Genomic DNA, 115,343 nt, shown 5'->3' with positions numbered 1-115,343 from the left:
AGCTTCCATATCAGCACCCAAATTAGGCATTTGAAATTCAATCATGACGTATCATTTTTTTTACTGCATTTACAATATCATTTTTCTGCGGAATCGAAGCTTCTTCCAAATGTGCAGGGTAGGGAATGGGAACTTCGACACCGCACAATCGCTGTACAGGAGCATCCAAATCATAAAATGCCTTTTCCATAATTCGAGCACTAATTTCTGATGAGATACTGACCGAACGCCACGCATCTTCAACAATCAAAACCCGATGCGTTTTTGCCACTGATTCCAGAAATGTACGTTCATCCAAAGGTCGCAACACCCGCAAATCAATAACTTCGGCATCGATTCCGACCAAAGCTAATTCGGCAGCAGCCTCCAGACTTTTATAAACGCCCGTTCCATACGTAATGATCGAAATAGCAGATCCTTCGCGCAACACTTTGGCTTTGGTAATATCAATAAAACCTAAATCTGCAGCAATTTCTTTTTCGAGATTGAGCATCAGCGTGTATTCAAACAACAAGACAGGATCTGGACTTTGCAAAGCAGCAAATAACATTCCTCGTGCATCCTCGTGCGTTCCAACTGATAAAACAATTAATCCCGGAATATGTGCATAAAACGGTTCCCAACTGTGCGAATGTTGCGCTGCCAGTTGACGGCCAATTCCGCAACCCATCCGGATAACCATTGGGACATGGATTTGGCCGCCTGACATGTGCAACAAAGTCGCCGCATTATTCACAATTTGGTCCATGGCCAACAAACTGAAGTTCACGGTCATCACCTCAATAATAGGTTTCATTCCAGCCATAGCCACCCCGATACCGGCTCCTACAAAACCTGCTTCAGAAAGCGGGACATCCATAATCCGATCCGGACCAAACTCCTGTAATAATCCTTTGCTTACCGCAAAAGCGCCTCCGTAACGGCCCACATCTTCGCCCATCAAAAAAACGTTTTCGTCATTTTGCAACGCTTCGCGAAGCCCTTGTTTCAAAGCCTCGCGATACGTAAGGGTTATTTTGCCGGTGCTGTTGTCCATGATGCCACTCGATTAGGGATTAAATAACAAATTGTTTGTTTTTCCAACGTTTCAATGCAGGTAAAATATTCAATGCTTTTTGAACCATATAAGGAGGAAGATTTTTTTTCTCCATGTGCATTTTTACGGTATTTTTCATTTCTTCCAAGTTCATATCGGGGTTTTTGAAGTTACTGTCTTCATAACAATACCGGCAGTAATCATTTGTTTTTAGGCCGTTATTTTCGGTTCCTTTGGCGTCTTCTGTAGTCAGTGGCATTCCGCAACTTTGACAAAAATGTGTGTTTTCCATGTGGGTTGATTTAAATAGTTAGCTTTCTTTCTTTATGTAGTTTCTAATTTATTTTTCGTGTACACCATTTTGTCAATGGGCTCATAAGATCAGATTCCGGCTTCCGCAAAAGGAACTCCGTTCTGGATTCTACTTTTAACTTCTGGATTAATTACTTTTCCAACGTTTTAATGCTGGTAGTATGTTTACCGCTTTTTGAATTGCATATTCGTGCAGCTCTAACTTTTTCATTTGATTTTTCACGTTATTTTCCATGTCTTCCAAATTCATTTTTGGATCTGTAAAAACCCCATCTTTATAACAGTATTTGCAATATTCATTGCTTTTTAAACCGTTTTTCTCCGTTCCTTTCACAGCTTCGGTGTCCAGTGGCATGCCACAACTTTGACAGATTATTTTATTTTCCATGATTATAAATTTTTAGTTTCCCGTTTCACTGTAAACAAATTTTGTTAGTTGGTCTAACGGCTCCCATGTTCCTGCTTCCGCAAAATCGACTGCGATAGCTATTTTTTTTTCAATTTTACTTTCAAAAGCAGCAATTTCCGCATCCGTTATCCATTGCTTTTGCAAAAGAAACTGTTCGAATTGTGGAATAGGATCTCGTTTTTTCCATTCCTCGACTTCTTTTTTGTCCCGATATAATTCCGCATCAAACATCGAGTGCGCCCGAAAACGATACGTATTGCAAACTAATAAATATGGCTTTCCACTGCTTCTTACTTTTGAGGCAGCAATATTTGCAGCAGCAATCACAGCCATCAAATCCATTCCATCCACCGCAACAGCTTCAATCCCGTAAGCAGCTCCTTTTTTTTCCAGTTCTGTTACTGCATGCGAATATTTTATCGCAGTTCCCATCGCATACAAATTGTTTTCACAAACAAATAAAACAGGAACTTCCCAAAGTGCCGCTAAATTCAGGCTTTCATGAAAGGTACCTTCGGCAGCTGCTCCTTCTCCAAAAAAGCAACACGTAAGGTTCGTTTTCTTTTGTTTTTTGGCTGCCAAAGCCATCCCAACAGCAAGCGGAAGATGGCCAGACACAATCGCATTGCCACCATAAAACTGGTTTGACACATCAAATAAATGCATCGAGCCTCCACGACCTCGGCAGCAGCCTTGCATTTTGCCATACATTTCGGCCATGATAATGTCAGGATCAATACCTCGGGACAATGCATGACCGTGTTCCCGATACGTACACAATAAAGTGTCATCTTCCGTAAGCGCCTGAATTACGCCTACAGCAACCGCTTCTTCACCAATATACAAATGCAGAAAACCACGGATTTTAGCTTTCGTATATTGCTCGGCTGCTTTTTCCTCAAAGCGTCTTATGAGCAGCATTTGATACAAAAAAAGCAATCCTCTTTTGGCATCCATCGGTTGTGGTTCTGTCGTTAATTGTACCATTTTTTTTAGTTTTATAATCCAAAGGCATAATAGTAATACGTAGGATCACCGGCATATTTCCCTTCGAGCATGATGCCTCGTTCTTGTGCTGCAACGGCATCCATAAAGGATTGAACTGATGAAATTATCCTGTTATTGACTGATGTAATTACGAATCCGTTACGTATGCCGGTGAATCTTTTCAGTTTTCCATCGTACAGTTTGGTGATTTTGAGTCCGTTTTTTACATTATATACTTTTTGGTCTTCCTTAGTAATTGGACTCAACTCAATTCCCAAATCTTTCAGCAATTCTATATTTTTACTTTTTGTAAGTTCTGGGGTTGCTTCCTGTTTTTTCAGTGTGGCAATCAGTTCTTTTTTCTCATTACCATTTCTGATGAGTGTGATTTTAACTTTCTCACCCGGACGTTTTCGCATGATGATTTCCTGTAATTTTGAAGCCGAAGCGGTTTCTATATTATCAATGCTGATGATGACATCTTTCTCTTTTACACCTGCTTCTTTTGCCGCACCATTTACAATGACGCTGTCAATGTAAACGCCATTGGCACGGTCAATTTTTATTTCCTTTGCCAAGGTGCTGTTCAGATCGCGTATACTTATTCCTAAAATTCCTCTGCGAACGGAGCCAAAATTCATCAGATCATCCGCTACTTTTTTGACAATATCTACAGGAATTGCAAACGCATATCCAGCGTAGACTCCTGTTGGCGTTGCTATTGCGGTGTTTATACCAATGAGTTTTCCTTCCAGTGTTACTAATGCGCCGCCGCTATTGCCAGGATTTACCGCTGCATCTGTTTGTATGAAGGATTCAATGGCGCCTTGATCGCTTAGAATATTGATGTTTCGGGCTTTGGCACTGACAATTCCTGCCGTTACCGTCGATGCCAGATTAAATGGATTTCCTACCGCAACAACCCATTCTCCCACTTCAATAGTATCACTGTCGCCGTAGCGTATAAACGAAAGGTTGCTTTCTTTGATTTTAAGGAGAGCAAGATCAGTTTGAGGATCATTTCCAATAACTTTTGCCGGATAGGATCGTCCGTCGAATAAAGTGATATTTATTTCATCAGCATTTTTTACCACATGATTATTGGTAATAATATATCCGTCAGGTGTGAGAATCACTCCAGATCCGCTACCAATCACGGTTTCCGAATTGTATTGTGGGGACTGTGGCAGTTGGAATCTAAATTCTCTGAAAAAGGGATCGTCTCTAAAAAAATCTTTGAGAGGGTCCGGAATGTTGTAAAATTGATCTTCACCTTCATACTGAAGGGTTTGTGGTTTGAAACTGCACTTGATATGAACAACTCCGGGCGTAGCTATTTTCGCTGCCATTCTGAAATCGACATTGCCAGAATAGGAAATTTTTTCCGGAACAAGAGCCGCACTTTTCTGGATGGATTCTATGTCCGTTTCAGTATTCTTATTTTGAGCTTCGCATCCTTGAAATAGAATAAGAAGTACAAACAGAAAAGCAGTTTGGTTTTGTAGTTTTATTTTTTGGAAAGGTATCATGGCTAAAATTCATTAGTAAGAATTAATTTTTGATGGTAATTATATTTTAAGAGGATTCCAATGTTGAAATATCGCCTTCAGGTAAACCGAGTTCTCGAGCTTTCAGTAATCGCCTTAAAATTTTCCCGCTTCGGGTTTTGGGAATATTTTCCACAAATTCAATTTCTTTGGGAGCCACGGCCGGACCCATTTCTTTTCGGGCGAAAGCCATAATATCCATTTTGGTTGCCTCGTTAGGCTCTTTTCCGGTTTTGAGTACGACAAAGGCTTTTACCATCTCTCCAATGGTGGGTTCCGGTATTCCAATCACAGCAGCTTCCGCCACATCAGGATGGCGCATCAGCGTGCTTTCGACTTCAAACGGACCGACCATGTGTCCTGAAGTTTTGATAATATCATCGGCCCGACCGATAAACCAGAAATACCCATCCGCATCTTTCTTGGCTAGGTCGCCGCTGAGATACCAATCGCCAATGAAGCATTTTTTATAGCGTTCTTCTTCATGGATATATGCTCTAAACAGCGACGGAAATCCTTTTTTTAGAACCAAATGCCCTTGAATTTCAGGTCGCGTGATAAGTGTCAGTTGGTCGTCATTTATTGCTGCAATTGCAATTTCTACTCCGGGCATCGGTTTTCCCATCGAACCCGGTTTTACAGGCATCGACGGATAATTGGCAATCATAATGCCGCCCGTTTCGGTTTGCCACCAATTGTCTAAAATAGGGATATCAAAATTTTCCTGTCCCCAAATCACGGCTTCGGCATGAAGCGGTTCGCCAACACTCAGAATCAACCTGAGATTTTCGAGATTATAGGTGGTTTTTGGTTTTATATCTATTCGCATCAGTCGCCTGATAGCCGTGGGAGCGGTGTACCAAATGTTTATTTTATGTGTTTCAAGAAGCGAATACCATCGGGTACCATCAAATTCTGCTTCATCAATAATGCTGGTGATTCCATGAAGCAGCGGAGCAATAATGCCGTACGAAGTGCCAGTAACCCAACCCGGATCCGCGGTACACCAATAGTGGTCACCTTCATGAAAATCGAGAACATATTTGCCCGTTATATAATGCGTGAGTACGGCTTGGTGAACGTGAAGTACGCCTTTTGGCATTCCGGTTGTTCCACTGGTAAAATGCAATAAAGCGGGGTCTTCCAGATTGGTTTCTGGAATGGTAAATTCCGTTTCGGCCTCGTCCATAAGTTTGGAAAAAGAACGTATTTTTTCAGAAATATGTTCCGTTGTGTCGGTAAGAATGATATAGCGGAGCAAAGGAAGCTTTTCCAGGATTTGTTTTATTTTTTGTTCGAATAAAATAGTGGTGGTTACCAGAACTGCTGCATCGCCTTTGCTGAGTCTTTGATACACGGGCTCAGGGCCAAAGACAGAAAACAACGGACAAAATACTGCGGTATATTTCAAGGTTCCCAAAGCGGTGATGTATAATTCTGGAATTCTGCCAGCGAAAGAAAAAACGCGTTCCCCTTTCTGGATTTTCAATTTTTGAAGTACATTGGCAAATTTCGAGGTTTGTTTTTGCAATTCTGCATACGTGAATTCCTGTAAACGGTTGTCTTTTCGAATAAAACGCAATGCTACCGTATTTTTTAGATGCGTTTGTGCATGACGATCCACCGCTTCATGCGCTATGTTGAGCCCTTTTCCATCTGGAAGACCATCTAATTCTCGGGCAACATTTCCCCATGAAAAAGTAGCTTGCACTTTTTCATAGTCCAAAAGGTGGTGCGTAGTTTTATTTTTGATGGAAATCATGGCGTGGCACGTTTAAAAAGTGATGGGTCCGAATAAATTTTTTCTATTTTGTAATTATCAAAAAGATTCACTAATAGGAATCAGACTTTTCTCTACAATGATTTCTGGCTCTAATCGAATGGGTATTTTTAGTGTATTGGAAACCAAGCACGCCTTTTCACTCATTTCCACAATTCGTTTTACCCGATCTGGTTTTTGGGAGTAAGGAATGACGACTTTAGGATGCAGGACAACTTCAGTAATTACGTAAGCTCCTTCGACCAAATCAACGGTACAAGAAGATTTACATTCAAAACTGATAAAATGCAGTTTAGAGTTTTCAGCGATATTTAAAAAAGTACTCATGACGCAACTGTTGATTGATGCGATAAATAAGTGTTCCGGTGACCAGATCCCTGGTATTCCTTTTGGAAAATTAGGAGGTGTGGCGACTTCAATATTTTGTGGCAAAACTGGAGAACTCAAAAGTCCTTTGGTGTTACCGGTCCATTTTAGGTTGACTTCGTACGTGTGCATCTTCATTTGGTTTTTTGGTTATTCTAAAAATTATTGTGCGGTAAATCCACCGTCCACAGCCATTACATGCCCGGTTACAAAAGAGGCTTCATCTGAGCAGAGCCATACCACGGCATTGGCGATTTCCTCTGGAAGCCCAAATCGGCGCATGGGTTCTAAACCAGTAAATTGTTCTATCGCTTCTTTTGTTTTTCCGGTCAAACGGTCTATCATTGGTGTTTGTATGACGCCGGGACAAACTACATTTACTCGGATTCCTTGTGTGGCAAATTCCAAAGCGGTGGTTTTGGTAAGTCCCACAATTCCATGTTTTGAAGCCACATAGGCCGGTAATCCGGCAAAACCTATCATTCCTGCTACTGAAGCACAGTTGACTATGGCTCCTTTGCCTTGTTTGAGTATTTCCGGAATTTCATATTTCATGCTCAGCCAGACGCCTTTCAAGTTTACGCCAATGGTTTTATCCCAGTTTTCCTCCGTACAGTCAAATGTATTTGCCTGTATTCCTTCAATTCCGGCATTGTTGAACGCATAATCCAATCGGCCAAATGCGGCAATTGTTTGCGCCACCATCGCTTTTACGTCATCGGTTTTTGAGACATCGCATTTGATAAAAATAGCTTCACTGCCCAATTCTTTGATGAGGTCTACCATTTCATCATTTTCCTTCCAGTCCGCAACGGCTACTTTGGCTCCTTTTTTTGCGAAAGCAAGTGCCGTGGCTCTGCCAATTCCTGATGCGCCTCCGGTTACTAATGCTACTTTATTCTTGAATGGTGTTTCCATAGTTTGGTTTTCTTAAATTATGATTTTTCTTTTTGTTTTTTGTTCTGCTTCCAAAATATTTTCGATTCCTTTTATCAAAGCATCGGGGTTAAACGAGATACTGTCAATTCTTTCATTTACTAAAAACGCGGCAAATTCTGGGATATCGCTTGGTGCTTGTCCACAAAGTCCCACTTTTATTTCGTAGCGCTTGGCCACCCTAATGGTTTCTTTTATCAGGGCTTTGACAGCAGGATTTTCTTCGCTGAATAAGTAACTCACTAATGCCGAATCGCGGTCCAGCCCCAAAGTGAGTTGGGTCAAATCATTGGAACCAATAGAAAAACCATCAAAGAGTTTGGCAAAATCATCCGCCATCAATACATTGCTTGGGATTTCAATCATCACATAAACCTGCAATCCGTTGATGCCTTGTACCAAACCGTTTTTAGCCATTTCGGCTAATACATTTTCTCCTTCTTCGAATGTGCGGCAAAACGGAATCATCAGTTTTACGTTGTGAAGTCCCATTTCGTTGCGTACTTTTTTCATCGCTTCGCATTCTAAAGCAAAACCTTTTCGATAAAAATCACTGTAATATCGTGAAGCGCCACGAAAACCAATCATCGGATTTTCCTCGTCCGGTTCATAATATTTCCCTCCGATGAGGTTGGCATATTCGTTACTTTTAAAATCACTCATTCGTACAATCACCTCTTTTGGATAAAAAGCAGCGGCCACAATCGCTACCGCTTCGGCGAGTTTATCAATGAAATATTTTTTGGGATCTTCATAGCCTTTTGTCAATGCCGCTATTTCCATTTTGATATTTGCATCTGTTATTTTTTCAGGTTCGCATAGCGCTAAAGGATGGATTTTGATGGTATTCGAAATCGCAAATTCCATTCGCATCAAACCCACACCCTGATTGGGATATTGGCTTAATTCAAAAGCTCGTTCGGGATCGGCGAGAATCAGCATCGGATCTGTTTGCGGCATTTTGAGAGTGCTGAAATCTTGTTCTTTTATTTCCCATTTTAATTTCCCATCGTAAACATTCCCTTCTTTGCCTTCGGCGCAGGAAACGGTGATTTCCTGTCCGTTTTTTATAACTGTAGTAGCATTTCCGCATCCTACAACGGCAACAGTTCCCAGTTCTCGGGCAACGATGGCAGCATGGCTGGTGCGTCCGCCTTTGTTGGTTATGATTGCCGAAGCTCTTTTCATAATGGGATCCCAATCCGGATTGGTCAAATCAGTGACAATAATTTCTCCGTTTTGCAATAAAGCACCTTCTTGAGGATTGTTTAGAATTCGGGCTTTACCGGACGCAATCTTATCGCCAAGTGCAATTCCTTTGGTCAAAAGTGTACTTTTTTCCTGGAGTTTATATATTTCCCGAACTTGTTTGTTTGCTTTGCCGTGAACGGTTTCCGGACGGGCCTGAACAATATACAATTGGTTGTTTAAACCGTCTTTTGCCCACTCAATGTCCATTGGTTTTTGATAATGTTTTTCAATTTTAGCACACCATTGTGCCAGTTGAATGACTTCTTTGTCGGTTAAGGAGAATTGGTTCTGTTTTTCCAAAGTCGTTTCGGTGTTTACGATGGTGTTTTCTGCTGAGTCACTTTTTGATGTATCGGAATAAATCATGGTGAACTCTTTTCTACCACATTGTTTTTTTAACATTGGATTCAAATCCGGGTTTTGTAATGTAGGTTTGAATACCATCCATTCGTCTGGCGTAGCAGTACCTTGAACGATATTTTCTCCAAGTCCCCAAATACTATTGATGATGATGGTATTTTCAAATCCGCTATCGGGATCAATTGTAAAAGCTACTCCGGATGATGCTTTGTCACTCCGAACCATTTGTTGTACGCCAACGGAAATAGCGATGTCTAATTTGGCGAAATCCATATCAAAACGGTACTTTATGGCACGATCTGTAAATAGGGATGCATAACAACGGCGAATTGCTTCGAGCAATTGATGTTCTCCGTTAATGTTTAAAAAAGACTCCATTCTTCCGGCAAAACTGGCGCTTGGTAAATCTTCGGAAGTGGCACTGCTTCGGACAGCAACATCTAAATTGCTTATGCCACATTGTTCGCTAAGCGATTGGTAAGCGACTTTAATTTCTGCACGAATCTCTTCGGGAATACTGGCTGATAAAATGAGGGTCCTAGCTTTTTGTCCAATTGATGAAAGATTTGAATAGTCTTTGGTATCCAATGAAAATAACAACTCTTGAAGCGGTTGCTCCAAATTATTTTGTTTGCGGAATAATCGGTAGGCTTCTGCGGTAAGGGCAAATCCGTTAGGAATAGTGATACCAATTGGATTGAGATGATTGTACATTTCGCCAAGAGAAGCGTTTTTGCCACCAACTTTTCCAAGGGCTTCAATACCAATTTGATTAAAAAACAGGATATGTTTGTACTTTGCCATTTCTTATCTTTTTTAAATAGAAACAGACACTCGCTATAGTCTGTTACAATAGGATTATTAGAAAAATAGGAATGGGGCTGTTTTTATTAATTTAATCGCAGACTGTAGAATTCAATTGTAGGTTTAAAAATCACTAGTCTTTTATAGATTTAAAGAAGAGAGTAGTAGGAATTCCTTCTTGTTAAAACTAATACTGTAAATTTAATAAAATATTTTTTGTAATCTTAAAAAATAGCATTTATTTTAAGACATAACATGTTGTTTATCAGAATAATATGTGTTTTGTCGAATGCTTTTGAAATATTTTTATTTATGTATTAAAACATCAATTTTCCAAAAGTTTTGAAAAAAAAGTTGAAATAATTATTTCATGTTAATTGGGTAGTAATCAGAGTGATTTTGATAGAATTCAAATTGATTTTCATTGTTGTTTGACACTAAGGAATTTGTAGCGATGAGAATAAAACCGCTATTCGACAATTAGACAAAAAAGTATTTTTTTTTAAATTATTAAGAAATTAAAAAGATGAAGTTTTGATCCTTAATGTATTTACTGTCTCTATAGAAAATAATTTTATTTCTCCTGGAGTAACGAAAATTCCAAATGGCACTAATGACTATTAGTAACGAATAATCAAAAAAATATTTTTTTTACTCTAAAATCCATACGTAAAAATAGTATGATCAAAAAAAAATAAAGCACCGTAAAAATATAGGCAACAAATGCTTATGGATTTAAGGTGCTATCAATTACAAGTTATTTATCATTTTTATTTAGAAATATGAATGGATTGCCCCACTAATTTCCATTGTCCTTGAACTTTCTCTAACAATCGAATTTCATAAGAGAACGTTTTTTTTCCATCTTTAGCAGTTGATTCTTCGTTGTGGCTTACCCAAGCATTGTCTTGATGAATGCTCATTTTGTAGTTTGTATTTACTGAAAAACCACCGTTACCCATCGCCTCAGGATTTGTATTAATCATAGCTGCAGGCGGTATGTCAAGTATTGTGCCATCTCCAGTTGATATTAATATTCGACTGTAGGGTTGAATGTGCCAGCACTCCGTATGTCCCTTGCTGTCTCCAGCTCTCCATGTGGCTGACTCTTTTTCAAGCAGTTTTTTTATATTCTCAGATTCATCATTATTTTGACTATACCCTACCAAATTTAGTACTATTACAAGATAAAAGGATATTGTCCATTTCATACGACTGCAGTTTTAGATTTTTATTTTGTTTTTTTAGTGTTCTTTTTAATGCTTGTCTTGCTCGTTTTACGTGGATCATCTGAAAATCAATAATTTCACAAAAATTCGCGGATGCTTTTCGATGTTATCTAAAGATCCATAATTCGTGGCTATTAGCTTTAAATTCCTCTAAAAAAGGAATTTACAAGTTCTTTGTCTCTGTAAATATATCATTTAATCCTAACAAAAATATGATTTCAGTGCTTCCTGCTGTTTTTTATAAATTGATTTTGTAGCTACAGTGACATTTAAGTTCTAAAAAAATAAACCACCGATTAACTGGGTAGTTTATTAAAAATAAAAACCGATTAGTTCAGTGGTAAAATTATTTAAAGAAATACTACTTTTAGTATTAAAATTATAGTTCTGACTATTAACTGTTTAAATTAAAAAATACAATTTCTTTAATGAGAGGAAGGTTCATAAATGAGTCTTAAAAAGGAACTAAATCGCTGTTTTTCTCTGTTTATTGGAATTCCGGTTACTATTCCTATTAGTAAATTATCTGTGATTTCCACTCTCATTTGAGGTCGGATGGTCATGTCAAAATCAGCATTATTAATTTCTTTATTAAACTCAAGACCGATAAAATTTCGTGTTCCGGGGATCATGTAGTGGATGTTTGAATTTATTTGCCAGTTAGTCTGTGTTGTATTATCTGAAAAATGGTGAATAAACTGTGGTCCGGTATATAACAAGGTGTGAAAATTTTGTCCCCATCGTTTGGCAATCACCAAGAACGGATTGTACCCGTTTCCAGTTATCAAAGTACTACTGTTATAGTTATTAAAATCTGGTAATAAGAATTCATGAATATACCCAACAGCCATTGATAATTTCTTTTTTTCTGAAACTAAAAAGGTATACTGTGCCGCTAGTTTTATACTATTCAGGTTACTTTCTGGTGCATTTGTATTTCCGGCTGTAGGATAATAAATAGAGAAAGGCAATTCGACTTCAAGTCCTAACCTGTCAATTGGGGCCCATTCATATTCTACCAGTGCTGTATATTCATCATGAGTTATATTATCGGTCAAACCAAGGCCCAAGTTCCATTCTTTTTCTCCTTTTCGAGCGCCTAAATCTCTAATGAGGTCAATGTACAAAGGTTCTGCATGCAGCACTTTTGGGCGCTTTTTTTTGCCTTCAACTTCTTGAATGTATAGGCTGTCTTTAATACTGTTTTCTTGTTGTCTTTCTGTTTGTGCCTGAGATTTGGCAACGGTAATTATGGTTAATAGCAGGGTAAATACCGCTATTTTTAAATATTGGAGAGTCATTTTAATTTGTTTTTATTTTTAGTAAACGAATTTCCACCCTAGTTTTAATAAAAAAAAGGTAGAGGGTAATGTTCTAAATAACAAATTAAACTTCCGGAGGCGGCGTGTGAATTTCATAATACGGGGAGGAGACAGTCCAATTTTGTTCTGCTAATTTCCCCTTTTTTAAACACCGGTAATTGTTAGTACTGCAGAGCGCGCTGTTTGGAATAATAAAAAAATCTATCAAAAAAGTGCTTTTTCCAGCAAAATCTTGATTGCTATCATTATCATCGTATTCAGGTATGGCATTTTTGAATCCCAAGACTTTTTCAACAACTATTTCAATAATACTTTCCGGATCATTATAGGTGAGATCTTCAGGAAAGTGACTAGGCTGTGCATCCGGGGAATCAACAAAGCAGTTAAGCAGATATAACGACATGAAACCCCATAAAAATCGGGTTAAAAAACTATGTCGGATCTGTTTAATCATTCTGCATAATTACAATATTATCTAGCATATTAGTTGTAAATTTTCGTTAAAAGCCCATTAGGATTTTACCATCACTCTGCATGGAACGGGTTTTAGGTATACTTTTTTGCCGATATTAAGTTTAAAAAAGAAGTTTATGGCAGGCAAAACTCTTTGTTTGGATCTGTTTTAATGATTAGTTTTTGAGGAGTTTTTTTTTGGATCATTGCAGAGAATAATAAATTATTTGATCCTGCTTCTAAAATTTTTTAAAAAGATTCAAAAACTCTCATCAATGGATATCGTCATTCCAGTCTGAATCTTCTGCAGTTGTTTTTTTGAAATCATTATTCAGGAACTGTTTGTATTTCTTTTTGTCTTTTTGATTTTTTCTAATAAGAAAGACAATCAAAACAAGTCCACAAAAAATCACACTTCCAACTATTACCCAATTGATTTTCATGTTTTTTTTTTGTTTAATTAGAAAGTTCTAATTTATACTAAATATTGCAATTTTGAAGATCTCGTATTTTAAATTTAGGATATATCAATTAACAATCCGCCATATTCACAGCAATGGCTAATCCGCCTTCGGAAGTTTCTTTGTATTTGTTGTTCATGTCTTTAGCAGTTTGCCACATCGTGTCTACCACTTTGTCCAAAGGTACTTTTGCATTTTTCGGGTCGGTTTCTAGGGCCAGTTCAGCTGCATTGATTGCTTTTATGGCACCCATAGTATTTCTTTCGATACACGGAATCTGAACCAAACCACCAATTGGATCGCAAGTCAATCCCAAATGATGTTCCATGGCAATTTCAGCAGCCATTAAAACCTGCTCTGGAGTTCCGCCCATCAATTCGCATAAAGCGGCAGCGGCCATGGAGGATGACACGCCAATTTCGGCCTGACAACCTCCCATTGCTGCAGAAATGGTAGAACCTTTCTTGAAAATACTGCCTATTTCTCCGGCAACCATTAGGAATTGTTTGATTTCTTTTTCTCCGGCATTATGGTTTTCAATTACTAAATAATACATTAAAACGGCCGGTATTACACCTGCACTTCCATTAGTAGGAGCGGTGACCACGCGGCCTAAAGCAGCATTTACCTCATTTACCGAAAGGGCAAAACAAGAAACCCATTTGAGAATTTGGCGAAACTTCACTTCTGTTTTTCTGATTTCTTCAAGCCATGTTTGAGGCGAATCATAATTGGCTAAACCAATCAGGTTTTGGTGCATATCAAAAGCACGGCGACGTACGTTTAATCCACCTGGCAGAATCCCTTCGGAATGGCAGCCAATATACATGCATTCTAGCATTGTGTGCCAAATCCGTAGCAGTTCTTGATTGATAACGGCTTCGGTACGCATTGATTTTTCGTTTTCATAAACGATTTCAGAGATGGATTTTTCATCTCTTTTACAAAAAGCCAATAGTTCAGCAGCTTTGTTTAGTTGATATGGAAAAGCACTTTTTATTTTGATTTTCTTTTTGGCATTAATACGCTCCTTTTTAACCACAAAGCCGCCACCAATAGAATAATAGGTAGCTGAAAATTCCTTGTCATCAGTTGTGTATGCTGTAAAAATCATTCCATTAGCATGAAACGGAAGAAAGTTTTTATTGAAGACAATATCTTGGAGGAAATAAAAGGGTATTGGTTTTTCGTTTCCTAAATAGATTTCGTTTTTAGATTCAATTGCTTTGATAATTGTATCAATATTTTTAACGGGCATGTATTCCGGATCTTGACCACTTAAGCCTAACATTACTGCTAAATCAGTAGCGTGTCCTTTGCCAGTTAACGATAGGGAACCATACAAATCTATTTTTACCCTACTTACCGTGTGAAGTAAATTTTTATTGCGTAATTCACTAAGAAAGCGTTCGGCGGCTCTCCAAGGTCCAAGTGTGTGTGAGCTCGAAGGTCCAATGCCAATTTTAAGCATGTCAAAAACAGAGATACATTCTTCCATATTTAGAATAAATTTTGTTCCTTGCAAATATAATGGAATATAGCAATGATACGAATTGAAAATAGAATATTCTTGTTTTTTTAATAGTGAATGTTGCTGTATTGCTATTATTCTTCAATAAAATAGAATTTGTTAAAAGCAACACCTTGTTAAAAAGCAATATTTCATTAATCTATAATTTAGCTTGTGCAATTCTTTGTAAATGGCTATTTTTGAAACATAACCAACCCAAACTAATATGAAAAAGATTGTTTTTTCTTTTTGTTTACTGCTATTTTTAGTGCTAAATGTGCATTCGCAAGTACAAAGTCCTTCGGAATTTTTACCTAACTACGGAAAACAAATAACTTTTTACCATCAGACAGAAAATTATTTCAAACATCTTACAGAAAAGTCTACTTTAATAAAACACCAGAAATATGGCGTGACGCCGGAACAAAGAGATTTGAATGTTTATTTTATTTCGAGTCCGGAGAATTTAGCTAATTTGGAACAAATTCGAAACAACAATTTAGCAGCCATTGGTTTATCCGATACTAAATCTCAAATGATTGGCGATAAATTAATCGTTTGGTTGAGTTTCAATGTTCACGGTAATGAATTTGCCGGAACTGAAAGCGCGATGACAGTAGCTTATGAATTAGTAAATCCTTCCAATACAGAAACTAAAAAGTGGTTAGAAAACACCATTGTAATTCTTGATCCCTGCATTAATCCAGATGGATATTCTAGATATGGGAATTGGTTAAGAGAAATTTCAGGTAAAAAAACACATCCTGAATTGTCAGATAGAGAGCACATGGAAGTGTGGCCTGGCGGAAGATACAATCATTATATTTTTGATTTAAATAGAGATTGGGCGTGGCAAACACAACCAGAAACCCAACAACGTATTGTATTGTATAACCAATGGATGCCACAAGTACATACTGATGTGCATGAGATGGGATATGATTCGCCCTATTTTTTTCCACCATCAGCAGAGCCTTTGCATGAATACATCGAGAAATATCAGAAAGATTTTCATTACACGTTAGGTAAAAATATCTCTAAAAAATTTGATGCCCAAAATTGGATGTACAATACTGGCGAGCGTTTTGATTTGTTTTACCCAAGTTATGGCGACACCTATCCAACTTACAATGGCGCAGTGGGAATGACTATGGAACAAGGCGGAATAGGCGCGGGCAGAGCCGTTACAATGAGTAATGGAATCAACATTACAATACAAGATCGTTTGACACATCATGCAACTGCAGTCCTGACCGTGGTAGAATCAGCAGAGGCACAGGCAGATGTTTTGCTGAAAGGTTTTAGAGGTTTTATGAATAATTCCCGAAAAACAGTGAAGGGCAATTATAAAACGTACGTGATGAAAAATAATCCGAAGTTGGTTCAAATGGCGGATTTGTTGAAAAAAAATAATGTAGAATTTAGTTATGCCGATGCCAATCAAAAGGCATCCGGATTCAGCTACACTACAAAAGCAGAGAAAGGTTTTTCAATAGAACCCAATGATTTAATTGTGAAAGTAGATCAGAAAAAAGCCGTTTTAGCACAAATACTTTTTGAACCGAATCAAAAACTAAATGATAGTTTATCGTATGATATTACCTCTTGGGCCTTGCCACTGGCGTATGGTGTTGAAGGTTATGCATTGAAAAACAGTGTGGTGATCAAAACAAAAGCATCCATTGAAGTGAAAGAAATTGAGGTTCCTCAAAATGTGTATGCATTTCATGTTCCTTGGAATAACCGAATTTCAGCTCAGGTTCTTTCTTTGTTGCATCAAAAAAACATCAAAGTTCGATCTGCAATGAAAAAAGCTGTTTTTGGAGATGTAATTGTGGAGCCTGGTGGTTTGTTAGTAACCAAAGCGGATAACCCAAAAGTGGTAGATTTTGAAAAAACCATTAGTGAGTTGGTAAAAATAAAAACTGATTACAATTATATAGTTACTGGGTTTTCGTCAAATTCTAAAGATGTTGGCGGTGAGAATTTTAATTTATTAAAAGCCCCTAAAGTCGTTTTATTATCCGGAAAAGGCGTGGGCTCTACTGAGTTTGGTGCCGCTTGGTATTATATGCAAGAAACTATTGCGTATCCGGTTAGTGTGGTTGAAGTAAATAATTTCAATAGGTTTAATCTTTCTAATTATAATACACTGATTTTAGCGGACGGATATTATGATTTTTCAGAGGACCAACAAAAGAAAATTGCTGAATGGATTAAAAACGGTGGAAAAGTAATTGCAATGAATAGTGCGCTTACCCTTTTTGAAGCAAAAGAAGGATATGCATTGAGTTCTTTTGCAACTGAAGAAGACAAATTAAGTTCCGAAAAAGCCGCTGTAGAAGAGGAATTAAAAGAACGCTTTTTAGATTTTCAAGATTCAGAACGCCGGTATATTTCTAAATCGATTCCGGGAGCAATTATTGAAAATCTATTAAATAAAACGCATCCAATGTCTTTTGGTTTAGGCGATAAATATTTCAGTTTAAAAACAGATGATAGACATTATTCGCTTTTGAAAAAAGCTATCAATGTTGCCTATGTTCCTAAAGATTATAAGAGTTATGGTTTTGTAGGTCATGAAATCAAACAGAAATTAAACAATACCGTAAGTTTTGCAGTTGATAAAAAAGGTGACGGTTCCGTAATTTACATGGTCGATAATCCATTATTTAGAGGGTTTTGGGAAAACGGAAATCTATTGTTTAGTAATGCATTATTCTTAGTGAATTAAAGGGCTTAGCTTTTTAAAAACACAAAAAGAGCACAATATATCGTGCTCTTTTTGTTTATACATTTTCTAAAAAGGATATCCAATTGCCAGATTGAAAACTAAATTTTCTTTTCTCCAGGCACTATTTCCTAAACTAATTTGATCTAAAACCCATCGATCGCCAATTGGCAAATACGGTTTTCTTAAAGGGAAGGCAATATCTGTCCTTAGAATTAGAAAAGAGAAATCAAACCGAAGTCCAGCACCGGCTCCAACCGCTAATTCATTTAAGAATTTTTTAGAAAATTTTGCTCCGGGCTTATCCGGGTTATCATTCAATAACCAAATATTTCCGGCATCTATAAACAGAGCTCCTTTGACCAACCCATATATTTTAGCGCGGTATTCCGTATTAAATTCTAGTTTTAAATCACCGGATTGATCCGCTAGAAAAGTGCCGGTGTTAGCTGCAGCTCCATCAAAGCTTCCAGGTCCTACGGAACGAGCTCTAAAGGCACGTAAACTATTAGTTCCGCCTATAAAAAACTGTTTGATAAACGGTAATTCATTTGAATTTCCATACGTAAATCCAGCTCCTGCAATGATTCTACTGGCTAATTGGGAATCTTTTCCTAATTTTAAATAATGTCTGAAGTCACTCTCAATTTTGATAAATTGACTAAACGGAACATCAAATAATGTAATAGTATCACCTTTTCTAATATTGGCTCCAGAGACTAATCCTGCAATATTTCCGGCCAGATCGAGGCTGGCTTTGTAATAGAAAGTGTTTTTCTTTCTTTTTTGTAAAGTATTGGTGTAGGTATACGAATAGGATGGTCCAAAAATCAATTGTTTTTCGACAACTTTTTCTAACGAAGGGTTGTTGGCAATTTGTTGTAGGTACAAATCAGTTATGTTTTGTGGACTGGCGTACGTAATTTCGGTAATATTTAACAGGTGTTCTTTTCGCTCATTTTCCTTCCATAAATATCCAAAAGAGCCTTTGAAAGTTTGTAAGGAATACAAATTAGTTCGGTTTTGAAATTCATATCCTACGGTAGCTTTTGTCTTTGGAACAAAACCAATAGAAGGATTTAGCTTAAAAGGAGAAACAAATCTAGGCCAAATTAAATTAGCTTCGGTACCAATTCGATACACATTGAAACCATTGTTTTGTCCGGAAACTTGAACTTCAACACCTCCAAAAGCAGATATTGTTAGTAATTCAGCACCTCGAAACGCATTGCGATTGCTCCAGTTTAAATTGAGTTCAGTTCCGGTGTAATTAGCCGAATTTGTTTTGGCCAATAGTTCCAGACGAAGTGATTTTTTAGGTAAAGGCGTCAGATAATAATAGGCATCTAAGTAATTTCCGATAGTGTCAGAAACCCTAAATTGATTTTTTACAAATTTGAAAGTACCTAGATTTACCAATCGGTTCAGTGATAAATTATGGTCGGTACGGTTGTATAAATCCTGTTTTTTAAAATATAAAGCACGATCAAAAATCCTTGGTTTGAATAAATTTTCCGGATCTATTATGGTTAGGTCATTGTATTTGTTAACAGTATCGATACTTACTTTTACACTATCAGAACTAATTGAATAGTTAGGATAAACGATGATGTTATTAATTTTGTACTGAGCTTCGGCAAGTTTAGGAGCTTCCTCTTTTATCTTGACGATAAGATCGACTTGATGATCTGCAACAGTGGTGTCCGCTTGCACTTTGAGATAATCAGGATTAAAATAAAAAAATCCTTTTTCTTTTAATCTGGAATCGATCCTTATTCTCTCTTCTTTGATGTTATTCAGGCTGTATCCATCTCCTTTTTTTAACAAACTGCGTCGTCTTGTATTCCGCACTGCGCTTGAAATTACTGCAGAATCTTCAGGAAATTTGACTTCTCTTATTTTATATTGTCTAGCAGGTTGTACGAGATATTCAGCGGTGGCTTTTTTTCCGTGTCGTGTAGAATCAGCTGCCGTTTTTGTGTTGAAATAGCCATTATTTTCTGTGAAATTTTGCAAAACGCTTTTGTTGTATTCTAAGTCTACTTGACTGTACAATACTGGAGCTTCGCCTACTTTAGTTTTCAACCAGTAGCGCCATCCTTTTTCTTTCTTTGGCGTTCCAGCCAAATTATAAATATACAGTTTGGGCCTCAAACCTAAAATCGAGGAATTGGGTTTTGGTCTCACTACTTCTTCAAGTGCAGTTCTTAATGCTTTGTTTTCTTTTTTAGTCGTTTCTTTTCCTTCTACTGTTACTTTAGCACCGGTATACAGCAGTTCTCCTTCGGGCAAAAAGCGGGTGTTGCTGCATGATGAAGCCAACATGGCAAAGAAAAGAAAAGATACTAAATGGTTATTATTCATCAACTTTATTATTTATTTAAAAAAATCAAATTACTAAAAATTTAGTTTTATCAAGCAAAACTAATCGCTCCATTTTTTTTATTTTATGCTTGAAAAAAGACTATTTGTTTTTCTGTTTTGCTTTCTTTGCTTCACTTTTGGCAAATAATTCTTTGAATTTATTGTAATCCAAAGTGATAATAAATGCAATTCCAGTTTCTACGACCTCTCCTTGCAGTGCCACTTGGTATTTATTAACGCGGTAAGCTCGAATTTTATATCTCCCATCTTTTGAGAGTTGATAATCTAAGGAAACATCTCCGGCAATATTATTGGTATTTTGGTTGGCTTGCTGAGGGCCTTCAATTCCAAAACTGCTTCCTACAGTAACTTTTAATCGGTCATTTAACAATTTTTTTGAAATCCCCACATTCAAATCTGTTTTGTTCTGCCGCTGCCCGGTTGTATAATCATCCGAAGTATTCAAGTCAAAATTTAGCTCAACTCCTTCAATTAAATCGCCGGCCAAGTTGTTAAGTTGTTGGGATAAAATTTTACTGGCACTTTCTCTGGCCAGTGAGGAAACGGTTGCTCCGCCGGATTGACTGGCAAATGGGTTTTCGCCAATAAAACGGTTCAAGAGGAGTAAGGCAAAAACCTGTTTGTTTAGCTCATCGGGTTGCTGACGTAGTTGGGTCAGTTTAGCCTGAGTGGTATTTATAATTTCGGTTGAAACACTATTATTTCCTTCTGGTAAAACAATATCAAAAGAAATAGTGGGTTTAAGTAAGGCACCGTTCATTTTTAATGCGGTTTCAAAAGGGATTTTTTGTTTGTAGGTATTTCTCACCTCGGCAGTAACACTTCCTAACTGATCGTTTACTAAATCAATGGGAGCCGCTTCTGTTTTATAAATTGCGGTTATATTTATATCAGCAGTCGTGGGCTCTCCTGTCCATAGAATGTAACTGCCTTTTTTGATGTCAAATTTCCTTTTGATCGCGTTAAAGTTCATTTCATAACTTCCTTCAGATAATTCATAACGTCCGGTGAGCGTGGTTTTTCCTGAAGGATCAATTCCTCCGTTCAACTGCGCTTCTCCTTTTAATTTCAAGAAATCACCGTTGGCTTTGTCAATTACCATAGACAATTCGGCTTCTTTATCAACCTCAATATTCACCGAAGCATTGATTCCTTTTATTGGCGACTCACTGCTGAATTCGTTCACAACAATAGTCTCCATTACTTTTGGATTGTCTTGGTCAATAAATTCTACAATTCCTTCCCTATCTGCTATTGATGGATCTGATTGGGGTAAAACAATAGTAAATTTAGTGTCTTTGTTGATTCTGATATTTCCTTCTACAATAGGATTATCTAAATTTCCTGTTATTTTTAGATGGTTGTCTAAATATAACTCTCCATAATACAAATCATTATCCTTTGCTTCACTATTGACTGCTTTAAAGTTATCAGCATCCAGAGCTAAATTAAAACCGAAATTGCTAAAATTGGCACTATCAATTTTTCCGTTAATGACTAAATCATTGTCTCTCTCATCATTAATAACAAAATTGTCAAAAATTATTGCCTTTTCAGTAAAGGTAATTTTATCATTTAACGACTTGAATTCCGAATTGAGCGGAGTGGCTTTGAAACCAATTTCATTAAATTGTACTTCTCCAATTACTTTGGGCTGAGTTGTATTTCCAGTAATTTTAAAATTTCCATTCATGAAACCAGTACTTTCGGTGATAGTGTTCAACGTGAAACCCTGAATACTTTTCAAATTCAGTTTTTTAATATCCAGATTCATGTCAAAACTACTGTTTGTAGTTTTATAATTTCCTTCTAAATTGACTTGATTTCCCTGTCCTGTAATGGCAACAACTGCATCGTATTGATTGGCAATGGCATTATTTACCTTGATTCGTATAGTTCCAACAGTATCTTTCTTGAATGTGAAATTTTCGATACTTAAATCTGAAGTAAAAACAGGCGATGTAGTTGTGTTTTTGACTAATGCATTTCCATTGACCTTACCACTTAGTTGTAAATCTTTTTTCTCGACAAAGCTGGAAATCGTATTAATGTCAAAATCCTTGAAATCAATAGTCACTGGTGCGTTAGGAGTTTCAGCCTGTGATTGAATGCGAATGGTACTGCCGTTTTTGTTCAGTTCAAAATTATCTACATAAATTCCTTTTTTGCCAAAACGAATTAAATTAGCAGCAGATATTTTCCAAGAGTCATAATTAAGCAATAAATTATCAGGCTCCAAACGAACTTCATTGTTTCCATTTGCTGCTTCTAATGTTCCGCTGATAACATACCGTTCTAGATCTTTTGCATCCTTTAATTGTATGGTATAATCTAAGATGTTTTGTTCGGCTTTTCCTGTGATACTTGTGTGTGGCAGCTGAAATTGTTTGTTTTGAATATCGTCTACAACTAAGCTGTAAACAAGTGCGTTTTCCTGTGTGTCTAGTTTAAGAATTGCATTTGTTATCGTGTTTTCTCCGTAAATTAATTTTGGAATCGCACCACTCAAAACAATAGAATCGTTAATAGAATTGTATCTTCCACTGATATTTATGGGTTCCAGACTTTTTATGCTAGGAATTAATTTCAACAAAAGAGGACTGTCTTTGATACCAATTTGAAAAGCGAATTGTTGCTTTTCAACCACTGTTTTTTTAGCATTAGGATTACTGTCGTAATATTTAGCAATCGAGTTTTTTAGTGCTGTGGCAATTTTAGACAACTTATATTTTCCTGCTATTTCCGCATCTGCTACCGGTGATTGCAGCAATAAAGTATTATTTAGAGCAGTAGATGTTGCAACAACGGTGATGGAGTCCATCATAAATTGTTCTGTTGCATTAGTAATGCTTATACGGTTTGCACTTAAGGTACCATTGAGATAATCTAAATTTGCGGATTGAATGTCAGCATCTATAGCACCTCTTATTTTTAATGGCCCTGCGTGCAGATTTAGTTTTTCCAAATCGGCAATATCCACATTCAGTTTTAATTTTCCGGTAGGATACTTGTCTCTAAAGCTTCCGTTGCTCACCAAATCAAACGTTAGATTAGGATCTTTTGCGGAAGCGACAGCATTGAAATTTCCGTTGCGAATATTTCCTTTTATACTTAAATTTTGGTAAGTATATTTATTGTAATTTGCTTTTAGAATGTTGCCGTTCAAGGAAGCATTTGCTGTTTTTGGATCAAAACCAGTTCCTTTTATGGTTGCTTTTAAAGTTATTTTTCCAAGGGAATCATTTTTGATAAAGCGTCCCAAATCAAAATTTATAAATTCGGTTTGAACATCATATTTCTCGAAATTTTTTCTGTTTTGATTTAATGCAGCCTTGATCTTTGCAGTACCAAAACTACTGAGCAAATTCAGATTTGTATTAAAATTAGCAATAGTTCCTTTAAACGTTCCTTTGGCGCTAAATTGCGGTGGCAACTGAATTGAGTTTGGGATTGTTCCTTTGGGTAAGAACCCAACAAAATCTTTGGATCCAGTTTGTAAGTTTTTGATGTTTAAATCAAAATAGGCTTTATTTACATCTGGCAAACCCACAATACTGCCGCTAGCTGCAACTGTTGTGGTACCAATGCCGCTAATTTCTATAGATGGAAAGATGATGTTGCTCAGTTTCCCCGTTATAGCGCCATTAATCAGTAAGATGGCATTGGGATTACTCATAAAAGGATTTGTATTTGCTAAAGTTGGCGCAAATAGCAAAATATCTTTTACGCCTAGTTTACTTTTTTTCAAGTAGGCAATCAGACCCAGTTCTCCGGGGTTTTTGGCCAGTGAGGCTATAGACGGATATCCAATTCTGATTTCATCTCTCAATTCAGTTTGAGGTGTTTTTAAATATAGTTTTCGAAGAAATGCATTCTTTTTGCCATAATAAAATTCGGCTTTAAAAGATTGGAGATTCAAACCGCTTTTATCTCTAAAACGCATGGAATTAGCCACGCCAGATATGTTTGTAGGACCATAATTAATGGCATCAACTTGAAGGTTTAAGTTAGTAAGATGCAAATGATTGTAATCCATACCTTTGGCAACAGCCGCAACATTGTTGTTGTCATACTTAAAATCTATTCGCTTAAATTCTGTTTTTTTTATTTTGATTTGCCAATCATTTCCCTCTGCTGATTTAGAATTTTCTATATTTTTTGCGGGCTCTGACTTGCCAAAAGCTAATGCTCCTTTTGCACCCGATAATTCAATGCTTTCTAGGAGTGCAAATCGATTATTGATATCTAAACGGTCAATTTTAGCAACTAGCTTTTTCAAATAAAAAGCTGTTGATAGCTTTGTTTCCTCACTTTGATAATCAAAATCAATTTTTGCAAAATCAATTTCCCCTAATTTTAATTTTAAAACGGGTTGGGTTGTTTTATTTATTTGAATTTCTTCAGCAGCGGACTTTTGTGCCAAACCTTGCTTTAATTTAAAGTGTAATCCGTTGATTTTAGCTTTCGGAATTTCGAAATTCATTTGGTCTAAATCAAAAATTTTGATTTTTGTTTCAAAGTGATTTAGGTTCGTGTACAAATAATTTTTGGTAATGGCATCCGAATATTTAAACCGAATGCGGTCGAGTTTAATTTCACTCACTGAAAATTGCATAGGAGGGGAATCACTCTTTTTTTGCTCTGGTGAGACAAATGCATCCAGTATATAATCAAAATTATATACCGCTTGTGCATCTCGACTTAATTTAGCGGTGATGCCCTCAAGTTGCACTGAATTAATTTCGATTTTATTATCTATTAGCTGAAGAACGCTAATATTTACAGCTAGTTTTTCACCGGCAAAAAGGGTGTCTTTTTTTTGATCTTCAAAATAAACACCTTGCAGAATTACTTTTGTTGGAAGACCTATATCTATGCTTTCAATTGTAACTTTAGTTTTGATTTTTTCCTCCAGATAGGTTACTGTTTTTTCTTTGATGAAATTTTGAACAGACGATATTTGGATAACCACGATCAGGAGTACGAACAATAGAATTAGGGATCCTATTATCCAAAGGAAAATTTTCAAACTTTTCTTCAAATATTTTTTCAAAAGAGGTGTTTTTTTGGCTAAAAATAACCAATTTAAATCAGAATTGCAATTTCAGGTACAAATGGAATGTGTTTGCAAAGATTAAAATTTAAAAAAGGAAATTTGTTATAAAATTTAAAAAAATAGGTTGTTAAATTTTCAGCATTAATTTAAGATATGGTACTGCTTTTTAGGTGCTGTATATTAGTATTTCATTGAAATTTCGGGCTTGTTTCTCCTCTAATAAAAGGTCTTTCACCGCCATCAAGATAGCTTTATTGGAAGTAAATAGTTCCCTATTAAAATTGATGATTGTTGTTATATCAATACTATCAATAGGAGCAATTTGTGCTTCAGTATAAAAAGTGTTTAAGGCTGTTGTATAGTTTTTTTGTATAGTTGTCAGTAATAATTTGAGTTCTTCATAGTTTCCCTGTTTTTCTTTTGTCAAAAAGGCATTTAAAGCTAAATAGAGATGTTCCGTTTCTTTTTTGTGATGTATAAAAAACTGATATTTGATTTCTTTTGAAGAGTGGCTCAGGTTTGTAATATTGCTGCCAATATCTTTTACACTTTTTACGGCGTGCATCGAACTTCGTGCGGCTGAAATTAACTGGTTGAGTTCAGAATTCTGTTCGCTGTTTAATTTGGGTCTTAATTTTAAGTAAAAAACCTGCAATTCGCCCTGCACTTGCTTCAGGAACTCATATTTTTCTTCTTTAGTTTTAGAAATAAAGCCCAGCTTCTTGTTAATAGTAAGATAATCTATGTTTTTTTCCAAAGTGAATGTGTTGATCTTGAATAATTCCATGTTAAAAAACAGAGAGTTGTGAATGAAATAGCTCGTTTCTCGGCGGAATAAATCAAGAGCCGTTTCAGGTTCTGCAATAGAGGCATGCGCTATAAAAGCTACTGTAGTCGCATCCGTATCTTTAAAAAAACGCTCTAAAAATTGAGTGAACGAATCCAGAACCGGCAGAAAAATTACAATTGCCAATAAGTTAATCAAACTTGAAAACGAAACCAGTCCAATAAGTGGATCGTTGATTTTTAATACGTCCGTAATTAGGAACAAAATGGGTTGAAGCAGTACAAAAGCAATTGCGGTGATAAAAATATTGAACAATAAGTTTCCTAAAGCCACTCTTTTTTTAGAGGCATTTCCACCAATAGCACTCACTAAAATTTTGATGATTGTTCCAGTTTCGCTTCCTAAAACGATTGCTGCGGCCATAGGAAATTCAATCGCTCCGGCATGAAGTGCGCTCAGGGTAAGGGCCATTGTCACCGAACTCGACTGAACAATTAGTGTGATTACAAAACCAAGAAATAGAAAAATAATTAGCGGCATTGAAGCATATTGAGCAAATTCAAAGTGCTGTACCTGAGATTCCATTGCCGTTTTCATAAAAGAAAGGCCAATAAACAGTAAACCAAATCCTAAAAGGAAATAAGATAGGTATTTTATTTTTTTTCGATTTCCAAGCAGGATTAAAAGAAAACCACCTAAACAGACCACTGGATACGCAATAACTTCAATATTAGTTTTAAAACCAAGTGTTGCCACCAGCCAGCTTGCGATTGTAGTTCCCAGATTTGCGCCCAGAATAATTGCCATTGCATTCTTCATTGTAAAAACACCGGCACCCACAAATGCTAAAACCATCAAGGAGACCATCGAACTGCTTTGAAGTATACCGGTAACAATTGTTCCACCAGCTACGGCTCCAATGTTGTTTTTTGTGATGCGTTGCAGAAATAGTTTAAAACTTCTTCCAGACAAATTTTTTAAGGATTCCTCTACCAGATACATGGCAAAAAGAAATAAACCAATTCCTGCAGCAAGTTTTAATATTGTATTGAGGGTTTCCATAGCTTTAAATGATATTAAAGATACTTAAAACTAGCAGTAAAATAATGCCCAACAAACAAACTTCCAATAATGAAAAATAAATTTTATTTTCAATTTAAAAACAAAAGACTACAATTTTTTGAGAATTGTAGTCTTGGTAATACTGTTTTGAATTATAAAACTAATAATCGGAATAATCAGTGGGGTACAAAAAAGTGATATCGATGTGAGAAATATTATTTTTATATTTTTCCATTGCTATTAATCCTTTCCATTCCGGTGAATCTACAAAAGATTTCCAATGTGCTTCACGGCTCGTTTGGTCTGCAAAAGTAGTCAGATACATTAGATTTGGCATTTTTGGACCAGAGATTACTTGGCCATAAAAAACAGCGTTGAATCCTAATTTATCAAAGAGCTTTATTTCTCCTCCTGCGTTAAACATGTCTATTTTGTTAGCGTAAATTGCTTCGGTGGCTGATTCATAACTTCTTAATTCGTAGACTCTGTTTGCTCTAGGACTATTCAAAGTCGGTTTTGTCAGCAAAGGATGATCTGAAAAAGCATGTAACAAAACAGATTCTATTCTTACGTATGGTGGTTCTGAGTAAAGAGCAGTCAAATAAGATGCGCCGGCGGTTAAATAGGTTTTGTCTTTGGCCAGTTTTTTATCTAATGCTAGGAATTGTTCCATTGACGAAAACGGAATCAAAACTACAATTTTTTTCAGGGTATCTGTGGCATTTGGTTTTAGTTTGAATACACCAATATTTTTGATGCCCAGTTTTTTTAATCCTGGTAAATAAGCTTCTTTTAAATATTTGTCAGTAGTTTGTTCTTGTTGTTTTGTTTTTAAAATATAGGTTTTAAGCTCATAAAATTCCCTTTGTTGAATAGCGCTTTTGGCTGCTATAGTGTCTTTTGGAGGCAATTTGAAACTAGTGATAGAGAAAGCAATTAGCAGGGTAAAAAATAGTTTTGTTAGTTTCATTTTTGCTTTTTTAGATTGGTTATCAAAAATAATAATACGACGAAAGTAAATGAAAATAGTACTTTTTAGTATTGCGCATTTTAATACTATTTAATTTTCTTTCGTCTTTTTTGAACCACTTATTATTTTAGAAATTAATCCTTGATGATTCGTAAATTCACAAAAGAAAACTCCAGACAAGTGAATCACAATAAATGCCAATAGATAATAAATCGAAAGTACATGTATTGATTCCATTGATTCCTTTAGATTCTTTGGACCCAAAACGATGATTAAACCAGTGATTAAAGAGATTGCTACACAAACATAAAAAACTAAATAAGTTGCATACTGGAATTTTTCTTTAAGGCCCAAATCTTTGTTGAACGGATTAGAGAACTTCATCTGACCAAAAAGAGGCAGCGCCATTCTGATGCTATACAAGCCAACTAATGCATAACCAAAATAAATATGCCAATCCCACATGGGTTTTCTTATTTTTTTAGCAAGTATAATAAGTTGGTCTTGTGATAAGGATTGATCAGTAGTTGAAAGGTATTCTTGAATGATCTGGGCGACATGGTTTTTGTTCATCCAAGTCATTCTAAGAAATATAGTGATAAGCATAAGCGTCATGCAAATGGCTATTGACCAATGCATTATTCTGTAAATAGCGGAGTAATTTCTAGATTTCATAATTTTTTGGGAGTGGTTAGTATTGGTTTGAATGTAGATTGTATTTGTGATGTAATTTTTATAGGAATTTAGTTAAAATTACTTAAAAGTAAGCCAACCTAATTTAAAGGACATGATGTAAATTTCAGGTAAATTATTACTAGGAGCGGGTTATGAACTCTTTTTTTTGCTTAAAGCACTGTAAAATGATCACTTTTAGGAAAAATACTCAAGGCTTCCAGCGCAATTGCAGGAGTAGGAGACGCAAGTTTTCGCAGTTTAGTATCCATCCAAGCACCATCAACGGTTATTGTTGCGCAAAGTTTATTGTCAGCATTCAGGAATTCATGTACAATAGACCAACGGGAAGCATCTGCATTTACTTTTGAGGTTTTGGTATGCATGGAAATTTTATCCGAAAGTTTTATTTCTTTTCTAAAAACACATTCTTCCCTAAACAGAATAGGTCCAAATCCTTGCGCTTGCATCACTTTCATGGTCAAACCAAGACTTTCTAGAATTTCGATACGATGTTGCGCACCAAAATCATAATAAGCACTGTGTCGGACATGGAAATTAGGGTCAAGATCTGACCAACGAAGGGATAATTCTTTGCTAAATGAAGTCATTATTGTTTTTATTTTAAAGCAAATCCCAAGATTAAGTTGCAAGGAAAACACTATGATTTTTAAAAAACCGAAAATACAAAAAAAAGGAAGCACGAAGCTAGAAAGTATTTATAATTTCGGGTAATTTTAATAATAAAATGAGAGCACATTTATACTACGTGTTTTAAGAGGAATGGTTGTTAATCTATCTTTGAAATCCGCTGTTTGAGGTCATTCTCAAACTAGTATCAATCGGAACTTGTTTTAGCAGCCATAAATTGCAAATCTGCACTAGCAAAATCATGTCTTTTATATTTAAAAAATTGAATTTTTACTTTTTCAAATAAATATCCAGATTTTTATTTGAAAACGAATTAAATAGCTGGACTCAAAAATAGGTCGCTCTCGCCAATATGGTATATAGCGAATATAGGGATGTGAGCAAAGTGATCTTGGGAAGTAAATGGATATTTAAAACTATAGTTGTCATATGCGTTCAAAATTTGTAAAAAATAGGTTAGACATGAAAATAATAGTGGGCCTTTTAATACAGAAACTCCACTGTTTATTTAGGTTTTAATAAATAGTGATGAAACACGTTATTTCTAAAAATTTAAATAAAAATGCAGAATTTTAAGGTTTATTTAAGAAAAATACATAGGTTTGTTGCCTTCACTATATGAAACGATCAAAAAACTATTTATGAGATTTAACCAATTTATTTTAGGCGTATTATTTATGATAATAGGACCTGCAGTTATGAATGCCCAAACAGTTAAAGGAATTGTGACGGACGAGAATGGGCAAGCTTTGCCTTATTCTAATGTTGTGGATAAAGCGACATCCCTAGGTGTGACGACGGACGGTAATGGTAATTTTGAAATTACAGTAAAAGGATTTCCCGTTACGTTAATTGCTAAATATGTAGGATACCAAAATAAAAATATTGAGGTGGCAAATGCTAATGCAGCTATTGTTTTTAAGTTGGACCCTACTAACAGTTTAGATGAGGTTGTTGTTACCGGTAACAGATCAAAAGTGCGTAGTGTATTAAACTCTGCCGTTCCGATTGATAAGCTTTATGCGGAAGATCTTAAATCTAGTGGACAAGTTACATTTGATAAAATGTTAGCCTATAAAATTCCTTCATTTAATTCCAGTAGTCAGGCTATTTCGGATGCGACAGCTCACTTTGACCCAGCAGATTTGCGTGGATTAGGACCCAGTCGTACGTTAGTTTTGGTAAATGGAAAAAGAAAAAATCAAAGTGCATTAGTGTATATCAATGATACTCCTGGAAAAGGAGAGGTAGGAACGGATATGAAAAGTATTCCTTTTTCAGCAATCGAAAGAGTTGAGGTGCTGCGTGATGGAGCATCTTCTCAATATGGTTCTGATGCTATTGCAGGGGTAGTCAATATTATCCTTAAAAAGCAAACTAATTTTACGGAAGTAAGTCTTACTTCAGGAGTAACTTCGCAAGGGGATGGTTTCAATTTTGGAGCTGATTTTAATTCAGGATTTAAAATTGCTGACAAAGGTTTTGTGAATTTTAATCTTTCTTATTTGGATCAAAACAGAACTAATAGAGCTGGAAAACCAGGAAAAGATGATTTGTTTGGAGTAGCGTCAAATGATGCACAATGGGGAGATTGGTTAAGTAGAAACCCTGATTTAGGCATGACAATTGGATTACCAGATTCGAAAATGGGAGCCTTAGTTGTAAATGCTGAATATCCTCTTTCTGACATCACAACGCTTTACGCTTTTGGGGATGTTAATATTCGTAAAGGGACTAGTTTTGCATTATATAGAGCACCGTACTGGGTCTCAGATCCTAACAATTTATTACATGATGCAGGTACGACTTATAACGGTTTTCAACCTACATTCAACACGGATGTATTTGATAATTTGGGATCTATTGGTATAAAATCAACTTTGTTTGGTTTTAATTCAGATTTCAGTTTAACAGCGGGTTCTAATAAAGTAGACTATACAGTGAGGAATTCACTAAATGTATCTTTGGGTGCTAACAGTCCTACTGAATTTGATACAGGTGGATATACTTTTAGTCAGTTAGTTGGAAATGCTGATTTTAGCAGAACTTTTGATAAAGTAACTTTTGGTTTTGGAACAGAATTAAGAAGAGAACAATTTGAAGCTAGAGCAGGCCAAGAGGAGTCATACGTTGGTGGAGGTGCGCAGTCTTTTCCTGGATTACAACCGGCAAATGCATTGAAAAAGGACCGTAGCAACGTTGGGGTTTATACTACATTAGACTATGATGTCTCTGAGGCTTTCTTGATTGGAGGATCTATACGATACGAGAACTATTCAGATTTTGGTGATAATTTATCTTGGAAAGTAAATTCTCGTTATAAATTAAATAACGACATTGTGGTTAGAGCTTCTTATAGCACTGGATTTAGAGCACCAGCATTACATCAGATTTATTTGAGCAATATTCAAACTCTTGTATCAGGAGGAACGGTTTCTAATCAAGGTACATTTAATAATATTGACCCGGCAGTAAGAGAATTGGGAGTTCCTCAGTTGGATGCCGAGACTTCTCGAAACGCTTCAACAGGAATTACTTTTAGATCGGGAGCAAATTTTTCAGCATCTGTCGACTTTTACCATATAAAAGTGAAAGACCGTGTTCTGTTTTCAGGAGAAGTTGGATTTGACGGTGATGATGCAACAACGAACCCAGTCGAAGAAGTATTGCTTGATAATGATATTACAAGCATGAAGTTTTTTATCAACGCAGTTAATACTAAAACCAAAGGTGTTGATGTTGTCTTAAATTATAAAAATCTAGAATTAGGCAATGGGAAATTAGAATTTAGTTTGGCGTCTAATATTGCTACTACTAAAATTGATGGACAAATTGCAACACCAGCTATTTTGAAAGCTAACGGATATGACATTTTCAACCGTAAAGAGCAGGGAAGGATTCTAAGCGCGAGACCTAACACAAAAATATTGTTGGGGACTAATTATGATTTGAAAAAAGCTAGTGTAATTTTCAATAACACCTATTTTGGTGAAGTTACTTGGCAGCATGCTACAGATGTTTCAAAAGATCAGACTTTTGCAGGAAAAGTGATTACTGACCTCGGAGTTTCTTATAAATTTACTAGCACAATTTCAGCTAATGTGATGGTAAATAATTTATTTAATGTTTATCCGGACGCGATAAATACTAAAGGGGATGTGGTAACTGATTTAGGAGGTCGTTTTAAATATCCATGGGAAGTAAACCAATTTGGATTTAGCGGTACAACCTTTACAGCTGGACTAAACTTTAAGTTTTAAAAAGCAGCTAAAATACAATCATAAAAAAACGGGATTTATTCCCGTTTTTTTATGATTAATTTTAACTGATGGTTACTGTGGTATTATAATAATTAAAAAGGGTAGTACCCTATTTAATTATTGCTGAATGAGTAGCAATTGAAAATTAGATACCTCAAAAAATTAAACCGGAATTTTTTCTATTACAATAGCATCCCCTGAATGGGTAAGATAGGTGCATGTCATCTCAGTGATATTAATACGCGATCTGGCAATACCGGATTGCGCAGCTTGTTGGCAAAAAGTATAATAGTCGGTTTGACCGCTTTCATGAAGAACCAGATATTCAATGAAGCGTTCCTTATTTGCATTGGTAGCGATCAATAATTCATCGTATTTTTTATCGGTGCTTACTTCATGATTAGTATCTCCATAGTAAACGACACGACCATCTGTAACATGAGTGTCATATCCTTTTATACCTAATTCAATTAATTCCTGAATGTAATTTTTAAAATCAATTTCTGTCTGTACTTTATCATACGCTTGTTTGATTTGTGCTAGAGTAAACATGTTTTTTAGTTTTATTTTTTATTTAGTTTGTGGGTACAGTTTGCAAATATACGCGATATGAAAAAATAAATTTGAACGATCTGACTATGATTTTGTTTGCAACTTGCTATTTTAAACTTTAATTTCACCATTCAAATCAGTCGTAAGAACAGCACTCAGGTGGTCAAAAAAGGGTCGTACCGATTTGAAAATTTCGTTCACCTTATGGGCAAATTTCGGATCAATTACTTCTTGATCTGTAAAATTATGTCTCAAAATAAATTGTTTATGGCGAATTAGATCTATGGCTTCATGGTCTTTAGGGAAGCCTTTTGGAAAAGAGGGAACGGTGCTACCTGTTAGCTCTACAAAGTTATCTTTGATTGGTTTTGAGTCTAAAATTTTGCGCCAATCTTTAAAGTTCAGCTCAATATCCTTTCGTATTCTTTTTAGGTCTTCTGGATTAGGGGAGAAAAAACCACAAGCTAAATAATTATTGCCGGGTTCTATGTTCATATAATAACCTCCTCGTTTTAACTTAGTAGCTCGTTGTAAACTAAATGCAAATCGAGGTTTGTAAGGGGATTTATCTTTACTGAACCGGACATCATTATAAATACGATACAGGCTTTTTTTTCCAGATTCATTTTCAATGGCATCATGGGTATTCATTAGTAGTATGAGTTGGTCTATAAAGGCAATAATATTACTTTGTGCCGAAATATAAGTATCCTTATTTTCAGCAAACCATTCTCGATTGTTATTTTTAGCCAAGATTTCCAAAAAAGTAAGGCTGTTGGCAAGTATATGTGAATCTTTCATTTTTAATTTGTATTCTGATTATTGTCCTTTGTGTTAGCGGGTATGGATTGCAAATTTGTGCTATCGGAATTTGCCTAAACATGGCAGATACAAAACCATTTTTCCATTAAGCCAATTGCCCAAATCCGTTGTAAAAGCTTTTGTAGCCGTTTTTTTATAAGTTAATTAGCCATTTTTTCTTCTTTAATTCAGTTAGATCTAATCCTTTTAACTTCGCAATATCAGGAATAACCATAATTCTTGGAAATTTTAATTCTTTTGAAATAAATAATTCTTCTTCTAAACTCCAAATATATTCAGGATTTGATGATACAACTATTGGGCAAAGATATCTTATGCCTTCTGGTAGTTTTGGATTTAAATTTTTTTTGTTTTTATGAATGAATTCGGCTTTTTCATTTATTTCTTTCAATGCACTTTTCATTTTATTTGTTCGATAAGTTACAGCCAATTTATCACCCTTATCAAATCCAAATGAGACATTTACTGCCTTTGCTTCAATTAGAAAAAGCACATCACCAATAATCAACGAAGCGTCAATTTCCTTTTTTAATTTTCCAGAAGTAATTTCATTTCTGCATACCCACATTTTTTCTTTGCTATAGACTGATTCTATCTCAGAATTTAAAGAATCCTCAAAATAAATAGCTCTTCTATTACCAACGTCTCCATCAACACTTGTAATTTCTTTCACTACAAATGAGATAATATCAGTCAAACCGGTATAATCAACAACCATAAAGTCGTTTGATAATTGATATAAAAATCGTTTAGGTCCTCTAGTCCATAAATCAATATCGTTTTTATTATCCTTTTCTAACAAGAATCTTTTTAAAATTTTAATTGTATCTATTTTATGATCAATTTCCGTTTTAAAAATCATTTTGTGAAGGTTTGGATATGTTTTATCAAAATCTTCGCTGAATGTTGTAATATTGAATTTAGCTATAATATATGCTCTGTTTAAAATTTGACATTGCGAATCGAGGCTTTGAGATGAATCTATTATGATTTTTTGGCCTAAGTAACCAAGAAATAATATAAAGTCGATGACTGAAAATGAATAATATTCGTAAAATTCTTCCTCAAATAATTTTAAAAAGTTATAAATATTATCAATGTTTAGAGCCCCAAACAAATAGTTTGTTTCTATATTAATTATATTATCTTCTTTTGTAAATATTTTTAAATACGCTTCATTCTTAAAATTAATTATTTTTGTTTTTTCTTTGTGATCCACATTCAACTGAAAAAGTGGGCAGAAGTAAGGGTTTTCTTTGTTTAATGTATTTGCAAGATAAGATCCAGTTCTCGAAAATAAATTTGTATTTGAAAGTCTTTCGTCATACATGTCAATCAGAAAACCTATATCCTTATTGATTTTTGGTAAAATTAGTTTGTTAATATCATCAAAAACAATCTCGCATCCTTTGTTAGCTATGCGGTAAGACTGTGTTCCTTTGATGTAGATAAAGCTTAAAATTTCAATTCTAATAACGTCTGAAATAACAGTGTAGATGCTCTCTGGCAGGTTCTCATTTCTAAGTTTTTCTAAGATTACAGTATATTCTAATTTGTTATATGCTTCAATGCTTTTTGGAAATACTGAAAAGGTTTCATCTATAATAATGTTTTCCTCGCTAATTCCATATTTGTAAAAGCTCAAGCTTTGAACTTCTCTATATAGCATTACAGAAAGTTCGGCAATATCGAAAATATTTTTTGGTCCTAGTCTTCTTGACCAAAAAAGCAATTCATAGGTAGAGTGTTCTGAAGCAATTTTTTTTATTAATTTTTCTGTATAGTTGATATAGTCTTTTAAAATATCTGAACTAGACTTCGTTAAATCAGAAATTGAATTAAATATTTCATTTTCATATTTATTTAATTCTTTATCAATGTCAATATGTCCTTCTTCAAAGAATTTGTATGTAATTAATTGATAAACACTTGGAAAGATTGCCTTTGTAACTTCCGTTTTACTACTTTTTTTTAAGCAACAATTTTTGTATTTTTTTTCACTTCCACATGGACATTTGTCGTTTCTTCCTGTTTTTTTCATAGAATATTGTTCTCCCGGTGATTTTAAATGGCTTATAACTCATATATACCCGCTACAATTTAGCGCACATCACCCCAAAATCAGGTTGCTTAGCGCTACAAATAGCATTTTATCGTTCTGCTAATGTAGTTCATTTATTACGAATTATTAGTATTGAAATTTTAAGGTAATTGAATAGAAACAAATAAACTTAGGAATCAGATTTCCTAGCCCGGATCGTAGCGGCATCCTTTATGTTCTTTCTTTAAGAACATAAAGATACAGCGGAGAGCGGGAAATAGCTCCATATTCCAACTTCCGTCAGAATGACAAACCCTCTGAAATGTCATCTTGTCAGATTTTTTTACGCCAATTTTAACATAAACTGACAATTTATTAGCGGGTTTTGTATTGGCACAAAGATTGACTTATCGACTCCGAGTCATTAAAACAAGTATACAATAAAATTAAATATAGTAAAAATGGGTAAAATAATCGGAATTGATTTAGGTACGACAAACTCTTGTGTTTCTGTAATGGAAGGTAATGAAGCAGTTGTTATTCCTAATGCAGAAGGAAAAAGAACAACACCATCTATCATCGCTTTTGTTGAAGGTGGAGAAATTAAAGTAGGTGATCCTGCAAAAAGACAAGCGGTAACTAATCCAACTAAGACTATTGCTTCTATCAAACGTTTCATGGGACATTCTTTTTCAGAAATTACAGCTGAAGCAAAAAGAGTTTCTTACAAAGTAGTAAAAGGAGACAACAATACACCACGCGTTGATATTGATGGTCGTTTATACTCTGCACAAGAATTGTCAGCAATGACACTTCAAAAAATGAAAAAAACAGCTGAAGACTATTTAGGTCAAACTGTTACTGAAGCAGTTATTACTGTTCCTGCTTACTTTAATGATGCGCAACGTCAAGCTACGAAAGAAGCGGGTGAAATTGCAGGTCTTAAAGTAATGCGTATCATCAACGAACCAACAGCTGCTGCACTTGCTTACGGTTTAGATAAAAAAGGTAAAGATCAAAAAATTGCTGTTTACGATTTAGGTGGTGGTACATTTGATATCTCTGTTCTTGAATTAGGAGACGGAGTTTTTGAAGTATTGTCTACAAACGGAGATACTCACTTAGGTGGAGATGATTTTGACCACGAAATTATTGACTGGTTAGCTGCTGATTTCTTAACTGAAGAAGGAATTGACTTACGTCTTGATCCAATGTCATTACAACGTTTGAAAGAAGCTGCTGAGAAAGCAAAAATTGAATTGTCATCTTCTGCTGAAACTGAAATCAACTTGCCATACGTAACTGCTACGGCTTCAGGACCAAAACACTTAGTAAAAAAATTATCTAGAGCTAAATTTGAGCAATTGACTGATTCATTAGTTAAACGTTCTATGACGCCAGTAGCTAAAGCGCTAAAAGATGCAGGTTTATCTGTTTCTGATATCGACGAAGTTATTTTGGTTGGAGGTTCTACTCGTATGCCAAGAATTGCTGAAGAAGTTGAAAAATTCTTTGGTAAAAAAGCGTCTAAAGGAGTTAATCCTGATGAAGTTGTTGCAATTGGAGCAGCTATTCAAGGTGGAGTTCTTTCTGGAGATGTAAAAGATGTATTGTTACTTGACGTTACTCCTTTATCTCTAGGGATCGAAACTATGGGTGGTGTTATGACAACTCTTATTGAGTCTAATACAACTATTCCAACTAAAAAATCACAAGTTTTCTCTACAGCGGCGGATTCTCAACCAACTGTTGAACTACACGTTCTTCAAGGTGCAAGAGCAATGGCAGCTGATAATAAAACAATCGGTCGTTTTAACTTAGACGGTATTCCACCAGCACCAAGAGGAGTTCCACAAATTGAAGTAACTTTTGATATTGATGCTAATGGTATCATCAAAGTATCTGCAACTGATAAAGGAACAGGAAAATCTCACGATATTCGTATCGAAGCTTCTTCTGGATTAACATCTGAAGAAATCGAAAGAATGAAACAAGATGCTGAAGCTAACGCTGAATCTGACAAAGTAGCAAGATCAAGAGCTGAAAAATTGAACGAAGCAGACGGAATGATTTTCCAAACTGAAACACAATTGAAAGAACTTGGAGCTAAATTATCTGATGATAACAAAGTGGCTGTAGAATATGCATTGACTGAATTGAGAATGGCACACCAATCTCAAGATATTCCTGCAATTCAAACGGCTCTTGATAACATTAATGCTGCATGGAAAAAAGCAACTGAAGCAATGTATGCTGAAGGAGAGCAAGGTCAAGCAGCAGCTAAACCAGAAGGTGAAGCAGCTCAAGGGGACAATGTTGAAGACGTTGAATTTGAAGAAGTAAAATAATAATTGATCGCATGCATGCACTGCGGTGCATCTTTACTGTTGATTTAGAAAACCGTTCACCTTAGTGAACGGTTTTTTTTATGGACTTTATTTATTTATTCTTTTTTATCTCCTAACATTCTTGTAATAACTAAAGCGTGTGGAAATGTAATGGCTGCCAAAAAAGAAAAAAACAAAGCATTGAATAGACGCGCTTCTTTAAATAAAAAGTAAAGAAGGACTATTCCAATTATTGAGATCAACCAATAAATTGCTGCGGCGCGACAATAAGCGATAAAGTATTTCAAGGAATAAGAGCCATTTAAAAATTTAATTTGATCAATTATGGACGGTATACTATGCCATATAACAAAATAAATTGCGAATCCCCAGATCAAACTGGAGGACTTGAAAAGTATGGCAAAGAGAATTAAATAAAATAACTCTAATTGTATTTTTTTTCTGATTTTTTCTAGTTTCCAATAAAAATAAGCAAGCAAACCTACTAAAATTACCCCTATAATTTGAAGAAATATCCAAAAGACAGCAATGGGAATACTGATTTTGGTGATGTTCAAAATGATGCTTTGTACTTCAATAGAATTAAATGCAAACAACAATAATAAAATAAAGAAGCCATAAGAGAATTGAAATAGCAATAAAATCCATTTTGGAAAGTCATCTTGTAAATTTTGCCATTGCTGTTCCCCAAAGTGGTGCGCACTCACCATAATGAATAATAGTAAAGCGAGTTGAGGTAGCGCATAAAACAAAAATATTCCTATTAAAACTACAGCTACGTAATAACCAAGTATTTTTAATGAAGCAATTGACTGATTCTGAGTATTTATGTTTTTAATCAATAGCAGATCATTTGCGCCGTGCAAGATTCCAAAGGTAAATATCAAGAGAAAGCCAGAGATTATCTGAAGTTTAGTCGAAAAGTAAGAATCCATCCATAACCCGAAAAAGCTAGCGACAATAGCTATACTAGAGTAATTTTTCATAAAATTTAAATATTGTTGAAATATAAGTAAAAAATAATAAACAAAAAATCTTTTTTATTGTTCATCTTTTGCTACATTTGATTAAACAAAAATAATTTAAATAATTTATTTATGACAAACTTTATGTTTATTTCAGGATTAGTCGGAAAATTATCCCCAACCGATTATGTAGGTTTTACTTTCTTTGTAGGTTGTATGGCTATGATGGCTGCTTCCGCATTTTTCTTTTTGTCTTTGAGTCAGTTTGACAAAAAGTGGCGTACTTCAGTTTTAGTTTCTGGATTAATCACGTTTATTGCTGCAGTACATTATTTCTACATGAGAGATTATTGGGCTTCGTTTGGTGAGTCACCAACGTTCTTTCGTTATGTTGACTGGGTACTAACGGTGCCGTTAATGTGTTTAGAATTCTACTTGATACTAAAAGTAGCAGGTGCTAAACAATCTTTATTATGGAAGATGATTTTTTATTCTGTAGTCATGTTAGTTACTGGTTATCTAGGAGAAGTTGTATTCACAGATAGCGCTGCTTTTTGGGGATTAATTTCAGGATTAGCTTACTTCTTAATTGTTTATGAAATTTGGTTAGGAGAAGCTTCTAAATTAGCTGCTGCAGCTGGAGGAGATGTTCAAAAGGCACATAAAATTTTATGTTGGTTTGTCCTTGTTGGATGGTCAATTTATCCATTAGGATACATGATGGGAACAACTGGATGGTACAACGGATTTATTCCTTCTGGTAATATTGATGTAGTTTACAACATTGCAGATGCTATCAATAAAATTGGATTTGGATTAGTAATTTACAGTTTAGCTGTTAAATCTTCAAAAGATTAATCACTTTTTTTATTTTTAATTTAAAAACCGAGCTAGCGATAGTTCGGTTTTTTTTATGTAATTACATCAAAAAAATACCCGACCTATTTTTGCAACAAGTCGGGTGTTTTAATTTTGTTATTATTTATCACGTAAAGACGCACCGCAGTGTATTTCTACGACCTACGTATAAACAAGCATTGTCGGTTTGTACAAGGTGCGTTTAAAAACGTGATAATAACCAAGAAATACAATTGTATATTTCACACAATTCTACGATGAAATAATGATCATCATGCCACAAAAAAAAAGGGAAAATGTTGTAGAACATTTTCCCTTTTTTAATTTATTATTTAGGGTCTAAAGCTTCTCCTATTCTAGAAATTAAATCAAGAACATGGTATTTGCTTATTCGATCTGACATTCCAGAAGTCGATAACTTCAGATCATTTTTTAAACTATTCAGCTGGCCTCTGGCTATAGAAGGTAAATCAGTTTGAGCCAAATTTACTTTTCTTGTGTTGAAGCCATAAGTAACTCCTACCGGAACCGACCTAACATTCGCATTACCTGGTTTAAGTAATTCAATCATTTTGTCTACATATAATTTCTGAATGTTTCTGCGGTAGATGTCAATAGTATTTTTATTTTTCAATTCTGAGAAAATTCCTTTGCTCAAATCAGTCATTAATTCATCTACTGAATAATTGTCTTTACTGGTAGACGATGTTTCTAAAAGGCGAACCATTCTGTCTCCAGCTAACAAGCTATTCAATGTTGCGTCCTGCATTCCTTTGATTGCTTCGACACCATTTTCAGGATTAATTTTTGAAAGAATATCCTGATTCAACAACCATTTTGGCGTAGTGAATAACTGAGTATTTAAGAATGCTACAGCATCTTTTTGAATGCTTTTTGGAACCACTTCAAATTGATTTCCAGTCATGTCATACGTTTTAGGACTATCATATATTCCTCCCACATTTTTAGTTACGTGTCCCATATATCTTCTAAACTGACCGGTTAGTGCTCCGTAAAGTTCGTCTAACTCAGCATAGCTTTCTCCATCTTCTTTAGACCATTCTAATAAATTAGGCAAAATTCTTTTTAGGTTTTTAATACCATATTCAGAGGCTCTCATTGCATTATCACCAATGTCTTCGGTTTGATATCTAGGATCATAAGGACTAGTTTCTGATCCAAACCATAAACGGCGATTCTTGTAGGCTTCCTTCGTCATTTCGTTCAAAAATGCCTTTTCCTCAGCTTCCGTTTTTGTATCTTCAAAATAGGAATATCCCCATTTGATAGCCCATTTATCATAGTCTCCAATTCTAGGAAATAAACTAGTAACGCCATCCTCTGGTTGTGCAACATAATTAAAACGAGCATAATCCATTATAGATGAGGTATGTCCATTTTTATTTTGGTATGCTGCATCTCTAAGTTTTTCAACTGGTGTTGCAGAACTGGCTCCCATGTTATGTCGCAATCCTAATGTATGTCCTACTTCGTGCGAGGAAACAAAACGAATTAGTTCTCCCATTAATTTATCATCAAACTTCTTAGCTCTTGCTGCCGGATCTACAGCAGCAGTCTGAATCAAATACCAGTTTCTTAAAAGACTCATGATATTGTGGTACCAACCAATGTGGCTTTCTAAAATCTCACCGCTTCTTGGATCGTGAACATTTGGTCCATAAGCGTTTTGGATTTCCGCAGCAAAATATCTTAGTACAGAAAAACGAGCATCCTCTAAGCTCATAGTAGGATCGTTTTCTGGCCAATATTCTCCTCGGATGGCATTTTTCCAACCTGCATTTTCAAAAGCAACTTGCCAATCATCAATTCCTTGTTTTATGAATTTTTTCCATTTTTCGGGTGTAGCCGGGTCAATGTAGTAAACAATAGGTTTCAATGGTTCGATCAATTCCCCATTTTTTTGTTTTTGTGCATCTTCTGGAGATTTAGGTTCTAAACGCCATCTGACAGCAAATACTTTGGTTTTAGATTTTTGAGATTCTTCTTCAAAAACACCGTATTGATTGGCAAAATATCCAACGCGTGCATCAAATTCTCTTTTACGCATGGGTGTTTTTGGCAATAAAATCATCGATGTATTTATTTCCACAGTAATTACACCAGCATCTAAAGCCGAAGGTAAATCAACTCCAATTTTTGGTGTTGGAGTCGTAGAAATTTTTGGTGGTGTGGTGGTAAACGTTTTTACACTTCTGATTTCAGTATTTATCGGAAAACTACTAACTTTTGAAATAAATGATTTGTCTTTTTGAAACGTTTGAATGTTTAATAATTGTTTCTTTATTGGATCTAAAGAAAAAGTTTGAACGTCAGCATCAAAAGTTGACGTTAAATCAACTACATAACCGGTAATTTCCCCAGCATTATCTTTTTTATAGGCTAGAACATCGTAATTACCTATAATTGGATCTGAAGTGGAGTTTTTAACTGCTTGAGCTAAGGGTTTGTCCTCGTCTGGTGACATGATTACATAAGTAATTGATCTTAAAAGGATATTGTTATTTAATCCTTTTTCCCATCGAACAACTTGTCTGTTTATTTCTTCTCCACCAAAAATTCCTCCGCCGGCAGGAGTCTTCGAATATCGGGTAATGGTCATCATTTCACTTCCCAATAAAGAGTCAGGAATTTCAAATAGATATTTATTATCTACTTTATGAACGTCAATTAATCCTTTTTGCGTAATAGCAGTAGTATCAATTACTTTTTTATAAGGTTTTGGTTCTTTTTTGGCATCAGCCGCTTTAGAGTCAACCGCTGTAACGGTATTTTTATCTGCTTTTTTCTTTTTTTTGCTTTGGGCAAATGTATCCTGGACGGAAAAAAATAGCAGACAAACAATAATTAGGGTTAGTTTTTTTTTTAGCATTTAGTTAAATGTTTTAAAAAGGTTAAGGATTAGTTGTGGTAAATAAGTTGAAGTTTTCTCTTTTTTACAATTAGAATCCAAATTTATTGATATATTTTTAAAAATAGGGCAACAGTACGTAAAAAATCGAATAATTAACATTTGTTAAATAATATGGTTTTTTAATGTTGTAATATGATTTTTCTCATGAAAGGGTGTGTTTTTTCGCCTTATCTTTGTTTTCAAAATATAAAAGCAAGAACTTTTTTTCGTTTCTTGTACTTGTGAGAATAGAAAAGAGTGATTTTTTCGCTTTAGTGCCATACAAATGATCGCGCATGAGAAAAATTAAATTTAAAAAAGGCAGAAAACTGCAGCCTAATAATTTAGAATACACCGGAATTCATAAGGATAATGAGTCTGAGATGCAGCTGTTTGTTTTTGATGACGTCATGCTTACCGAATATGATGATTTTAAAGTAGCAGATTTTGATAAGTACATTAATCTTCAAAAAAGCAATTGGCTTAATCTGCACGGTTTAAATAATATTGAGTACATCACATCCATTGGAAATTATTTTAAAATAGATAATTTTATTTTGGCTGACATTCTCAACACTACGCGAAGAACTAAAGTAGAAGAGTTGTCGGATATTTTATTTTTTAATATTAAATCATTACTTCCAGCGGGTGATTCAGATAACATAAGTGTAGAGCAAATTAGTTTTTTGATAAAAGATGGGATTTTGATTTCTTTTCAAGAAAAGCGAAGTGATTTTTTTACGCATATACGGGAACGACTTCGAACTCATTCCGGCATTGTTAGAAGCAAAAAAACGGATTACTTGCTGTACCTTCTTTTGGATGCCATTATGGAAAATTTCTACATCACTTTAGAAAATGAAGAAGACAAAGTAGAAGAACTGATTAATCTTTCAAAACAAAGTGCCAACCCGATTATCTTAGAAAAAATTGAAAAACACAGGGATAATTTTAATTTTTTGAAACGCTCCATAATCCCGCTTCGGGAATCTTTATACAATATCAAGAGTATCAAAGATGATAATGTTTTTAATGCAATAGAAAAGGAAAATTTTAGTTTTTTTGCACGGTTGCACCAAAAAAGTCTAGAGCTTTTAGAGCAAATAGACTCTGATATGGGCTCACTTGAGAGTGCTTCGAATTTCTTTTTCTCAGCACAAACGCATAAGATGAATGAGATTATGAAAACACTGACGATTGTTTCAGCAATCTTTATCCCGCTCACATTTATTGTCGGTGTATATGGGATGAATTTTGAAAATTTGCCAGAACTTAAATACCAATATGGCTATCATGTCGTTATGGGATTTATGTTCTTGATCGTAATAGGAATGATTTTATATTTTAAAAAACGACAGTGGTTCTAACAACAAAATTATTTATATACAATCAAATAATAGTAAGACATCCAATACATTTTGGAATTAAATAAAAAATAAAAATGAATAAAGCCATTTATATAGCAACAAGTGAACAAAATAGCGGCAAGTCAATTATTACTCTAGGATTAATGAGCATATTGATGGGTAAAACTGCCAAAGTTGGCTATTTTAGGCCCATTGTTGAGGATTTTGAAGAAGGTGGATTTGATAATCACATCGAAACAGTAATTGGTAATTTTGGTTTAGATATTGACTTTGAAGATGCTTACGCGATTACAAAAAGCAAATTAATCAAAAAGAAGAACAAAGGAAAAATTGGAGAGGTTCTGGATTTAATAATTGAAAAATACAAAAAATTAGAAGAGCGTTTCGATTTTGTGTTAGTCGAAGGAACTGGTTTTAGTGGTGAAGGTACAGTCATAGAGTTAGATATGAATGTGCTTATAGCTAAAAATTTAGGTATTCCTACCATTATTGTAGGTTCCGGAGTAGGCAAAACGCTAGAAGAATTAATTGATAGCCTTTATCTGGCGTATGATTCTTTTAAAGTCAAGGATGTCGAGGTTTTAGCCGTAATTGCAAATAAAGTACAACTTGAAAATATTGAAATAGTAACAAATGGATTGAAAAAAAGTTTACCTGAAGGTCTTTTAGTAAATTCTATTCCGCTGATTCCTAACTTGAATAATCCCACCGTTCAGGAAATTGTGAATAAATTAGATGCCAAAGTCTTATTTGGTGCTACCTACCTAAACAATCAAACTGGAAATTTTAGCGTAGGTGCCATGCAACTGTGTAACTATTTGTTACATCTAAAAGAGAATAGTTTGGTGATCACCCCCGGAGACCGTGCTGATATTATTCTTGGGGCGTTGCAAGCCAATGAATCCGTCAATTATCCAGCTATTTCAGGCATTGTATTAACGGGTAATATTTTGCCTGAAATTAGCATTTTGAAATTAATAGAAGGCCTTGCGCCAGTTGTTCCAATTATTGCTGTTGAAGAGGGAACATACTTTATTACCAATAAAATTGGGGCTATCAAATCCCAAATTTATGCGGATAACAAGCAGAAGATTGAAATTTCGATTACCACTTTTTCAAAATATGTCGATATAGATAATTTGGCTGAAAAGCTCATCACTTTTGAAGCTGAAGGAATGACGCCTAAAATGTTTCAATATAATTTAGTCAAAAGAGCCAGAAAACATAGAAAACATATTGTGTTGCCAGAAGGAAATGATGAAAGAATTATTAGAGCTGCTTCACGATTGTTAGCGATGGATGTGGTCGATATTTCAATTATTGGCAACAAAAAAGAAATAGAAAATAAAGTGACAGAGTTAGGGCTGGATTTTGATTTTTCTAAAGTAAAAATCATTAATCCGATTGAATCAGAACATTATGATGATTATGTAAATACATATTTTGAGTTGCGAAAAGCTAAAAATGTAACAATTGGAATGGCAAGGGATTTAATGGAAGATGTTTCGTATTTTGGAACAATGATGGTGTACAAAGGACATGCAGACGGGATGGTTTCTGGTGCAGCACATACTACGCAGCACACTATTTTGCCAGCTTTACAGTTCATTAAGACTAAACCCAATTGTTCCGTAGTCTCATCGATATTTTTTATGTGTCTAGAAGACCGCGTTTCTGTTTTTGGAGATTGCGCTATTAATCCAAATCCCACTGCTGAACAACTTGCTGAAATAGCGATTTCATCTGCTGATTCGAGTTTGGCTTTTGGGATCGAACCTAAAATTGCCATGCTTTCATACTCCTCTGGTTCGTCAGGTAAAGGAAATGAGGTCGATAAGGTGCGAACGGCTACTGAAATAGTAAGAAAAAAACGTCCTGACTTAAAAATTGAAGGACCTATTCAATATGATGCTGCAGTTGATATGAGCATAGGACAAAGCAAAATGCCTAATTCAGAGGTCGCTGGACAAGCTAGCGTTCTTATTTTTCCGGATTTAAATACAGGAAATAATACATATAAAGCGGTGCAAAGAGAAACTGGTGCATTGGCAATTGGGCCTATGCTACAAGGTTTGAATAAACCTGTAAATGATCTAAGTCGCGGTTGCACGGTTGACGATATCATAAATACAGTCGTGATTACAGCGATTCAAGCCCAAGGATTTTAAGAAATTATTGATAGTGTTATCCAGTCACGTAAAATTTGTAGCAAAGAAATAATAAGTAGTTATTACGAGCTTCAAAGATTTAATTTTAAACAACAAAAAAGAAGCGTTTGCATAGGCAAACGCTTCTTTTTTATAATTATAATAATAATACCACTTTACGAATTCAGAATTAATAAAAAAATTGGTTTTATGAATGTCTGAATTATTTAAAACAATTTTGTGTTTTAACGAATTGGAATTGGGAAAACTGGTAAACTAGAGTGTCCTAATGCATCTACTGCTTGTACAGCAAAGAAAAAGTTGTCTTTTGAATATGGAATTTCAGCTTTTGTATCTTTTACAAATATTGTTTTTTCCCACTGTTGTGAAGAAGTTTCTCTAACAAGAATATTATATCCATGAACTGATTTTCCTTCAGGAGCCGTCCAAACTAATGTAGAAAAATTAGTCAAGTCTTTTACTTCAATTCCAACGTTTGTTGGTGCTTTTGGAGACCAGGCCAGATTACTGAAAGTAGCCAAATTAGAGCAAGTTACTTTTTTCATGTATTCAAAGTCCATAAATTCAGCAAGATCGCCGTACTGGATATCGTTTTCTTTTCGAACGTTTTGATGTTGATGATCGTAATTTTCGTTCATTTCACAAAAACGAATTGCTGTAAATCCATTTTGACTGAAAGGAGTATGGTCACCACCACGCAAGAAACGGTCATTGCGGTAGACTAATTTAATATCTAATTGATCTACGTATTGATTAGTAACCGTTTTAATATATCGGGCTAATTGTCTGGATGGACTGTCATTATCACGATTGGTCGATTTACGCATTTTTGATTCGGCTTCTGTTTCTAGGAATGGAATCGTTTCACTGAAAATGCGTACTTGAGTATTGTCGCGCAATAAAGTACCGCTGGATAAACTGTTTCCAATCATATCATTATTGATCATCGCAATTACATTCCATTTGCCGTTTTTAGCAACATCTGCTAAATGTTTGGCTCCATATAATCCTTGCTCTTCGCCAACTACGGCTACAAAAATCAGCGTAAAAGGAAATTCTCTCTGGCTCATTATTCGAGCCAGTTCCATCATTGCTGCTACTCCAGAAGCATCATCATTAGCACCTGGTGCATCTGATTTAGCATCCATGACATCAGAAGCACGGGAATCTAGATGACCGCTTATAATTAATACGCGGTCATCTTTGGGATCAGTTCCTTTTAAAGTTGCCATCACATTACCCAGTTGACTGTCGGTTGCGATGCGTCTGCCGTCTGCTTTGATGGTAAAAAAATCTATAACTGAAGTTAATCGACCACCTGATAGTACAGCATATTGATCAAATTCTGACTTAACCCATCGCTGTGCTGCTCCAATGCCGCGAGTATTACTTTTTGTGTCGCTTAAGGTATGTCGAGTTCCAAAAGACACTAGCTTTCGAACGGTAGCTTCCATATTTTCCGATTTTACTTCGGCTATCATTTTTTTTATTTCGGGATCATCGACGGTGGTTTGTGCATAGTTAATATGAGAAATAAATAGTAGGACGAACAAATAAAGAATTGAGGATGGTTTCATTAATAGAATTTTTTAGTTTTATCAAAGTTAGTAAAAAGGAAAGGAATTTTTGTACGAAAACAGATTTTAAGATTGTATTGTTGCGTAAAACATGGGGTTTTCATCTCAATTTATAAATTAAAACGCTCATTGACAGGTACAATTTTCTATGATTTTGTATCGTCAATTTTCTGCGATTAATAAAAGTCAAAAGAAAGAGATCAAAATTGTTACGACAAATGGTTATTTAAAAATTTGAAAAGTTTTGTGTTTTTACTTTGCGTAAAACATATTATTTATTTTATTTCAATATGATCAATAATCAATTGAAATGGTTCTTCTTTTTTATTGCCAATCAAGAAAGCTATTTCCTCTAAATTAGAGCCATCGTAGTTAGGCAGATCTAATTTTTGTCCACGAAAAGCAGGGTAAAAATCGGTTATTGGAATTTCGATAGATTGCCACTCTGTAGTAGATTGAAAAGGAAATACAAACGAATGGGAATCAGTTTGATACTTTTTGAGCCTGAACTGGTATTGTTTGCCGTCTCCTTTGAAATGCATGCAAATGTGTTTGGCATCTTTCAAATTAATGGATTTAAAAACATATTTTACGGAACAAAAACCTCCATTATTTTTTAATGAAACATTGCCCTCAAAAGTTCCAAATCCATCTGAATTTAGGTGAAATTCACTTTCAGATTTACCGCCCATAACGGCGTCATTCACAATTTTCCAACCGTTTATGTCACTTTTTAAATTAAAATCAAAAATTAAAATTGGTTTCATAATGATAAGGGTAAGGAATTTATTAATGCTGTTTCTAGCTTTTATTGACTGTATTGAAACAGATTTATACTTACTTTGGTAAAGGGGCACCTACCGCAATATCACAACGATGATTCGTTTGCCCATGAGGTGGATTCATGCCTTCAGCGGTTATAGTTGTTTCCGGTTGTGTTGTAGTACTTGCACTAGCAGGAATCACCGTGTTTTGTTGTGGTGTTGCAGCAACATTGGCTGCGGGGGAGTTTAATGGTGCGCCAACAGCAATATCGCAACGATGACCTGTTTGTCCATGAGGCGGATTCATTCCAGCTGCAACAACTGTTGGTTCTGTATTTGTATTTGATTGTTGCTGACCATTAATCTGGGATTGATTCTGCATTTGTTTACCAACTTCAGTAAAGGGAACGATATTTGTTGAATCGATATTTGTTGTCTCTGTTTCCTTTTTGCAAGAAATGAAGAGTAGTGATGATACAAAAAGCAGACTTAAAAAAGATTTCATAAATAGATTTTTAATTACTAATTTCAAATATAGGATATTAAATAATGCTGCCCTAGATAAAAGAATTGATTTATAATCTCAACGCTCCATATTGTGTAAAGTTTATGATAATAGCATTTGTGAGTCGTATGAAATCCAATAATTAGCTCTTAACCGGCTTTTTTTTCTGGATCAATAAGGACTGATTTACTACTTTGTAACAAAGAACACAGTCTGTAAGTTTTCAATTCGACAAAATATACATTACTTTAGCATTCCATAAAAGTCCATAAAATGATTAGCGAAGCACAGTTCATTAGCGAGTTACAAATACTGATACAAAACGCCATTAGGGAAGATGTGGGTCCAGGTGATTATAGTTCATTGGCTTGTATTCCGGCATCAGCAACAGGAAAAGCAAAACTGCTTGTAAAAGAAGACGGAATTATTGCTGGTGTAGCTTTGGCAAAAATGATTTTTGAGTATGTAGATGGTAATCTTAAGGTTGAAACTTTTATTGAGGATGGAACTCCGGTAAAAAAAGGAGATGTTGTTTTTCATGTTTCTGGAAGTTCGCAATCTATATTGAAATCAGAACGGGTAGTGTTGAATTCGATGCAAAGAATGTCAGCAATTGCAACTAAAACTAAAGATTATGTTCGTTTGTTAGAAGGAACAAATACTAAAATACTCGATACTCGGAAAACAACACCAGGTTTTAGAGCCTGTGAGAAATGGGCAGTCAAAATTGGCGGAGGTGAAAACCATCGGTTTGCGTTGTATGATATGATTATGCTTAAGGATAATCACATTGATTTTGCAGGTGGAATTACTTTGGCTATAGCCAAAACCAAAGCGTATCTCAAAGAAATCAATCTGGATTTAAAAATAGTTGTTGAGGCTAGAAATTTAGATGAAATCAAAGAAATTCTTCTAAGTGACGGCGTACATAGGATTTTAATAGATAACTTTAATTTTGAGGATACTAAAAAAGCAGTAGCGTTAATTGGTACAAAATGCTCGACGGAATCCTCCGGAAATATTAACGAAAACACGATTCGGAATTACGCGGAATGTGGCGTAGATTATATTTCGTCTGGCGCATTGACACATTCTGTTTACAACATGGATTTGAGTTTGAAAGCAATATGAGCAAAGCAATTGAATTAAAACTACGAAGAATTCCAATTGTACGGAATCTTATGTTTGGTTTAAAAAAGATAAAACTTCCTTGGTTAGAAGGATTGTCTTTGTATGATTTAATGGAAATATATGGACTAGGAATCATTGAAAGCGCATTAACCTATCATGCAAGCGCCATTGCATTTAGTTTTTTTATGGCATTATTTCCTTTTGCACTTTTCATTTTAAATCTAATTCCATTTATACCTATCGTAGGTTTTCAAGAAGATTTTTTAATGTTTGTAAAGGATGGAGTTCCTCCTAATACCTACGATGCAATTTACAAAATCATCAGTGATATTTTGACTAATAGTGATTCAGGACTTTTATCTTCTGGTTTTATTTTGTCAATATTCCTGATGGCAAATGGATTAAACGGAATTTTAGGAGGGTTTGAAACCTCTCGCCACGTCCTTATTAAAAGGGGATTTATCCGTCAATATTTAGTTGCCTTAGGCATGTCATTATTATTGTCGTTGCTGCTATTAGTGACCGTTGCAATAATCGTAGTTTTTGAGGTTTTGATTCAAAAAACAGTTTTTAGTGATCAAATTCAATTAATTGTAATTGGTCGTTATGCTTTTGTCCTTTTAATGATTCTGATGACAACTTCGATACTTTTTAAATTTGGTACAAAACACGACAAAAACAGAGCATTTATTACGATAGGCTCGGTTTTTACAACCATTTTAATTATTTTAGATTCTTATTTTTTTGGGATTTGGGTCACAAAATTTTCACAGTATAATGAATTATATGGTTCAATAGGAACGTTATTGATTTTGATGTTTTATATTTGGATCAACTGCATGATATTACTGTTAGGTTTTGAATTGAATGCAACAGTAAATAAATTAAAAGCTAAAAAAGAGTAAATTATTAAATCTAAATAGTTTCAAAGTTAGAAGCTATTTCCTGCTATTCGTTACAATCTTTTCTTTTTTAAAGAAAAAAAGAAAAGGATTTCCACTACTATCAGGGCTAAAAAATAAAAATATGAGAAATACAATTACTAGTCTGGTGTTATTAGTTTCAATGACTTTTTATGCGCAATCCAATAGCGTTATTGGAAAATGGAAAACTATTGACGACGAAAGTGGTAAAGCTAAATCAATAGTTGAAATTTACGAACGTTCCGGTAAAATTTATGGCAAAATTATCGATATACTAGACGCTGAAAAGAAAAAGAGTTTGTGTACGAAATGCTCTGGTGACGAAAAAAACAAGCCAGTTATGGGACTGGAAATCATCAAAGGACTTACTAAAGATGGAAAAGAATACAATTCAGGGAAAATTCTTGATCCAACATCTGGAAAATTATACAAATGTTTTATGGTTTTAGACGGGAATGATAAGCTTGATGTTCGTGGATACATTGGAGTAGCCCTGTTTGGAAGAACACAAACTTGGAAAAGAGTAAAATAAGTATAAATTAAGAAGTATGAGTTCAAATAAAATTCTGAATAGTACTCAAATTTCATAATGCATAATCAATTATAAATGTACTTTGTTGAAGTTATCTTACCACTGTCTCTAGCTAAAACATTCACTTACAGCGTGTCTGAAGCAGAATTTGAGTATATCAAAAAGGGGATGCGAGTTGCAGTTCCTTTTGGAAAAAGTAAAATTTATACGGCTTTAGTTATTGAAATACATCAAAACAAACCTGCTTTATATGAAGCTAAGGAAATACATGAAATTCTAGATGAAAAGCCCATTGTAACCGAAATCCAAATAATGCATTGGCATTGGATCGCCTCTTATTACATGAGTGCCATCGGGGACGTGTATCGCAGTGCCATGCCAAGTGCGCTTTTACTGGAAAGTGAAACACTGATTTCTCAAAAATCCGAAATATTTGTAGATACTAGTTTGCTATCCGATGACGAGTTTTTAGTATATGAGGCCTTGCAACAGCAAAATTCACTAAAAGTCCAAGATATTATTGCTATTTTAAACAAGAAAAATATTTTTCCTGTTATTCAAAAATTAGTAGACAAAAATATATTAGTTCTTCAAGAGGAAATTCAAGAAAATTATAAACCTAAATTGGTTAGATACGTTAGGTTACATTCTAAATATGAAACCGATCAAGGCTTAGGAGCGTTGTTGGAAATATTGAAAAATGCCAATAAGCAAAAGGAAATCGTGATGCGTTATTTCCAATTGTGTGCAACTGAAAAGACTCAAGGCTCGAAGCCAATCACTGTAAAAAAACTAATTGAAGAAGCTAATTCTTCATCAGCAATTATAAAAGCGTTAATAGAAAAGGAAGTATTTGAGGATTATTTTCTACAGGAAGACCGAGTAAATTTCAACGGAAAAATTAAAGATGGTGAATTACGGTTAAGTGGTGAACAGCAAATTGCTTTTGAGGAAATCAAAGAAAGTTTCAGTCATAAAGAGGTGTGCTTGTTGCATGGGGTAACTTCTAGCGGAAAGACCGAGATTTATATTAAACTCATCGAAGAATATCTTGCAACAGGGAAACAAATTTTATATTTATTACCTGAAATTGCCTTGACGACTCAATTAGTGGGGCGGTTGAGGGCTTATTTTGGAAATAAAGTGGCTGTATTTCATTCGAAATATAATAATAATGAACGGATTGAAGTGTGGAATCAAGTCTTACAAAATTCTGAAAAATCGCAAGTAGTAATGGGAGCGAGATCCGCTTTATTTTTGCCATTTCACGATTTAGGATTTATAATTGTAGATGAAGAGCATGAACAAACATTCAAACAAGCAGATCCGGCTCCACGATATCACGCACGTGATGCGGCTATAGTTCTGGCAAATTCTCACAAGGCAAAAGTACTTTTAGGTTCCGCTACTCCAAGTATAGAAACTTATTTTAATGCCAAATCCGATAAATTTGGTTTAGTCGAAATTTTTAAGCGTTATGGAAACGTTATGATGCCCAATATAGAATTGGTGGATTTGAAAGATAAGTACTTTCGAAAAAAAATGACGGGACATTTCAGCGATGTTTTAATTGAAGAAATAACAAAAGCATTAACATTAGGAGAACAAGTGATTTTATTTCAAAATCGCAGAGGATATTCGCCAGTTGTAGAGTGTATCACTTGTGGTCACGTGCCACAATGCCAACAATGTGATGTGAGTTTAACGTATCATAAGCATAAAAATCAGTTGCGTTGTCATTATTGTGGATACACTATGGCTAAGCCTACGCATTGTCACGCTTGTTCTAGTGTCGATTTGACCACAAAAGGCTTTGGAACTGAACAAATTGAACAAGAACTACTAACTATTTTTCCAAATTCGAAGATAGGAAGAATGGATCAGGATACGACCCGAGGAAAATTTGGTTTTGAAAAAATTATCGATAGTTTTAAAAATAGAGAAATGGACATCCTAGTAGGAACCCAAATGCTGGCCAAAGGATTAGATTTTGATAATGTAAGTTTAGTGGGGATAATGAATGCTGATAATATGCTATACCATCCAGATTTTAGGGCTTTTGAGCGAAGTTTCCAAATGATGACGCAAGTTGCTGGAAGAGCAGGACGTTCAGAAAAACAAGGGAAGGTAATTGTACAAACCTATAATCCCAATCACAATACAATACAGCAAGTGACTAATAATGATTATTTAGGAATGTATAATGAACAGCTGTATGATCGCCAAATTTATAAATATCCACCCTACTTTAGAATCATTAAACTAACGCTGAAACAACGTGATTTTGACAAGTTGAAGAAAGGTTCTATGTGGTTGTATCAAGTAATGAGTCAAAATTTAGTTATGCCAGTATTAGGTCCAGAGGAGCCGGCTATCAGCAGAATCAGAAATGAGTACATTCGTACAATTATTGTCAAAATTCCTCAAAATGTTTCTATTGGGAACACAAAAAAAACGATTCAAAAAATGCTAAATAGCTTTGAGGCCGTTGCGCAGTTTAGGGCTATAAAAGTTATCTTGAATGTAGATTTTTATTAAATGCAAAGGAATTAAGAGAATGAAAGTGCTCGAACTAAATCTTCTTTTTTATGACGGCTTAAAGGAATTTTTGTCATTCCAATTTCGGCATATTTACTGTTAAAACGTTCTACTTTATCGATGTTAATAATATAAGATTTATGTACTCTAACGAATTTTTCTTTTGACAAGTCATTTTCAAAAGATTTCATTGTAGAAAGTACAAGATTGCTATCCTCTTCGGTAACAACTCTAACATAATCACCAAATGCCTCAATCCATTTTATTTTAGAGGTAAAGATTTTTAGTTTTTTCAAATTACTTTTGATAAAAATATGTTCACCTTCATCTTCTTTGTTCTCTTTTTTTAGCAAATGAAAATCGATAGCTCTTTTAACCGAAGCGTTGAATCGATCAATTGCTATTGGTTTTTGAAGATAATCTGTCGCGTCATAGTCAAATGCTTTCATGGCATATTCGGCCTTAGAAGTGATAAAAACAATTTGAGGTTTTACTTTTAATCCATCTAAAAAATCAAAACCACTGATCACCGGCATTTCGATATCCAGAAATATTAAGTCTACATTATGAATAGACATGCAGCTTTTTGCTTCAATAGCGTTAGAAAAATCGCCTATTAGGTGCAAATTTTGGTGATTATTAACTAACTTTGCAATAATCATTCTCTGGATAGAACTATCATCTACTACAACACAGTTTAGTTTCATACTATTTATTATTAGATTTGGTTAGGTAAATTTACTATTTTTTTATTTTAAAAAAAAACTAATCTTTTTGATTTTTTTTTTATTTCACAGCGAATAATACTAAATAAGGTTTGTGAAATAAGAAATATTGTTTACTTTTGCACCCAAATAACAAATAAATATATTTTTATGAATCATTATGAAACTGTTTTCATTTTAAATCCCGTTTTATCTGAAGTTCAGGTAAAGGAAACAGTAAGCAAATTTGAAGATTTTCTTACTAGTAGAGGAGCAGAAATGGTGTCGAAAGAAGACTGGGGCCTAAAAAAAATGGCGTACGAAATTCAAAACAAAAAAAGTGGTTTTTACCATTTATTCGAATTCAAAGTAGCTGGAGAAGTTCTAATTGCTTTTGAAACTGAATTTAGACGTGATGAAAGAGTTATGCGTTTCTTGACTGTAAGTCTTGATAAACATGCTATTTCTTGGGCTGAAAGAAGAAGAACTAAATTAAAATCTACAAAAGCTTAATTATTATGGCAACATTACAACAATCGGCTTCAGGAAAAAAAGACGGAGATATCAGATATCTTACTCCTTTGAACATAGAAACTAACAAGACCAAAAAGTATTGTCGTTTCAAAAAATCAGGTATCAAATATATTGATTATAAAGATGCTGATTTCTTATTGAAATTTGTTAATGAACAAGGAAAAATTCTTCCACGTCGTTTAACAGGAACTTCATTAAAGTACCAAAGAAAAGTGTCTGTAGCTGTCAAAAGAGCGCGTCACATTGCTCTTATGCCATACGTGGCGGATTTACTAAAATAAAAAATTAACTCAGTTGTTGGTTTTCTGAAACATGAAACCTAACTTCTATATAAAGGACAACAACATGGAACTTATATTAAAACAAGACGTTCAAAATTTAGGATTTAAAGATGATATTGTAACGGTGAAAAATGGTTACGGACGTAACTTTTTAATTCCTCAAGGTCATGCACATTTAGCAACATCTTCTGCAAAGAAAGTATTAGCTGAAAACCTAAAACAAAGAGCACATAAAGAAGCAAAAGTAGTAGCAGATGCACAAGCATTAGCAGAAGCTTTAAAAGCTATTGAAATTAAAATATTTGCAAAAGCAGGTGGTGAAAAATTATTCGGTTCAATCACGAATATTGATATTGCTGCGGCTTTAGCTAAAGGTGGTCAAGTAATTGACAGAAAATTCATTACTAGTGGGATCGTTAAACGTACAGGGAAATATGCTGCTAGCGTTAGATTACACAGAGATGTAATTATTGAATTGCCTTATGAAATTGTTGCTGAAAATGCATAATTCATAAATTTATATAATTAAATCCCGATGGAAGTCGGGATTTTTTTTGTTTAATGGTATTGCTACGAGCCAAACAATTACATTATTATTATTATTATTAATTTTTAACTAATGGGAACAGGATTGCTTCGTTCCTCGCAATGACATGAAATACTCAAGACTAACTAAAGAACAATTTGAGGAATTGAACCAAGAATTCAGTACTTTTCTCGCTACTCAGGCGATCGACAAAGCAGAATGGGATACGATTAAAGCTTCAAAACCAGAAGTTGCTGAACAAGAATTAGATGTTTTTTCTGATTTAGTGTGGGAAGGAGTTTTGACAAAAGCAGAATATTTAGAACATTTTTCTAAAAATCATATTTTCCTTTTTCAGTGTTTTGATACACATGTTCAGTCGATTGTTTTAAAGTCATTGGTTCCTGAAACTAATTTTTTGACGCGAGAAGGACTGCAATGGCTTAGCGATAATATGTTTACCGATACTATTGAAATGAAAGTTGGAAAAAAGGAGTTTACAGAAGAACGTAACACTTCAATTTTTGAATTAATACAACAAGGTTCCTTTTTGAGTGATGGTCTTTTGTACCAGCAAATAAATACAATTATTGCGTCATAATTGTGTTGCAGTTTCTTTTAATTTGGTTATTTTAGTGTGTTTTTTCAAAATTATAAGTGCCAATTTTTATTTTCTATGGATATTCAAAATACGATTCAAAAATTAAGGGAAGAATTAAATCAACATAATTATAATTATTATGTTTTGGATAATGCGATAATATCTGACTTTGAATTCGATGTAAAATTAAAACAACTTCAAGAGTTAGAAAATAAGTATCCTGAATATTTTGACGATAATTCTCCTACACAACGAGTAGGAGGCACCATTACTAAAAATTTTCAAACTGTTCCTCACGAACACAGAATGTATTCTCTTGACAATTCGTATTCGAAGGAGGATCTTATTGATTGGGAAAAACGTATTCAAAGGGTTCTAGGCGATGTTCCAATAGAATATACGTGCGAGTTAAAATACGATGGTGCATCAATAAGCATTACTTACGAAAATGGAAAACTAAAGCGAGCTGTAACTCGCGGAGATGGTTTTCAAGGAGACGATGTAACTAATAATATCAAAACCATAAGGTCGATTCCGTTACAATTGAAAGGAAATTTTCCTACTACATTTGATGTGCGTGGCGAGATTATCTTGCCTTTTGCCGGTTTTGAAAAAATGAACCAAGAATTAATTGAAATTGGTGAATTACCATATTCAAATCCGAGAAACACGGCTTCGGGAAGTTTAAAATTGCAAGATAGTGCCGAAGTAGCAAAAAGACCTTTAGATTGCTTGTTGTACTTTATAATTGGAAATAACCTTCCTTTTAAATCACAATTTGAAAGTTTAGAAACGGCAAGAAAATGGGGATTTAAAGCTCCAAAGGAAGCAAAGCTGGCGCATAACTTAGATGAGGTTTTTCAATACATTGATTATTGGGATACGCACAGGCATACGCTTCCTTATGAAACCGATGGAGTAGTGGTAAAAGTTAATTCTTTCTATTATCAGGATGAATTAGGCTTTACAGCTAAATCTCCTCGGTGGGCAATTGCCTATAAATTCAAATCTGAACAGGTTTCGACGCATTTAAAGTCCATTTCGTATCAAGTTGGACGAACAGGATCTATAACGCCAGTTGCTAATTTAGAACCGGTTCAATTGGCAGGAACTATTGTGAAGCGAGCTTCTTTGCATAATGCGGATCAAATTGAAAAATTAGATATCCGTGTTGGTGACACCGTTTTTGTTGAAAAAGGAGGAGAGATTATTCCTAAAATTATTGCTGTGGATTTGAGTAAGCGTCCTGAAAACTCAGTACCTACAATATATATTAGTCGTTGTCCGGAATGTCAAACTGAATTAATTAGAGGTGAAGGAGAAGCCAATCATTATTGTCCTAATTTTTATGGCTGCCCACCTCAGATTATTGGTAGAATCCAGCATTTTATTTCGAGAAAGGCAATGGATATTGAGGGGATTGGAAGCGAGACAGTTACTTTGCTTTTTAATAATGGTTTAGTACATAATTATGCAGACTTGTACGAATTAACAGTAGATCAAATTCTTCCTTTAGAACGGATGGCTCAAAAATCAGCTGAAAATTTAGTAAATGGTGTTGCTAATTCAAAGAATATTCCTTTTGAACGCGTTCTCTATGCTCTTGGAATCCGTTTTGTGGGTGAAACTGTCGCTAAAAAACTAGCCAAACATTATAAGAATATTAATGCTTTGCGTCAGGCTACTTTGATGGATTTAGTCTTAGTAGATGAAATTGGAGAACGAATTGCCCAAAGTGTTATTGATTTTTTTCAAAATCACGACAATATAGTCAGCATTGATAGGCTCAAAAAGTATGGAATACAATTTGAAATCATTGAAAAAATAAATCTAAATGCTACCGATAAACTTGTAGGGAAAACGTTTGTAGTTTCAGGTGTTTTTACAAGATTTTCAAGAGATGATTTAAAACAAGCTATTGAAGATAATGGAGGTAAAGTGGGAAGCGCTATTTCAGCAAAAACGAATTATGTTATTGCAGGAGACAATATGGGACCAGCTAAATTAGAAAAAGCAGATAAATTGAAGGTTCCCATAATTTCAGAAGATGATTTTATGTCAATGCTTGATGATAACAATGTGGATGTTTAGATTGACTAAGAAAAACGGAATAGTATTAGAGAACACTTTTATTGGCTTGTACTTTTCTTTTGCTGTTATTGAAATTTTAGCAGAAATTATTTCTTTTGAACCACTATTATTTGCTTTTAGACCACTTACTTTAATGCTCTTAATGTGTTTGTATTGGATTACTTCCAAAGAAAGGAGTTTTGTTTTTTTTACTACGATTTTCTTTGCTCTAGTTTCTAGTATTGTAATGGAAATAGATCCTGATAAGCTATTGCTATATGGTGTTATTAGTTTTGTAGTGCACCGAATGATTCTTATTTTTTATATTTTAAAACTTAACAAGACTAAAGATTTCATACCTATTATAATTGCATTTTTTCCATTTATTTTTATTTTTTCATATCTGATTTCTTCATCAGTTGAAATTCCTGAGGGCAGCTATAACTATTTGGTTATTCAAAATATTTTAGTGTCCATAATTGGTGGTATTGTTTTATCAAATTATTTTATGAACGAAACTAAAGAGAGTCCTTGGCTGTCCATATTTGGTTTGTTGTCAATAGGACTTTACTTTATTGTATTTATAGAAAAATGGTTTTCAGCTAATTTAACCATTACCTATTTTAGACCATTGGGAATGATATTGCATGTTATGGCATACTATTCTTTTTATAAATTTGTAATAGATTCAGAAAAATCAATTACAGAAATCTAATATTTATAAAGAATCTTTGTGTTTTGTTTATTAACAACTTAAAAGAGTAGAATCTGATTTTTTCAATAGGAAATCTGTGGAACTTACACTATTATTGATTTACCTTCAAAAGCTTTTGACTTGTTGTTATCTACATAGAAATCTATTCTTCCCAGATTTATACCGTAGCAACCTACCTGATTTACTAAAACGTCTTGTCCAACGAGATTCTTTTTAACGGTTGGTTTATCGAGAAAAGTATGGGTGTGACCACCAATAATTAAATCTATATCCTGAGTTAACTCGGCTAATTTTAAATCACAAATTTTGGTGGACTCATTTCTGTATTGATAACCTAAATGTGATAGACAAATTACAATATCACATTGCTGTTCTTTCTTTAAAATCCGAACCATATCTTGAGCTGCTTCTACTGGGTCATTGTAAATTGTCTCCTTGTACATTCCCTTGTCAACTAATCCTGCAAGCTCAATTCCAAGACCAAAAACACCAACTTTTAATCCGTTTTTGTTGAATATTTTATAGGGTTTTACAAAACCATTCATTACAGTGTTTTTAAAATCGTAATTAGCGGATAGAAACTCAAATTTAGCGTGTGGCATTTGCGCATGTAAACCTTCAACACCATTGTCAAAATCATGGTTTCCTATTGTAGAGGCATCATACTGCATCATGCTCATCAATTTGAACTCTAATTCACCGCCATAATAATTAAAATAAGGCGTTCCTTGAAAAATATCACCAGCATCAAGCAACAACACGTTTGGATTTTCTGTTCGAATTGTTTCAATCAAGGCTGCTCGGCGCGCTACACCACCCATATTTGCATTTCTGGGATGATCAGACGGAAAAGGATCTATATAACTATGTACATCATTAGTGTGTAAAACCGTCAAATGTTTAGTCTTAGACGATTCAAAACTGCTTAGTGATAAACCTAAACTTAATAAAGCTGAACTCGCAGCTGTTTTTCCTATAAATTCTCTTCTTTTCATTTTATGTTTTTTTGTAACCGCTTCGCCCTTTTCATTACAATCTTTTTGATCGTAAACAAACAATGCAAAAGGATTTTTATTTTAAATTTTATTTTCGGTTGTTTTAGAATGTTCTCACTGAACTCTAAAACCTTGTTTTTTATTCAACCATTATTCGAACATCCTTGAGTACCGGAATGGTATCCACTTCTTTGAAATAATCAATAAGAATGTTACGTAATTTATAATTTAGGTCATATTTCATGATTCCTTTTTTAAAGAAATTCATGTTATCGCCACCATTTGCTAAATAATCATTAGTTCCTACATAATAAAGAGTATCTTTTTGAACCGGTTTTCCTTGAACTAAAATATTTTTTGGAAGATTATTTTTGTCAATGGTAAAGGTTAATCCTGATAATGGATGTGGTTTTTTTTCGGCAATAAAGTAATCTACGATTTCAAGAATTTGTTCCCCTTTTAGAGCAATAACAACGAGACTGTTTTCAAAAGGCATAATTTCAAAAGCGGTTCTCGCTGTTACATTTCCCTTTGGAAGTATAGCACGAATTCCTCCGCTATTGAGCAAACAAATATCGATTTTCTTTTTTTCTCTCATTTCAAAAACCACGTTTCCTTTGTTTAAAGTAACATCGGCCATCAAATTGCCAATTGTACTTTGCCATTTCCCAGAACTCTTATCCAATGTTTCCGGACAATAAGCCAGTACACTGTCTAGATCTTTATTGATGCGTTCCCGATATGGTTTGATGAAATTTTCTATTTGAGGTACTTGATTTCCCTTTTCAGTTATCGGGATTTGTTTTCCTTCTATTTTAGTAATGTAATAATTTTGTTTGCTACACGAAACAACAAACAAAAATGTTAAGAATATAACAAAAAGTTTAGAAACGTCGTTATACTTTTTTAGATTTACCATTTTAAATGCGACTAATTAATTAATTTTGTAATCAAGTAAAAGTACTATGTTTTTAAATTATATAAAGGATTTTATTGTAAAAAAAACATTAAAAAATAGCTTTCAAAATTTAAAAAATGATGATTCTATTAGTGCTGTGCAAACAATTGGTTTAGTTGTTAATACAATAGATTTTGCCGATACAGAATTACTAGTCAAGGAAATTATGTCCTACGGTATTTTGCCTGAAAACATTACAATAATTGGTTTCAATGTTAATTCAATGGTAGGTGACGGTAAGAATTATCATTTGTTTAGCACTCGAATTCTCAATTGGAAAGGACAAATTGTCTCTACAGAAGTAAATGATTTTATGAACAAAAAGTTTGACCTATTAATCAGCTATTACGACGTAGAGAAAGCAATTTTGTTGCTAATTACACATAATTCAAAAGCGCAATTCAAGGTGGGTTTTTCCTCAATTGATAAACGATTCAACCATTTTATGATCAAGACACACGTCACTAACTACCATGTTTTTGTAACGGAATTATTTAAATATTTAAAATTATTAAACAAAATATAATATGCAATCATTAATAGGAACAGGTGTTGCTCTTGTAACTCCTTTTAAACAAGATTTTTCAATTGATACTGAAGCATTAAAAAAAATAGTAAATTTTTCAATCGATGGTGGAATTGAATATCTAGTTATATTAGGTACAACTGCAGAAAATGCAACTTTATCACCCGATGAAAAGGAATTAGTAATTCGTACCGTAATCGACGCTAATAATGGTGTTTTGCCGTTAATACTTGGTGTTGGTGGCAACAACACGTTGAAAGTTGTTGACGAATTGAAAACAAGAGATTTGTCAGCTTTTGCAGCTATACTTTCAGTATCTCCCTATTATAATAAGCCAACGCAGGAAGGTATTTATCAACATTTTAAAGCAGTTGCCGAAGCCTCTCCAATTCCAGTAATATTATATAATGTTCCAGGTAGAACGGCGAGTAATATGTTGCCTTCAACCGTTTTGCGTTTAGCAAATGATTTTGAAAATATTGTAGCGATCAAGGAAGCGGCAGGAGATCTAGTTCAGGCGATGCAATTATTAAAAGACAAACCAAAAGATTTTTTAGTAATTTCCGGGGATGATATGATTGCTTTGCCAATGGTTTTAGCGGGAGGTGCAGGCGTGATTTCTGTAATTGGACAAGGTTTTCCTAAAGAATTTTCTGAAATGATTCGTTTGGGATTAAATCGTAAAGTGGATGAAGCTTTTAAAACGCAGTATCTATTAACAGATTGTATCAATATGATTTTTGAACAAGGAAATCCAGCAGGTATCAAACAAGTGTTTCTTTCACTAGGAATTTCAGAAAATACGGTGAGGTTACCTTTAGTTAAGGTAGATGATGATTTAGCCGACAGAATCGATCAATTTGTAAAAAAAATCAGTAAATAGAGTAAAATAGCAGTGTTTTTTTAAACAAAAAATATATTTTGAAGTCGCTAAATTAATAACTAAATTTGCCACCGAAACTTCGGTATGATTTCGTAGGTTGTTTCAACCAAAGAAAGCATTATAAAAGTGAAAAAAGGAAATCAAAGATTCACGAAATCTAAAAAACAATATTAAATGTTGAGTAAAAAAATAATATCTCTACTACTTCTTGTGGTTATTTTTAGTTCTTGTAACGAATACCAAAGAGCACTAAAATCCGAAGATGTAGCTGTCAAGTTTGACATGGCAACTAAATTATACGATGCGGGTAAGTATTCAAAAGCAATACGTATTTTTGAGCAAATTGGTCCAGCTTACAGAGGAAAGCCTCAAGCCGAAAAATTATTTTATATGTTTGCTCAATCCTATTACAAAACAAAACAATATTATTTAGCAGGATACCAATTTGAAAGTTTTGTTTCTGGATATCCTAAAAGTGAAAAGTTACAAGAAGCGGCATATTTAGGTGCAAAAAGTTATTCTATGTTATCGCCTATGTATAGCTTAGACCAAACCGATACAAACAAAGCATTAGATAAATTGCAAGCATTTATCGATACGTATCCTAATTCAGAATATATGGCAGATGCCAATAGTTCCGTTCAAGTGCTGAGTGAAAAAATTCAAAAAAAAGTATTTGAAAATGCTAAAGGGTACAATACTATTTCTGATTTCAAGTCAGCGATAATTGCTTTAGATAACTTTGTAGCTGATTACCCAGGAACACCATTTAAAGAAGATGCTTTGTATTATAAATTAGATTCCGCATACCAATTGGCCATTAATAGTGTTCCTTCAAAAATGGAAGAGCGTTTGAATGTTGCCAAAACAGCACATGCGAATTTGTTGAAATTTAATACAGATACTAAATATAAAAAAGTAGCAAACCAAATGTTAGCTCAAATAGAAAACGATTTACAAAAATTTACAAATAAATAAAGTCATGGATTTAAAAAAGACGAATGCTCCAGTAAATACAATAACATACAACAAAACTGTTATTGAAGAACCTACTGGTAATGTATATGAAGCAATAACCATTATGGCTAAAAGAGCAAACCAAATCAATTCTGAAATTAAAAAAGAATTGACTGAGAAATTGGAAGAATTTGCGACATATAATGATAGTCTTGAGGAAGTTTTTGAAAATAAAGAACAAATTGAGGTTTCTAAGTTTTACGAAAAACTACCAAAGCCTCACGCTTTAGCAGTACAAGAATGGTTGGATGGTAAAATATACCACAGAGATTCAAATAAATAACAGGTACTATGTCAGTTTTAAACGGTAAGAAAATTTTACTAGGAGTTTCCGGTGGAATTGCAGCCTATAAAACCGCTTCATTAGTACGACTTTTTATAAAAGCAGGTGCGCATGTCCAAGTGATAATGACACCTGCTTCTAAGGATTTTGTAACTCCTCTTACATTGTCTACTTTATCTAAAAATCCGGTGTATTCCAGTTTTTATAATGAAGAAGATGAAAATGAAAAATGGAATAATCATGTTGAATTAGCACTTTGGGCTGATTTGATGATTATTGCGCCAGCTACAGCAAATACGTTGTCTAAAATGACTAGTGGTACTTGTGATAATCTGTTGATTGCAGCCTATCTATCTGCTAAATGTCCAGTATATTTTGCTCCAGCAATGGATTTAGATATGTATAAACATCCGTCAACAATTGCTAATTTCTATTCATTGGCCCAGTTTGGTAATGTAATAATACCTGCTGAAACAGGCGAATTAGCAAGTGGATTATCTGGAGAAGGTAGGATGGCGGAACCAGAGAATATTGTGGCTTTTATAGAGGATGATTTAAGTAGTAAATTACCACTTAAAGGAAAAAAAATCTTGGTAACTGCTGGGCCTACTTATGAAGCAATCGATCCTGTTCGTTTTATAGGTAATCATTCTTCAGGTAAAATGGGTTATGATATTGCTACATGTGCTGCCAATTTGGGAGCAGCTGTAATTTTAGTCTCTGGACCAACAAATTATAATGTTTCAAATCCTTTGATTACGATTATTAATGTAATCTCCGCAGAAGAAATGTACGTCGCTTGTCATCAGTTTTTTGGGGATGTAGATGTGGCTATAGCAGCAGCAGCTGTTGCAGATTACAAACCAAAGAATATTGCGAAACAAAAAATTAAAAAAGCCGCTGATAATTTTGTCATTGAACTCGAGAAAACGAAAGACATTTTAGCGTCTTTGGGTGCACTAAAGAAAAATCAGTTTCTGATAGGTTTTGCTTTGGAAACAGAAAATGAAATTGAAAATGCAAAACAAAAAATTCAGAAAAAAAACTTAGATTTGATAGTTTTAAACTCGCTGCAGGATCAGGGTGCTGGTTTTGGAAAACCAACAAATAAAGTTACTTTTATCGATCAGTTTTTTAATCAGGAACCGATGGAATTAAAGTCAAAAGAATCCGTTGCGGAAGATATACTCAATAAAGTAATAGCACATTTTGAAAAACTAAAGTAGTGTATGATAATGTAAGAGTCAGTTATAGTTGTGATTGATAGTGATAATAAAAATGGAAATCTACAGATGAATAAAATACTTACTTTTTTGCTGCTTTTTATTTTTGGATTTGTCCAAGCACAACAATTAAATTGTACGGTCACTGTAGATGCGCAACGATTGAGTGTAACCAATCAACAGGTTTTTAAAACATTACAGACTTCAATCGGTGAGTTTGTAAATAAAACAGATTGGACTGGTCAAGCGGTCAAACAAAACGAAAAAATTAACTGTTCGCTTTATATCACCGTTTCTGCCAATAATTCAGACCAATTTATTGCTACTATCCAGGTGCAATCATCAAGACCTATTTTTAATTCCTCCTACGCTTCACCAGTTTTAAATTATAACGATAAAGACTTTAGTTTTAAATACACCGAGTTTGAAAATTTAATTTTTAATCCAACCAGCTTTGATTCTAATTTGGTTTCTGTTCTTTCTTTTTACAGTTATGTGATTTTGGGATTGGATGCGGATACATTTGTATTAGAATCGGGGAATTCTTATTTTGAAACTGCTCAAGATATCTTAAACATTGCACAACAGGGAGGTTCAAAAGGGTGGAGTCAAGCTGATGGAAATCAAAACCGATATTTTTTGGTCAACGATATTTTATCACCGGCTTTTAAACAAATCAGACAAACGATATTTGATTATCATACTGGCTTAGATTTAATGAGTCAAGATTTAAAAATGTCTAAAGAAAAAATAAAAGGATCATTAAATGATTTGGCTAAATTAAATGCTTCAAGGCCAAATGCTTTTTTGACTCGTGTCTTTTTTGATGCAAAATCAGATGAAATTGTATCTCTGTTCTCCGGTGGACCCAGCATACCTATTTCTGATTTAGTGGATAATCTGGTTAAAATCTCTCCTTTAAACGTTAGTAAATGGGCCTTGATTAAATATTAATTATTTTCCAATTTTAGTATAATTCTAGCTCATCATCACAAAAAATAAATAAAAATGATAACGTCACTTTCGATAAAAAACTATGCTTTAATAGAAAAATTGACTATCGATTTTTCAAAAGGTTTCTCTACGATTACTGGAGAAACGGGTGCTGGTAAATCTATAATTTTAGGCGCATTGGGATTGGTTTTAGGAAAAAGAGCTGATTTAACATCCTTAAAAAATAAAGAAGAAAAATGTGTCATTGAAGCCCATTTTGAAATTTCAAAATATAATTTGCGTCCATTTTTTGAGGCCAATGATTTAGATTTTGAAAACGAAACGATCATTAGACGTGAAATTTTGCCTTCAGGAAAATCACGCGCATTTGTAAACGACAGTCCCGTAAATCTTCAGGAGTTGCAGGAATTGAGCTTATTCTTGATTGATATTCATTCGCAACAGCAAACTCAAGAACTTTCAGATGAGAATGTACAGTTCGAAATTATAGATGCAATTGCCAATAATAAAGAAACAATTCTAGAATATCAGTCGCTTTTAAAAAGCTATAAGACGGATAAATCCAAATTAAATACGCTTTTAAAAAAGCAAAATGAATCTAAAAAAGAGCAGGAGTATAACACTTTCTTATTAGAGGAATTAATTGCTGCTCAATTAAAGTCAGGCGAGCAGGAAACTCTTGAGGTTGATTTTGAGAAGTTGAATAATGTTGAGATTATAAAAGAGTCTATCGATAAAGCTTTGGCTGTAGCCAATGAAGAACAGATTGGTGTTTTGTATAATTTGAATGAAATTAAAATTTCTTTACAAAAAATAAGTTCTTTTTCAACAGACTATAATTCTTTATTAGAACGGATTAGCAGTTTAACGATTGAGTTTGATGATATTTCGGATGAAATGAATCGCTGTTCCGAAAAATTGATAAATGATCCCGAACAATTGGATTTAATCAGTCAAAAGCTTCAGGTTATTTTTACTTTACAAAAGAAACATCAGGTTGCAACGGTAGATGAATTGCTGGAAATTCAATCTGACCTTGAGAATTCAGTTTTGGAATTAGGTACGATGGAAGAGGAGATTGCTGCATTGACCGTTTCTATCGAACAAAAAACAATCGAATTAGATGCTTTTTCGACTACAATTCATGCAAATAGATTAACGGCGATTCCAATTCTATCTCAAAAACTGATTATTATTCTTGAAACCTTAGGAATGCCAAATGTTCGTTTTAATATTGCTATAAAGACTACTGAAACCTATTTTGCAAATGGAAAGGATGAACTTCAGTTTTTGTTTTCAGCTAATAAAGGAACCAACTTTGGTTTATTAAAAAAAGTAGCTTCTGGCGGAGAAATGTCTAGGATCATGCTTGCTGTTAAAGCTATTTTGGCACAATACTCAAAACTGCCAACCTTAATTTTTGATGAAATAGATACCGGCGTTTCCGGTGAAATAGCCATAAGAATGGGTGAGATAATGAAAGAAATGAGTCAGGAAATGCAAATTTTTGCGATTACGCATCTACCACAAATTGCAGCTAAAGGAAATGCACATTTCAAAGTATTTAAATCGACTGTTGGGGAGGACACACAATCAGAATTGAAATTACTAAGTACCGACGAAAGAGTCGTTGAAATCGCTCAAATGCTGTCAGGTACTGTCGTGTCCGACTCCGCCTTAAATCATGCCAAAGCCTTGCTGAATTAATTTATTGCTTTATATTTGTCCCTTTTTATGGTGGTAAATAAATAGTAGAAAAGAGTATTTGAAGATTAATTAAATAAACGAATAACCAAAAATATGATTATTGAACCTAGAATGAGAGGATTTATTTGTACGACATCACACCCAAAAGGATGCGAACAAAATGTTAAAAATCAAATAGAATACGTTAAATCAAAAGGTTCGATAAACGGAGCTAAAAAAGTATTAGTAATTGGAGCTTCAACTGGTTTTGGTTTAGCTTCCAGAATATCAAGTGCTTTTGGTTCTGAAGCAGCTACAATTGGTGTGTTTTTTGAAAAAGCACCTTCTGAAGGAAAAACTGCTTCACCAGGTTGGTATAATTCTGCCGCTTTTGAAACGGAAGCACACAAAGTTGGTTTGTATGCAAAAAGTATCAATGGTGATGCATTTTCAAATGAAGTAAAGCAACAAGTAGTAAATCTTATCAAGGCTGATCTAGGTCAAGTAGACTTAATAATCTATAGTTTGGCTTCTCCTGTACGCATGCACCCGGTAACCGGTATTTTGCATCGCTCAGTTTTAAAACCTATAGGAAGTACTTTTACCAATAAAACAGTTGATTTTCATTCTGGAAAGGTTTCAGAAATTTCTATTGAACCCTGCAGTGGTGATGATATTGAAAATACAGTCGCTGTTATGGGTGGTGAAGATTGGGCCATGTGGATTGATGCTCTAAAAGCTGAAAATTTATTAGCACCTGGAGCTACAACGGTTGCTTATTCTTATATAGGACCATCATTGACCGAAGCAGTTTATAGAAAAGGGACAATTGGTCGTGCCAAAGATCATCTTGAAGCAACTGCATTTGCTATCACAGACAGTTTAGCTGGAATTGATGGAAAAGCATTTGTTTCGGTAAACAAAGCACTGGTTACACAAGCAAGTTCTGCTATTCCGGTTATTCCGTTGTATATTTCCTTATTGTATAAAATAATGAAAGAAGAGGGGATTCATGAAGGTTGCATCGAGCAAATTCAACGTTTGTACCAAGAACGATTGTTTACAGGAAATGAAGTTCCGGTTGATGAGAAAGGAAGAATTCGTATTGACGATCTAGAAATGCGAGCTGATGTACAAGAAAAAGTAGCTAAATTATGGAAAGAAGCTGTAACTGAAAATTTATCTGAAATAGGAGATTTAGTAGGATACAGAAAAGATTTTTACAACCTATTTGGTTTCGATGTGGATACTGTAGATTACAAAGCGGACACAAATGAAGTGGTAAATATAGAAAGTATATCTTAATTCAATAGTATCGCAAAATATTTTTTTGAAAACCATCAATTAATAGTTGATGGTTTTTTTATGGATAAAGATTATATTTGTTAAAAAATTTTCAAGACTTAAAATATAGTAACTCCACATCCTTATTTATGCTATTTTCCTTAATAATTCCAGTTTACAATCGTCCTGATGAAGTAGACGAGCTTTTAGAAAGTTTGTCCCGTACAACTTACAAAGAAATTTTTGAAATTGTACTAGTAGAAGATGGTTCTACATTATTATGTAAGGATATAGCCGATAAATATAAAGATAGACTTGACATTTCCTATTATTACAAAGAAAATTCAGGACCTGGTGACTCTAGAAATTATGGTATGAAAAATGCCAAAGGAGACTATTTTATTATTTTTGATTCGGATTGTATTATTCCAAAGGAGTATTTATTAGAAGTTGATATGGCTTTAAAGCAAAATTATGTAGATTGTTTTGGGGGTCCAGATAAAGCTTTGGATAGTTTTTCAGATATTCAAAAAGCAATTAATTTTGCAATGACTTCTTTTCTAACTACAGGCGGAATACGAGGCGGCTCTGAGAAAATTGATAAATTTCAACCTAGGAGTTTTAATATGGGATTATCTAGAAAAGCTTTCGAGGCTTCCAATGGTTTTGGAAATATTCATCCCGGTGAAGACCCTGATTTGTCAATTCGTTTGTGGAACTTGGGTTTTGAAACCAAACTTTTTCCAAAAGCATTTGTATATCATAAGCGAAGAATCGATTGGGAGAAGTTTTCAAGTCAGGTCAACAAATTTGGAAAAGCACGACCGATTTTAAATAGTTGGTATCCAAAGTACAATAAACTCACTTTTTTCTTTCCTTCGGTTTTTATTATTGGATTTTTCTTTTCAATGGTACTATTGTTAATCTTCAATTTTGATTATCTGCTTCAATTGTATTTTATTTATTTTTTGGTGCTCTTTCTGGTATCTTCTTATCAGAATAAAAGTATTAAGATAGGATATTTGTCAATTATAGCGGTTTGGAAACAGTTCTATGGGTACGGAACTGGCTTTATGCAATCCTATTATAAAGTTATTATTCTAAAGCAAAAACCGCAAGAAGCTTTTCCAGAATTATTTTTTAAAATATAAAATGACAAAAATTATTGGTTTAACAGGTGGAATAGGAAGTGGTAAAACCACGATCGCGAAGTATTTTCAATCTTTTGGGATTCCCGTTTACATTGCTGATGAAGAAGCAAAAAAAGTCATGCAATCGGTTGAAATTTTAAAAACTATAAAAAAAGAATTTGGTAGTGCTGTTTTTGATACTGATGTGTTGAATCGGGAAAAACTAGCTCAAATAGTATTTACTGAACCTTTAAAATTAGAAAAATTGAATACTATTGTTCATCCGGCTGTAAAAAAACATTTTGAGGAGTGGCTTTTGCAACAGACAAAGGTTCCTTTTATCATTTATGAAGCAGCTATTTTGTTTGAAAGCGGAAGGCATAAAGATTGTGATTTGATAATCACAGTTACAGCGCCAATAGAATCAAGAATTGAACGGGTAATGGCAAGAGATAAAACCACCCGAGATCTTGTTTTAAAACGAATAAATTCACAATGGACTGATAAACAAAGAATTGAAAGAAGTGATTTTGTAATTCAAAATTCTTCTTTCGAAACTGCAAAACGTGAAGCAGATAAAATTCTTAAAATATTAAAGATTGCATAAAAACAGGCATGATTGTTAATGTTTGGTTAATCTATTATTTAATATATTGTTAAAATGCTAAATTTGTTTCGATGAATAAACTTTTTTTTAGATTACTAGTTTTGTTAATGAGCTTGTCCTTGATTGGAATAATCTTGGTGCAAGTATATTGGTTCAATACCTCCTTTAAAAATAATGATGAGCAATTTAAGTTTCATGTAAAACAAGTAATCGCTAATGTAGCGAATAAACTTCAAAAACAAGAGGAGTATAATTTTTATGATAAAATAAATCATTATAAAGATAGTACCGGTAAAGTTCCTGAAAAGGACGATATACTAGAATTTTATTATGTGCAAAAAAATTCTAGAACAAATAAAACTATTGTTTATTCAAACAGTATAATATCAGAGGATTATAAAATTTCACCCACGTTCTTTGATAAGAAATTTGATAGCGAAAAGTTTAAAAATTTTAGTTCTAAACGAGTTACTGAAGTTTACAATAACAATTCGGTTGATAAATTAGGGGTAAATCGCAGTTTGATTCCAGATGTTAGAATTGAAAAATCTGGAAATTTAGATGTATTGGATAATGCTCTTTTTAAAATTTCGGCAAAAGATGTATTATCCGCAATGCCTTTAGAAGAACGCGTTTCTAGTGATGTTTTACAAAAACTGATCAAGAAAGAATTAGACGAGCATGGTATTGAAACTAAATTTGAATTTGGTATTTACAGTGATAATTTGGCAACTAAAATTAAATCAAATGCTTTTAAGTATGATAAAGATGCAACCTATTCAATTCCTGTTTTTATAGATAATGAAGGCAGTAGTAAATATGAATTATTAGTCACATTTCCACTTAAAAAGAAATTTTTATTATCAGAATTGGTAAGTATCACAGTGCTTTCAATTGTTTTTACTCTGATTATTTTAATTGCTTACTCTAGTGCGTTGAATCAATTAATCAGGCAACGTCAAATTTCTGAAATTAAAAATGATTTCATTAATAATATGACTCATGAGTTTAAAACTCCAATAGCGACAATTAATTTAGCTTTAGATGCCATAAAGAATCCTAAGATAATTGATGATAAGGAAAAGGTGTTGCGATACCTTCAGATGATTAAAGATGAGAATAAGCGCATGCATGCACAGGTAGAAAACGTACTGAGAATTTCTAAATTAGAAAAAAGAGAACTAGATATTATCAAAGAATCGCATAATGTTCACGATATCATCAATGAGGCTATTGAACATGTAAACTTAATATTAGAAGATAGAGAAGGAACTATTAGAAGCCATTTTGATGCCTTGAGGACTACTGTTTTGATCAATGATGTCCATTTTACTAATGTAATAGTAAATATTTTAGAAAATGCGATAAAATATTCACCAAACGTACCAGAAATTGACATTTGTACTGAAAATGTCAAAGATATGGTTATTATTAAAGTAAAAGATAATGGTTTAGGAATGAGTAAAGTTGCTCAAAAAAGAATTTTTGAAAAGTTTTATAGAGAACATACGGGTGACATTCATAATGTAAAAGGTCATGGATTAGGCCTAGCGTATGTTAAAAGAATTGTAGATGACCACAACGGTCAAGTTTATGTAGAAAGTGAAAAGGGAAAAGGGAGTACCTTCATAATAAAATTACCATTAATAAATTAGAATATGGAAAATGTAAATAAGAAAATACTTTTAGTTGAAGATGATTTAAATTTTGGAGCCGTTTTGAAAGACTATTTAATGCTAAATGATTTTGATGTCACTTTAGCAAAAAATGGAATGGAAGGATTCGAGAAATTCAAAAAGGATACTTATGATTTATGTATTCTGGATGTAATGATGCCTTATAAAGATGGTTATACTTTAGCAAAAGAAATTAGAGAAAAAAACAACGAAGTTCCTATCATTTTTCTTACTGCTAAATCGATGAAAGAGGACGTGTTAAGAGGTTATAAAGCTGGTGCGGATGATTACCTAAACAAACCTTTTGATTCCGAAGTATTGCTGATGAAAATTAAAGCAATAATTCAAAGAAAATCATCAGATACTAGAGCAGAGCAAGTTCAATTTGAATTCAATATTGGTAAATTCCACCTGAATTCAAAACTACGTTTCTTGACTTTTAATACTGATGAGCCTATCAAATTATCTCCAAAAGAAAATGATTTATTGAAGATGTTGATTCTTCATGAAAATGATTTAATGCCAAGAGAATTAGCGTTGACAAAAATATGGAGAGATGATAATTATTTCACGTCTAGAAGTATGGATGTGTATATCGCTAAGTTAAGAAAGTATTTGAAACTAGATGAAGATGTGGAAATTTTAAACATCCACGGTGAAGGATTTAGATTAGTTGTTAAGAATAAAGTAACAGAATAAATAGATATAAGCCTCAAGAAATTGAGGCTTTTTTTTTAGTTGTGATCTGTTTATTTCCAGTTTAATTGCAAAGCAAAACATGTTTTTTCGTCTTTTGTAATACTGAAAACAGTTTCACCTTTAGAACTATTTTCATGAATTATCACGTTGTCTTTTAGTGATAATTCCTTTAAGAAATTCATCTCAAAACTTTCGATTTTTTGATCCAGAATTAACTGTTCATCAACTAAGTCCATGCACCATTCCAGATATTTAACGTTATTTACATGATTGACAATGTCTAAATCAGATAAAAAAACGCTTTTTTCAAAAACCATTTCTTTTTCTTGATTAAAATTAATTTTAGAAAAACCTTCTTGAGTAGCTCTCTTTTCAGGATATAATTCAAAATGTTCAAATGGTAAAGCTAATGCTTCTGGCCGACGTTTTTTAGTATTAAAAACAGCCCAAAAAGTTTCGGAACCCACGATTTTTTTTCCATTTAGGTACATTTCTAACGCCCGTATTGAACGAGAATTTTCTAAGGAATTAATCCATGTTTTTACTGTTACGAGATCACCAGATTGCGGTAAACTTGTGATTTCAACTCGCATCCGACTCAACACCCAAGCTTGGTCATATTCTTGCATGTCAGTAAAGCTTATCCCCCCAGTTTCAGAGTGTGCCGATGCTGTTAATTGTAATATAGCGCATAAATCAGTGTATTTTAAAAATCCGTTTGGCGCGCACTGCGTAAAATTAATTTCCCAGTCTTTGCTAAGAATAGATGTGAAGTTAGGTGAAATTGGCATATAAATAATTATGAATTATAAATTTGGATTCTTAGATATGATATTTATTTGTTTACTTCTTTGATTTGATGTAATCTACAATAGTTTCATAAGGAGCTTCAAAATCAAACCATTTGGTATTTTCATTTCTTTTGAACCAAGTCAATTGGCGTTTGGAAAATCGTCTTGTATTTTTCTTTATTTCCTCAATGGCAAATTCTAATGAAATTTCTCGGTCAAAATAACGAAATAACTCTCGATAACCTACTGTTTGTAGTGCATTCAAGTCTTTATTTGGAAATAAAGTTTTGGCTTCAGCTAATAAGCCTTCGTTCATCATAATGTCAATGCGTTGATTAATCCGGGTATAAATTATTTTTCGATCAGCTTCCAGACCAATTAGGATAGGCATAAAGTTTCGGCTGTTTTGCTTTTGATTTAAAAAAGAAGAATACGGCTTTCCGGAACCCATACATACTTCTACAAACCGCATCATTCGCTGCGGATTTTGCAAGGTTTGTGGATTTGCAGCGGTTAAGGTTTTGTAATAATCAGGATCTAAAACTTCAAGTTTTTGTTGTAAATATCCAATTCCCAGTTTTTCATAATTAGTGGTAATTTCTGTACGAATTATTGAATCAATCTCAGGAAATTCATCAAAACCTTTTAAAATTGCATCGACATATAAACCAGAACCGCCAACGAGAATTGCATAATCATTAGTTAAAAATAATTCGTCCAGTTTTGCGATCGCTTCTTTTTCGAAATCTCCAACGGTATAATTGTCGAATATGGATTTGTTTTGGATGAAATGATGTCGAGCTGCAGCTAATTCTGCTTGGCTTGGTACTGCTGTTCCAATGGTCATTTCGTTGAAAAACTGTCGGCTATCACAGGATAAAATATCACACTTGAAATAATTAGCTAAAATGATGCTCAAGGAAGTTTTTCCTATGGCTGTGGGGCCAATAATTGTGATTAAGTATTTCATTTTTTTTTTAGCCCAGATGGAAACGAAAACCCCGGAGGTATTGCAGTTAGCTTTTCTAGGTATAAAAGAGCGACCAAAGGAAGCTCCTTTTATGCCTTAGAAAAACAACTGCAATAACGAGGAGTTGGAGTGTACAGCTGGAATTGCTTCAAATTAATAATTTATAGTTCTGTACCACAATGGTAGCAGTATTTTGCGTTATACTCGTGTCCTTCCGTGCCACATGCGGCGCAAGGATTTATTCGGTCAGCTTTTGGTTTTTTACGATTGCTGTTGGCAAACTCAGCTGAAACAATTCCTGTAGGTACTGCAATTATGCCGTAACCCATAATCATTACTACTGATGCGATGGCTTGACCAAGTGGTGTAATAGGTGAAATGTCACCATAACCTACCGTTGTTAGTGTCACAATAGTCCAATAAATACTAATTGGAATACTTGTAAAACCGCCCTCTTTACCTTCAACTACATACATTATCGAACCTATTATGATGCTGCTGATTAACATGAAATAAATGAAAATTAATATTTTTCCTTTACTTGCGACAAGTGCTTCTTTAAGGTGTGTGGATTGACTGGAAAATTTTGGATGCTTCAAAATCTTGAATAATCTGAGTAATCTCAGGGCGCGAACAACCGTTAATACACTTGCTCCAAAATAAAATAAGGACAAATACATGGGTAAGGTCGCTATCAGATCTATGATACCATAAAAACTGAGAACGTATTTTAAAGGTTTTTTTATGGATAGTATTCGAAGAATGTATTCTAAAGTAAAGAAAATAGTAATAATCCACTCTAAGATAATGAGCTCTTGGTGGTATTTCGTGTCGAAACCCTTTACTGTTTCGAGCATTACTATTATTACGCTAATGAGTATTACTCCCAAAAGGATTAGGTCAAATAATCGTCCGGAAGCGGTATTGGTTCCGTAAATTACAATATTAATTTTTTGCCTAAACGTATTGAATTTTGATTTTATTCGTTGCATACTTAGAGTAAAGATTTAGCTGCGATTAGAATTTTAGAGTTTTTAAATATTTGTTTTTTCTGATATTCCCTTGTATTATATTGCGAGTATCTCTATTGTTTTGCATTGGAATAATAATATTTTTCAAAATTTCGATATTGTTGATTTGATAATTTAAATCATAAAAAGCATAGCCTTTATAAATTCCGTTTTCTATCAAAACCGCTGATCGTTCGCTGATGGTTCTTCCTTTGTCGATTAGCACCATATTTTGACTTTCGAAACTATTTTTTTCTATAAAAGCAAGTACTCTGGCATTGTATTCTTCTGGAGATACTTTGCCAATACAAGCGCCATCGCATTCTTTTATCGTGTACTGAAAACAGTTCGTTTTAGAAACATATAAACCAGTCAATTTTTGACATAAATTATAATGAGAAGTTATTCTGAATAAAGCATTTTTTCCTTCTTGGATAGAAGTAAAGGAGGTAATTTCCTTTTTACGACCATCTGCTTTTTGAAGTTTTAAATTAATATATCCTTTTTCATCTTTTTCTGCATACAAAGCCACTTGAAAAATACTTTTTCGTTGTGCTCTATTGTAGATAGGTTTATTGATTTTTATTTCTTCACTTTCTTTTAATAAAGCAATCAATTCGGAACCAGTTTCATCATACGTTACTGTAAATACCTCCGCTTGGATTTTTTTACATTTATTTGATGTACCCGTAAAATGCTGATTAATACGCTTTTTGATGTTTAGGCTTTTGCCAATGTATATTAATTTTCCCTTTTCATTATGAATGTAGTAAACACCTGTTTTTGAAGGTAAACCGGAAATAATTTCTAGTAATTTTGGAGCAATCCCTCTTTCTATTTCCAGTTTAATAAAGTCTTTTACAATTTCTTTTTCTAGATCTTTATCTAAAAGAATTTTAAATAATTTGACTGTTGCCAAGGCATCACCACTGGCTCTGTGGCGATCAGACATTGGGATTCCAAGAGCGCGAACGAGCTTGCCTAAACTATGAGAAGGCTGTTCGGGTAATAGTTTTTTAGATAATTCAACCGTGCAAAGTGTTCTAGCTTCAAAATCATATCCTAATCTTCTGAATTCAGTTCTTAGGATTCTGTAATCAAAAGAGGCGTTATGAGCCACGATTACGCAATCAGTTGTCATTTCGATGATGCGTTTTGCAACTTCAAAAAACTTAGGTGCAGATTGTAACATGGCATTATTGATACCAGTTAGTTTTACCACAAAGGGTTGTATTGGAATTTCTGGATTAACTAAGCTGATAAATTGGTCTACCACTTCATGCCCATTAAATTTATAAATGGCGATTTCCGTGATTCCCTCTTCGTTAAATTGTCCTCCAGTAGTTTCTATGTCGAGTATTGCGTACAAAATATGTATTCAGTGTTCAGTTTTGAGTAATCAGTTTTCTAATAGATATTTTTAAGTCTGAGATTAAAAATCAGTAATCTCAAATCAAAAATCAATTATCGTCCTCCAAAGATACTACTTCCTATTCGAACCATAGTGCTTCCGCATTCAATTGCAAGTTGATAATCGCCGGACATTCCCATAGATAATATAGAGAAACTCTGCAGTGCGTCTTTACTGCGAATGGTATCAAAAACTGATTTCAAATGTGTGAATTCTTTTTTAACTTGATCTTTGTTATCTGTGAAAGTAGCCATTCCCATCAAACCAACGATTCTAATGTTTTTCAATTCCTGAATTTCGGTTGATGAAAGGAGGGTTGAAAGTTCTTCATCGTCAAGACCAAATTTAGTTTCCTCTTCCGCGATGTGAATCTGTAGTAAGCAATCTATAATTCTATCGTTTTTGAGTGCTTGTTTATTGATTTCTTGTAGTAATTTCAAACTGTCTACACCGTGAATCAAGCTTACAAATGGCGCCATAAATTTGACTTTATTCGTCTGAACGTGGCCTATCATTTGCCATTGAATGTCCTTAGGCATTTGTTCCCATTTTTCGGCCATTTCTTGGATTTTGTTTTCACCAAAAATACGTTGACCAGCATCATACGCCTCCATTAAGTCTGATACAGGTTTTGTTTTTGAAACCGCTACTAAGGTTATTTGTTCTGGTAGTGTGGTTTTTATATTTAATAAATTATTTTTTATTGACATTTTAATGTTTTTTTAATTTTAAATCTCAAAGTTCATACACTACTAAACCGCTTCTGAATTTGGGTTCAATGTAGGTGCTTTTTGGCGGCATTATCAAATTGGCATCTGCTAAAGCTTTTATTTCTCCAATGTTGGATGGAAATAAGATAAAACCAATTTCAAATTCTCCCCCGTCTATTTTATCTTTGACTTCTAGAATGGATTGTTTCCCAGAAAGGTATTCGATCCGTTCATCATCGCGTAAATCTACAATGGCAAGAAGTGGCAACAACACTTTTTTATATAAAATTTGAGTGTCTAAACTATCTAAAGCAGTTGAGAAAACCTTATTTTCTTCTCGTAAAATTAAGCTATAAAATTCGTTTTTGAGGTACATTCCGAATTGATGTTTTAGAAAAGGCTGAAAAGGTTGTTGGAATTTATTTTCAACAATGAAATTCTTATCCAGTTCTTTTATGAAATCTTCTTTTGAGAATCCATTTAAATCTTTTACCAAGCGGTTGAATTCGTATATTTTGACATTGTTTTCGGAGATTAAATAACTTAAGATATGATTTTTGGCAGTGTTTTCAGGATCTTGGTTTTCTTCAGATAGTAATTTAAGCGCTTCGGTACGATGATGGCCGTCAGCGATATAAAGATTATCTGTCTTTTCAAATATATTTTGTAACCAATTAATTTCTAATGCGTCTTCAATTTTCCACAAATAATGAATTTCTTTTTTTGTGGTTGAAAACTCAAAATCAGCTAGTTTTTGAGTACAATTAAAAATCCAATTTTCAATCGTTTTATTATCTGGATAAGTCATCAAAACAGGTTCAGTATTAAACGCTGAATATTTCATGTAGTCTTTAAGCAATCGAACTCTGAAAGCAATAATATCTTCATGTTTTTTGATAATATTGTTGCAATAATCCGCAACACTAGTACCCACAATAATTCCGGTAAAAGAGTGTTTTTTAGTAACAATCTTATGAATATAAATAGCAGGTTTATTGTCTTTTATTAAAATAAGTTCATTTTTGAAATCTTGATATTTTTGATGGACCTGGCGGTATCTTTTTTCGAAAGAAACTGTTTCAGGATTGGTGTAAGCTGGTTTTAAAATGTGCAAAAATGACAACGGATTAAAGTCCAGTTGCGCCGCTAATTCGGCATTTACATATTCTTCATACGACCGGCAAGTGACAAGACATACCTTGTCACGAGTGGGACGAACTGCTTTGAAAGGAACTATCTTAGCCATAATTATGTCAAAAGTCTTAAAGTTTTAAAGTCGAATGTCTAAAGAAACTGACTTTAAGACATTCGACTTTTAAACATTGAGACTATATAAATTGTTTAGAAATCGTATCTGCTTTTTTGCTTGCAGAATAATCGTAGAATCCTGCACCAGATTTTACACCCATTTTTCCGGCACGAACCATATTGACTAATAACGGACAAGGTGCATATTTTGGGTTTTTGAAACCGTCGTACATAACATTTAAAATGGCTAAACATACATCAAGACCAATAAAATCTGCTAATTGCAAAGGCCCCATTGGATGTCCCATCCCAAGTTTCATAACCGTATCAATTTCATAAACACCTGCCACTTTGTTGTATAAGGTTTCGATGGCTTCGTTGATCATTGGCATCAAGATTCTATTAGCGACAAAACCAGGATAATCGTTAACTTCGACAGGAGTTTTTCCTAATTTCTCGCTAAGAATCATGATGGTTTTAGTTACTTCGTCACTCGTGTTATACCCGCGAATAATTTCTACTAATTTCATTATGGGTACTGGATTCATAAAATGCATTCCAATAACGCGTTCTGGATGCGCAACAACTGCTCCAATTTGAGTAATCGAGATAGAGGAAGTGTTAGTTGCCAAAATTGTGTTATGAGAACACGCTTCGTTCAATTGCTTGAAAATATTTAGTTTTAATTCTATGTTTTCGGTAGCAGCTTCAACCACTAAATCAGCACCAGCAACACCATCTTTGATATCCGTGTAGGTAATTATATTGGTAATTGTTCTGGCTTTGTCTTCTTGGGTGATGCTCCCTTTTGCAATCATACGGTCTAAATTAGCGGCGATAGTTGCCATTCCTTTATCTAAAGATTGCTCTGAAACATCTATTAATTTTACGGTAAAACCACTTTGTGCAAAGGTGTGTGCAATTCCATTGCCCATTGTTCCTGCTCCTATTACGGCTATTGTTTTCATATTATATTTGGATTAAAATTGAAGTATCTATCTAAATCTTCTTTTATTACTTCGTATTCATTTTCATTGATATATTTATTAGAATAAAGCCAAATGTATCTTTCATATTGAAGATTATGTGGTAATACAGGATCAATTAAAAAATATTTTTTTCTGAAAAATTCGATCTGTTTTTGATATACTAATTCGATGAAAGCATCAACTTCTGCAGCATTTTTTTTAGTGTAGATAAAATATAAATGTTTTGAAGATCTTAAATGCTTTTCTTCACATTCCTCGGTATTTTTTATTATCATAAAAATAAATGGTAAGAAGAGGAATGAACAAAGTATTTTAAAAGCCAATGGAGGTGCCTTATTAAATAAAACAACTAGACATAAAATTAAAAATAAATTTAAAAAAAGCGATGTATAAAGTCTCACCGTTGTTTTGTCAAGACTTCCTTTTTCTATAAACCAACTATTTTCTATATCTTCTAATGGAATATTGTACTTTAATTTATGTTTTGCAGTACTTAAATCTACTCTAATTTCTTCGTCTAAAATCTCAAATGATTGTTTTTGATTTCGATACTTTATTTCTAATTTGTTTATCATTAATTATTTTTTAAAACAATCAATAATTTGATATGCCACGCGAAGTGCTTCAGTTGCTTGTTCCAATGTCACAATTGGTGTTGAATCAGTATTTATGGCCTCTGCAAATGATTCTAGTTCATCTAAAATAGCATTGTTTTGTTCTACATCTGGATTCGAGAAATAGATTTGTTTTTTGACACCTTCAGCATTTTGTAAAATCATATCAAAATCGCCTGGAACTTCAGGAGCATCTTTCATTTTTACCACTTCACATTTTTTTTCTAAGAAATCTACTGAAATGTAGGCGTCTTTCTGGAAAAACCGAGATTTTCGCATGTTTTTCATCGAAATTCGGCTCGCTGTTAAATTAGCAACACAACCGTTTTCGAACTCTATTCTTGCATTAGCAATATCCGGAGTATCACTAATAACAGATACGCCACTTGCGCTGATATTTTTTACTTTGGATTTTACCACACTTAAAATGGCATCAATATCGTGAATCATCAAATCTAAAACTACTGGAACATCAGTTCCGCGAGGATTGAATTCAGCAAGACGATGTGCTTCAATAAACATAGGGTTTTCAATCATGTTTTTAGTAGCGATAAAGGCCGGATTAAAACGTTCTACATGACCAACTTGTCCTTTGATATTATATTCATTTGCTAAAGCAATAATTTCTTCGGCTTCTTCGACCGTATTTGAAATTGGTTTTTCAATAAAAACATGTTTGCCGGATTTGATGGCTACTTTGGCACATTTGTAGTGAGAAAGGGTTGGGGTAACAATGTCAATTACATCAACAGCATGAATAAGGGATGCAATTGTGCTAAAATGTTTGTATCCAAATTCTTTAGAAACCTTTTCGGCATTCTCTTGATTTGGATCATAAAATCCCACTAATTCATATTTTTCAGATTGTTGTAATAAACGTAAATGTATTTTTCCTAGATGACCAGCACCTAATACTCCAATTTTCAGCATAATGATGTAATTTTTACAAAAATAGCAATAAAATGATTAATCCATTATTGATACCGGACAATTCTTCAGTTAATTTAATATTTTAAATCCAACATTTGAATGTAGAAATTGTTTTCTATTTTTACCAAAATAAAATAATAAACTTTGAAAGACACAGGCAAACATCAAGGACTTCGCAATCAATTAGTAAACGTTTTAGAGCAAAAAGGGATTACGGATAAAAGTGTTTTGGAAGCGATAAAAAAGATTCCAAGACATTTATTTTTGAATTCCAGTTTTGAAGATTATGCCTATCAAGACAAAGCATTTCCTATTGGCGCAGGCCAGACGATATCGCAACCGTACACCGTGGCTTTTCAATCCCAATTGTTAGAAGTCAAAAAAGAGCATAAAATTTTAGAAATAGGAACAGGCTCCGGATATCAAACGGCCGTTTTATGTTTGTTAGGGGCTAAAGTATTTAGTATTGAAAGACAGAAAGAATTGTTCAAACAAACCTCAATTTTATTTCCAAAACTTAACATTCGTCCTAAATATCTTTCTTTTGGGGATGGCTATAAAGGATTACCAAGTTATGCGCCTTTTGATAGCATTATTGTTACTGCCGGAGCACCGTTTATTCCGCAACCATTGATGGCTCAACTAAAAATAGGAGGAAGGCTTGTAATTCCATTAGGCGAAGAGGTACAAATTATGACTTTGTTAATTAGAAAAAATGAAACACAATTTGAGAAACATGAGTTTGGTGAATTTCGATTTGTTCCTTTATTAGAAGATAAAAATTAAAATCCCATCCTCAACCCTTTCAAGGGGAAGGGACCAGAAGATGAATTTTATTGACCGATAATGTTGAGATACCGTTCTAAACTTTCTTTTTCTATTTGAGCAATGAATAACAAAAAATCTTCTTTATTGTTTTTAGTTTGCGCTGTTTCCAGCGTTTGATAGTATTGCATTCTACTGTCATAATCCCCTTTGATGTTGGCAATAATGTAGCCATGCTGCAATAAAACTAAGTTCATGACTAAGCGTGAAGTTCTGCCATTTCCATCAATAAAGGGATGAATCGTAACTAAACGTTCGTGCATTTCGGCAGCCAAAATTATCGGATGAAGTTTTGTTTTATTAGTTTCGTACCAAACAAAAAAATCTTCCATTTGTTTAGCCACTAAAAAAGGTTGTGGCGGCATGTGACTGCTTCCTTGAATCATCACTTGAACTTTTCTGTAGCGACCTGCATCTTCTGGTTGAATTCCTCTTAAAATAAGATTGTGGATTGAAAGTACTTCTGTTTCATTTATTGCAGTGTTTTTTTGCATCAAATCCTTGATGTAGGCAATCGCTTCCTGATGATTAATCACTTCAAGATGTTCCCGCATGCTTTTTCCTGATATCGTTAAACCTTCATTGATAACCAAATCGGTTTCTCGTAAGGTCATTGTATTTCCTTCAATACGATTGCTTTCAAAAGTATATTCTAGCTCTAAAGCTTGCGCAACGCGATAACTGTCAAATTGACGAAATCCATCTAGTTTTATCTTTAATGTATCAATTTCTTGTAAAATTTTCTGGAGTGAAGTTGATAACTTATTCTTGGTGGGTGTGACTTGAAACCTTATCTCTTGTTCTGCAACCAGTAATGCCTTAAGTGCAAATTCATCATGACCAATTTCATAAAGAATTTTTTCTTTCAGCCAAACGACCATTATTGTTTCTAAATCAATCTCTAACAAAGACGCTAGTTTTATAACTTGCTCTCGTGTGGGTTTTCTGGTTCCACTTTCAAATTTACTGATTAAGGCTTGATCAATTCCTAAAAGTTGTGCCACTTCTCTAGTTTTGAGCCCTTTTTGTTCTCTTGCATTTTTGAGTAGTATTTTCATAAGTCAAAATGTCTTTAATTGTCTTGACAAATTTAGTCATTTTATTTTAAATAAAAAAAACATCTAATCCATTCTTTTTTCAATTTAAAATGATTTTTTGATTCGGTCTAAATCGCGTTTGGTATCTTGTTCTTTAAGGGATTCACGCTTATCATAGGTTTTCTTTCCTTTACACAAACCAATCTGTAGTTTAGCCAATCCTTTTTCATTGGTAAAAAGCTTCAAAGGAACTATAGTGAGACCTTTGGCTTGGACACTTTTAAGCAAACCTTTTAATTCCTTTTTCTTTAAAAGTAATTTGCGCTCGCTTCTGGCCTTATGATTGAATTGATTTCCAAAAGTATATTCTTCAATATAAGTATTAATCGCAAAAAGTTCGTGGTTACTAAATTCACAAAAACTCTCTGTGATATTTGCTTTTCCCAATCGAATGGATTTAATTTCGGTACCGGCCAAAACGATTCCAGCATTAAATGTTTCGATTATTTCATAGTCGAATCGGGCTCTCTTATTAAATATATTTACTGTTTTTAACATAGAGTACAAATGTATGCTAAAAATTGAAAATTCATCCAGTAATAAGACCTAAAATAAGTGTAAATAATTTTCAAACTATGATTTATATCAGTTAAATAGGAAAGGCTCAAGCTTAAATTTGTTTAACAATTTAAATCAAAGTTAAAATGAAAAAAATTATCTTAGCCTTTATGGCAGTGTCTTTTTTGACATTAAATGCACAAACCCAAGAACAAAACAGCCCGCAAAATTTCAAAAAATGGCAAGCTCGTATTAGAGGAATTGCAGTTATACCATATGAAAGTGCCAAAATAGGAATTATTGGAGGTGATGTGTCTTTATCTAACACATTTGTTCCGGAATTGGACTTTACTTATTTTTTTACAAAGCATCTGGCAGCCGAGTTAATTTTGGCAACTACAAAGCACGACGTTAATACGGTAAGTTCTGATATTTCTGCTATTGGAGGTCCCACTAATGCCAATATAGATTTAGGAAATGTCTGGTTATTACCTCCAACATTGACCATGCAGTATCATTTTACCCCTTTTGAAGAAAAAGTATTTAAACCCTATGTTGGCGCCGGAGTCAATTACACTGTTTTTTATAATGTAGAGGATGGAAATACAGTTAATAATGTTAATTATAAAAACAATTTCGGTTATGCTTTCCAGGTTGGTTTTGATTTAATGTTGAACGATACTTTCTTCATCAATGTCGATGCTAAAAAATTATTTCTAAAAACAGATGTAACTGTAGATGCTTCAAATTTGTCATCAGGACTCAGTATTCCTGCCGATGTAACCATTAATCCATTGATTTTGGGAATGGGATTGGGAATGAAATTTTAAATTTCCCATTGTAATCTGAAATAAATAAGAAAGTCACTATCTAGCGGTAGTGACTTTTTTGGTATTTATTTTACCTGTTTTATTCTAATTTGAGCAATTGGACTGCGATTGTTGTGTCAATTAAAGTCACAATATAAAGATTTCCAAAAGTCGTATCCTCAATATCAGTAAATGAGTTTTGATTAATCATCTGATTGACAAATTGTGGAATGGTATTGCTATGTCCCACAATCAGGACTTTTTTGCCAAATGTCTCTTGTTTGAAAACATCAATGAGTGTGTTTTTAGGATCATACAATTTAACTTGAATACTTTGCGTGGCAGCGGTAGGATTTACTGTTTGTATCGTTCTTTTATAATCTGTTGAATAGATTTCATCAAAATCTACTTCAGAAAATATTTTGTTCCAAACTTCGGCTCGCTTAAAACCACTTTCAGATAAATCGGGATTTTTAGAACTGTCTACTTTCTCTGCATGGCGAATAAAATAGTAAGTAGTACTGATTTTTTGTCCAAAACTGATATTTAAAAATAGTAGCGCAAGAAGTAAGAGGAATTTTTTCATTTGAATGAATTTAAAAAATTAGTAATTGCGATTTTAATATCTTTGCAAAATGGAAAATTTAAAATCGAAAGATCCGCTTCACGGAATTACACTTCAAAAAATAGTAGAACAGTTGGTAGATCATTATGGTTTTGATACCTTAGGAGAATTGATTACTATCAAATGTTTTACGGACAAACCCAGTGTAAAATCCAGTTTGACTTTTTTGCGAAAAACGGATTGGGCAAGAAAACAAGTGGAAGATTTATACTTAAAATCATTGCATAAATTTACAAAATAAGGGTTAGTTTAATTTGTATGAAATCATGATTCCTCCGCGATAAGGCAACCATTCACCACTTTTATTGTATTTTTCAGCCCCATCAACCCGCTCGTTTGTGCTAATTAAGTATCCTTTGTAAAGCCCTTGATGATTACCACCACCGATAAAAAAATCTAACAAAAACCGATTCTTAATCTTTTTTTGATATCCTATTGTTGCACCAGCCATAAATCCTATTCCTTTTTCATACATATCAGTATTGAAATAATTCCACTTTTGAAAATTATAGACCGTCGCTCCTAAATGTGCTCCAGCGTAAAAACCATTGAATTTTTCTTTGAAATGATACCGATATTCCGGTATGAACATATAAAATTGGCTGGGATTACCATTTATTGTTTTCCAAAAGGAGGCTGTAATATCAAACTGAAATGTTGATTTTTTTCCAATACTGGTTTCTATACCTACATTTGGAATCGTCAATAAAGTGGTTACCGCATTTGCTTTTATGTACGTCTGACTTTGGGAGACAAAAGAGAAGAGCAGGATAGAAACTATAAGTAATTTTTTCATAAAAAATATTTTCTATTATTTAAATTTATTTTACAATATTTGGAATTAAATGTAAAATGGTTATCTACAATGTTTTGATGCTTTTAATTCATTCTGTCATTCATTGGAATTTAATTGCAAATTAGTCCTTATTTAAAATCGAATAAATTACAGTATCTAAAAAACGCCCTTCAAAAAACTCATATTCTTTTAAATGCGCTTCTTTCACAAATCCGTTTTTTTCTAAAACTTTTGCTGATGCATTGTTCTCAGGATCAATTATCGCTTCAATCGAATGCAATTTCATGACTTGAAAACCATAATTAACAGCTTTTTCCACTGCTTCAGAAACAATTCCTTTTCCATGATATTCTGGAAGTAACATATAACCTAATTCGGCGCGATAATTTTCAGGTTTTATTCTGTAATGACCTATAATTCCAATAAGTTTAGGATTGTTTTTCAACGTAATCGCCCAATTAATACCTTCATTAGCTCTAATCTTAGTGTCAATCATTGCAATATGCTCTAAGGCTTCTTCATCTGATTGTAATAAAGGTCTTGGAATATATTTCATTGTTTCCGGATTGGATCGCAATGCCAAAATCTCTTTTATATCAGTTGCATCTACTCTTCTTAACAGCAAGCGTTCCGTTTCTAAATTTGGAAATGGACTGAAATTTATAGTTAACATAGCTTAGGAATTAAAGTATTTCGATACTGAATTTTGAATGGAAAGTTGCATTGGATTCTAAAATTTTAATCCCTTCTTTTTCAAATAGATTTCCGGAACTTTCACTGGTATCCGAATAACCAAACCAAGGCTCAATACAAAGGAAAGGCGCATTTATTTTGGTCCAAATTCCTAAACTTGGAAAATCTTGAAAATGTACTCTTAAAATTGGATTTTTATTTTCTAGGATCGTCAATGAATTGGATTGTAATCTTTTAAAAATCAAAGCATCATTTTCGAACAATTCATAAGTCAGCGGAATTTGTTTATTCTGAACTTCTAATTTCTTCGTTTTATTTGAAATTAAATCATTCTCCAATAGGTAATATTCTAAAGATTCTTCTTTTTCAAAAGCTATTGAATAATTTTCGAATTGATTTGGCAAAGCAAAAGCGGGATGTGCTCCAATAGAAAATGGCATCGTAGATTTCCCTTTGTTAAATACTTTGTATTCAATCGATAAAATGTTTTCCTCTATTGTATAAATCAGCTCCAATTCAAATTCAAAAGGATACACTTTTAAAGTTTCTTCAGAAGATTGTATCGAGAAAGTGGCGCTATTTTCTGTAGCATAAATCAATTCAAAGAGCATTTCTCTTGCAAATCCGTGTCTCGATAAATGATATTCAATTCCATCATGATGGAAGGAATTATTTTTTAAAGTACCAACAATCGGAAACAAAATAGGAGCGTGCTTGCCCCAAAAATCAGGGTTTCCTTCCCAAATGTATTCTTTAATTGCATTTGTTTTTAAGGAAATTAATTCAGCGCCAAGATGTTTAATTTCAGCAGAAAGATTCCCGTTTTTTATTGTAGTTGTCAAAATTATCTTTTCGAATTAATTTAATAATAGGTTTATGGCGTAAATATATTTTATAATTTTTAATTCTGATGAAGGTTATGCTTGATTTTATTGAAATAAAATGGAATCAATTCTGTTTCAATAGTTCTAAATCCTCTTTTTTTTCATTAATTTGTTATATAAACAATTAAGAAAATGAAAAACATTCGCTTCGGAGTCATCTTACATTTGGCTTTATTATTGGGAGTTTCGTCTATTTGGGCACAGCAAACCCCAGCAAATGCATCCAGTAACACTGTTTCTAACTACGATTACCATGATGCTTTTGCTCCACATTTTTATTCAAAAAACGGAACAAGTACACGATCTGCTAGTGGTCAGCCAGGAGCTGAATATTGGCAAAACAGTGCTGATTATAAATTAACGGCTAAACTTGATGAAAAAAACAACGAGATTTCAGGTACAGGAATCATCACTTATACAAACAACAGTCCAGATAAAATGGCTTTTGTTTGGATGAACTTAGATCAGAATTTATTCAAAGCAGATTCCCGTGGAAATGCAATTGTGCCTTTGACAGGAAGCAGAAATGGGGCTCAAGGCCAAATTTTTGACGGTGGTCATAAGATAAAAGCAGTTAAAGTAATTACTACTGTAAAAGGAAAATCAACTGAAGCGGAAGCAAAGTATGTCATCACTGATACCAGAATGCAGGTTTTTCTTCCGCAAGAATTAAGTGCAAAAGGTGGTTCTGTTAAAATTAAAATCGAATTTTCTTTTATAGCTCCTTTTGAAGGTTCGGATAGAATGGGAGTTTTGGAAACAAAAAACGGAAAAATTTTCACCATCGCGCAGTGGTATCCGCGCATGTGTGTATATGATGACGTACGAGGATGGAATACCAATCCGTATTTAGGAGCTTCGGAATTTTACTTGGAGTATGGTGATTTTGATGTGAGCATTACCGCACCATCCAATCATATTGTAGTTGCTTCTGGCGAATTACTAAATCCTGCAGCAGTATATTCTGCAGAAGAACAAAAACGTTTGGCACAAGCAAAACAAAGTGATAAAACCGTTTTTATTCGTACCGCTGCCGAGGTTGAAATTTCTTCAAAAATAGTTTCAGCAGCAACTAAAACGTGGAATTATAAAATCAAAAATGCCCGTGATTTTTCTTGGTCTTCATCAGCGGCATTTATTTTAGATGCAGCAAAAATCAATCTGCCAAGCGGAAAAAAATCATTGGCTGTTTCCGCATATCCTTTGGAAAGTGCAGGAGACGCAGCTTGGGGACGTTCGACAGAATATACGAAAGCTTCTATTGAAAATTATTCTAAAAGATGGTTGGAATATCCGTATCCTGCAGCTACAAATGTTGCCGGAAACGAAGGCGGAATGGAATACCCAGGAATTGTTTTTTGTAGTTGGGAGTCAAAAGGAGCTGATTTATGGGGAGTTACAGATCATGAATTTGGACACATTTGGTTTCCAATGATTGTTGGGTCAAACGAAAGATTATTCGCTTGGATGGATGAGGGTTTTAATACTTTTATTAATTCATTGAGTTCTGTAGATTTTAATAATGGCGAATACAAAGATAAGCCAGTTGATATGCATCAAAGAGCAGAGGTTTATACAAGTCCAAATCTGGAAACAATAATGAGTTCTCCGGATAATATGAAAGAGAGTAATATTGGACTTTTGGCGTATTCAAAACCAAGTTCTGGATTAGTGATTTTGCGTGAACAAGTTCTTGGGCCAGAGCGTTTTGATTTAGCTTTGAAAACGTATATTGAGCGTTGGGCATACAAACATCCGCAACCTGACGATTTCTTCAGAACAATCGAGAATGTTGCAGGGGAGGATTTAAGTTGGTTTTGGAGAGGTTGGTTTCAATACAATTGGCGTTTAGACCAAGGAATTAATTCGATCAAATACGTGAAAAACGATCCTAAACTAGGAGTTGTGATTTCGATTGAAAACTTCGAAAAAATGGCGATGCCGGTAAGTTTAGACGTAAAAACGAAAAGCGGAAAAACAACGCGTGTTAAATTGCCTGTAGAAGTTTGGCAAAAAAACAAAACATGGTCTTTTAAACACAATTCAACTGAAGAAATTGAAAGTATTACATTAGATCCCGATCATGTTTTACCGGACAGCAATACTGCAAATAACACTTGGACAGCAGAGAAAGGTTTGGTTGAAAAAGACGTTATTCTAGATGGTTATTTAGGAACTTTTTCGACTAAAATGGCACCACTAAAAATTATTTTCACAGAGAAAAATGGTGCATTAAATGTTTTGATAACTAATTATCCGAGTTTCACTGTGGAACCGATTGGAAAAAACAGTTTTGAATCAAAACAAGCGGGACTTAAATTTGAATTTAATGATAGTCTAAACGGATTTGATATGCTGATTCCTGAAGGACAAAAAATTCCTTTTACAAGAGATAAATAGTATTTAGAAGTACAATTGAAATAAAAAAGACTTGTAGCAATTAGTGTTACAAGTCTTTTTTTATATAATCAATTTTTTTCTAAATCTATTCTGGAATTTGCTGACTTAAGCAATGCAACGTTCCAAAACCCCAAATAAAATCAGTCGCGCTTATCCCGATGATTTCCCTATCCGGAAAACATTCTGCAAGGATGTTCAATGCTTTTCGGTCGTTACTGTCGTTAAAAGTAGGCACCAAAACACAATTGTTCAAAATTAAGAAATTGGCATAACTCGCTGGCAATCGCAAGCCGTCAAATTCCAAACGTTTTGGCATTGGTAAAACCACGATTACAGGTGATTTTCCATTTTCCAGTTTGGCATTTTGCAAGCGTTTTAAATTGTCTTGTAATGGTTTGTAGTTATGATCCGTTGGATCTGTTTCTACAATGGTTACAATTGTATCTTCATTTACAAATCGGCATAAATCATCAATATGTCCATGCGTATCATCGCCTTCAATTCCGTCACCTAACCAAATCACATTCGTAATTCCAAGATATTCCTTGAAAACCGCTTCGTAATCAGCCTTAGTAAAATTTGGGTTCCGAACCTGAATATCAGGATGCATCAGACATTCTTCCGAAGTCAGTAAGGTGCCACGTCCATTGGTATCGATCGCACCACCTTCAACAATTACTGGTTTTCCTTTGTACATGACTTGAGTCACAGGAATATTAAGAAATTCGCCCACCTTCGCAGGAACTAATTTATCTAATTGAATGTTTTTATACTTGGCCCAACCATTAAAATTAAAGTTCAAAGCTTCTCTTTCGGTTCCGTTTTTTACGATTATCGGTCCCGAATCACGCATCCAACTTCTATTGGTTTTATGAATGATGTACGAAACATTTGCTAGTTTAACATGAGCCGTTTCCAGGATTATATTTACTTTTTCTTTTTGGTTTTCATCGGCAACAACTAAAAAGACTTGCTCAAAAGTGGCTACTTTTTTAATAAATTCGACAAAAGCCCATTGAATCGCTTCATATTTCCCCGGCCAGTCTTTTCCGTTGTGCGGAAAACACAGTAAAATTCCTTGTTGCTTTTCCCACTCTGCAGGGAATCTTCTATTATTTGTAGTCATACGGCGTTTCTAATTTTAAAGACTGCAAATATAATCATTCAGTAGGATTTTAAAATAGTTGATAACGATTCATTTTTGGACATTTCACAAAATTATAAGAATAATTTTGGTAATAATTATATAATATTAAGTTAATTTTTGTCTCGCTTCAGCTAGTTATTTTTGAAAAAATTAAAAAGACAGTTATGAAAAAATATAGTATTACACTATTAGCGGCAATTATGCTATTGTCAAGTTGCGAAAATGACTCTAATAAAGAGGAATCTCCTGAGTTGGTTATAAATGAAAATGCAGCCACTTTCAAAGAAATTGGTTCTATTACTATTGGTGGCGCCGGAGCTGCTGAAATAAGTGCGTATGATGAAGTATCTAAAAAGTTATTTACCGTAAACAACAGTAATACAAATAGAATTGATGTTATAGATTTGTCTAATCCATCCAGTCCGGTTTTTCTAACAAGTATCGATTTAACTTCGTTTAATGGAACTTCAAACAGTGTTACTACTTATAATGGAAAATTAGCTGTAGCATTAGAAGCAAAACCAAATAAGCAAGATGCCGGAAAAGTGGTCGTTTTTGATACGTCTAATTACAGTGTCATCAAAGAAATTACAGTTGGTGCTTTGCCGGACATGATTACATTTTCTCCTGACGGAAATTTCATCATGACTGCTAATGAAGGAGAACCAAATGATACGTATTCGATAGATCCGGACGGTTCTGTATCTATTATTGCCGTTAATGCTAATTATGCGGTTACGACTTTAAATTTCGGAAGTTTTAGCACTCAATTGAGTACACTGAAAACAAAAGGATTCCGAATTGCAAGTCCAACAAATAATTTCGCTTCTGATATTGAACCGGAATATATCACGATTTCTGCCGATTCTAAGACGGCTTGGGTAACTTTACAGGAAAATAACGGAGTGGCTAAAATTGATTTGGCAACTAAAACAATTACCAATATTTTTCCTTTAGGATTCAAAGACTACAATCTTGCCGAAAATGCTATAGATATCAGCGATAAAGATGGTGGCGTTTTGGCTAATACATGGAAACTAAAAGGAATGTTTCAACCAGATGCTATCAGTAGTTTTGAAATCAATAAAACTCCCTATTTTGTTACTGCAAATGAAGGAGATGCTAGAGAATATGCTGCTTTTGTAGATGTAAAAAGAATCGGAAGTTCATCTGTTATTTTAGATCCAACTATATTTCCTAATGCTGCAGCCTTAAAAGCAGAAACAAGTATGGGAAGATTGAATATCAATACGAAAATGGGTGATACAGATGGTGATGGTGATTTTGATGAATTAGTTTCTTTTGGAGCCCGTTCTTTCTCCATTTGGAATGGAAATACAGGCGAAATGGTATTCGATAGTAAAAATGAATTAGACAAGAAAGCGCAAGAATTGGGTATTTATGATGATGCCAGAAGTGATGATAAATCAGTAGAGCCAGAATCAGTTGTGGTCACTAAAATGGGTGATAAAACGATTCTTTTTGTTGGCTTGGAAAGAGTAGATGCCGTTATGGTGTATGATGTTTCGAATCCTGTTGCTCCAAAATTTTTACAGAGTTTTAAAACAGGTGATGCGCCAGAAGGATTACTTTTTATTCCAGCTTCAAAAAGTCCAACTAAAAGAAGTTTAGTGGTAGTAAGTAGTGAAGGCGATGGTGTGGTTAAAATATTTCAACCCGATTTGAATTAGATTTAGAAGTTTACTTTAAATAAAAATCCCTGCCAAGAATTATTTCTCAGCAGGGATTTTTTAGTATCAAAAGATGATTTAATCAATCGCTCTTTTGGTTATATCACCAAAAGCGTCTATTCTTCGATCTCTAAAAAATGGCCAGTTCTGGCGCACATTTTCCTGTAAGTCTAAATCTACTTCGGCAATCAATATTTCTTCTTTGTCGTGTGAGGCTTGCGCCAAAATTTCGCCTTGTGGTCCCGCTATAAATGAAGATCCCCAAAACTGAATTCCCGCCGTATCAGGCAAGTATTGCTCTAAACCAATTCTATTTGCTGCTGCAACATATACACCATTGGCAACCGCGTGGCCTTTCATAACACTCATCCAGGCGCCATGTTGATTTTCGCCAAATTGCTCTTTTTCTTGTGGATGCCATCCAATTGCTGTTGGGTAAAACAATACTTCCGCACCTTTTAAAGCCGTTAATCGAGCTGCTTCCGGATACCACTGATCCCAACAGATTAGTGTTCCTATTTTTCCTTTTTTTGTTGGAATTGTTTTAAAACCCAAATCACCTGACGTGAAATAGAATTTTTCATAAAAATGAGGATCGTCCGGAATATGCATTTTGCGGTACAATCCTGCTTCTGAACCATCCGTATCAATGATGTATGCGCTATTGTGGTAGATTCCTGCCATTCTTTTTTCGAAGAAAGGAACAATAATCACAACGCCTAACTCTTTTGCCAAAGCGCTAAAAGCAATAAATGAGGTACTGTATAATGGTTCAGCCAAAGCAAAATTATCTACATCTTCACTTTGACAAAAATAATGACTGCTATATAATTCCGGCAGTGAAATGACTTCGGCACCAAGGTTAGCGGCATCACGAACCCAACTGATGCATTTTTTAAGGTTGTTTTCGGCAATATCATTAAGATTCAATTGAATGACTGCTATTTTGTATTTCTTGTTTGGCATGACTAAAATTTTAGACTGCAAAAATAGTGAATTTTATAAAGAGTAGAAAATCGTAAAATTGAAATGTCTAAAGAAGTAGTTGTCTTATATTTCATAGGTGTATGGAACTTCGATTTAATTCTGAAAAAGGATCCTTACTAAAATTAAATTAAAGTTAAATGCTTGTTTTTATTAGGGTCAAGGAATCTGTTTTTGTAAATTTAAATATGGAAAATATATTAGTGGCAGGTGCTAATGGCACTACAGGAAAAATAATAGTTAGTATTTTAAATCAATCACAATATTTTAACCCAATAGCATTGGTTAGGAAAGAAGAGCAACTAGCTTATTTTCAGTCCCGGAATATTCAAACTATTTTAGGGGATTTAGAAGATGATATTTCGCATGTTTTTAATAACCCTATTGATAAAGTGATATTTGCTGCGGGATCTGGCGGTACAAACGTAAAAGGAGTTGATCAAGAAGGAGCAAAAAAATTAATGGATGCCTCTAAAAAATCAAATATTAAAAAGTTTGTAATGTTGAGTTCGATGGGAGCAGATAAGCCAGAGGAAGCCACTGAATTGAAAGATTACCTAGTAGCAAAATACAATGCAGACGAATATTTAAAAAACAGCGGTTTAAACTATAGCATAGTAAGACCAGGGACTTTGACTAATGAATCTCAAGAACTGACTATCGAACTTCAGGGAAAATTAAATAAGCGAGGAGAAATTAGCAGAGAAGCTGTTGCGCAAACTGTAGTACAAAGCTTAGATGATAAAGTAGGTAACAATGCAACTTTTGAAATTATCAAAGGCGAAAATTCGATAACAAAAGCACTGCTTCAAATTAGTTTAGAGCAGTAATTTTTAGATTAATATAAAGACCCGTTTATCGGCCTGCTTACGCGTTTAATTTTTTTGGTTTCAGATTTACAGATTAATGTGATTAGGTTCACTTGGTAGAAGAGCAGATAGTATAAAAGGTTATTATTTAAAATTGTTACGTACGGCAACGAAATTCCAAATATTCGTGTCCTATTCCAATGAGTAAATATAAATCGATACGACTGCTTTTTAATATAGAGTTTGTATTGGAAGAATATTTCTTCTAAATATTTAAATTTACTCCTTCAGAACACTTGGATAATTTATTAAAACGGATAAAAAATTCATTTTTATCCGTTTTTTTTTGCTCTGCGCTAAGTTTTAGATGTGTATTGAGTTGTTTGTTTTTATTTTTGAGTTATGGCTGACTTTGTTTTTTTTGAAATACAAATATTTAGGATTCAATCTCAGAAGGAAGAACCATTTTCTTAATTACTACTGCCTTATTGCTTCAAAAGTAGGCTTTAATTCAGTTATTTTTTTTAAAATCAAGAAGATTGATCCGACGAATTAAAATTTAAAATTGAATTTCCGAATCAAATAGTATTTAAATTACAAAGCTGTTCGTAATTAGCAAATCACATAATGGTGATTATAAATTTATTTTTGTCTGCAGAATAAGAAAAGCTATAGTAAGCAGGATTGGCTGTAAGTGTAGTCAGATTGCAATCGGATGATTGTTGGAATTAAGTAAAAGATTAATTATTTAATGTAAATGACATTCTTTTTGCCCAAAGCTGCAGTAATTATTTCAAAATTTCAACCTTAAAAAGGTCTGTTTTTGCCTCATTAATCGCTAATGAACTGAAAAAGAGTCTTTCTTTGGGACTTTTCATACGGTTGCATAAATCCTATATTGCTGCCATTGCTAAAATTAAGTACTGGAAGCGGGATTTAGCCATTATAAAACAGTACCTGTATTCAGGTTGCTATTACTTATTGGTCCCCGTTGAAGGAATGGATAAATTTAAATACACAATAAGACTAGAAATTGAAATTCAGTACAAAATTGATATTACTCATATTCGTTTTATTGAAAATATAAATTTTGTTGCCGTAAGTCTCCCCTAAATTAAATTTGTGCACATATAATAATTGTGCATCAAATCCTTTTAGCAAACCTTGAAATTCATATCTGATGTCTGCATTAGTCTGCAAATAGGATGGTATTCCATATTTATTTACTGCAACGTTTTTTACATCCGGTAAATCAAAATATCCTACCGCCAGATGCGATTTGAATGTCTTTTTAGGATTCGTATATTGTATTCTAGTCATTATAGCATTCACATCGCCATAACCTTCATTTCGTTCTCGTGGCATAAAAGTATAGAATGGATCTCGTCCCCATTCTCTTGGCAATAGATATCTTTCTTAGGCGCATGATGAAGCGCAGTTTTGCAAAAGAATATTTAGAAAAATGATTTGGTATCTTTTGTAATTGCAGTCCGCATCAATAGTTTTTTAATTATTTATTTTTAAAATTTTACAGTATGATCTTGGAGTTTTAGTAATTAAGTATGGGATTTCGTTTGCACGAAAAATAAATGATAGTAAAAGTACAAATAGCTGGATAAGCAACTTTTCTATCATTTTTGCATGTATTTGCAAATGTTTTTATTCTACTATTTTAATATATTTGGCAGTAAGATTAGTTTCAACCCATTCATTTTCAGTGAAGTCATATACTTTAAAGTCGAAAAATATTTCAAATTGTTCTTTATTTATTCGGTTTATAACAAAATTATTAATGTTGTAATAGTCAAATTGATTGAAAGGATCGGATTCAATTTTAACATTATTATTAAAAAGTTTGTAAATAAAATTAGTACCCATTTTACTGTATTCCATATTCATTTTTAAAAAAGTATCTTTTCCTTGAAAAACGGAATCAATTCTTTGAATAGGGAATTTTATATCTAAAAATTGTTTACTATTACTAACAGTATATTCTGATTGTTGCGCTTCGGCAAAGTTATATTTCAACGCGTTATTGTAGCCGTAGTTGATTATTTCTCCATTATAAGAAATGTAGTTGGATTTAATTTCTTGCAGATAATTAGTTGTTTTTGATCCATCATTGTTTAAATCAATCGGGACACTACTCGTGATGGAATTTATTTGGTAAAAACCTTTGAAATCATTTAATTCAATTTCATCCTCATTTTTTGAACAAGATACAAACAAAAGTATTAAGACAAAAAGTATAAATTGTGAGTACTGTTCTTTCATGTTAAGATTTTATTAATTGCATTTTTTCATTTATGATTCTTTATGTAATGTATTGTTAAACAACAACTTTGTGTAAATATATAAAAATAATCTTATAAATAAAAAATAAGATATTTTGTTTTTTAGTCATAAAAAAAACGGCGCTTAGTTTTAATTAAACGCCGTTTTTGAATAATACTCTTTTTTTTATTGTATCGCTTTTATAAATTCTTTAATTTTTCCGGTTCCGTTTTCGGTTAGATGCTGGATGAAAGCACTTCCGATAATGGCTCCTTTAGCAAATTGTGTAGCCTGATTGAAGGTTTCCTTGTTGTTGATTCCAAAACCAATTACTTGAGGGTTTTTTAAATTCATGTCGGCTATACGTTTAAAATAGTCTTCTTGATCGCTTCCAAAACCCGTTTGCGATCCCGTGACACTCGCTGAACTTACCATATATATAAATCCATCTGATACGCTATCTATAAAATTGATTCGTTCAACAGATGTTTGTGGCGTAATCAAAAATATATTTTTCAAACCGTATTTTTCGAAAGTAGTTTTGTATTCATCTGCGTATACATCAACGGGAAGATCAGGAATAATTAATCCGTCGATGCCTATTTCTGCACATTTCTGGCAAAAATTCTCGATTCCGTATTGCAACATTGGGTTAAAATATCCCATAATCACTAAAGGAATAGAAACTGTTTTACGAATGTCTTTTAGTTGGTCAAACAAAACTTGTGTCGTCATGCCATTATGTAAAGCTTGAGTGGAACTGGCTTGAATTGTAGGTCCATCAGCTAAAGGGTCGCTGAATGGCAATCCAATTTCAATCATATTTACCCCATTTTTTTGTAAATCTTGAATGATTTGCACCGTATCTTTTAAGTTAGGATATCCAGCCGAAAAGTAAATGGAAAGTATTTTTTTAGTTTCTTGTAATTTCTGATTTATTCTATTCATTGTTGTGTTTTTTATTCCATTTTCAAGGTTTTACCTTGTAGTTTTAATTTCAAATTTTAGATTGCGGCACTGTACGCCCAAGCTTTTTGGTTGGATTGTAGCTGTACTTCAACACGTCTGTAATGCAATCCTTCATACAGATCTGTTTGGCGAAGTTCTTGCGATGAAACAGAATATACCATTCCGTTGATGGTGTCTTCCGGTTTTTGGGTCTCGGTAATAATTGGATAATGTACTAATCCAAATTCTTCTTCAATTTGGATCTTTTTTACAATATAGCCAATCAATGTTTCAGGAGATCCTTCAAGAATACGTCCAAAAAGATCTTTTTGGATGTCTTCATTTTGTAAACTGCCGTACGCGAATAATTTTTCCATAGTTTTTATTTTTGAAAAATTTTATTATCTTGTTTATGATTGCGTTAGGGATGGAAGCGGCATCCTTTTATGTCCCTTTTTTAAGGGTCATAAAAGATACAGCAAACAGCCCGACCTCGATGTAACGGTAGTGGAAGCGAGGAAACGCCCCTAAAAATAAGAAAAAACTAACTATAATTTAAAATAATCAATATAAGTATTCAAATCTTTGTCACCGCGACCAGAAAGATTGATGACAACGACGTCCTCAGGTTTGAATTTCATTTCGTCGAGAACTGCAAAGGCGTGTGCGCTTTCAATGGCGGGAATGAGTCCTTCCATTTGAGACAATTTGATTCCCCACTGCATGGCCTGATCATCTGTAATCGAGATGAATTGTGCTCTGCCAGTGGTGAATAAATTGGCATGCATGGGCCCAACACCGGGGTAATCCAGTCCTGCAGAAATGGAATACGGTTCGGTAATTTGACCATCAGTAGTTTGCATTAATAGTGTTTTACTTCCGTGAATAACACCTACTTTTCCTAAGGCCGAAGTAGCGGCACTTTCTCCTGAATTAACACCTAAACCGGCTGCTTCAACGGCAATAATTTTTACGTCCTCATCTTCTAAGAAATGATAATAAGTTCCTGCTGCGTTGCTTCCGCCGCCTACGCATGCAATTACATAATCAGGATTTTCTCGACCTTCTTTTTCTAACAATTGTTCTTTGATTTCCTTAGAAATAACACTTTGGAAACGCGCCACCATATCCGGATAAGGATGTGGTCCTACGACAGATCCGATGATGTAATAGGTATCAACGGGATTGTTGATCCAATCACGAATGGCTTCGTTTGTGGCATCTTTTAAGGTTTTTGAACCTGAAAGTGCGGGACGAACTTCGGCACCTAGCATTTTCATTCGAGCTACATTTGGCGCCTGACGTTTAATATCGATTTCACCCATGTACACGATGCATTCCAATCCCATCAAGGCGCAAACGGTTGCCGTTGCAACGCCATGTTGACCAGCACCGGTTTCGGCAATGATTCTGGTTTTTCCCAAACGTTTGGCTAACAATATTTGTCCAATTGTATTGTTAATTTTATGCGCACCAGTGTGACATAAATCTTCTCTTTTCAGGTAGATTTTAGTGTTATATTGTTCGGATAAGCGTTTAGCAAGATAAAGAGGCGTAGGACGGCCTGCATAATCTTTTAGAAGTGCATCAAATTCAGCCTGAAATTCTGGTTCAGCTGTGATTTTTAAATAATTTTGACGTAGTTCTTCTACATTTGGATATAGCATTTCGGGAATGAAAGCACCTCCAAATTCTCCATAATAGCCTTTTTCGTTGACGTTGTATGACATAATTTTTTATTTTTTTATTTTTTTTTCTGCAAAGACGCACATTGTAGAGACACACTAAAGTGCGTCTTTACATAATTTTATATTTTTTAATCCAGGTTCTATCTCAAATTTGCTGTTTACATCAATTGCGTAAAGTGGCAAACTGGTTTTTGATATCTCCTTCACGGTATCCATTTCCTCAATTCCGATACCGCCACTCAGGAAGAACGGTTTGCTTGAAGGATACTTTTCTAATACTTTCCAGTCGAATGTTGTTCCGTTTCCGCCTGGTAATTTTCCTTTGGTATCAAAAAGGAAATAATCACAAACGGTTTCAAATGGTTTCAATACTTCAAAATTAAAAGAATCATCTACCGAGAAAACTTTTATGATTTCAATTGAATTCTCTATTTTATTTTTTAAATCCTGACAGAATTTAACCGATTCCTGTCCGTGTAATTGAATGGCTTGCAAATCGTATTTTTGGGCTTTCGAAAAAATTACTTCAACAGTTTCATTTACAAAAACACCCACTTTTTTAATTGATTTTGGTAATTGTGGAATCACACCATCAAAATATCTAGACGATTTCTCCCAGAAAATAAATCCCATATAATCGGGTAGGAGCGCACCCACTTCGAATATATTTTCGGGATATTTCATGCCGCAGATTTTGAGTTTCATCTTTATAGTTTTGAAATAAATTTGGTTGCTGCTTTACCGGCATTATCCGCTTTCATAAAATTTTCTCCAATTAAGAATCCTTTGTATCCAAAAGGTTTTAGTTCATTTATCGCCTCAATGGATGAAATTCCACTTTCGGAAACTTTTACAAATTCGCTTGGAATTTGACTTGCTAATTGCTTGCTGATATCTAAACTCACTTCAAATGTTTTTAGGTTTCGGTTATTTACACCAATCATATCTAATGTGGGCATAATCGATTTTTCTAATTCTTCCTGATTGTGAACTTCTAGTACTACCTCAAGATCTAAACTTTTAGCAAATTCAGATAAGGCTTTAATTTCGTCTCTGGTTAAAACTGCTGCAATAAGCAAAATTAAATCGGCTCCATGTGCTTTGGCTTCTAATATTTGGTATTCATCAACAATGAATTCTTTTCTCAATAATGGGATGTTTACAGTGGCTCTTGCCAAAAGTAAATCATCTAGTGAGCCACCAAAATATTTTCCATCCGTCAATACCGAAATTCCACAAGCACCTGCAATTTCATAGCCTTTGGTCACTTCTTCAACAGTAAAATTATAATTAATTTCTGCTTTGGATGGTGAACGCCGTTTGTGTTCCGCAATAATTCCCGAAGTGCTGTTTCTTAAATTATCACTCAAAGAAATAGTCTTTTTTTCGAAGAAAACGGAAGCTTCCAATTGTGAAACGGGAATGATTGATTTCTTGAGAATCACTTCTCTTTTTTTATCAACTATAATTTTATCTAAAATATTCATTCTTAATTTTTTGTTTAAATTTTTCTTTGTTTAAGGTTTGAAGTTATCCGTGTTTGGGAACAACTTTAAACCTTAAACTTTAAACTGTTTTATTTACTCAATTCTTGTAATTTTTTCAAAGCTACAAGTCCTTTTCCGGATAATAAACTTTCTTTCGCTATTTGAAATCCTTCTAAAGGAGAGCATTTTGTAACCGTTGCAATTGCCATGGCTGCATTGGCACAAACCACATTATTCTGAGCCTCGTTTCCTTTTCCTGAAATGATATCGGTAAACATTTGAGCGGATTCTTCGATGGTTGTTCCGCCTTCTATTTCGCTTTGCAGCAAAAGAGAAACGCCAAAATCTTCTGGATTTAGCATTCCTTCCATGGAACTAGTAATCGTTTTTGTAGGCCCTGTTAATGAAACTTCGTCATAACCATCGAGCGAATGCAATATGGTAAAATTTGTATTTGTGTTTTGGTACAAATAAGCGTATACTCTGGCTAATTCTAAATTGAAAACACCTACCAATTGATTTTGCGGAAACGATGGATTTACCATGGGCCCAAGCATATTGAAAAATGTTTTTACGGCCAATTCTTTCCTTATTGGTCCTACATTTTTCATCGCGGGATGAAATAATGGTGCGTGTAAAATACAAATTCCTGCTTTATCGATGCTTTTTTCTAGAAAATCAGCATCACTACTGAACTTGATTCCTAGTTTTTCCATCACATTACTAGAGCCTGAAATAGAGGAAACACCATAATTTCCGTGTTTGGCCACTTTTATTCCTGCTCCTGCAGTTACAAATGAAGCCAAGGTTGAGATGTTGAAAGTGTCTTTTCCATCACCGCCGGTTCCACATAAATCGATGGTATTGTAAGCGGATAAATCTACTCGAATACACAATTCTAATAACGCTTCACGAAAACCAGAAAGTTCATCAATACTAACGCTTCGCATCATATAAACGGTTAGAAAAGAGGCAATCTGACTGCTGTTATAATTTCCGTTTGAAATATTAACCAATACGTTTTTTGCTTCCTCTTTTGAAAGCGTTTCGTGATTGATTAATCTGTTTAATATATTTTTCATTTTTATTTTTTTGTTTAAGGTTTCAGGTTTAATACAAGACCTAAAACTTCAATCTAAATATCCGTATTGGCTCCCCTTTCTTCGGAGGAGGTTGGGGGTGGAATTACCCTTTCACCCAATTCTCTAATATTTTTTTCCCATTTGGAGTCAAAACACTTTCGGGATGAAATTGTACAGCGCGAACATCGTACGTTTTGTGACGCAATGACATTACTTGTTTGTTATCGTCAAATGAAGTTGCTTCAAGAATATCAGGCAAGTTGGGATCTACTACCCAAGAATGATAACGTCCTACTTCAAATTCGTTTCCTAATCCTTCAAATAACTGCTCATCTTCTACGATTGTTTTTACCGTGGTAGCGACTCCGTGGTATACTTTTTCTAAGTTTATAAGCGATCCTCCGTACACTTCGCCTATGGCTTGCTGGCCCAAACAAACACCCAAAATACTTTTGGTTGGTCCGTATTTCCGAATCACATCTTTTAATAATCCAGCTTCATCAGGCACACCTGGTCCCGGTGAAAGTAGAATTTTATCAAAAACCGCAATTTCATCAAGATCAAATTCATCATTTCTGTAAACGGTTACTTCGCAATCTAAATCTTCCAGATAATGCACTAAATTATAAGTGAAACTATCGTAATTGTCTATTACTAGTATTTTTTTCATTTTGTTTTCTTTTTCTCATCCCACGACCCACTCGAAAAGGGAATAGATTATTTTTTGTAATTATTGGTATGAATGTTTAATGGTTCATTTATTAGCAATATGAATAAAACAATGTTGCATTTTTTTACCATATAAGTCATGTAAGTTTAAGTTTCGATTGTGTTAGCCTTATGTAACTATAACTATCATAAGGTCATTTAAGGTTTAATTCTTATATGACTTATGTGTTAAATATTATTTCACTCATTTTTTAGTATGACATTAAATACGTCCAACTACTTAACAAAGTGACTGAACACTAAAAACTGAACACTACTAAATTGTCTCCGCTACATCTAACGCTTTATTCAGTGCGAGCAATTTATTATACACTTCCTGCATTTCACTTTCTTCATCAGAACCGGCCACAATTCCTGCACCGGCTTGAGAATGAAGCTGATGATTTTTGCTTAGAAAAGTCCGAATCATAATGGCGTGATTAAAGTTTCCTTCAAAATCCATAAAACCGATGGCACCGCCATAAAAATTTCTATTTGTTTTTTCATATTCTTCAATAAGTTGCATTGCTCTGTGTTTTGGCGCACCGCTTAATGTTCCCGCTGGAAACGTATCGGCTACGACTTGCATTGTTGAAGCCTTTTCATGTAAATGTCCCGTTACTTTTGAAACCAGGTGAATAACGTGTGAGAAAAACTGAATTTCTCTGTATTTTTCAACATTTACATGATGTCCGTTTCTGCTTAAATCATTTCTGGCTAAATCTACTAACATCACGTGTTCGCTATTTTCTTTTTTATCCACAGCTAATTTTTTGGCAAGAACAGCGTCTTTTTCATCATCACCGGTACGTTTAAAAGTTCCTGCAATGGGATGAATTTCGGCCTTACGATCTTTGACAATAATTTGCGCTTCGGGTGAAGAGCCAAATATTTTGAAATCACCGTAATCAAAAAAGAATAAATAAGGCGAAGGGTTTATACTTCTCAATGCTCTGTATACATTAAATTCATCACCTTTAAATCCTTGGGTGAATCTTCGGGACAAAACTAATTGAAATACATCACCTCTAAAACAATGCTTTTTGGCTAAAGCCACATTATGTTTGAATTCTTCGTCCGTTAAATTAGAAAATCCTTCTCCTTCTTTTGAGAATTTGTAAGATGCAATATTTCTAGATTGTAATAATTGCTCAATTTCAGCAATGTTGTTTCTTCCATCTAGACTGTGACAAAAAATATAGGCCTCATTTTTGAAATGATTGATGGCAATTATGTTTTGGTACACCGCATAATATACATCGGGAATGGTCGTACTATTTTCTTTTTTGGCAATAGTCACTTTTTCAAAATACCGAACAGCATCATACGAAATATATCCAAAAAGACCATTATTGATGAATTTGAAATCATTTTTCTCTGATTTAAATTGACCCGAAAATTCTTGAATTACTTCCGGAATATTGGTAGTGGCATCAATTGAAATTTTTTCAGAACTCCCATCAGGAAAAGTCTTGTAAATAGTTTCATTTTCTATTTTTATGGAAGCAATTGGATTGCAACAGATGTAAGAAAAACTGTTGTCATTGCCATGATAATCGCTGCTTTCCAGCAGAAGACTATTTGGAAATTTATCTCGAATTTTAAAATACACACTCACGGGAGTTATCGTATCAGCCAAGATTTGTTTGTAATGAGTATTTAAAGTAAATGGTTTCAATGTATGTGTTTTTTAATAGTGTACGTTGGGGATTAAAATGAGCACAAAAAAAAGGCCTGTCGTGATGACAAGCCTTTTATATTTATAGTTTAAGTAATACTATGGAAGCTTTGTTCACGACGATTGACGTAAATTGTTCCACCACCAAGTATTGTTTAAAGTTGTTTTCATTTTTTATTCTGTTACGACAAATATAAGGATGAATTTTGATTATTCAAAAAAATTAGCAGTAAAAATAGTAAAAATTACATTTTTTTTGTTGGATATGTTTTTTGAACATTTTTTTTTAAATAAAACCCCGGCAATTTCTGGCTAGGGTTTGTAAATTATTGAAATGAAACTAGAATTTCAAGGCTATAGCTAAATTGAAATCGTTATTAATTGCTTTGTCTCCTAAACTGTCAAAAAAGCTTCCTGAACCATATTTAATATCGTATTTAGTTCTGTCAATTATTACATTAGTTGTAGCTGTATTTGCAGTTGTAGCAAGGTCAAATGTAACGGGTTTAGTAATACCTTTGATTGTTAAATCTCCAGTTACAGTGTATAAATTAGGAGTTTTAGCAACTAATTTCTTGAAAACTAACGTTGCTGTTGTAAATTTATCTGTTCCAAAGAAATCTTCTGATTTCAAGTGACCTTCTAATTTTTCTTTACCTTGGCCTGTTTTTAAGTCAGTTGTAATAAGTGAATTCATGTCTACATTAAATGTTCCACCAACTAATTTTTTTCCTTTGAAAACTAAAGCACCGTCTTTCAGGTTTACTGTACCTTCATGTTGTCCCGTTACTTTTTTTCCGGTCCAGTTGATAGTACTTCCAGCAGTGTTGATTTTTTTAGTCTGTGCAGTTACTGATAATGTAGATAAAACGACTACTAATGCTAATGCGATTGATTTGAAATTTTTCATGTTTTTGAGTGTTTAATTTTAATTAATGATTATAGTGTAATAAATAATTCTTCATTCGATTTTCTGACTTTTTTGTGATGTTGCGTTGCATCTTCATCATGTCTGTAGCCAAGTGTTGTCATTAAGGTCGCGTTTAGTCCTAATTTGTCCAGACCTAATATTTCATTAACTTCTGCAGGAACAAAACCCTCCATAGGCGTAGCATCTATTTTAAGTTCAGCAGCTGCGTTCAATAAATTCCCTAAAGCTAAATAGGTTTGTTTTGCTGACCAGATATTTCTCATTTCTTCAGGAAGAGACGTAATGTTTTTAATTACCAAATCTTGATATCCTTTCATGCTTTCTAAAGGGATTTGTCTGGTTTCGCTCGTGTTTTTAAAATAATTGTCGATACCAGACGTACCAAAGTTAATTTCATTGGCAAAAATGATTAAGTGCGATGCGTCTACAATTTGTGATTGTCCCCAAGCCGAAGGTCGAATTTTAGCTCTTAATTCAGGGTTTTCAACAATAATGATTTTGTATGGTTGTAATCCATAGGAAGAAGAACTTAAACGGATTGCTTCTTTTAATATGTTTAAATCTGCATTTGAGATTTTTTTGGTTGCATCAAACTTTTTTGTTGCGTATCTCCAGTTTTGATTCTCTAAAAAGGTGTTCATTTTCTATGTATTATTTATTGATTTCTATATTTTTCTAGTAAGTGATTTAATTGAATAATTTCATCTCCATTTAAGTTTTGAGAAAAAAAATCTTCATGTGCGATCACTTTTGGGTCTAATTCGTGCAAAACTTGTAATCCTTTTGAAGTAATTGATACTTCAATTTTCCTTCTGTTTTGAGAGCATACATTTCGAGTTACTAATTCTTTCAATAGCAATTTATCAACTAATCGCGTTGTATTGCTGGTTTTAGCTAACATTCGTTCTTGTATCGCACACATATTTGCCGGATTGCCTTTCTGACCTCTTAATATTCGGAGTACATTATATTGTTCTCCCGATATTTCATGTGGTTTTAATAATTCATTAAAGTTTTCTGTAATAACATTTTGAGTATATAAAATATTAAGAATAATTTTTTTAGAATTATCCATTGGAACAGTCGATTTTAAAATATCTTCAATTTTCATATTTGTATATATGTAATTTGTTGGTACAAATGTAACACAATTTATTGTTGTATATACAAATGTGTGTTTTTTTTTTGATTTTTAATAAAAATGAATGCTTCAAAAACTCTTTTTATATTATATCGCTTACCACCTACAAGCAAAAAGGGAGTTGGAAAACAATAAAAACGTCTAATTTTTTATCATTCAAATTCTCCATCGGTAGATCCTTGTGAAACTCAAATTATCGCTGTACCTTTACTATATAAAGTAAAATGGATAAGAAAAAAAATAGCATTTATTTTGTTTTTAAGAGTTTAAAAAACAGAAGGTTACCTAAATAAAAAGCAATCGATTTGTATGTTATTTTTTTTGAAAAAAATATTGTTAAAATGAATATTTTTAGGAATGTCAAGAGTAATTTGTATCAGATGCTATTTGTTGACATAATCTGGACGAAGTATTTTAATAAAGCAAACAACTAGCTTCTTTGATGAATTTCTATTAACAGAAAATACTAGCGAAAAAAATTTTTTTTTTGAATGCCTGTCTGAAATAACAATAAAAAATACTCTAGCACACGAGAATATAATTTTTTACTGTTTATCGATTGTTTTAAATATTTATTTGGGTTCAATGATTTTTTTGATTATTTTTAACACTAATTAATATTTTTTTTGGTGTAAAGTATAAATTTTGTTGTAATAAATGTTTTTTTTGTCGTTAATAATGAATAATAAAAGATATTTAACGATTCTGTTTTGTATGTAAAAATTAAACAAATGTTAAATATTTAGCTTTCTACACACAAATATGGAGAGCATCATGTTTTACTATTAAACTGTAAAAATTATAAATTTCTGATGATAAAAAATGGTCAAATCAGCCGCAACGAAGACGAAGTTTTAGATGTAAAACTCAATTCAAGCTTTTTGAAGGTAAACACTAGTGAATTTCAAATTATTGGTATAGGCGCCTCAGCAGGTGGTCTGGAAGCGTTAGAACTGTTTTTTAAAAATATGCCCATTAATATAGGTCTTTCATTTGTAGTTATTCAACATTTAGATCCAACTCGCATTGGGTTTATGCCTGAATTATTACAAAGAATGACAAAAATGCAGGTTTTTCAAGCTACGGATGCTCTTGCTGTTCAACAAAATACGGTCTACGTAATTCCACCTAACAAAAGCTTATCCCTGCTGAATGGGAAATTACATTTATTTGACCCTGTTGAGTCTCGTGGTTTACGCCTGCCAATTGATCTTTTTTTTAAGTCCTTAGCAGTAGATCAACTTGATAAAAGTGTTGGAATCATCCTTTCGGGAATGGGTTCTGACGGAAGTTTAGGCCTTAAAGCTATAAAAGAAAAAAATGGTATAGCACTTGTTCAAGATCCCTCGTCGGCAAAATTTGATAGCATGCCTAGGAATGCGATAGATGCTGTTGCAGTTGACATTGTTGCAACAGTAGAGGAATTACCAGCCAAATTACTTTCTTTATTAAAACATTCTCTACCGATCAAGACTATGGATGTTGAATTAATCAACAAAAGTAAAAGTAGTATTGATAAGATTATTATATTATTACGAGAACATTGCGGCCATGATTTTTCTATGTACAAGAAAAATACGTTAATGCGCCGTATTGAACGAAGAAAAGATATTCATCAAATTGATAAAATTGAAAGTTATGTTCGCTTTTTACAAGAAAATCCAAAAGAAATTGAATTATTATTTAGAGAATTACTAATTGGAGTAACTAGTTTTTTTAGAGACACCGCTGTTTGGGAAAAATTAAAAGAAGAAATTATTCCTCAATTATTGAGAGAAACCCCAGATGGAAAGACCATCCGGGCATGGGTGTCAGCTTGTTCTACTGGTGAAGAAGCCTATTCGCTGGCTATAGTTTTTGAAGAAGCCATGGAAAAAATTGGAAAGCAAAAAAACATTAAATTACAAATATTTGCAACTGATTTAGATACATCAGCCATCGAGAAAGCTAGAAAAGGAATTTTTTCAACGGAAATAACAGCAGATGTTTCACCTGAGCGGATCAAAAAGTTTTTTTATACTGAAAAAGTTGGATTCAGGGTTAGCACTAGTATTCGTGAAACGATCGTTTTTGCATCTCATGATGTGATAAAAGATCCACCTTTTACAAAATTGGATATATTGACGTGTCGCAATATGTTAATTTACATGGAACCACAGTTGCAAAATAAATTGATAATGTTATTTAACTATAGCCTCAATCCAGGAGGAATTATGGTTCTTGGTACTGCTGAAACAATAGGAAGCACAATCAAAGGATTTGAAGTACTAGATTCTAAATTAAAATTTTTTAAACGTACTTCGAAATCTGTAATGCCCGAATTTACAAATTTTCCAAGTTCTTTTCTCCAAACAAAAAGATTAACTACTGATATTATGAAGGAAACTAAGGTTGTTGAAAACATACAAACCCTCACTGATCAAATTGTCCTTCAACGTTTTTCACCTGCAAGTTTATTGGTTAATAAAAAAGGAGATATTATTTATATCACCGGAAGGACAGGAAAATATTTAGAACCTGTCGCAGGAAAAGCGAACTGGAATATACATGTAATGGCTCGAGATGGGTTACGAAATGAATTACCAGCGGCTTTTCGCAAAGCGTTGCTTAGCTTTGATCCAATAAAACTGCATAATATTAAAATAGTTGAAAATGGAGGTTTTCATTTTGTAAATGTAACCGTGCAACAAATTGAAAGTCCCGAGGCTATAAAAGGAATGATTTTATTAGTATTCATGGATGTTCCAGCTATTGTAGAACTAGACACGAATACATTAAAACAGAAGACATTACATGTTTCCGGCCGACAAAAAGAACTCGAAATTGAACTAGTGCAGTGCAATGAGGATTTAAATAGCATTCGAGAAGAGATGCAAACTTCGCAGGAAGAACTCAAATCTACCAATGAAGAGCTGCAATCCACCAACGAAGAATTGCAGTCCACTAATGAAGAACTGACAACTTCAAAAGAAGAGCTTCAGAGCTTAAACGAGGAATTGCAAACGGTTAATACAGAACTTCAAAGCAAATTAATCGATTTTGAGCAGGCTAATAATGACATGAAAAACCTGCTAAACAGCACAGAAATAGCTACACTTTTTCTAGATAAAGAATTAAATATCCGCAGGTATACTGATCCGGTCACTAAAATATTTAAACTAAGAATGATGGATACCGGCCGGCCATTTACGGATTTGGTTTGCGATTTGAAATATCCGGATATGGTCAGTGACGCACTTGATGTTATTAGAACATTAACTTCTATTGGGAAGGAAGTTGCCACGCATGACGGCAGGTTTTATTTTGTCCGCATCATGCCTTATCGTACTTTGGACGACCGTATTGATGGGCTCGTAATTACATTTACGGATATTACTGCAGCGAAACAAGCTGAAGAATCGCTAAAAACGGAAAATCAATACCGACGTCTTTTTGAATCCGCCAAAGACGGAATTTTAATTCTGAATTCTGATACGGGAATGATAATCGATGTGAATCCATTTCTTGTTGATATGTTAGGCTACTCACATGAACAATTTATTGAGAAAGCCATTTGGGAAATTGGTTCCTTAAAAGATATAGTGGCTAATAAAGATAAGTTTTTAGAATTACAAAAAAACGAATTTGTCCGTTATGAAAATTTACCTCTTGAAACGGCTTTAGGAAAAAAAATAAATGTTGAATTTGTAAGTAATGTATATTTAGTAAATAATAAAAAAGTAATTCAGTGTATTATTCGGGATATTTCAGATCGTATTTTTGTTCAAGAAGCATTGGTTAATGCCGAAAACAGATATAAACACTTATTTGAATCTGTTAAAGATGGGATTTTATTTATTGATGGTTTAACGGGCAAGATAAATGCCATAAATCCATTTTTTACTGATTTGACTGGTTTCGCTGCAGAAAATTTTATAGGAAAAGAAATTTGGACAGTTGACTTTTTTAAAAACAACATAATTAATAAAAATAAATTTACGGAATTAAGTCAAACAAAGTTGTTTACTGCGGTATATAACGAAATTGAAACCGCTACTAAAAAGAGAATTAATATTGAATTAATCAGTTCTGTTTATTTTATTGGAGAACAAAAAAACATTCAATTTTATATTCACGAAATAAAAGAATAAAAAAAGAGTAATACCTTTTCAGATTTGAGGTGAATTAATTGAATCAAAGTTTGAAATTATAGTATCCAGTATGTTGAAATAAATACAAGTGATGTGTTTTTTTCAAGTAAAGCAAATTAAATTGTTGCATTTAAAAGTAAAACTGATGAGAAATAATGTGAGTGATTTAGAAAATAAAGTAATTCTCAGACAAAGAGCTGAAGAATTGCAACATAAAAAAAATTTATCAGCGAAGTCTAAAATTTCAGAAGTGGAAGCTTTAAAACTTATCCATGAATTAGAAGTTCATCAGATAGAGTTGGAAATGCAAAAAGAAGAACTTATTTATGCAAAAGAGCAAGCAGAAATTGCCATTCAAAAATATACAGAATTGTATGATTTTGCTCCTACGGGTTATTTTACATTAAATAGTTCAGGAAAAATAATAGAATTAAATCTTGCAGGATCACAGTTACTAAACAAAGAAAGGTCAAAGTTAATAGATAGTCCCTTTGGTTTTTATATTTCTAATGATACTAAATTAGTATTTAATCGTTTTTTAGAACAGGTTTTTACCGTTGACGAAAAGGAATGTTGTGAAGTTAATTTACTTTTGGAAAATTGCAAAACCATAAATATTTACCTAACCGGAATCCTTTCTGAAAATAAAAAGGAGGCGTTGATTACCGCAGTAGATATTACACAACTTAAATTGACAGAAACCGCATTGAGAGAAAGTGAGCAGCGATACCGTTATTTATTAGATAATCTTGATGTAGGCATAATTTTGCACAATAGGGATACTTCTATCAATTTTTCGAATCCTAAAGCATCTGCACTCATCGGTTTGAGTAAAGAACAAATTATAGAAAAGCAAAGCCTTAATCCAACTTGGAAATTTATCAAAGAAGATTACAATATACTGCCGGTAGAAAGTTATCCGGTAAATCAAATTATCAATACTAAAAAAGCATTAAAGAATTTCATTATTGGAATTCAAAAACCAGAAAGTCTCTCTTTCAATTGGGTTTTATTGAATGGCTTCCCAGTCTTTAATAGTTATGGCTCAATTGCCGAAGTGGTGATGAGTTTCATAGAGATAACGGAATTAAAAAAATTGCAAATAGAATTGACAAACGCCAAAGAACAAGCCGAAGCAGCTAATAAAGCAAAATCTAGTTTTCTTACTAATATGAGTCATGAAATTAGAACTCCTTTGAATGGAATTATTGGTTTTACTGATTTGTTGATGAAAAGTCATTTAAATCACAATCAAACTGAATATATGAATATTGTTAATGAATCAGCAACAATATTAATCGAAATTATTAATAATATCTTAGATTTTTCTAAAATTGAGTCTGGTAAATTAGAATTGAATATAGAGGAAGTGAATCTTTTTGAATTGACTCACCATGTGGTTGATATTTTCAAATACCATGCAGATTTGAATAAAATTGATCTTGCATTACATATTGATACAACGGTACCTAATTATATTTTTGTAGATTCAATCAGACTAAAACAAATATTGGTAAATTTAATTGGAAATGCACTAAAATTCACTAAAACTGGATCAGTACAATTGAAAATTACTAGCACCATCAATATAGAAAACGAAAAATACTCTAACTTACATTTTTCTGTAAAAGATACTGGTATTGGTATCAAAAAGGAAAATCAAGAAAAAATATTCCATTCCTTTATCCAAGAAGATAGTTCAATTACTAGGAAATTTGGGGGAACAGGCTTGGGATTAGCTATTTCTAATCAGCTTTTAGGTCTAATGGACAGCAAATTAGAACTAAAAAGCACTTACGGAATTGGAAGTGAGTTTTTCTTCACCGTTGCTTTGGAGAGATCCAATTTTAAGCCTACTTTAGAAAATGAAAGTGTCAAAAAAGAAGTAGAAATTAAAGTAATTTCAGCAGAAGACTGTGTAGGAAAAAAAATATTGGTAGTCGAGGACAACAAGATCAATATGTTATTAGTCAAAACATTACTCAAATCAATCCTTCCTGGCTGTATCGTATTAGAAGCATCCGATGGTGAGAAAGCAATTAAAATGTACAAAAAAGAAAAGCTAGATCTAATCTTAATGGACATACAAATGCCACATAAAAATGGGTATCAAACAACAGCCGAGATTAAGCATTTAAAAAAATATAATAATATTCCTATAATTGCTTTAACTGCAGGAATAATGTTGGGTGAAAAAGAAAAATGCTTAGAATCCGGAATGGATGATTATGTGGCAAAACCAATAATAAGACGCAACTTAGAAGAAGTTTTATACAAATGGTTAAAAAAAGAACCGTCTAATGAAAATAATTAAATTATGTAAAGACAGAATTTTGAAGAAAGCTAATAAATTAGTTCTATTTCTCACCAAGCCACCATTTAGGTTTGAAGACCTGTTTTTTTAAACCAAATTTTTTGATTGCATTCTTATTGATATGATCAATTAAATCATCAACAGAGTCTGTTACAAACAAGAGTTTCATGTCTTCTGAGCTAATACTTTCATTATCTACCATTTTTTGAATGTGATGACACAATTCTTTATGATAGATAGAATCAAAAATTACAATGGGAAAATTGTTGATGATTTTATTTTGAATTAAAGTCAATGCTTCAAATAATTCATCCAAAGTTCCCATTCCTCCTGGCATTACTACAAAAGCATAGGAGTATTTTATAAGAATCACTTTTCTTACAAAAAAATAAGGAATATAAATCCATTTATGAAGATAGGGATTTGGTTTCTGTTCTATGGAAAGAACAATATTTGTACCCACAGAATAACCGCCAGCTTCGTAAGCACCTTTATTTGCTGCTTCCATGATTCCAGGTCCGCCACCCGTCATTACGGTAAATCCTAATTTTGCTATTTCGGCACCAATGCGTTCTGCACTTTTATAATGCGCCGTATCCGGACCAAAACGAGCAGAACCAAAAACGGTGACACAAGGACCAATAAAATGCATTTTTTGAAACGCTCTGATGAAGTTATAAAGTACTTTAAAAATAAAAAGTAAATTGTTTATGCGGGTCAAAGGTCCTCTTACAAATAAAGATTCAGATTTTGAAAGTCTGTATTGGCGTGGCTTTTCCATAGTGATTACCAAGATAGGAAAATAACAGTTTGGATTTATTTTTCTATCTTAATAAATGAATTAAAGATTGGTTTAGTTTTAAAAATTTGAAACAGATTACTATTACAATTCTTGAAAAAATACAAGTGCAAAAACGACAACAAAAGTTTTCTGGATTGTTGCTATTGTGATTATTTATTGCTTTTTTCTAAAATAGTTTTAATGATTTCTTCCTTACTCAAAACGCCAGATTGTCTCCACAATTGTTTTCCGTTTTGAAACAAAATCATTGTAGGAACGCCACGAACTTGATATTGACTTGAAATCTGCTGGTTTTTATCTACATCAATTTTAATAATGGAAATGCGGTCTCCTAGACTGTCTTTTACTTGTTTCAAAATGGGACCAAGCGTTTTGCAAGGACCGCACCAAGTGGCAAAAAAGTCTATCAAAACCGGTTTTTCGGATTGGATAATGGTATCGAAATTACTCATTTTTGTTGTATTTAGTGTTAGGAATACTGCAACCATTTACACCACAACCAAAATTGAAAATTACTTGAACGAAGAAAAACAGTCCA

101 protein-coding genes and 1 pseudogene (2 of these 102 cut by a window edge) are annotated in these 115,343 nt (G+C 33.7%); 37 read left to right on the top strand and 65 right to left on the bottom strand.

Annotation, left to right across the window (positions count from 1 at the left end; genetic code table 11):
- From ACEN2F_RS02175 to ACEN2F_RS02105, 15 genes are all read right to left on the bottom strand, one after another.
- Positions 1–45, bottom strand: the 5' end (the start) of a protein-coding gene (locus tag ACEN2F_RS02175) for a dihydrolipoamide acetyltransferase family protein (protein ID WP_441735448.1). It extends 1,125 nt beyond the left edge of the window; the window shows 45 of its 1,170 coding nt (coding positions 1–45); the start codon lies at positions 43–45; its stop codon lies off the left edge, out of view.
- Positions 38–1,036, bottom strand: coding sequence for an alpha-ketoacid dehydrogenase subunit beta (locus tag ACEN2F_RS02170; protein WP_441735445.1), 999 nt, complete (start codon positions 1,034–1,036; stop codon positions 38–40). The genes ACEN2F_RS02175 and ACEN2F_RS02170 overlap by 8 nt, the downstream gene beginning before the upstream one ends.
- 19 nt (positions 1,037–1,055) lie before the next feature.
- Positions 1,056–1,328, bottom strand: coding sequence for a zinc ribbon domain-containing protein (locus ACEN2F_RS02165; RefSeq protein WP_441735442.1), 273 nt, complete (start codon positions 1,326–1,328; stop codon positions 1,056–1,058).
- 147 nt (positions 1,329–1,475) lie between these two features.
- On the bottom strand, positions 1,476–1,736 hold the full coding sequence (locus ACEN2F_RS02160; protein WP_441735439.1) for a zinc ribbon domain-containing protein: 261 nt from the start codon (positions 1,734–1,736) through the stop codon (positions 1,476–1,478).
- A gap of 12 nt (positions 1,737–1,748) precedes the next feature.
- Complete coding sequence (gene pdhA / locus ACEN2F_RS02155; RefSeq protein ID WP_441735436.1) at positions 1,749–2,744, bottom strand: pyruvate dehydrogenase (acetyl-transferring) E1 component subunit alpha; 996 nt, start codon at positions 2,742–2,744, stop codon at positions 1,749–1,751.
- Positions 2,745–2,755: 11 nt separating this feature from the next.
- Positions 2,756–4,273, bottom strand: a complete 1,518-nt coding sequence (locus ACEN2F_RS02150; RefSeq protein ID WP_441735433.1) for a Do family serine endopeptidase — start codon at positions 4,271–4,273, stop codon at positions 2,756–2,758.
- Positions 4,274–4,319: 46 nt separating this feature from the next.
- Complete coding sequence (gene acsA / locus ACEN2F_RS02145; RefSeq protein ID WP_441735430.1) at positions 4,320–6,053, bottom strand: acetate--CoA ligase; 1,734 nt, start codon at positions 6,051–6,053, stop codon at positions 4,320–4,322.
- Between the two features lie 57 nt (positions 6,054–6,110).
- A complete protein-coding gene (locus ACEN2F_RS02140) occupies positions 6,111–6,569 on the bottom strand; it encodes an OsmC family protein (RefSeq protein WP_441735427.1) in 459 nt (152 codons plus the stop codon).
- A 30-nt stretch (positions 6,570–6,599) separates the two neighbouring features.
- Positions 6,600–7,355 (bottom strand): SDR family oxidoreductase, encoded by a 756-nt coding sequence (locus ACEN2F_RS02135; RefSeq protein ID WP_441735424.1) that lies wholly within the window; start codon positions 7,353–7,355, stop codon positions 6,600–6,602.
- A gap of 12 nt (positions 7,356–7,367) precedes the next feature.
- Complete coding sequence (gene ppsA, locus ACEN2F_RS02130) at positions 7,368–9,788, bottom strand: phosphoenolpyruvate synthase (protein WP_441735421.1); 2,421 nt, start codon at positions 9,786–9,788, stop codon at positions 7,368–7,370.
- 770 nt (positions 9,789–10,558) lie between these two features.
- The gene (locus ACEN2F_RS02125; RefSeq protein ID WP_441735418.1) at positions 10,559–10,999 is read right to left on the bottom strand and encodes an endo-arabinase; all 441 of its coding nucleotides are present in this window, start codon (positions 10,997–10,999) and stop codon (positions 10,559–10,561) included.
- A gap of 443 nt (positions 11,000–11,442) precedes the next feature.
- Positions 11,443–12,318: an HAEPLYID family protein gene (locus tag ACEN2F_RS02120; RefSeq protein WP_441735415.1), complete on the bottom strand. Its 876-nt coding sequence runs from the start codon at positions 12,316–12,318 to the stop codon at positions 11,443–11,445.
- A gap of 85 nt (positions 12,319–12,403) precedes the next feature.
- Positions 12,404–12,793, bottom strand: coding sequence for a hypothetical protein (locus ACEN2F_RS02115; protein ID WP_441735412.1), 390 nt, complete (start codon positions 12,791–12,793; stop codon positions 12,404–12,406).
- Between the two features lie 271 nt (positions 12,794–13,064).
- Positions 13,065–13,235: a hypothetical protein gene (locus ACEN2F_RS02110; protein ID WP_441735409.1), complete on the bottom strand. Its 171-nt coding sequence runs from the start codon at positions 13,233–13,235 to the stop codon at positions 13,065–13,067.
- A gap of 88 nt (positions 13,236–13,323) precedes the next feature.
- Positions 13,324–14,751: an L-serine ammonia-lyase gene (locus tag ACEN2F_RS02105; protein WP_441735406.1), complete on the bottom strand. Its 1,428-nt coding sequence runs from the start codon at positions 14,749–14,751 to the stop codon at positions 13,324–13,326.
- 238 nt (positions 14,752–14,989) lie between these two features.
- On the opposite strand from ACEN2F_RS02105, the gene ACEN2F_RS02100 reads away from it, so the two are divergent.
- Positions 14,990–17,497: a M14 family metallopeptidase gene (locus ACEN2F_RS02100; RefSeq protein WP_441735403.1), complete on the top strand. Its 2,508-nt coding sequence runs from the start codon at positions 14,990–14,992 to the stop codon at positions 17,495–17,497.
- 66 nt (positions 17,498–17,563) lie between these two features.
- Here the strand turns inward: ACEN2F_RS02100 and tamL are convergent, their stop codons facing one another.
- From tamL to ACEN2F_RS02070, 6 genes are all read right to left on the bottom strand, one after another.
- The gene (gene tamL / locus ACEN2F_RS02095; RefSeq protein ID WP_441735400.1) at positions 17,564–19,858 is read right to left on the bottom strand and encodes a translocation and assembly module lipoprotein TamL; all 2,295 of its coding nucleotides are present in this window, start codon (positions 19,856–19,858) and stop codon (positions 17,564–17,566) included.
- 100 nt (positions 19,859–19,958) lie between these two features.
- Complete coding sequence (locus ACEN2F_RS02090) at positions 19,959–24,932, bottom strand: translocation/assembly module TamB domain-containing protein (protein WP_441735397.1); 4,974 nt, start codon at positions 24,930–24,932, stop codon at positions 19,959–19,961.
- Positions 24,933–25,101: 169 nt separating this feature from the next.
- Complete coding sequence (locus ACEN2F_RS02085; RefSeq protein WP_441735395.1) at positions 25,102–26,784, bottom strand: Na/Pi cotransporter family protein; 1,683 nt, start codon at positions 26,782–26,784, stop codon at positions 25,102–25,104.
- Between the two features lie 160 nt (positions 26,785–26,944).
- The gene (locus ACEN2F_RS02080) at positions 26,945–27,754 is read right to left on the bottom strand and encodes an NIPSNAP family protein (protein WP_441735392.1); all 810 of its coding nucleotides are present in this window, start codon (positions 27,752–27,754) and stop codon (positions 26,945–26,947) included.
- A 90-nt stretch (positions 27,755–27,844) separates the two neighbouring features.
- Positions 27,845–28,429: a cytochrome b/b6 domain-containing protein gene (locus tag ACEN2F_RS02075; protein WP_441735389.1), complete on the bottom strand. Its 585-nt coding sequence runs from the start codon at positions 28,427–28,429 to the stop codon at positions 27,845–27,847.
- Between the two features lie 170 nt (positions 28,430–28,599).
- Positions 28,600–29,037: an acyl-CoA thioesterase gene (locus ACEN2F_RS02070; protein WP_441735387.1), complete on the bottom strand. Its 438-nt coding sequence runs from the start codon at positions 29,035–29,037 to the stop codon at positions 28,600–28,602.
- Positions 29,038–29,718: 681 nt separating this feature from the next.
- Between ACEN2F_RS02070 and ACEN2F_RS02065 the strand changes: the two genes are divergently transcribed.
- The gene (locus ACEN2F_RS02065; RefSeq protein WP_441735385.1) at positions 29,719–32,337 is read left to right on the top strand and encodes a TonB-dependent receptor; all 2,619 of its coding nucleotides are present in this window, start codon (positions 29,719–29,721) and stop codon (positions 32,335–32,337) included.
- 162 nt (positions 32,338–32,499) lie between these two features.
- On the opposite strand, the gene ACEN2F_RS02060 is transcribed toward ACEN2F_RS02065, so the two are convergent.
- The 3 genes from ACEN2F_RS02060 to ACEN2F_RS02050 all read right to left on the bottom strand — a co-directional run bounded on the left by ACEN2F_RS02060 (position 32,500) and on the right by ACEN2F_RS02050 (position 35,752).
- Positions 32,500–32,889, bottom strand: a complete 390-nt coding sequence (locus ACEN2F_RS02060) for a DUF1398 domain-containing protein (protein ID WP_441735383.1) — start codon at positions 32,887–32,889, stop codon at positions 32,500–32,502.
- 111 nt (positions 32,890–33,000) lie between these two features.
- Positions 33,001–33,690: a DUF2461 domain-containing protein gene (locus tag ACEN2F_RS02055; RefSeq protein WP_441735381.1), complete on the bottom strand. Its 690-nt coding sequence runs from the start codon at positions 33,688–33,690 to the stop codon at positions 33,001–33,003.
- A 154-nt stretch (positions 33,691–33,844) separates the two neighbouring features.
- Positions 33,845–35,752: a YecA family protein gene (locus ACEN2F_RS02050; protein WP_441735379.1), complete on the bottom strand. Its 1,908-nt coding sequence runs from the start codon at positions 35,750–35,752 to the stop codon at positions 33,845–33,847.
- A 461-nt stretch (positions 35,753–36,213) separates the two neighbouring features.
- Here ACEN2F_RS02050 and dnaK point away from each other — a divergent pair, with 461 nt between their 5' ends.
- Positions 36,214–38,100 carry a molecular chaperone DnaK gene (gene dnaK / locus ACEN2F_RS02045; protein ID WP_441735377.1) on the top strand — a complete coding sequence of 629 codons (1,887 nt, stop codon included), beginning with the start codon at positions 36,214–36,216 and terminating at the stop codon, positions 38,098–38,100.
- Positions 38,101–38,195: 95 nt separating this feature from the next.
- Here dnaK and ACEN2F_RS02040 read toward each other — a convergent pair whose 3' ends face one another.
- Positions 38,196–39,086 (bottom strand): Brp/Blh family beta-carotene 15,15'-dioxygenase, encoded by an 891-nt coding sequence (locus tag ACEN2F_RS02040; RefSeq protein WP_441735374.1) that lies wholly within the window; start codon positions 39,084–39,086, stop codon positions 38,196–38,198.
- 111 nt (positions 39,087–39,197) lie between these two features.
- Here ACEN2F_RS02040 and ACEN2F_RS02035 point away from each other — a divergent pair, with 111 nt between their 5' ends.
- Positions 39,198–39,923: a bacteriorhodopsin-like gene (locus tag ACEN2F_RS02035; protein ID WP_441735371.1), complete on the top strand. Its 726-nt coding sequence runs from the start codon at positions 39,198–39,200 to the stop codon at positions 39,921–39,923.
- A gap of 328 nt (positions 39,924–40,251) precedes the next feature.
- Here ACEN2F_RS02035 and ACEN2F_RS02030 read toward each other — a convergent pair whose 3' ends face one another.
- Positions 40,252–42,813 (bottom strand): zinc-dependent metalloprotease, encoded by a 2,562-nt coding sequence (locus ACEN2F_RS02030; RefSeq protein ID WP_441735368.1) that lies wholly within the window; start codon positions 42,811–42,813, stop codon positions 40,252–40,254.
- 317 nt (positions 42,814–43,130) lie between these two features.
- Between ACEN2F_RS02030 and corA the strand changes: the two genes are divergently transcribed.
- Positions 43,131–44,201, top strand: coding sequence for a magnesium/cobalt transporter CorA (gene corA / locus ACEN2F_RS02025; protein ID WP_441735366.1), 1,071 nt, complete (start codon positions 43,131–43,133; stop codon positions 44,199–44,201).
- A 74-nt stretch (positions 44,202–44,275) separates the two neighbouring features.
- On the top strand, positions 44,276–46,369 hold the full coding sequence (gene pta, locus ACEN2F_RS02020; protein WP_441735363.1) for a phosphate acetyltransferase: 2,094 nt from the start codon (positions 44,276–44,278) through the stop codon (positions 46,367–46,369).
- A 224-nt stretch (positions 46,370–46,593) separates the two neighbouring features.
- Here pta and ACEN2F_RS02015 read toward each other — a convergent pair whose 3' ends face one another.
- The 3 genes from ACEN2F_RS02015 to ACEN2F_RS02005 form a co-directional block, all read right to left on the bottom strand.
- Positions 46,594–47,946, bottom strand: coding sequence for a M28 family metallopeptidase (locus ACEN2F_RS02015; protein ID WP_441735362.1), 1,353 nt, complete (start codon positions 47,944–47,946; stop codon positions 46,594–46,596).
- Between the two features lie 275 nt (positions 47,947–48,221).
- On the bottom strand, positions 48,222–48,713 hold the full coding sequence (locus tag ACEN2F_RS02010) for a CIA30 family protein (RefSeq protein ID WP_441735360.1): 492 nt from the start codon (positions 48,711–48,713) through the stop codon (positions 48,222–48,224).
- Positions 48,714–48,783: 70 nt separating this feature from the next.
- A complete protein-coding gene (locus tag ACEN2F_RS02005; protein ID WP_441735358.1) occupies positions 48,784–49,092 on the bottom strand; it encodes a hypothetical protein in 309 nt (102 codons plus the stop codon).
- A gap of 396 nt (positions 49,093–49,488) precedes the next feature.
- Here ACEN2F_RS02005 and nadC point away from each other — a divergent pair, with 396 nt between their 5' ends.
- The 4 genes from nadC (at position 49,489) to priA (ending at position 54,339) form a co-directional block, all read left to right on the top strand.
- Complete coding sequence (gene nadC / locus ACEN2F_RS02000) at positions 49,489–50,346, top strand: carboxylating nicotinate-nucleotide diphosphorylase (protein ID WP_441735355.1); 858 nt, start codon at positions 49,489–49,491, stop codon at positions 50,344–50,346.
- On the top strand, positions 50,343–51,251 hold the full coding sequence (locus tag ACEN2F_RS01995; RefSeq protein WP_441735352.1) for a YihY/virulence factor BrkB family protein: 909 nt from the start codon (positions 50,343–50,345) through the stop codon (positions 51,249–51,251). Before nadC ends, ACEN2F_RS01995 begins: the two co-directional genes overlap by 4 nt.
- 121 nt (positions 51,252–51,372) lie before the next feature.
- Positions 51,373–51,801 (top strand): DUF2147 domain-containing protein, encoded by a 429-nt coding sequence (locus ACEN2F_RS01990; protein WP_441735350.1) that lies wholly within the window; start codon positions 51,373–51,375, stop codon positions 51,799–51,801.
- A 75-nt stretch (positions 51,802–51,876) separates the two neighbouring features.
- Positions 51,877–54,339 carry a replication restart helicase PriA gene (priA, locus tag ACEN2F_RS01985; RefSeq protein WP_441735347.1) on the top strand — a complete coding sequence of 821 codons (2,463 nt, stop codon included), beginning with the start codon at positions 51,877–51,879 and terminating at the stop codon, positions 54,337–54,339.
- Between the two features lie 11 nt (positions 54,340–54,350).
- Here priA and ACEN2F_RS01980 read toward each other — a convergent pair whose 3' ends face one another.
- A complete protein-coding gene (locus ACEN2F_RS01980) occupies positions 54,351–55,046 on the bottom strand; it encodes a LytR/AlgR family response regulator transcription factor (protein ID WP_441735345.1) in 696 nt (231 codons plus the stop codon).
- 168 nt (positions 55,047–55,214) lie between these two features.
- On the opposite strand from ACEN2F_RS01980, the gene rpsF reads away from it, so the two are divergent.
- The 6 genes from rpsF (at position 55,215) to ACEN2F_RS01950 (ending at position 59,770) form a co-directional block, all read left to right on the top strand.
- Complete coding sequence (gene rpsF, locus ACEN2F_RS01975) at positions 55,215–55,556, top strand: 30S ribosomal protein S6 (RefSeq protein WP_035671622.1); 342 nt, start codon at positions 55,215–55,217, stop codon at positions 55,554–55,556.
- Between the two features lie 5 nt (positions 55,557–55,561).
- The gene (gene rpsR / locus ACEN2F_RS01970; RefSeq protein WP_086454224.1) at positions 55,562–55,858 is read left to right on the top strand and encodes a 30S ribosomal protein S18; all 297 of its coding nucleotides are present in this window, start codon (positions 55,562–55,564) and stop codon (positions 55,856–55,858) included.
- 64 nt (positions 55,859–55,922) lie between these two features.
- Entirely contained in the window at positions 55,923–56,366 is a 444-nt protein-coding gene (gene rplI / locus ACEN2F_RS01965; RefSeq protein ID WP_441735342.1) for a 50S ribosomal protein L9, read from the top strand.
- Between the two features lie 145 nt (positions 56,367–56,511).
- Positions 56,512–56,985 carry a DUF6495 family protein gene (locus ACEN2F_RS01960; RefSeq protein ID WP_441735339.1) on the top strand — a complete coding sequence of 158 codons (474 nt, stop codon included), beginning with the start codon at positions 56,512–56,514 and terminating at the stop codon, positions 56,983–56,985.
- A gap of 75 nt (positions 56,986–57,060) precedes the next feature.
- Positions 57,061–59,076, top strand: a complete 2,016-nt coding sequence (gene ligA, locus ACEN2F_RS01955; RefSeq protein WP_441735338.1) for an NAD-dependent DNA ligase LigA — start codon at positions 57,061–57,063, stop codon at positions 59,074–59,076.
- Positions 59,033–59,770 carry a hypothetical protein gene (locus ACEN2F_RS01950; protein ID WP_441735335.1) on the top strand — a complete coding sequence of 246 codons (738 nt, stop codon included), beginning with the start codon at positions 59,033–59,035 and terminating at the stop codon, positions 59,768–59,770. The genes ligA and ACEN2F_RS01950 overlap by 44 nt, the downstream gene beginning before the upstream one ends.
- A gap of 83 nt (positions 59,771–59,853) precedes the next feature.
- Here the strand turns inward: ACEN2F_RS01950 and ACEN2F_RS01945 are convergent, their stop codons facing one another.
- Together ACEN2F_RS01945 and ACEN2F_RS01940 are read right to left on the bottom strand one after the other, a co-directional pair.
- Positions 59,854–60,765, bottom strand: a complete 912-nt coding sequence (locus tag ACEN2F_RS01945) for a bifunctional metallophosphatase/5'-nucleotidase (protein ID WP_441735332.1) — start codon at positions 60,763–60,765, stop codon at positions 59,854–59,856.
- Positions 60,766–60,904: 139 nt separating this feature from the next.
- Entirely contained in the window at positions 60,905–61,684 is a 780-nt protein-coding gene (locus ACEN2F_RS01940; RefSeq protein ID WP_441735330.1) for a 5'-nucleotidase C-terminal domain-containing protein, read from the bottom strand.
- A 46-nt stretch (positions 61,685–61,730) separates the two neighbouring features.
- On the opposite strand from ACEN2F_RS01940, the gene ACEN2F_RS01935 reads away from it, so the two are divergent.
- From ACEN2F_RS01935 to ACEN2F_RS01880, 12 genes are all read left to right on the top strand, one after another.
- Positions 61,731–62,249: a DUF6913 domain-containing protein gene (locus tag ACEN2F_RS01935; protein ID WP_441735328.1), complete on the top strand. Its 519-nt coding sequence runs from the start codon at positions 61,731–61,733 to the stop codon at positions 62,247–62,249.
- 1 nt (position 62,250) lies between these two features.
- A complete protein-coding gene (gene dapA, locus ACEN2F_RS01930) occupies positions 62,251–63,132 on the top strand; it encodes a 4-hydroxy-tetrahydrodipicolinate synthase (RefSeq protein ID WP_441735326.1) in 882 nt (293 codons plus the stop codon).
- Between the two features lie 174 nt (positions 63,133–63,306).
- Entirely contained in the window at positions 63,307–64,110 is an 804-nt protein-coding gene (locus ACEN2F_RS01925) for an outer membrane protein assembly factor BamD (RefSeq protein WP_441735323.1), read from the top strand.
- A gap of 4 nt (positions 64,111–64,114) precedes the next feature.
- A complete protein-coding gene (locus ACEN2F_RS01920; protein WP_026709525.1) occupies positions 64,115–64,432 on the top strand; it encodes a DNA-directed RNA polymerase subunit omega in 318 nt (105 codons plus the stop codon).
- 8 nt (positions 64,433–64,440) lie between these two features.
- The gene (gene coaBC, locus ACEN2F_RS01915) at positions 64,441–65,658 is read left to right on the top strand and encodes a bifunctional phosphopantothenoylcysteine decarboxylase/phosphopantothenate--cysteine ligase CoaBC (RefSeq protein ID WP_441735320.1); all 1,218 of its coding nucleotides are present in this window, start codon (positions 64,441–64,443) and stop codon (positions 65,656–65,658) included.
- Between the two features lie 66 nt (positions 65,659–65,724).
- On the top strand, positions 65,725–66,609 hold the full coding sequence (locus tag ACEN2F_RS01910) for a DUF4835 family protein (RefSeq protein ID WP_441735318.1): 885 nt from the start codon (positions 65,725–65,727) through the stop codon (positions 66,607–66,609).
- Between the two features lie 54 nt (positions 66,610–66,663).
- Entirely contained in the window at positions 66,664–68,316 is a 1,653-nt protein-coding gene (recN, locus tag ACEN2F_RS01905) for a DNA repair protein RecN (protein WP_441735315.1), read from the top strand.
- A 93-nt stretch (positions 68,317–68,409) separates the two neighbouring features.
- Positions 68,410–69,600, top strand: coding sequence for an enoyl-ACP reductase FabV (gene fabV / locus ACEN2F_RS01900; RefSeq protein WP_441735313.1), 1,191 nt, complete (start codon positions 68,410–68,412; stop codon positions 69,598–69,600).
- Between the two features lie 128 nt (positions 69,601–69,728).
- Positions 69,729–70,730 carry a glycosyltransferase gene (locus tag ACEN2F_RS01895; RefSeq protein ID WP_441735311.1) on the top strand — a complete coding sequence of 334 codons (1,002 nt, stop codon included), beginning with the start codon at positions 69,729–69,731 and terminating at the stop codon, positions 70,728–70,730.
- A gap of 1 nt (position 70,731) precedes the next feature.
- Positions 70,732–71,316, top strand: coding sequence for a dephospho-CoA kinase (gene coaE, locus ACEN2F_RS01890; RefSeq protein ID WP_441735309.1), 585 nt, complete (start codon positions 70,732–70,734; stop codon positions 71,314–71,316).
- Positions 71,317–71,387: 71 nt separating this feature from the next.
- The gene (locus ACEN2F_RS01885; protein ID WP_441735307.1) at positions 71,388–72,971 is read left to right on the top strand and encodes a sensor histidine kinase; all 1,584 of its coding nucleotides are present in this window, start codon (positions 71,388–71,390) and stop codon (positions 72,969–72,971) included.
- A gap of 3 nt (positions 72,972–72,974) precedes the next feature.
- Positions 72,975–73,691 (top strand): response regulator transcription factor, encoded by a 717-nt coding sequence (locus ACEN2F_RS01880; RefSeq protein WP_441735304.1) that lies wholly within the window; start codon positions 72,975–72,977, stop codon positions 73,689–73,691.
- A 50-nt stretch (positions 73,692–73,741) separates the two neighbouring features.
- On the opposite strand, the gene ACEN2F_RS01875 is transcribed toward ACEN2F_RS01880, so the two are convergent.
- From ACEN2F_RS01875 to ACEN2F_RS01835, 9 genes are all read right to left on the bottom strand, one after another.
- Entirely contained in the window at positions 73,742–74,482 is a 741-nt protein-coding gene (locus ACEN2F_RS01875; protein ID WP_441735302.1) for an acyl-[acyl-carrier-protein] thioesterase, read from the bottom strand.
- A gap of 52 nt (positions 74,483–74,534) precedes the next feature.
- Complete coding sequence (gene miaA, locus ACEN2F_RS01870; RefSeq protein WP_441735300.1) at positions 74,535–75,452, bottom strand: tRNA (adenosine(37)-N6)-dimethylallyltransferase MiaA; 918 nt, start codon at positions 75,450–75,452, stop codon at positions 74,535–74,537.
- Between the two features lie 161 nt (positions 75,453–75,613).
- Positions 75,614–76,444, bottom strand: a complete 831-nt coding sequence (locus tag ACEN2F_RS01865; RefSeq protein WP_441735298.1) for an ion transporter — start codon at positions 76,442–76,444, stop codon at positions 75,614–75,616.
- Positions 76,445–76,469: 25 nt separating this feature from the next.
- Positions 76,470–77,831: an exonuclease domain-containing protein gene (locus ACEN2F_RS01860; RefSeq protein WP_441735295.1), complete on the bottom strand. Its 1,362-nt coding sequence runs from the start codon at positions 77,829–77,831 to the stop codon at positions 76,470–76,472.
- A gap of 95 nt (positions 77,832–77,926) precedes the next feature.
- Entirely contained in the window at positions 77,927–78,583 is a 657-nt protein-coding gene (locus tag ACEN2F_RS01855; RefSeq protein ID WP_441735293.1) for a YggS family pyridoxal phosphate-dependent enzyme, read from the bottom strand.
- 25 nt (positions 78,584–78,608) lie between these two features.
- Positions 78,609–79,829, bottom strand: a complete 1,221-nt coding sequence (locus ACEN2F_RS01850) for a DUF1015 domain-containing protein (RefSeq protein WP_441735290.1) — start codon at positions 79,827–79,829, stop codon at positions 78,609–78,611.
- An 82-nt stretch (positions 79,830–79,911) separates the two neighbouring features.
- Positions 79,912–80,799: a 3-hydroxyacyl-CoA dehydrogenase family protein gene (locus ACEN2F_RS01845; RefSeq protein ID WP_441735287.1), complete on the bottom strand. Its 888-nt coding sequence runs from the start codon at positions 80,797–80,799 to the stop codon at positions 79,912–79,914.
- Positions 80,796–81,395 (bottom strand): hypothetical protein, encoded by a 600-nt coding sequence (locus ACEN2F_RS01840; protein ID WP_441735285.1) that lies wholly within the window; start codon positions 81,393–81,395, stop codon positions 80,796–80,798. Before ACEN2F_RS01840 ends, ACEN2F_RS01845 begins: the two co-directional genes overlap by 4 nt.
- A 3-nt stretch (positions 81,396–81,398) precedes the next feature.
- The gene (locus tag ACEN2F_RS01835) at positions 81,399–82,364 is read right to left on the bottom strand and encodes a Gfo/Idh/MocA family protein (protein WP_441735282.1); all 966 of its coding nucleotides are present in this window, start codon (positions 82,362–82,364) and stop codon (positions 81,399–81,401) included.
- A 144-nt stretch (positions 82,365–82,508) separates the two neighbouring features.
- Here ACEN2F_RS01835 and ACEN2F_RS01830 point away from each other — a divergent pair, with 144 nt between their 5' ends.
- Entirely contained in the window at positions 82,509–83,150 is a 642-nt protein-coding gene (locus ACEN2F_RS01830; protein ID WP_441735281.1) for a protein-L-isoaspartate(D-aspartate) O-methyltransferase, read from the top strand.
- A 47-nt stretch (positions 83,151–83,197) separates the two neighbouring features.
- Here the strand turns inward: ACEN2F_RS01830 and ACEN2F_RS01825 are convergent, their stop codons facing one another.
- Both ACEN2F_RS01825 and smpB read right to left on the bottom strand, forming a co-directional pair.
- The gene (locus tag ACEN2F_RS01825; protein ID WP_441735278.1) at positions 83,198–84,247 is read right to left on the bottom strand and encodes a Fic family protein; all 1,050 of its coding nucleotides are present in this window, start codon (positions 84,245–84,247) and stop codon (positions 83,198–83,200) included.
- Positions 84,248–84,331: 84 nt separating this feature from the next.
- Complete coding sequence (smpB, locus tag ACEN2F_RS01820) at positions 84,332–84,784, bottom strand: SsrA-binding protein SmpB (protein WP_441735275.1); 453 nt, start codon at positions 84,782–84,784, stop codon at positions 84,332–84,334.
- A 146-nt stretch (positions 84,785–84,930) separates the two neighbouring features.
- Between smpB and ACEN2F_RS01815 the strand changes: the two genes are divergently transcribed.
- A complete protein-coding gene (locus ACEN2F_RS01815; RefSeq protein WP_441735272.1) occupies positions 84,931–85,614 on the top strand; it encodes an OmpW/AlkL family protein in 684 nt (227 codons plus the stop codon).
- 79 nt (positions 85,615–85,693) lie between these two features.
- Here ACEN2F_RS01815 and ACEN2F_RS01810 read toward each other — a convergent pair whose 3' ends face one another.
- Positions 85,694–86,179: a SixA phosphatase family protein gene (locus ACEN2F_RS01810; protein WP_441735270.1), complete on the bottom strand. Its 486-nt coding sequence runs from the start codon at positions 86,177–86,179 to the stop codon at positions 85,694–85,696.
- 49 nt (positions 86,180–86,228) lie between these two features.
- Here ACEN2F_RS01810 and ACEN2F_RS01805 point away from each other — a divergent pair, with 49 nt between their 5' ends.
- Entirely contained in the window at positions 86,229–86,459 is a 231-nt protein-coding gene (locus tag ACEN2F_RS01805) for a VF530 family DNA-binding protein (protein WP_441735268.1), read from the top strand.
- Positions 86,460–86,462: 3 nt separating this feature from the next.
- Here the strand turns inward: ACEN2F_RS01805 and ACEN2F_RS01800 are convergent, their stop codons facing one another.
- The 3 genes from ACEN2F_RS01800 to ACEN2F_RS01790 all read right to left on the bottom strand — a co-directional run bounded on the left by ACEN2F_RS01800 (position 86,463) and on the right by ACEN2F_RS01790 (position 88,549).
- A complete protein-coding gene (locus tag ACEN2F_RS01800; RefSeq protein WP_441735266.1) occupies positions 86,463–87,014 on the bottom strand; it encodes a DUF3575 domain-containing protein in 552 nt (183 codons plus the stop codon).
- Positions 87,015–87,135: 121 nt separating this feature from the next.
- Positions 87,136–87,687 carry a GNAT family N-acetyltransferase gene (locus tag ACEN2F_RS01795; protein ID WP_441735265.1) on the bottom strand — a complete coding sequence of 184 codons (552 nt, stop codon included), beginning with the start codon at positions 87,685–87,687 and terminating at the stop codon, positions 87,136–87,138.
- Between the two features lie 10 nt (positions 87,688–87,697).
- The gene (locus tag ACEN2F_RS01790; protein ID WP_441735262.1) at positions 87,698–88,549 is read right to left on the bottom strand and encodes an aldose 1-epimerase family protein; all 852 of its coding nucleotides are present in this window, start codon (positions 88,547–88,549) and stop codon (positions 87,698–87,700) included.
- A 174-nt stretch (positions 88,550–88,723) separates the two neighbouring features.
- Between ACEN2F_RS01790 and ACEN2F_RS01785 the strand changes: the two genes are divergently transcribed.
- Entirely contained in the window at positions 88,724–90,991 is a 2,268-nt protein-coding gene (locus tag ACEN2F_RS01785) for a M1 family metallopeptidase (RefSeq protein WP_441735260.1), read from the top strand.
- An 85-nt stretch (positions 90,992–91,076) separates the two neighbouring features.
- Here the strand turns inward: ACEN2F_RS01785 and ACEN2F_RS01780 are convergent, their stop codons facing one another.
- Positions 91,077–92,117 carry an agmatine deiminase family protein gene (locus tag ACEN2F_RS01780; protein ID WP_441735257.1) on the bottom strand — a complete coding sequence of 347 codons (1,041 nt, stop codon included), beginning with the start codon at positions 92,115–92,117 and terminating at the stop codon, positions 91,077–91,079.
- A 185-nt stretch (positions 92,118–92,302) separates the two neighbouring features.
- Between ACEN2F_RS01780 and ACEN2F_RS01775 the strand changes: the two genes are divergently transcribed.
- On the top strand, positions 92,303–93,829 hold the full coding sequence (locus ACEN2F_RS01775; RefSeq protein ID WP_441735254.1) for a choice-of-anchor I family protein: 1,527 nt from the start codon (positions 92,303–92,305) through the stop codon (positions 93,827–93,829).
- 78 nt (positions 93,830–93,907) lie between these two features.
- Here the strand turns inward: ACEN2F_RS01775 and ACEN2F_RS01770 are convergent, their stop codons facing one another.
- Positions 93,908–94,795: a carbon-nitrogen hydrolase gene (locus ACEN2F_RS01770; protein ID WP_441735251.1), complete on the bottom strand. Its 888-nt coding sequence runs from the start codon at positions 94,793–94,795 to the stop codon at positions 93,908–93,910.
- Positions 94,796–95,001: 206 nt separating this feature from the next.
- On the opposite strand from ACEN2F_RS01770, the gene ACEN2F_RS01765 reads away from it, so the two are divergent.
- Both ACEN2F_RS01765 and ACEN2F_RS01760 read left to right on the top strand, forming a co-directional pair.
- Positions 95,002–95,643: an SDR family oxidoreductase gene (locus ACEN2F_RS01765; protein ID WP_441735249.1), complete on the top strand. Its 642-nt coding sequence runs from the start codon at positions 95,002–95,004 to the stop codon at positions 95,641–95,643.
- A gap of 738 nt (positions 95,644–96,381) precedes the next feature.
- Positions 96,382–96,735 (top strand): annotated as a pseudogene (locus ACEN2F_RS01760) (LytTR family transcriptional regulator DNA-binding domain-containing protein); the annotation flags it as partial.
- On the opposite strand, the gene ACEN2F_RS01755 reads toward ACEN2F_RS01760, so the two are convergent.
- The 13 genes from ACEN2F_RS01755 to ACEN2F_RS01695 form a co-directional block, all read right to left on the bottom strand.
- The gene (locus tag ACEN2F_RS01755; RefSeq protein WP_441735246.1) at positions 96,649–97,026 is read right to left on the bottom strand and encodes a hypothetical protein; all 378 of its coding nucleotides are present in this window, start codon (positions 97,024–97,026) and stop codon (positions 96,649–96,651) included. The pseudogene ACEN2F_RS01760 and the gene ACEN2F_RS01755 sit on opposite strands and share 87 nt — an antisense overlap.
- A 255-nt stretch (positions 97,027–97,281) precedes the next feature.
- Entirely contained in the window at positions 97,282–97,896 is a 615-nt protein-coding gene (locus ACEN2F_RS01750) for a hypothetical protein (protein ID WP_441735244.1), read from the bottom strand.
- 186 nt (positions 97,897–98,082) lie between these two features.
- Positions 98,083–98,844 (bottom strand): tryptophan synthase subunit alpha, encoded by a 762-nt coding sequence (gene trpA, locus ACEN2F_RS01745; protein WP_441735241.1) that lies wholly within the window; start codon positions 98,842–98,844, stop codon positions 98,083–98,085.
- 56 nt (positions 98,845–98,900) lie between these two features.
- A complete protein-coding gene (locus tag ACEN2F_RS01740; RefSeq protein ID WP_441735240.1) occupies positions 98,901–99,221 on the bottom strand; it encodes a gamma-glutamylcyclotransferase family protein in 321 nt (106 codons plus the stop codon).
- 171 nt (positions 99,222–99,392) lie between these two features.
- Positions 99,393–100,574, bottom strand: coding sequence for a tryptophan synthase subunit beta (gene trpB, locus ACEN2F_RS01735; RefSeq protein WP_441735238.1), 1,182 nt, complete (start codon positions 100,572–100,574; stop codon positions 99,393–99,395).
- Between the two features lie 54 nt (positions 100,575–100,628).
- Positions 100,629–101,237 (bottom strand): phosphoribosylanthranilate isomerase, encoded by a 609-nt coding sequence (locus tag ACEN2F_RS01730; RefSeq protein WP_441735235.1) that lies wholly within the window; start codon positions 101,235–101,237, stop codon positions 100,629–100,631.
- Between the two features lie 2 nt (positions 101,238–101,239).
- Complete coding sequence (gene trpC / locus ACEN2F_RS01725) at positions 101,240–102,019, bottom strand: indole-3-glycerol phosphate synthase TrpC (protein ID WP_441735232.1); 780 nt, start codon at positions 102,017–102,019, stop codon at positions 101,240–101,242.
- Between the two features lie 89 nt (positions 102,020–102,108).
- Positions 102,109–103,101, bottom strand: a complete 993-nt coding sequence (gene trpD / locus ACEN2F_RS01720; protein WP_441735229.1) for an anthranilate phosphoribosyltransferase — start codon at positions 103,099–103,101, stop codon at positions 102,109–102,111.
- A gap of 103 nt (positions 103,102–103,204) precedes the next feature.
- Positions 103,205–103,771: an anthranilate synthase component II gene (locus tag ACEN2F_RS01715; protein ID WP_441735227.1), complete on the bottom strand. Its 567-nt coding sequence runs from the start codon at positions 103,769–103,771 to the stop codon at positions 103,205–103,207.
- 315 nt (positions 103,772–104,086) lie between these two features.
- Positions 104,087–105,487, bottom strand: coding sequence for an anthranilate synthase component I family protein (locus ACEN2F_RS01710; protein ID WP_441735225.1), 1,401 nt, complete (start codon positions 105,485–105,487; stop codon positions 104,087–104,089).
- A 340-nt stretch (positions 105,488–105,827) separates the two neighbouring features.
- On the bottom strand, positions 105,828–106,397 hold the full coding sequence (locus ACEN2F_RS01705; RefSeq protein WP_441735222.1) for a YceI family protein: 570 nt from the start codon (positions 106,395–106,397) through the stop codon (positions 105,828–105,830).
- A 29-nt stretch (positions 106,398–106,426) separates the two neighbouring features.
- Positions 106,427–107,059: an NAD(P)H-dependent oxidoreductase gene (locus ACEN2F_RS01700; protein WP_441735221.1), complete on the bottom strand. Its 633-nt coding sequence runs from the start codon at positions 107,057–107,059 to the stop codon at positions 106,427–106,429.
- 14 nt (positions 107,060–107,073) lie between these two features.
- Complete coding sequence (locus ACEN2F_RS01695; RefSeq protein ID WP_441735218.1) at positions 107,074–107,529, bottom strand: MarR family winged helix-turn-helix transcriptional regulator; 456 nt, start codon at positions 107,527–107,529, stop codon at positions 107,074–107,076.
- A gap of 842 nt (positions 107,530–108,371) precedes the next feature.
- On the opposite strand from ACEN2F_RS01695, the gene ACEN2F_RS01690 reads away from it, so the two are divergent.
- Entirely contained in the window at positions 108,372–111,689 is a 3,318-nt protein-coding gene (locus tag ACEN2F_RS01690) for a chemotaxis protein CheB (RefSeq protein WP_441735216.1), read from the top strand.
- A 145-nt stretch (positions 111,690–111,834) separates the two neighbouring features.
- Positions 111,835–114,003 carry a response regulator gene (locus tag ACEN2F_RS01685; RefSeq protein ID WP_441735215.1) on the top strand — a complete coding sequence of 723 codons (2,169 nt, stop codon included), beginning with the start codon at positions 111,835–111,837 and terminating at the stop codon, positions 114,001–114,003.
- Between the two features lie 43 nt (positions 114,004–114,046).
- On the opposite strand, the gene ACEN2F_RS01680 is transcribed toward ACEN2F_RS01685, so the two are convergent.
- From ACEN2F_RS01680 to ACEN2F_RS01670, 3 genes are all read right to left on the bottom strand, one after another.
- Positions 114,047–114,784 carry a TIGR00730 family Rossman fold protein gene (locus tag ACEN2F_RS01680; RefSeq protein WP_441735213.1) on the bottom strand — a complete coding sequence of 246 codons (738 nt, stop codon included), beginning with the start codon at positions 114,782–114,784 and terminating at the stop codon, positions 114,047–114,049.
- A gap of 170 nt (positions 114,785–114,954) precedes the next feature.
- Entirely contained in the window at positions 114,955–115,257 is a 303-nt protein-coding gene (gene trxA, locus ACEN2F_RS01675) for a thioredoxin (RefSeq protein ID WP_441735210.1), read from the bottom strand.
- Positions 115,250–115,343, bottom strand: partial view of a hypothetical protein gene (locus ACEN2F_RS01670; protein ID WP_441735209.1) — the 3' end only. 113 nt of this gene lie beyond the right edge of the window; only the last 94 of its 207 coding nucleotides appear in the window; its start codon lies off the right edge, out of view — the gene reads right to left on this strand; its stop codon occupies positions 115,250–115,252. Before ACEN2F_RS01670 ends, trxA begins: the two co-directional genes overlap by 8 nt.

The sequence above is a fragment of the Flavobacterium sp. W20_MBD1_R3 genome (assembly GCF_052119725.1).
GTDB lineage: Bacteria > Bacteroidota > Bacteroidia > Flavobacteriales > Flavobacteriaceae > Flavobacterium.
Note: the sequence above shows the minus strand (reverse complement) of the source record. Positions and strands in the feature narration are given on the sequence as shown.

Coding starts and splice junctions, on each gene's coding strand:
- ACEN2F_RS01950 (WP_441735335.1), top strand. CDS start 59,033: ATGATTTTATGTCAATGCTTGATGATAACAATGTGGATGTTTAGATTG.
- ACEN2F_RS02160 (WP_441735439.1), bottom strand. CDS start 1,736: ATGGAAAATAAAATAATCTGTCAAAGTTGTGGCATGCCACTGGACACC.
- ACEN2F_RS01855 (WP_441735293.1), bottom strand. CDS start 78,583: ATGTCAATAAAAAATAATTTATTAAATATAAAAACCACACTACCAGAA.
- trpC (WP_441735232.1), bottom strand. CDS start 102,019: ATGAATATTTTAGATAAAATTATAGTTGATAAAAAAAGAGAAGTGATT.
- ACEN2F_RS01945 (WP_441735332.1), bottom strand. CDS start 60,765: ATGAAAAGAAGAGAATTTATAGGAAAAACAGCTGCGAGTTCAGCTTTA.
- ACEN2F_RS01935 (WP_441735328.1), top strand. CDS start 61,731: ATGTTTTTAAATTATATAAAGGATTTTATTGTAAAAAAAACATTAAAA.
- fabV (WP_441735313.1), top strand. CDS start 68,410: ATGATTATTGAACCTAGAATGAGAGGATTTATTTGTACGACATCACAC.
- dapA (WP_441735326.1), top strand. CDS start 62,251: ATGCAATCATTAATAGGAACAGGTGTTGCTCTTGTAACTCCTTTTAAA.
- ACEN2F_RS01715 (WP_441735227.1), bottom strand. CDS start 103,771: ATGAAAAAAATACTAGTAATAGACAATTACGATAGTTTCACTTATAAT.
- ACEN2F_RS01940 (WP_441735330.1), bottom strand. CDS start 61,684: ATGGTAAATCTAAAAAAGTATAACGACGTTTCTAAACTTTTTGTTATA.
- ACEN2F_RS02110 (WP_441735409.1), bottom strand. CDS start 13,235: ATGAAAATCAATTGGGTAATAGTTGGAAGTGTGATTTTTTGTGGACTT.
- ACEN2F_RS02115 (WP_441735412.1), bottom strand. CDS start 12,793: ATGATTAAACAGATCCGACATAGTTTTTTAACCCGATTTTTATGGGGT.
- ACEN2F_RS02080 (WP_441735392.1), bottom strand. CDS start 27,754: ATGAAACTAACAAAACTATTTTTTACCCTGCTAATTGCTTTCTCTATC.
- ACEN2F_RS01865 (WP_441735298.1), bottom strand. CDS start 76,444: ATGCAACGAATAAAATCAAAATTCAATACGTTTAGGCAAAAAATTAAT.
- ACEN2F_RS01840 (WP_441735285.1), bottom strand. CDS start 81,395: ATGATAAACAAATTAGAAATAAAGTATCGAAATCAAAAACAATCATTT.
- ACEN2F_RS01700 (WP_441735221.1), bottom strand. CDS start 107,059: ATGAACACCTTTTTAGAGAATCAAAACTGGAGATACGCAACAAAAAAG.
- ACEN2F_RS01680 (WP_441735213.1), bottom strand. CDS start 114,784: ATGGAAAAGCCACGCCAATACAGACTTTCAAAATCTGAATCTTTATTT.
- nadC (WP_441735355.1), top strand. CDS start 49,489: ATGATTAGCGAAGCACAGTTCATTAGCGAGTTACAAATACTGATACAA.
- ACEN2F_RS01925 (WP_441735323.1), top strand. CDS start 63,307: ATGTTGAGTAAAAAAATAATATCTCTACTACTTCTTGTGGTTATTTTT.
- ACEN2F_RS02150 (WP_441735433.1), bottom strand. CDS start 4,273: ATGATACCTTTCCAAAAAATAAAACTACAAAACCAAACTGCTTTTCTG.
- corA (WP_441735366.1), top strand. CDS start 43,131: ATGAGAAAAATTAAATTTAAAAAAGGCAGAAAACTGCAGCCTAATAAT.
- ACEN2F_RS02035 (WP_441735371.1), top strand. CDS start 39,198: ATGACAAACTTTATGTTTATTTCAGGATTAGTCGGAAAATTATCCCCA.
- ACEN2F_RS02055 (WP_441735381.1), bottom strand. CDS start 33,690: ATGAAAGATTCACATATACTTGCCAACAGCCTTACTTTTTTGGAAATC.
- ACEN2F_RS01775 (WP_441735254.1), top strand. CDS start 92,303: ATGAAAAAATATAGTATTACACTATTAGCGGCAATTATGCTATTGTCA.
- trxA (WP_441735210.1), bottom strand. CDS start 115,257: ATGAGTAATTTCGATACCATTATCCAATCCGAAAAACCGGTTTTGATA.
- acsA (WP_441735430.1), bottom strand. CDS start 6,053: ATGATTTCCATCAAAAATAAAACTACGCACCACCTTTTGGACTATGAA.
- smpB (WP_441735275.1), bottom strand. CDS start 84,784: ATGTTAAAAACAGTAAATATATTTAATAAGAGAGCCCGATTCGACTAT.
- ACEN2F_RS01825 (WP_441735278.1), bottom strand. CDS start 84,247: ATGAAAATACTACTCAAAAATGCAAGAGAACAAAAAGGGCTCAAAACT.
- trpB (WP_441735238.1), bottom strand. CDS start 100,574: ATGTCATACAACGTCAACGAAAAAGGCTATTATGGAGAATTTGGAGGT.
- ACEN2F_RS01810 (WP_441735270.1), bottom strand. CDS start 86,179: ATGAAAAAATTCCTCTTACTTCTTGCGCTACTATTTTTAAATATCAGT.
- ACEN2F_RS01685 (WP_441735215.1), top strand. CDS start 111,835: ATGAGAAATAATGTGAGTGATTTAGAAAATAAAGTAATTCTCAGACAA.
- ACEN2F_RS02050 (WP_441735379.1), bottom strand. CDS start 35,752: ATGAAAAAAACAGGAAGAAACGACAAATGTCCATGTGGAAGTGAAAAA.
- ACEN2F_RS01785 (WP_441735260.1), top strand. CDS start 88,724: ATGAAAAACATTCGCTTCGGAGTCATCTTACATTTGGCTTTATTATTG.
- ACEN2F_RS01770 (WP_441735251.1), bottom strand. CDS start 94,795: ATGCCAAACAAGAAATACAAAATAGCAGTCATTCAATTGAATCTTAAT.
- ACEN2F_RS02100 (WP_441735403.1), top strand. CDS start 14,990: ATGAAAAAGATTGTTTTTTCTTTTTGTTTACTGCTATTTTTAGTGCTA.
- ACEN2F_RS01845 (WP_441735287.1), bottom strand. CDS start 80,799: ATGAAAACAATAGCCGTAATAGGAGCAGGAACAATGGGCAATGGAATT.
- ACEN2F_RS02030 (WP_441735368.1), bottom strand. CDS start 42,813: ATGCTAAAAAAAAAACTAACCCTAATTATTGTTTGTCTGCTATTTTTT.
- ACEN2F_RS01795 (WP_441735265.1), bottom strand. CDS start 87,687: ATGTTAACTATAAATTTCAGTCCATTTCCAAATTTAGAAACGGAACGC.
- ACEN2F_RS01980 (WP_441735345.1), bottom strand. CDS start 55,046: ATGAAACTAAACTGTGTTGTAGTAGATGATAGTTCTATCCAGAGAATG.
- ACEN2F_RS01880 (WP_441735304.1), top strand. CDS start 72,975: ATGGAAAATGTAAATAAGAAAATACTTTTAGTTGAAGATGATTTAAAT.
- trpD (WP_441735229.1), bottom strand. CDS start 103,101: ATGAAAAATATATTAAACAGATTAATCAATCACGAAACGCTTTCAAAA.
- ACEN2F_RS01690 (WP_441735216.1), top strand. CDS start 108,372: ATGATAAAAAATGGTCAAATCAGCCGCAACGAAGACGAAGTTTTAGAT.
- ACEN2F_RS02010 (WP_441735360.1), bottom strand. CDS start 48,713: ATGAAACCAATTTTAATTTTTGATTTTAATTTAAAAAGTGACATAAAC.
- ACEN2F_RS01780 (WP_441735257.1), bottom strand. CDS start 92,117: ATGACTACAAATAATAGAAGATTCCCTGCAGAGTGGGAAAAGCAACAA.
- trpA (WP_441735241.1), bottom strand. CDS start 98,844: ATGAATAGAATAAATCAGAAATTACAAGAAACTAAAAAAATACTTTCC.
- ACEN2F_RS02105 (WP_441735406.1), bottom strand. CDS start 14,751: ATGGAAGAATGTATCTCTGTTTTTGACATGCTTAAAATTGGCATTGGA.
- ACEN2F_RS02075 (WP_441735389.1), bottom strand. CDS start 28,429: ATGAAATCTAGAAATTACTCCGCTATTTACAGAATAATGCATTGGTCA.
- priA (WP_441735347.1), top strand. CDS start 51,877: ATGTACTTTGTTGAAGTTATCTTACCACTGTCTCTAGCTAAAACATTC.
- ACEN2F_RS01730 (WP_441735235.1), bottom strand. CDS start 101,237: ATGAAACTCAAAATCTGCGGCATGAAATATCCCGAAAATATATTCGAA.
- ACEN2F_RS01765 (WP_441735249.1), top strand. CDS start 95,002: ATGGAAAATATATTAGTGGCAGGTGCTAATGGCACTACAGGAAAAATA.
- ACEN2F_RS02120 (WP_441735415.1), bottom strand. CDS start 12,318: ATGACTCTCCAATATTTAAAAATAGCGGTATTTACCCTGCTATTAACC.
- coaE (WP_441735309.1), top strand. CDS start 70,732: ATGACAAAAATTATTGGTTTAACAGGTGGAATAGGAAGTGGTAAAACC.
- ACEN2F_RS02135 (WP_441735424.1), bottom strand. CDS start 7,355: ATGGAAACACCATTCAAGAATAAAGTAGCATTAGTAACCGGAGGCGCA.
- ACEN2F_RS02005 (WP_441735358.1), bottom strand. CDS start 49,092: ATGCAGAATCAATCCCAGATTAATGGTCAGCAACAATCAAATACAAAT.
- ACEN2F_RS02015 (WP_441735362.1), bottom strand. CDS start 47,946: ATGAAACCATCCTCAATTCTTTATTTGTTCGTCCTACTATTTATTTCT.
- coaBC (WP_441735320.1), top strand. CDS start 64,441: ATGTCAGTTTTAAACGGTAAGAAAATTTTACTAGGAGTTTCCGGTGGA.
- ACEN2F_RS01990 (WP_441735350.1), top strand. CDS start 51,373: ATGAGAAATACAATTACTAGTCTGGTGTTATTAGTTTCAATGACTTTT.
- ligA (WP_441735338.1), top strand. CDS start 57,061: ATGGATATTCAAAATACGATTCAAAAATTAAGGGAAGAATTAAATCAA.
- ACEN2F_RS02170 (WP_441735445.1), bottom strand. CDS start 1,036: ATGGACAACAGCACCGGCAAAATAACCCTTACGTATCGCGAGGCTTTG.
- ACEN2F_RS01805 (WP_441735268.1), top strand. CDS start 86,229: ATGGAAAATTTAAAATCGAAAGATCCGCTTCACGGAATTACACTTCAA.
- ACEN2F_RS02125 (WP_441735418.1), bottom strand. CDS start 10,999: ATGAAATGGACAATATCCTTTTATCTTGTAATAGTACTAAATTTGGTA.
- ACEN2F_RS01705 (WP_441735222.1), bottom strand. CDS start 106,397: ATGAAAAATTTCAAATCAATCGCATTAGCATTAGTAGTCGTTTTATCT.
- ACEN2F_RS02070 (WP_441735387.1), bottom strand. CDS start 29,037: ATGACTTCATTTAGCAAAGAATTATCCCTTCGTTGGTCAGATCTTGAC.
- ACEN2F_RS01895 (WP_441735311.1), top strand. CDS start 69,729: ATGCTATTTTCCTTAATAATTCCAGTTTACAATCGTCCTGATGAAGTA.
- rpsR (WP_086454224.1), top strand. CDS start 55,562: ATGGCAACATTACAACAATCGGCTTCAGGAAAAAAAGACGGAGATATC.
- ACEN2F_RS01920 (WP_026709525.1), top strand. CDS start 64,115: ATGGATTTAAAAAAGACGAATGCTCCAGTAAATACAATAACATACAAC.
- pta (WP_441735363.1), top strand. CDS start 44,276: ATGAATAAAGCCATTTATATAGCAACAAGTGAACAAAATAGCGGCAAG.
- ACEN2F_RS01750 (WP_441735244.1), bottom strand. CDS start 97,896: ATGAAAGAACAGTACTCACAATTTATACTTTTTGTCTTAATACTTTTG.
- ACEN2F_RS01740 (WP_441735240.1), bottom strand. CDS start 99,221: ATGGAAAAATTATTCGCGTACGGCAGTTTACAAAATGAAGACATCCAA.
- tamL (WP_441735400.1), bottom strand. CDS start 19,858: ATGAATAATAACCATTTAGTATCTTTTCTTTTCTTTGCCATGTTGGCT.
- pdhA (WP_441735436.1), bottom strand. CDS start 2,744: ATGGTACAATTAACGACAGAACCACAACCGATGGATGCCAAAAGAGGA.
- ppsA (WP_441735421.1), bottom strand. CDS start 9,788: ATGGCAAAGTACAAACATATCCTGTTTTTTAATCAAATTGGTATTGAA.
- ACEN2F_RS01960 (WP_441735339.1), top strand. CDS start 56,512: ATGAAATACTCAAGACTAACTAAAGAACAATTTGAGGAATTGAACCAA.
- rpsF (WP_035671622.1), top strand. CDS start 55,215: ATGAATCATTATGAAACTGTTTTCATTTTAAATCCCGTTTTATCTGAA.
- ACEN2F_RS01885 (WP_441735307.1), top strand. CDS start 71,388: ATGAATAAACTTTTTTTTAGATTACTAGTTTTGTTAATGAGCTTGTCC.
- ACEN2F_RS02065 (WP_441735385.1), top strand. CDS start 29,719: ATGAGATTTAACCAATTTATTTTAGGCGTATTATTTATGATAATAGGA.
- ACEN2F_RS02165 (WP_441735442.1), bottom strand. CDS start 1,328: ATGGAAAACACACATTTTTGTCAAAGTTGCGGAATGCCACTGACTACA.
- ACEN2F_RS01995 (WP_441735352.1), top strand. CDS start 50,343: ATGAGCAAAGCAATTGAATTAAAACTACGAAGAATTCCAATTGTACGG.
- ACEN2F_RS01695 (WP_441735218.1), bottom strand. CDS start 107,529: ATGAAAATTGAAGATATTTTAAAATCGACTGTTCCAATGGATAATTCT.
- miaA (WP_441735300.1), bottom strand. CDS start 75,452: ATGAAATACTTAATCACAATTATTGGCCCCACAGCCATAGGAAAAACT.
- ACEN2F_RS02085 (WP_441735395.1), bottom strand. CDS start 26,784: ATGGAAACCCTCAATACAATATTAAAACTTGCTGCAGGAATTGGTTTA.
- ACEN2F_RS01800 (WP_441735266.1), bottom strand. CDS start 87,014: ATGAAAAAATTACTTATAGTTTCTATCCTGCTCTTCTCTTTTGTCTCC.
- recN (WP_441735315.1), top strand. CDS start 66,664: ATGATAACGTCACTTTCGATAAAAAACTATGCTTTAATAGAAAAATTG.
- ACEN2F_RS02060 (WP_441735383.1), bottom strand. CDS start 32,889: ATGTTTACTCTAGCACAAATCAAACAAGCGTATGATAAAGTACAGACA.
- ACEN2F_RS02140 (WP_441735427.1), bottom strand. CDS start 6,569: ATGCACACGTACGAAGTCAACCTAAAATGGACCGGTAACACCAAAGGA.
- ACEN2F_RS01835 (WP_441735282.1), bottom strand. CDS start 82,364: ATGCTGAAAATTGGAGTATTAGGTGCTGGTCATCTAGGAAAAATACAT.
- dnaK (WP_441735377.1), top strand. CDS start 36,214: ATGGGTAAAATAATCGGAATTGATTTAGGTACGACAAACTCTTGTGTT.
- ACEN2F_RS01910 (WP_441735318.1), top strand. CDS start 65,725: ATGAATAAAATACTTACTTTTTTGCTGCTTTTTATTTTTGGATTTGTC.
- ACEN2F_RS01815 (WP_441735272.1), top strand. CDS start 84,931: ATGAAAAAAATTATCTTAGCCTTTATGGCAGTGTCTTTTTTGACATTA.
- ACEN2F_RS02040 (WP_441735374.1), bottom strand. CDS start 39,086: ATGAAAAATTACTCTAGTATAGCTATTGTCGCTAGCTTTTTCGGGTTA.
- ACEN2F_RS01875 (WP_441735302.1), bottom strand. CDS start 74,482: ATGCCAATTTCACCTAACTTCACATCTATTCTTAGCAAAGACTGGGAA.
- ACEN2F_RS01850 (WP_441735290.1), bottom strand. CDS start 79,829: ATGGCTAAGATAGTTCCTTTCAAAGCAGTTCGTCCCACTCGTGACAAG.
- rplI (WP_441735342.1), top strand. CDS start 55,923: ATGGAACTTATATTAAAACAAGACGTTCAAAATTTAGGATTTAAAGAT.